Annotated in this window: 98 protein-coding genes, 3 tRNA genes and 1 pseudogene (1 of these 102 running past the window's edge); 31 read left to right on the forward strand and 71 right to left on the reverse strand. The window is 62.7% G+C overall.

Annotation, left to right across the window (positions count from 1 at the left end; all coding sequences use genetic code 11):
• The first annotated feature begins 15 nt into the window (after positions 1-15).
• The 3 genes from ACGLWX_RS05155 (at position 16) to ACGLWX_RS05165 (ending at position 2586) form a co-directional block, all read left to right on the forward strand.
• The gene (locus tag ACGLWX_RS05155) at positions 16-1707 is read left to right on the forward strand and encodes a 2-isopropylmalate synthase (RefSeq protein WP_396237877.1); all 1692 of its coding nucleotides are present in this window, start codon (positions 16-18) and stop codon (positions 1705-1707) included.
• 94 nt (positions 1708-1801) lie between these two features.
• Positions 1802-2203, forward strand: coding sequence for a CrcB family protein (locus ACGLWX_RS05160; protein WP_396237879.1), 402 nt, complete (start codon positions 1802-1804; stop codon positions 2201-2203).
• On the forward strand, positions 2200-2586 hold the full coding sequence (locus ACGLWX_RS05165) for a fluoride efflux transporter FluC (protein ID WP_396237881.1): 387 nt from the start codon (positions 2200-2202) through the stop codon (positions 2584-2586). Before ACGLWX_RS05160 ends, ACGLWX_RS05165 begins: the two co-directional genes overlap by 4 nt.
• Before the next feature lie 35 nt (positions 2587-2621).
• Here the strand turns inward: ACGLWX_RS05165 and ACGLWX_RS05170 are convergent, their stop codons facing one another.
• Both ACGLWX_RS05170 and ACGLWX_RS05175 read right to left on the reverse strand, forming a co-directional pair.
• A complete protein-coding gene (locus ACGLWX_RS05170; protein ID WP_396237883.1) occupies positions 2622-3473 on the reverse strand; it encodes a universal stress protein in 852 nt (283 codons plus the stop codon).
• A 16-nt stretch (positions 3474-3489) separates the two neighbouring features.
• On the reverse strand, positions 3490-4977 hold the full coding sequence (locus ACGLWX_RS05175) for a SulP family inorganic anion transporter (protein WP_396237885.1): 1488 nt from the start codon (positions 4975-4977) through the stop codon (positions 3490-3492).
• Positions 4978-5467: 490 nt separating this feature from the next.
• Between ACGLWX_RS05175 and ACGLWX_RS05180 the strand changes: the two genes are divergently transcribed.
• Positions 5468-6736, forward strand: a complete 1269-nt coding sequence (locus ACGLWX_RS05180; RefSeq protein ID WP_396237887.1) for a methyl-accepting chemotaxis protein — start codon at positions 5468-5470, stop codon at positions 6734-6736.
• A gap of 141 nt (positions 6737-6877) precedes the next feature.
• Here ACGLWX_RS05180 and ACGLWX_RS05185 read toward each other — a convergent pair whose 3' ends face one another.
• From ACGLWX_RS05185 to ACGLWX_RS05195, 3 genes are all read right to left on the reverse strand, one after another.
• Complete coding sequence (locus ACGLWX_RS05185) at positions 6878-7528, reverse strand: peroxiredoxin (protein WP_252106904.1); 651 nt, start codon at positions 7526-7528, stop codon at positions 6878-6880.
• Positions 7529-7655: 127 nt separating this feature from the next.
• Complete coding sequence (locus tag ACGLWX_RS05190; RefSeq protein WP_396237889.1) at positions 7656-8705, reverse strand: CNNM domain-containing protein; 1050 nt, start codon at positions 8703-8705, stop codon at positions 7656-7658.
• Between the two features lie 82 nt (positions 8706-8787).
• Positions 8788-9465 carry a haloacid dehalogenase type II gene (locus tag ACGLWX_RS05195; protein ID WP_396237891.1) on the reverse strand — a complete coding sequence of 226 codons (678 nt, stop codon included), beginning with the start codon at positions 9463-9465 and terminating at the stop codon, positions 8788-8790.
• A gap of 281 nt (positions 9466-9746) precedes the next feature.
• On the opposite strand from ACGLWX_RS05195, the pseudogene ACGLWX_RS05200 reads away from it, so the two are divergent.
• Positions 9747-10421 (forward strand): annotated as a pseudogene (locus tag ACGLWX_RS05200) (PAS domain-containing protein); the annotation flags it as partial.
• A 147-nt stretch (positions 10422-10568) separates the two neighbouring features.
• The gene (locus tag ACGLWX_RS05205; RefSeq protein WP_396238186.1) at positions 10569-10976 is read left to right on the forward strand and encodes a methyl-accepting chemotaxis protein; all 408 of its coding nucleotides are present in this window, start codon (positions 10569-10571) and stop codon (positions 10974-10976) included.
• A gap of 119 nt (positions 10977-11095) precedes the next feature.
• On the opposite strand, the gene ACGLWX_RS05210 is transcribed toward ACGLWX_RS05205, so the two are convergent.
• Complete coding sequence (locus ACGLWX_RS05210) at positions 11096-12529, reverse strand: aminotransferase (RefSeq protein WP_396237893.1); 1434 nt, start codon at positions 12527-12529, stop codon at positions 11096-11098.
• An 87-nt stretch (positions 12530-12616) separates the two neighbouring features.
• Positions 12617-14113 (reverse strand): NAD-dependent succinate-semialdehyde dehydrogenase, encoded by a 1497-nt coding sequence (locus ACGLWX_RS05215; RefSeq protein ID WP_396237895.1) that lies wholly within the window; start codon positions 14111-14113, stop codon positions 12617-12619.
• Between the two features lie 246 nt (positions 14114-14359).
• Between ACGLWX_RS05215 and ACGLWX_RS05220 the strand changes: the two genes are divergently transcribed.
• A complete protein-coding gene (locus ACGLWX_RS05220) occupies positions 14360-15622 on the forward strand; it encodes a GGDEF domain-containing protein (RefSeq protein WP_396237897.1) in 1263 nt (420 codons plus the stop codon).
• A gap of 4 nt (positions 15623-15626) precedes the next feature.
• On the opposite strand, the gene ACGLWX_RS05225 is transcribed toward ACGLWX_RS05220, so the two are convergent.
• The 4 genes from ACGLWX_RS05225 to ACGLWX_RS05240 all read right to left on the reverse strand — a co-directional run bounded on the left by ACGLWX_RS05225 (position 15627) and on the right by ACGLWX_RS05240 (position 19581).
• A complete protein-coding gene (locus ACGLWX_RS05225) occupies positions 15627-16103 on the reverse strand; it encodes an Lrp/AsnC family transcriptional regulator (protein ID WP_396237899.1) in 477 nt (158 codons plus the stop codon).
• A 6-nt stretch (positions 16104-16109) separates the two neighbouring features.
• Complete coding sequence (gene doeB / locus ACGLWX_RS05230) at positions 16110-17141, reverse strand: N(2)-acetyl-L-2,4-diaminobutanoate deacetylase DoeB (RefSeq protein ID WP_396237901.1); 1032 nt, start codon at positions 17139-17141, stop codon at positions 16110-16112.
• 64 nt (positions 17142-17205) lie between these two features.
• Positions 17206-18405: an ectoine hydrolase DoeA gene (doeA, locus tag ACGLWX_RS05235; protein ID WP_252106895.1), complete on the reverse strand. Its 1200-nt coding sequence runs from the start codon at positions 18403-18405 to the stop codon at positions 17206-17208.
• Between the two features lie 168 nt (positions 18406-18573).
• On the reverse strand, positions 18574-19581 hold the full coding sequence (locus ACGLWX_RS05240; protein WP_396237903.1) for a DNA topoisomerase IB: 1008 nt from the start codon (positions 19579-19581) through the stop codon (positions 18574-18576).
• A 130-nt stretch (positions 19582-19711) separates the two neighbouring features.
• Here ACGLWX_RS05240 and ACGLWX_RS05245 point away from each other — a divergent pair, with 130 nt between their 5' ends.
• From ACGLWX_RS05245 to ACGLWX_RS05260, 4 genes are all read left to right on the forward strand, one after another.
• Positions 19712-20647 carry a 2-hydroxyacid dehydrogenase gene (locus ACGLWX_RS05245; protein WP_396237904.1) on the forward strand — a complete coding sequence of 312 codons (936 nt, stop codon included), beginning with the start codon at positions 19712-19714 and terminating at the stop codon, positions 20645-20647.
• Positions 20648-20723: 76 nt separating this feature from the next.
• Positions 20724-21410, forward strand: coding sequence for a hypothetical protein (locus tag ACGLWX_RS05250; RefSeq protein WP_396237906.1), 687 nt, complete (start codon positions 20724-20726; stop codon positions 21408-21410).
• Positions 21411-21425: 15 nt separating this feature from the next.
• Entirely contained in the window at positions 21426-22352 is a 927-nt protein-coding gene (locus ACGLWX_RS05255) for a lysine exporter LysO family protein (RefSeq protein WP_396237908.1), read from the forward strand.
• Between the two features lie 41 nt (positions 22353-22393).
• Entirely contained in the window at positions 22394-22939 is a 546-nt protein-coding gene (locus ACGLWX_RS05260; RefSeq protein WP_396237910.1) for a cysteine hydrolase family protein, read from the forward strand.
• Between the two features lie 17 nt (positions 22940-22956).
• Here the strand turns inward: ACGLWX_RS05260 and ACGLWX_RS05265 are convergent, their stop codons facing one another.
• Both ACGLWX_RS05265 and ACGLWX_RS05270 read right to left on the reverse strand, forming a co-directional pair.
• A complete protein-coding gene (locus ACGLWX_RS05265) occupies positions 22957-23526 on the reverse strand; it encodes a hypothetical protein (protein ID WP_396237912.1) in 570 nt (189 codons plus the stop codon).
• An 11-nt stretch (positions 23527-23537) separates the two neighbouring features.
• Positions 23538-24131, reverse strand: coding sequence for a GNAT family N-acetyltransferase (locus ACGLWX_RS05270; RefSeq protein WP_396237913.1), 594 nt, complete (start codon positions 24129-24131; stop codon positions 23538-23540).
• A 123-nt stretch (positions 24132-24254) separates the two neighbouring features.
• On the opposite strand from ACGLWX_RS05270, the gene ACGLWX_RS05275 reads away from it, so the two are divergent.
• Positions 24255-25484, forward strand: a complete 1230-nt coding sequence (locus ACGLWX_RS05275) for a nucleoside recognition domain-containing protein (RefSeq protein WP_396237915.1) — start codon at positions 24255-24257, stop codon at positions 25482-25484.
• Positions 25485-25498: 14 nt separating this feature from the next.
• Here the strand turns inward: ACGLWX_RS05275 and ACGLWX_RS05280 are convergent, their stop codons facing one another.
• From ACGLWX_RS05280 to ACGLWX_RS05300, 5 genes are all read right to left on the reverse strand, one after another.
• Positions 25499-26713, reverse strand: a complete 1215-nt coding sequence (locus ACGLWX_RS05280; RefSeq protein WP_396237917.1) for a serine hydrolase domain-containing protein — start codon at positions 26711-26713, stop codon at positions 25499-25501.
• 20 nt (positions 26714-26733) lie between these two features.
• A complete protein-coding gene (locus ACGLWX_RS05285) occupies positions 26734-28932 on the reverse strand; it encodes an OsmC domain/YcaO domain-containing protein (RefSeq protein WP_396237919.1) in 2199 nt (732 codons plus the stop codon).
• A gap of 105 nt (positions 28933-29037) precedes the next feature.
• Entirely contained in the window at positions 29038-30348 is a 1311-nt protein-coding gene (argA, locus tag ACGLWX_RS05290) for an amino-acid N-acetyltransferase (protein WP_252106884.1), read from the reverse strand.
• Positions 30349-30498: 150 nt separating this feature from the next.
• Entirely contained in the window at positions 30499-31764 is a 1266-nt protein-coding gene (locus ACGLWX_RS05295) for an inorganic phosphate transporter (protein WP_252106883.1), read from the reverse strand.
• A 9-nt stretch (positions 31765-31773) separates the two neighbouring features.
• Entirely contained in the window at positions 31774-32454 is a 681-nt protein-coding gene (locus ACGLWX_RS05300) for a TIGR00153 family protein (RefSeq protein WP_252106882.1), read from the reverse strand.
• A 136-nt stretch (positions 32455-32590) separates the two neighbouring features.
• On the opposite strand from ACGLWX_RS05300, the gene ACGLWX_RS05305 reads away from it, so the two are divergent.
• Positions 32591-33469, forward strand: coding sequence for a CYTH domain-containing protein (locus ACGLWX_RS05305; RefSeq protein ID WP_396237921.1), 879 nt, complete (start codon positions 32591-32593; stop codon positions 33467-33469).
• Between the two features lie 29 nt (positions 33470-33498).
• Entirely contained in the window at positions 33499-34476 is a 978-nt protein-coding gene (locus ACGLWX_RS05310) for an ion transporter (RefSeq protein WP_396237923.1), read from the forward strand.
• 21 nt (positions 34477-34497) lie between these two features.
• Here ACGLWX_RS05310 and ACGLWX_RS05315 read toward each other — a convergent pair whose 3' ends face one another.
• Both ACGLWX_RS05315 and ACGLWX_RS05320 read right to left on the reverse strand, forming a co-directional pair.
• Positions 34498-35121 (reverse strand): L-threonylcarbamoyladenylate synthase, encoded by a 624-nt coding sequence (locus ACGLWX_RS05315; RefSeq protein WP_396237925.1) that lies wholly within the window; start codon positions 35119-35121, stop codon positions 34498-34500.
• Positions 35122-35192: 71 nt separating this feature from the next.
• Entirely contained in the window at positions 35193-36131 is a 939-nt protein-coding gene (locus ACGLWX_RS05320) for a PHP domain-containing protein (RefSeq protein WP_396237927.1), read from the reverse strand.
• 229 nt (positions 36132-36360) lie between these two features.
• Here ACGLWX_RS05320 and ACGLWX_RS05325 point away from each other — a divergent pair, with 229 nt between their 5' ends.
• Together ACGLWX_RS05325 and mnmC are read left to right on the forward strand one after the other, a co-directional pair.
• Positions 36361-36660 (forward strand): YciI family protein, encoded by a 300-nt coding sequence (locus tag ACGLWX_RS05325; RefSeq protein ID WP_252106877.1) that lies wholly within the window; start codon positions 36361-36363, stop codon positions 36658-36660.
• A 165-nt stretch (positions 36661-36825) separates the two neighbouring features.
• Positions 36826-38829, forward strand: a complete 2004-nt coding sequence (gene mnmC, locus ACGLWX_RS05330; RefSeq protein ID WP_396237929.1) for a bifunctional tRNA (5-methylaminomethyl-2-thiouridine)(34)-methyltransferase MnmD/FAD-dependent 5-carboxymethylaminomethyl-2-thiouridine(34) oxidoreductase MnmC — start codon at positions 36826-36828, stop codon at positions 38827-38829.
• Between the two features lie 144 nt (positions 38830-38973).
• Here the strand turns inward: mnmC and ACGLWX_RS05335 are convergent, their stop codons facing one another.
• The 13 genes from ACGLWX_RS05335 to ccmA all read right to left on the reverse strand — a co-directional run bounded on the left by ACGLWX_RS05335 (position 38974) and on the right by ccmA (position 54084).
• Positions 38974-39249: a YheU family protein gene (locus tag ACGLWX_RS05335; RefSeq protein ID WP_252106875.1), complete on the reverse strand. Its 276-nt coding sequence runs from the start codon at positions 39247-39249 to the stop codon at positions 38974-38976.
• Positions 39246-41282: an NAD-dependent DNA ligase LigA gene (gene ligA, locus ACGLWX_RS05340; RefSeq protein WP_396237931.1), complete on the reverse strand. Its 2037-nt coding sequence runs from the start codon at positions 41280-41282 to the stop codon at positions 39246-39248. The genes ACGLWX_RS05335 and ligA overlap by 4 nt, the downstream gene beginning before the upstream one ends.
• Positions 41283-41411: 129 nt before the next feature.
• Positions 41412-43319, reverse strand: coding sequence for a cell division protein ZipA (zipA, locus tag ACGLWX_RS05345; protein WP_396237933.1), 1908 nt, complete (start codon positions 43317-43319; stop codon positions 41412-41414).
• Between the two features lie 576 nt (positions 43320-43895).
• Positions 43896-47387: a chromosome segregation protein SMC gene (gene smc, locus ACGLWX_RS05350; RefSeq protein ID WP_396237935.1), complete on the reverse strand. Its 3492-nt coding sequence runs from the start codon at positions 47385-47387 to the stop codon at positions 43896-43898.
• A 33-nt stretch (positions 47388-47420) separates the two neighbouring features.
• Positions 47421-48317 carry a c-type cytochrome biogenesis protein CcmI gene (gene ccmI / locus ACGLWX_RS05355; protein ID WP_396237937.1) on the reverse strand — a complete coding sequence of 299 codons (897 nt, stop codon included), beginning with the start codon at positions 48315-48317 and terminating at the stop codon, positions 47421-47423.
• The gene (locus tag ACGLWX_RS05360) at positions 48314-48784 is read right to left on the reverse strand and encodes a cytochrome c-type biogenesis protein (RefSeq protein ID WP_396237939.1); all 471 of its coding nucleotides are present in this window, start codon (positions 48782-48784) and stop codon (positions 48314-48316) included. Before ACGLWX_RS05360 ends, ccmI begins: the two co-directional genes overlap by 4 nt.
• Positions 48775-49299 (reverse strand): DsbE family thiol:disulfide interchange protein, encoded by a 525-nt coding sequence (locus tag ACGLWX_RS05365; protein WP_396237941.1) that lies wholly within the window; start codon positions 49297-49299, stop codon positions 48775-48777. The genes ACGLWX_RS05360 and ACGLWX_RS05365 overlap by 10 nt, the downstream gene beginning before the upstream one ends.
• On the reverse strand, positions 49296-51272 hold the full coding sequence (locus tag ACGLWX_RS05370) for a heme lyase CcmF/NrfE family subunit (RefSeq protein WP_396237943.1): 1977 nt from the start codon (positions 51270-51272) through the stop codon (positions 49296-49298). Before ACGLWX_RS05370 ends, ACGLWX_RS05365 begins: the two co-directional genes overlap by 4 nt.
• A 2-nt stretch (positions 51273-51274) precedes the next feature.
• Positions 51275-51775, reverse strand: a complete 501-nt coding sequence (gene ccmE / locus ACGLWX_RS05375) for a cytochrome c maturation protein CcmE (RefSeq protein WP_252106868.1) — start codon at positions 51773-51775, stop codon at positions 51275-51277.
• Positions 51765-51992, reverse strand: coding sequence for a heme exporter protein CcmD (gene ccmD, locus ACGLWX_RS05380; protein WP_252106867.1), 228 nt, complete (start codon positions 51990-51992; stop codon positions 51765-51767). Before ccmD ends, ccmE begins: the two co-directional genes overlap by 11 nt.
• Complete coding sequence (locus ACGLWX_RS05385) at positions 51989-52729, reverse strand: heme ABC transporter permease (RefSeq protein ID WP_252106866.1); 741 nt, start codon at positions 52727-52729, stop codon at positions 51989-51991. The genes ccmD and ACGLWX_RS05385 overlap by 4 nt, the downstream gene beginning before the upstream one ends.
• A gap of 9 nt (positions 52730-52738) precedes the next feature.
• Positions 52739-53455, reverse strand: a complete 717-nt coding sequence (ccmB, locus tag ACGLWX_RS05390; RefSeq protein WP_396237945.1) for a heme exporter protein CcmB — start codon at positions 53453-53455, stop codon at positions 52739-52741.
• Complete coding sequence (gene ccmA, locus ACGLWX_RS05395) at positions 53452-54084, reverse strand: cytochrome c biogenesis heme-transporting ATPase CcmA (protein ID WP_396237946.1); 633 nt, start codon at positions 54082-54084, stop codon at positions 53452-53454. Before ccmA ends, ccmB begins: the two co-directional genes overlap by 4 nt.
• Before the next feature lie 276 nt (positions 54085-54360).
• Between ccmA and ACGLWX_RS05400 the strand changes: the two genes are divergently transcribed.
• Complete coding sequence (locus tag ACGLWX_RS05400) at positions 54361-54762, forward strand: LexA family protein (RefSeq protein WP_396237948.1); 402 nt, start codon at positions 54361-54363, stop codon at positions 54760-54762.
• A 19-nt stretch (positions 54763-54781) separates the two neighbouring features.
• The gene (locus ACGLWX_RS05405; RefSeq protein WP_396237950.1) at positions 54782-55405 is read left to right on the forward strand and encodes an IMPACT family protein; all 624 of its coding nucleotides are present in this window, start codon (positions 54782-54784) and stop codon (positions 55403-55405) included.
• 183 nt (positions 55406-55588) lie between these two features.
• Here the strand turns inward: ACGLWX_RS05405 and ACGLWX_RS05410 are convergent, their stop codons facing one another.
• From ACGLWX_RS05410 to ACGLWX_RS05420, 3 genes are all read right to left on the reverse strand, one after another.
• On the reverse strand, positions 55589-56908 hold the full coding sequence (locus ACGLWX_RS05410; protein ID WP_396237952.1) for a sodium ion-translocating decarboxylase subunit beta: 1320 nt from the start codon (positions 56906-56908) through the stop codon (positions 55589-55591).
• A 12-nt stretch (positions 56909-56920) separates the two neighbouring features.
• The gene (gene oadA / locus ACGLWX_RS05415; RefSeq protein WP_396237954.1) at positions 56921-58801 is read right to left on the reverse strand and encodes a sodium-extruding oxaloacetate decarboxylase subunit alpha; all 1881 of its coding nucleotides are present in this window, start codon (positions 58799-58801) and stop codon (positions 56921-56923) included.
• A gap of 85 nt (positions 58802-58886) precedes the next feature.
• The gene (locus ACGLWX_RS05420) at positions 58887-59216 is read right to left on the reverse strand and encodes an OadG family protein (RefSeq protein WP_396237956.1); all 330 of its coding nucleotides are present in this window, start codon (positions 59214-59216) and stop codon (positions 58887-58889) included.
• Between the two features lie 53 nt (positions 59217-59269).
• On the opposite strand from ACGLWX_RS05420, the gene ACGLWX_RS05425 reads away from it, so the two are divergent.
• On the forward strand, positions 59270-60265 hold the full coding sequence (locus tag ACGLWX_RS05425; RefSeq protein WP_396237958.1) for a tRNA dihydrouridine synthase: 996 nt from the start codon (positions 59270-59272) through the stop codon (positions 60263-60265).
• 227 nt (positions 60266-60492) lie between these two features.
• Here the strand turns inward: ACGLWX_RS05425 and ACGLWX_RS05430 are convergent.
• From ACGLWX_RS05430 to ACGLWX_RS05470, 9 genes are all read right to left on the reverse strand, one after another.
• Positions 60493-60569: transfer RNA gene (locus ACGLWX_RS05430), tRNA-Arg, on the reverse strand.
• Between the two features lie 95 nt (positions 60570-60664).
• Positions 60665-60741 (reverse strand) — tRNA-Arg (locus ACGLWX_RS05435).
• A 71-nt stretch (positions 60742-60812) separates the two neighbouring features.
• Positions 60813-60905, reverse strand: a tRNA-Ser gene (locus ACGLWX_RS05440).
• A gap of 125 nt (positions 60906-61030) precedes the next feature.
• Positions 61031-61219 carry a carbon storage regulator CsrA gene (gene csrA / locus ACGLWX_RS05445; protein WP_252106858.1) on the reverse strand — a complete coding sequence of 63 codons (189 nt, stop codon included), beginning with the start codon at positions 61217-61219 and terminating at the stop codon, positions 61031-61033.
• A 199-nt stretch (positions 61220-61418) separates the two neighbouring features.
• Entirely contained in the window at positions 61419-62669 is a 1251-nt protein-coding gene (locus ACGLWX_RS05450) for an aspartate kinase (RefSeq protein WP_252106857.1), read from the reverse strand.
• 129 nt (positions 62670-62798) lie between these two features.
• Positions 62799-65405 carry an alanine--tRNA ligase gene (alaS, locus tag ACGLWX_RS05455; protein WP_396237960.1) on the reverse strand — a complete coding sequence of 869 codons (2607 nt, stop codon included), beginning with the start codon at positions 65403-65405 and terminating at the stop codon, positions 62799-62801.
• A 160-nt stretch (positions 65406-65565) separates the two neighbouring features.
• Positions 65566-66051 (reverse strand): regulatory protein RecX, encoded by a 486-nt coding sequence (locus ACGLWX_RS05460; protein ID WP_396237962.1) that lies wholly within the window; start codon positions 66049-66051, stop codon positions 65566-65568.
• A gap of 25 nt (positions 66052-66076) precedes the next feature.
• Complete coding sequence (recA, locus tag ACGLWX_RS05465) at positions 66077-67138, reverse strand: recombinase RecA (RefSeq protein WP_252106854.1); 1062 nt, start codon at positions 67136-67138, stop codon at positions 66077-66079.
• A 153-nt stretch (positions 67139-67291) separates the two neighbouring features.
• Positions 67292-67798, reverse strand: a complete 507-nt coding sequence (locus ACGLWX_RS05470; protein ID WP_252106853.1) for a CinA family protein — start codon at positions 67796-67798, stop codon at positions 67292-67294.
• Positions 67799-67933: 135 nt separating this feature from the next.
• On the opposite strand from ACGLWX_RS05470, the gene mutS reads away from it, so the two are divergent.
• Together mutS and fdxA are read left to right on the forward strand one after the other, a co-directional pair.
• Positions 67934-70498, forward strand: a complete 2565-nt coding sequence (gene mutS / locus ACGLWX_RS05475) for a DNA mismatch repair protein MutS (RefSeq protein WP_396237964.1) — start codon at positions 67934-67936, stop codon at positions 70496-70498.
• A 154-nt stretch (positions 70499-70652) separates the two neighbouring features.
• Positions 70653-70976: a ferredoxin FdxA gene (gene fdxA, locus ACGLWX_RS05480; RefSeq protein ID WP_252106851.1), complete on the forward strand. Its 324-nt coding sequence runs from the start codon at positions 70653-70655 to the stop codon at positions 70974-70976.
• Positions 70977-71045: 69 nt separating this feature from the next.
• On the opposite strand, the gene ACGLWX_RS05485 is transcribed toward fdxA, so the two are convergent.
• The 13 genes from ACGLWX_RS05485 to pilM all read right to left on the reverse strand — a co-directional run bounded on the left by ACGLWX_RS05485 (position 71046) and on the right by pilM (position 90230).
• On the reverse strand, positions 71046-72437 hold the full coding sequence (locus ACGLWX_RS05485) for an L-cystine transporter (RefSeq protein WP_396237966.1): 1392 nt from the start codon (positions 72435-72437) through the stop codon (positions 71046-71048).
• A gap of 634 nt (positions 72438-73071) precedes the next feature.
• Positions 73072-74361, reverse strand: coding sequence for a phosphopyruvate hydratase (gene eno, locus ACGLWX_RS05490; RefSeq protein ID WP_396237968.1), 1290 nt, complete (start codon positions 74359-74361; stop codon positions 73072-73074).
• Between the two features lie 85 nt (positions 74362-74446).
• The gene (gene kdsA / locus ACGLWX_RS05495; protein ID WP_396237970.1) at positions 74447-75298 is read right to left on the reverse strand and encodes a 3-deoxy-8-phosphooctulonate synthase; all 852 of its coding nucleotides are present in this window, start codon (positions 75296-75298) and stop codon (positions 74447-74449) included.
• Positions 75299-75307: 9 nt separating this feature from the next.
• Positions 75308-76963 carry a CTP synthase gene (locus tag ACGLWX_RS05500; RefSeq protein WP_396237972.1) on the reverse strand — a complete coding sequence of 552 codons (1656 nt, stop codon included), beginning with the start codon at positions 76961-76963 and terminating at the stop codon, positions 75308-75310.
• 268 nt (positions 76964-77231) lie between these two features.
• On the reverse strand, positions 77232-78650 hold the full coding sequence (locus ACGLWX_RS05505; protein ID WP_396237974.1) for an FAD-dependent oxidoreductase: 1419 nt from the start codon (positions 78648-78650) through the stop codon (positions 77232-77234).
• A 34-nt stretch (positions 78651-78684) separates the two neighbouring features.
• Positions 78685-83127 (reverse strand): glutamate synthase large subunit, encoded by a 4443-nt coding sequence (gltB, locus tag ACGLWX_RS05510; protein ID WP_396237976.1) that lies wholly within the window; start codon positions 83125-83127, stop codon positions 78685-78687.
• A 475-nt stretch (positions 83128-83602) separates the two neighbouring features.
• Positions 83603-84706: a 3-dehydroquinate synthase gene (gene aroB / locus ACGLWX_RS05515; RefSeq protein WP_396237978.1), complete on the reverse strand. Its 1104-nt coding sequence runs from the start codon at positions 84704-84706 to the stop codon at positions 83603-83605.
• Positions 84703-85269 carry a shikimate kinase AroK gene (gene aroK, locus ACGLWX_RS05520; RefSeq protein WP_396237980.1) on the reverse strand — a complete coding sequence of 189 codons (567 nt, stop codon included), beginning with the start codon at positions 85267-85269 and terminating at the stop codon, positions 84703-84705. Before aroK ends, aroB begins: the two co-directional genes overlap by 4 nt.
• Entirely contained in the window at positions 85269-87368 is a 2100-nt protein-coding gene (pilQ, locus tag ACGLWX_RS05525) for a type IV pilus secretin PilQ (protein WP_396237982.1), read from the reverse strand. Before pilQ ends, aroK begins: the two co-directional genes overlap by 1 nt.
• Before the next feature lie 63 nt (positions 87369-87431).
• Entirely contained in the window at positions 87432-87956 is a 525-nt protein-coding gene (locus ACGLWX_RS05530) for a pilus assembly protein PilP (RefSeq protein WP_396237984.1), read from the reverse strand.
• Entirely contained in the window at positions 87953-88594 is a 642-nt protein-coding gene (locus ACGLWX_RS05535; protein WP_396237986.1) for a type 4a pilus biogenesis protein PilO, read from the reverse strand. Before ACGLWX_RS05535 ends, ACGLWX_RS05530 begins: the two co-directional genes overlap by 4 nt.
• Positions 88594-89172 carry a PilN domain-containing protein gene (locus tag ACGLWX_RS05540; RefSeq protein ID WP_252106840.1) on the reverse strand — a complete coding sequence of 193 codons (579 nt, stop codon included), beginning with the start codon at positions 89170-89172 and terminating at the stop codon, positions 88594-88596. The genes ACGLWX_RS05535 and ACGLWX_RS05540 overlap by 1 nt, the downstream gene beginning before the upstream one ends.
• Complete coding sequence (gene pilM, locus ACGLWX_RS05545) at positions 89169-90230, reverse strand: type IV pilus assembly protein PilM (protein WP_252106839.1); 1062 nt, start codon at positions 90228-90230, stop codon at positions 89169-89171. The genes ACGLWX_RS05540 and pilM overlap by 4 nt, the downstream gene beginning before the upstream one ends.
• Positions 90231-90425: 195 nt before the next feature.
• Between pilM and ACGLWX_RS05550 the strand changes: the two genes are divergently transcribed.
• Positions 90426-92954, forward strand: a complete 2529-nt coding sequence (locus tag ACGLWX_RS05550; RefSeq protein WP_396237988.1) for a penicillin-binding protein 1A — start codon at positions 90426-90428, stop codon at positions 92952-92954.
• Between the two features lie 106 nt (positions 92955-93060).
• Here the strand turns inward: ACGLWX_RS05550 and ACGLWX_RS05555 are convergent, their stop codons facing one another.
• The 3 genes from ACGLWX_RS05555 to ACGLWX_RS05565 all read right to left on the reverse strand — a co-directional run bounded on the left by ACGLWX_RS05555 (position 93061) and on the right by ACGLWX_RS05565 (position 96687).
• On the reverse strand, positions 93061-95073 hold the full coding sequence (locus ACGLWX_RS05555) for a TRAP transporter permease (RefSeq protein ID WP_396237990.1): 2013 nt from the start codon (positions 95071-95073) through the stop codon (positions 93061-93063).
• A gap of 104 nt (positions 95074-95177) precedes the next feature.
• Positions 95178-95678 carry a DUF1850 domain-containing protein gene (locus ACGLWX_RS05560; RefSeq protein ID WP_396237992.1) on the reverse strand — a complete coding sequence of 167 codons (501 nt, stop codon included), beginning with the start codon at positions 95676-95678 and terminating at the stop codon, positions 95178-95180.
• Positions 95679-95727: 49 nt separating this feature from the next.
• Positions 95728-96687 carry a TAXI family TRAP transporter solute-binding subunit gene (locus ACGLWX_RS05565; protein WP_396237994.1) on the reverse strand — a complete coding sequence of 320 codons (960 nt, stop codon included), beginning with the start codon at positions 96685-96687 and terminating at the stop codon, positions 95728-95730.
• A gap of 309 nt (positions 96688-96996) precedes the next feature.
• Between ACGLWX_RS05565 and csiR the strand changes: the two genes are divergently transcribed.
• From csiR to gabT, 6 genes are all read left to right on the forward strand, one after another.
• Entirely contained in the window at positions 96997-97686 is a 690-nt protein-coding gene (gene csiR / locus ACGLWX_RS05570) for a DNA-binding transcriptional regulator CsiR (RefSeq protein ID WP_396237996.1), read from the forward strand.
• 93 nt (positions 97687-97779) lie between these two features.
• Positions 97780-98958 carry an acyl-CoA dehydrogenase gene (locus ACGLWX_RS05575; protein WP_252106833.1) on the forward strand — a complete coding sequence of 393 codons (1179 nt, stop codon included), beginning with the start codon at positions 97780-97782 and terminating at the stop codon, positions 98956-98958.
• 23 nt (positions 98959-98981) lie between these two features.
• Positions 98982-100196 carry a CaiB/BaiF CoA transferase family protein gene (locus ACGLWX_RS05580; protein WP_396237998.1) on the forward strand — a complete coding sequence of 405 codons (1215 nt, stop codon included), beginning with the start codon at positions 98982-98984 and terminating at the stop codon, positions 100194-100196.
• Between the two features lie 253 nt (positions 100197-100449).
• Positions 100450-101259, forward strand: a complete 810-nt coding sequence (locus ACGLWX_RS05585; RefSeq protein ID WP_396238000.1) for an EAL domain-containing protein — start codon at positions 100450-100452, stop codon at positions 101257-101259.
• A complete protein-coding gene (locus tag ACGLWX_RS05590) occupies positions 101252-102178 on the forward strand; it encodes a diguanylate cyclase (protein WP_396238002.1) in 927 nt (308 codons plus the stop codon). The genes ACGLWX_RS05585 and ACGLWX_RS05590 overlap by 8 nt, the downstream gene beginning before the upstream one ends.
• Before the next feature lie 78 nt (positions 102179-102256).
• Complete coding sequence (gene gabT, locus ACGLWX_RS05595; RefSeq protein ID WP_396238004.1) at positions 102257-103534, forward strand: 4-aminobutyrate--2-oxoglutarate transaminase; 1278 nt, start codon at positions 102257-102259, stop codon at positions 103532-103534.
• Positions 103535-103607: 73 nt separating this feature from the next.
• Here the strand turns inward: gabT and ACGLWX_RS05600 are convergent, their stop codons facing one another.
• From ACGLWX_RS05600 to ACGLWX_RS05630, 7 genes are all read right to left on the reverse strand, one after another.
• Positions 103608-104912 (reverse strand): TRAP transporter large permease, encoded by a 1305-nt coding sequence (locus ACGLWX_RS05600; protein WP_396238006.1) that lies wholly within the window; start codon positions 104910-104912, stop codon positions 103608-103610.
• Positions 104913-104934: 22 nt separating this feature from the next.
• A complete protein-coding gene (locus tag ACGLWX_RS05605; protein WP_396238008.1) occupies positions 104935-105447 on the reverse strand; it encodes a TRAP transporter small permease in 513 nt (170 codons plus the stop codon).
• Positions 105444-106460: a TRAP transporter substrate-binding protein gene (locus ACGLWX_RS05610; protein WP_396238010.1), complete on the reverse strand. Its 1017-nt coding sequence runs from the start codon at positions 106458-106460 to the stop codon at positions 105444-105446. Before ACGLWX_RS05610 ends, ACGLWX_RS05605 begins: the two co-directional genes overlap by 4 nt.
• A gap of 274 nt (positions 106461-106734) precedes the next feature.
• Positions 106735-106986 carry a YkoF family thiamine/hydroxymethylpyrimidine-binding protein gene (locus ACGLWX_RS05615; protein ID WP_252106825.1) on the reverse strand — a complete coding sequence of 84 codons (252 nt, stop codon included), beginning with the start codon at positions 106984-106986 and terminating at the stop codon, positions 106735-106737.
• Positions 106987-107022: 36 nt separating this feature from the next.
• Positions 107023-107814 (reverse strand): alpha/beta fold hydrolase, encoded by a 792-nt coding sequence (locus ACGLWX_RS05620; RefSeq protein ID WP_396238012.1) that lies wholly within the window; start codon positions 107812-107814, stop codon positions 107023-107025.
• A gap of 115 nt (positions 107815-107929) precedes the next feature.
• A complete protein-coding gene (dinB, locus tag ACGLWX_RS05625) occupies positions 107930-108976 on the reverse strand; it encodes a DNA polymerase IV (protein WP_396238014.1) in 1047 nt (348 codons plus the stop codon).
• A gap of 95 nt (positions 108977-109071) precedes the next feature.
• On the reverse strand, positions 109072-110532 hold the full coding sequence (locus tag ACGLWX_RS05630; protein WP_396238016.1) for a YdiU family protein: 1461 nt from the start codon (positions 110530-110532) through the stop codon (positions 109072-109074).
• Positions 110533-110602: 70 nt separating this feature from the next.
• Here ACGLWX_RS05630 and ACGLWX_RS05635 point away from each other — a divergent pair, with 70 nt between their 5' ends.
• The gene (locus ACGLWX_RS05635) at positions 110603-111226 is read left to right on the forward strand and encodes a DNA-3-methyladenine glycosylase (protein WP_396238018.1); all 624 of its coding nucleotides are present in this window, start codon (positions 110603-110605) and stop codon (positions 111224-111226) included.
• Here ACGLWX_RS05635 and ACGLWX_RS05640 read toward each other — a convergent pair.
• Positions 111223-112080, reverse strand: a complete 858-nt coding sequence (locus ACGLWX_RS05640; protein WP_396238020.1) for an NAD-dependent protein deacetylase — start codon at positions 112078-112080, stop codon at positions 111223-111225. The two genes, ACGLWX_RS05635 and ACGLWX_RS05640, sit on opposite strands and share 4 nt — an antisense overlap.
• Before the next feature lie 97 nt (positions 112081-112177).
• On the opposite strand from ACGLWX_RS05640, the gene ACGLWX_RS05645 reads away from it, so the two are divergent.
• Positions 112178-113350, forward strand: coding sequence for a UbiH/UbiF/VisC/COQ6 family ubiquinone biosynthesis hydroxylase (locus ACGLWX_RS05645; RefSeq protein WP_396238022.1), 1173 nt, complete (start codon positions 112178-112180; stop codon positions 113348-113350).
• Here the strand turns inward: ACGLWX_RS05645 and ACGLWX_RS05650 are convergent.
• The gene (locus ACGLWX_RS05650) at positions 113337-114017 is read right to left on the reverse strand and encodes a hypothetical protein (protein WP_396238024.1); all 681 of its coding nucleotides are present in this window, start codon (positions 114015-114017) and stop codon (positions 113337-113339) included. The two genes, ACGLWX_RS05645 and ACGLWX_RS05650, sit on opposite strands and share 14 nt — an antisense overlap.
• Before the next feature lie 3 nt (positions 114018-114020).
• Complete coding sequence (locus ACGLWX_RS05655) at positions 114021-114314, reverse strand: MBL fold metallo-hydrolase (RefSeq protein ID WP_396238026.1); 294 nt, start codon at positions 114312-114314, stop codon at positions 114021-114023.
• 189 nt (positions 114315-114503) lie between these two features.
• Here ACGLWX_RS05655 and ACGLWX_RS05660 point away from each other — a divergent pair, with 189 nt between their 5' ends.
• On the forward strand, positions 114504-115343 hold the 5' portion of the coding sequence (locus tag ACGLWX_RS05660) for a homoserine O-acetyltransferase (RefSeq protein WP_396238188.1). Its footprint extends 315 nt past the window's final position; only the first 840 of its 1155 coding nucleotides appear in the window; the start codon lies at positions 114504-114506; the stop codon falls past the right edge of the window.

Below are 115343 nucleotides of genomic sequence, written 5' to 3' on the forward strand. Positions count from 1 at the left end.
TCAGGAAGCCTTTTTATGTCTGCCTTCGATCATCGCAAGTACCGCCCCGCCCCCCGCGTTCCCGCATTCAACCGTACCTGGCCGGACAAGGATCTCGACCGCGCCCCGATCTGGGTGAGCGAAGATCTGCGCGACGGCAACCAGGCGCTGCTGGAGCCGATGACCGTCGAGCAGAAAAAACGCTTTTGGCACCAGATCGTTAAGGTGGGCATCAAGGAAGTGATGGTCGGGTTTCCCTCGGCAAGCCAACCCGACTATGACTTCGTGCGCTGGCTGATCGACGAGAATCAAATTCCCGAAGACGTGACCATCGCAGTGCTGGTGCAGTGCCGCGAGCACCTGATCGAGAAGACCTTCGAGTCACTGGTCGGCGTCAATCGGGCGATCATCCACCTTTATAACTCCACCTCCACCGTGCAGCGCGAGCGCGTCTTCGAGATGGATCGTGGCGGCATTACCGATATCGCCGTGCAGGGCGCGACCTGGGTCAAAACCTACGCCGACAAGTACCCGGACGTCGAGTGGCGCTTTGAGTACACCCCGGAGAGCTTCTCGAGCACCGAAATCGACTTCTCGCTGTCGATCTGCGAGGCGGTCATGGACGTATGGCAACCGACTCCGGAAATCCCCTGTATCCTGAACCTGCCAACCACCGTGGAAGTCGCCGGCCCCCATCACCACGCCGACCAGATCGAGTACTTCTGCCAGCACATTAGCCGCCGCGATAGCGTGATCATCTCGGTGCACACGCATAACGACCGCGGCGGCGCGGTGGCTTCCGCCGAGCTTGCGCTGCTGGCCGGCGCCGACCGGGTCGAGGGGACGCTCTTAGGCAACGGCGAGCGCACCGGCAACATGGACATCGTCACGCTGGCCATGAACCTCTACAGCCAAGGCATTGACCCCGGGCTCGACTTGTCCAACCCGGACGAAATCGTGCAGGTGGTGCAGGAGTGCACCGGCATCACCATGCACCCGCGCCACCCTTGGGTCGGCGAGATGGTTTACACGGCGTTTTCGGGAAGCCACCAGGATGCGATTCGCAAATCGCTCAAGCACCAGAAGGACGACGAGCCCTGGCAGGTGGCGTACCTGCCGATCGACCCGCGCGATATCGGCCGCGACTACCAGGCGGTGATTCGTGTCAACAGCCAGTCCGGCAAGGGCGGCATGGCGTTTTTGCTTGAGCGCGACTACGGCATCAACCTGCCGCGCTGGATGATGCTGGCGCTCGCGCCCTACGTGCAGCAGGAAAGCGAGAAGCGCGCCAGCGAGCTTTCAAGCGAAATGGTCCGCCAGGTGATGTTCGATCACTTTAGCCATCAGGCGCCGCTGGCGCTGGCCGACTACCGCCTCTCGAAGGGTCAAAACGAAGGCATCGAGGTCACGCTGACGCAAGGCGACGATACGCTGCGCTTAAAAGGCACCGGCAACGGCGCCATGTCCGCCTTTACCGACGCCTGGCGCCAGCACGCCGGTAGCCACGTGGCGATCGTCGACTACAGCGAGCACTCGCTGGGCGGCGACAGCGAAGCCAATGCCATTGCGTTTGTGCAGCTCAACGTCGACGGCCAGCGTATCTGCGCGGTCGCCGAGGACAGCGACACGGTGAGCGCCTCGCTCAAGGCGCTGCTGTCGGGCATCAACGCCGCCCAGACTCAGGCAAGCCAGGACACGCTAACACGCAGCGAAAACGCGACCGCCTAAGGTGTCGCGCTCTTCCCGCCTCGCCTAATCCTCAAGGCCCGCCCAGCGGGCCTGTTATACTCCCCGCGATGGTCAAACAAGGTGAAAGGTACTGATGGGTCACGGGGTCCTCCAAACAGTCATCAATATCGCGCTTTTGGCCCTTGGCGCCGGGTTCGGCGGCATGAGCCGTTTGGCCGTTACACGGCTGGCCGCCCGGCATCTGGCAACGGAATTTCCCTGGGGAACGCTGGCGATCAATTTAAGCGGCGCCCTGGCCGCCGGGGCGCTGCTGGGCCATTACGGTTTCGCGCCGCTGTCGAACTCCCCGATCGGGCTTTTGCTAATCGGCGGGCTGCTCGGCGGCTACACCACGGTCTCTTCGCTCTCGCTGCAAACGCTCACGCTCTGGCAAGACCGCAAGCCACGTGAGGCGATCGCATATCTGGCGGGCACGCTCGCCGCGGGTACGGCACTCGCCGCGCTGGGATGGCACCTGACGGGGGGGGCGTTATGAAGGGAATAGCGGCGTACCTGGCGGTCGGCGCTGGGACCGCGCTTGGCAGCGTGTGCCGCTACGCGGTGTCGCTACTGGCGCTGGCCGGGCTGGGCAACGCTCTGCCCTGGGGGACGCTTGTGGCCAACGCGCTGGGCTCGGCGCTGATCGGCTGGCTCTCGACCCGAATGGCGCAACCACCTAACAGTGGCTGGGCGCGCTGGCAGCCGTTCTGGGTGACCGGCTTTTGCGCCGGGTTCACCACCTTCTCGCTTTTCAGCCTCGAGCTTCTCACGCTTTTCAAGCGTCACGGCGGGCTTGCCGGCGCCTACGCCCTGGCAAGCGTGGCGCTTTGGCTGCTGGGTGTCTGGCTTGGCCAACGGCTGGCCAACGCGCAGGGCTAATACATAAATCTATCGCACAGAGCTAACACACAGGTCTAGCGCAGTACCAGTACCGGCGTGGTGGCACGGCGCAGCATTTTCGTCGTGGTGCTGCCCATCAGCAGGTGCTTGAGCCTTGAATGGCCAAACGCGCCCATCACTAGAAGGTCGATGGCGTGCTCGGCCATGTAGCTCTCGAGCGTCTGGTCGATATCGCCGGCGCGAATCGCGCCTTTCGCCTGGTGCTCACCGGCGGTGAGCGTCTCGAGCGCCCAGTCGAGCTCGCTTGTGTGCTCGCCGGTGGCTGCGCCCACGATCAAAACGTGGCACTCAGCACCGCTAAAGAGCGGCGAACGGGCCAGCATTTCGACACCCTTGCGCGCCGTCTGACTGCCATCGAATGCAATCAGCACGCGCTTGGGTGGCGTAAACGTGGGCGGCACGATCAGCACCGGGCGATGGATGCGGCGAACCAGCGCCTCGATATGCTCGCCAAGCTCCTCGAATCGGCTGTGGGTAGCGCCCTGCTTACCCAGCACCAAAAGCCGCGTTTTGCTTTCGAGCTCCAAAAGCGTTTCGACGAAGGTACCGTTGAGCTGGCGCGCATTGGCTTGGGCCCCCTGCGCTTTCGACCACACGCCGGCCTGCTCCAAGAGCGCCTTGCTGCGCTTGCGGTTTTCCTGCGCGCGCCGCTCATCGAAGCTCGAGAGCGTTTCCATCAGCTGCTCCTGAGAGCCCAGCGACAGGTTGCCGGAAAGGTCCTGCTCGCCGGGCACGCCGGAGTGGTTGTCGATCACGTGCAAAAGACTCAGCGGCGCCTTTAGCGCAAGGCTCGCCCAGGCACCGTACTCGCTCACGCTCTGGGCAAACCGCGAGTCGTCGATGGCGGCAAATACGTGCTCGGTCATGACTTTCTCCTTTTGCTTAATGGTCGCCCATCAGCTTTTCGACCGCTTCCGGGTCGTCGTGAACGGCGTAGCGGTCGACCACGGTCGCGCTTGCCTCGGAGAGCCCCTTGAGCTCTACCGTCGCCCCTTCGCGACGAAACTTGATCACGATCCGGTCGAGCGCCTGTACCGCGGTTATATCCCAAAAATGGGCGCGCGATAAGTCGATGACGACGTGATCGAGACTCTCCTTGATATCGAAGGCGGCGATGAAGCGCTGCGACGAGGCGAAAAACACCTGGCCGATGACGCGATACTCGCGCGCTCCTTCATGGGTCAAGGCGCTCGATACGGCCATGATGTTGCCTACCTTGTTGGCAAAGAACAGCGCCGCCAGCAGCACGCCGACGAACACGCCAAGCGCCAGGTTGTGGGTGCCCACGGTGACCGCCACTGTGGCCAGCATGACGATATTGGTGCTCATGGGGTGTTTTTTCAGATCGCGGATCGAGGCCCAGCTAAAGGTGCCGATGGAGACCATGATCATCACCGCGACCAGCGCCGCCATGGGAATCTGCGATACCCAATCGGATAAAAACACCACCATGATCAGCAGCACGACCCCGGCAATCAGCGTGGAGAGCCGCGTGCGCCCGCCGGATTTGATGTTGATCACCGACTGGCCGATCATCGCGCAGCCCGCCATGCCGCCCAAAAGGCCCGCGCCGATGTTCGCCGCGCCCTGGCCCTTGCACTCGCGGTTCTTGTCGCTGGGCGTGTCGGTCAGGTCATCGACGATGGTCGCGGTCATCATCGACTCCAAAAGCCCCACGACGGCCATCATCACGGCGTAGGGGAAGATGATCGCCAGCGTATCGAGATTCAAGGGCACGTCCGGCCATAAAAACACCGGCAGCGTATCGGGCAGCTCGCCCATGTCGCCTACCGTACGAATGTCGATGCCGCTGACCAGATAGACAATGGTCAGCACCACGATGCAGACCAGCGGCGACGGCAGCGATTTGCCGATCACCGGCAGATAGGGGAAAAGGTAAATGATGCCAAGCCCCGCCGCCGTCATGGCGTAGACGTGCCAGGTCACGTCGGTGAGCTCCGGCAGCTGCGCCATGAAGATCAGAATCGCCAGCGCATTGACGAAGCCCGTCACCACCGAGCGAGAAACGAAGCGCATCAGCTCGGCGAGTTTCAAATAGCCCGCCGCGATCTGCAGAACGCCGGTCAAAAGCGTGGCCGCCAGCAGATACTCGAGGCCGTGCTCGCGCACCAGCGTCACCATCAACAGCGCCATCGCACCGGTCGCCGCCGAAATCATGCCCGGCCGCCCACCGGTGAAAGCAATGATCACCGCGATACAAAACGATGCATAAAGCCCCACCTTGGGATCGACGCCGGCGATGATCGAAAAGGCGATCGCTTCGGGAATCAGCGCAAGCGCCACCACGATGCCTGAAAGCGTATCGCCCTTGATGTTGGAGAACCATTCGTACTTGTTGAAAAGCGCCATGCCATATCCCGTAAAACGTTGATCGATCTTTCGTGCAACCCCGGCTGCGCAGAAACGCGGGCAAAGGGTGCGAGGATAGCGGCGAAAAGCCGCAGAGTGAGGGCACAGCGTTAGGGTGGAAGCATCGTCCAGAGAGAGGTGAGAAGCATGAATTACCGCTGCTTTGCGAAGTGATCGAGGCAAAAGCCGTATAACGCGGCTTTTCAGAGAGCGCGATTATAGCAAGCACGTTCTCGAATGCCACCCAGGTCAAGCTCATCGATAGCGGAATTTTAGCGCGCGTTTATCGCACTTGATAGCGCTTCTCAATCGTTAAATGAGGATGACACAATTGTTTGCAACTCATTAGTACGCAAAAAAACGGGGCGAGGTTATCTTAATCAAAAGAATGGCACCCAACGCTTGAAAAAGCAGAAAACTAGTACATAATTTGTACAAAAAAAGAACTATATAATTAACATAGTACAGCCCTTTCCCACCGAGAACACCCATGCTCACCTTTATCAGGCACGACGCTTTACCCTTGGCGCTTCAGGAACATACCGCCAGTATCCACTTTTCGCCCGAAGGCATCATCCAGGGCGCAAGCCCCATCTTTTTACAAAAGATCGGCTATCAGCTGGACGATATCGTGGGCCAACACCACAGCATTTTTTGCCCGGTTGAAGAGACTTCCTCAGCGAATTATCAGCACTTTTGGAGCGCTCTGGCCAACGGTGAGCCCCAACAGGGTAGTTTCCGGCGTATCAGCGCCGCCGGCGAGGACATCTGGCTGGAAGCGATCTATCTGCCGGTGAGAAACCGTCGCGGCAAGGTGGAGAAAATCGTCAAGATCGCTAGCGATATCTCAACGCGTCATCAATCCGCTCAGAGCCATAGCGCCGTGCTCCGCGCGCTCGATAGCTCCATGGCGGTCATCGAGTTCGCTCCCGACGGCACCATTTTGAACGCCAACGCCAACTTCGAGCGCGTCATGGGCTATAAAAATGAGCAGCTCAAGGGCCAGCACCACCGCATTTTCTGCACGCCGGATTTTATCTCTCAGCTACCGGCCTTCTGGGCACAGCTCGCCAGCGGCCAGTTCAAGCAGGGCAAGTTCGAGCGCATCGACAGCCACGGCCAAAGCGTATGGCTTGAAGCCACCTACAACCCGGTTTACGACAGCCACAATAACGTCGTGAAGGTCGTCAAGTTCGCCACCGACATCACGCGAGCCGTCAAGGAAGGCGAAGCCGCCCGCCGTGCGGTGTTGAACGCCCAAAGTACCTCCAGCCAGACCGAGCAGATCGCTCAAAACGGCCTGACGCATCTGCACCGAGTGATCGAAGAGTCACGCCAAGCGGCCCAGACCCTGGCCGACGCCCAGCAGCTCATGACCGCGCTCAACAAGCAGGCGCAAACGATCAACAAGATCACCGCCTCGATCGCCAAAATCGCCAATCAGACCAACCTTCTCTCGCTGAACGCGGCCGTCGAAGCGGCGCGAGCGGGGGAACGGGGGCGAGGTTTTGCCGTGGTCGCCAACGAGGTGCGCCAACTGGCCAAGGGCTCCAGCGAAGCTGTCGACGAGATTACCCGCGTGCTGAGAGAAAACAGCGAGCTGGTCGAGCGCACGAGCCTCGCCGTCTCCCAAGTGGTCGAACAGGGCAAAACCAGCCAGGCGAGCGTGGGAGAGATCGAAACCATCGTCAACGAGATTCTGGCCGGCGCGCGCGGCGTATCGGACTCCGTCGAACAGTTAGCGCTTCAGTCGGTGTAATAAATGCCGGCCGGCTGGATACAAAGAGGGCCAGCGTCGCGCGGTAAACGCCATTGACGAAAAAGGCGGCCAGCGGCCGCCCTCTTCACCTTCTCATCTTACACTCTTGTTCGACGCTCTATAGCAAGCGCCTGAATCACATCACTTAAGGCGCGTTTTACGCAGGTAAGGCAGCACCGCGTCGAACTCGCCGAATTTCTCTTTGGCATCGTCATTGGATACGCTCGGCGGGATAATCACATCCTGACCCACGGTCCAATCCGCTGGCGTTGCAACACCGTGCTTTTCGGTGGCCTGCAGCGCATCGAGCGCCCGCAGGATCTCTGCGAAGTTACGCCCTACGGACATCGGGTAGGTCATCGACAGCTTGAGCTTTTTGTCCGGGCCGATGATGAACACCGAACGCACCGTGGCGCTGTCTGCCGGCGTGCGGCCATCCGGCAGGTAGGCGTCTTCCGGCAGCATGTCGAAAAGCTTGGAGACTTCCAGACCTTCGTCGGCGATGATCGGAAAGCCGACTGAGCTGCCACTGTAGGTTTCGATATCTCCCGCCCAGCGCTTGTGATCCTCGACACCATCCACGGAGACACCGATCACTTTAGTGCCGCGCTTTTTCCACTCGTCGTTGAGCCTGGCAACCGCGCCAAACTCGGTCGTGCACACCGGGGTGAAATCCTTTGGGTGTGAAAACAGAATCGCCCAGCTATCGCCGATCCAGTCGTGAAAGCGGATCGCGCCCTGGCTGGTCTCGGCGTCAAAATCCGGAACGACGGCGTTGATACGTAGTGACATGGTGCCTCCTTTGCGGGTGATCGAACTTTTAATACCTTAAACCACGCTCTATCAATTCTCTATAGAACGTTTGGTTTTAAGACATTGCCTGATGCCTCTGTGTTCCACCATTTCCGCTCGCTTGCGCTTACTCCTTGTGCGCCGCGGCCGGATCGCCCGGCTCGCGACCACGCTTGACCCGAGAGAGCCAGCGCTGCCTGGCGTGATGGCGCAGGTTCGTCACGCTATCGGTTTCATCGACGATGTCCTGGCCCAGAATGGTTTCGAGAATGTCCTCGAGCGTAATCAGCCCTACGAACGTGCCGTGCTCGTCATACACCACGCGCATGTGCAGGTGATCCTTGAGCATGGACACGAAAACCTGCTCGACGTGGTGGTCGACATCCACCCGGCCGATCGAGTGCATCAGCTCGCGCATGCTCTTGTCGTCGTCGGCGTGATAGATATCGGCTTTGTGAACGTAGCCAAAGGGCTGCTCGGCACTGTCCATAACCGGAAAGCGGGTGAACGATGCCTTGCCGTGCTGGCCGTCGAATTCGGCCACGGTCATGTTGGGGGTGACCGTTACACACACCGTGCGCGGCGTCATCGCCCGGGACACGGCGATCTCATGCAGATTGAGCATGTTGACGATAGTGCGCGACTCGTCGTCGTCCAGCACCTTCTCCTCAAGCCCGACCCGCGCCAGCGCCTTGATCTCCTCGCGCAGGTCGACGTCGTGCTCGGCGCTTCCCAGCCGGCGCGTGATCTGCTCGGAAAGCCAGATGAACGGCAACAGCACCAGGATCATCGGCTTGAGCAAGCGAGGCAAAAGCGGCGACAGCGGGCGCCAGTAGGTCGCGCCGATCGTCTTGGGAATGATTTCCGAAAGCACCAGAATCAAAAGCGTCATCACCGCCGAGACGATCGCAATCGAAGCTTCGCCGAATACGACCGCCGCCTGGGCCCCCACCGCCGTCGCCCCTACCGTATGGGCGATGGTATTGAGCGTGAGAATCGCCGCCAGCGGCCGGTCGATATTGGTCTTGAGGGCGTTTAACGAGGCGTGCAGGCTCGGGTTTTCGTTCTTCAGCCGGGCAATATAGCTTGGCGTAATCGACAACAGCGCGGCTTCGAGAATGGAGCAAAGAAACGAAAAAAAGATGGCAAACGTCGCGGTAACGATGAGCAGGAGCATGAGCGCTTGGCGGTGAGGGGTGTAACGTGTTTATAGGAGCGCGGCGCGGGCTTGTCAATGAAGCACCGCGCCCATGGGTGCCCTACCCCATGATACGCGTCGAAAACGATTCGAGGTCGGTGACGGTCATGTCCGGCTCGATTCCCCAGGGGTCGAAGGGGGCATCGCTTCGACGGCGCACCCAGGCACTTTTGAGCCCGGCGTGCTTGGCGCCGATCACGTCAAAAGCGTTGCTCGACACGAGCCAGGTGTGCTCGGGGCGCACATCCAGCCGGCTGCGAAGATAGGCGTAGACCGCCGGGTCGGGCTTGAAGCGCTTGATGGCATCGACGCTGACCCAATCGTCGATGTAGGCCGAGACGCCGGCCCGGCCCAAAAGCCCCGCCACCGCTTCTTCGGTGCCGTTGGAGAACGCCACGCAGCGAAAGCCGGCCTCCTTGAGCCCGGCCAGCGCCGGACGCACGTCATCAAAAGCGGGAAGCTCCCCGTAAAGCGTCATCAGGTGATCGCAGTCGTTGTCGGAAAGCCCTGTTTGCAGCGCCCGGTCGGTGAAAATCAGCGCGCGTCGCGTGCACTCGGCGAACGCCACGTAGGCGCCCATCAGGCCAAAGCGAAAGCTGTACTCGAGCTGCTTCTCGCGCCAGCGCCTTGCAAACTCCTGAGCACGCGAGCCGTCCGCCAGACGCCGCTCGAGCTCTTCGGTGACGCCCTGGGTGTCGATTAGCGTGCCGTAAACGTCGAAGGCTAAAACCGGTTGCATCGTGCACCTCGTTTTCAGAATCAAAAGGGGTGCTCTTAGCGTAGCCTGCCCGGCGCAAAACAAAAACGCCGCGGCGGATCAGCTCGCCATTGATGCGAATGCGATGTCATCGATCTATCCAAACAATCACGATGCGCACGGCCATCCTCAAGATTCTCATGATGCGGCCGATATAGGCAGGCAAGACAATCATATTGAATCAACATCTTGACGATAGAACGCGATCAAGGGAAAACAGCATGCTCAACCTCCAATGGTTCGATACGCAGCACTATGCGCTCATGCGCCATACCGCCTGCATTCTTTTCTCGCCTTCCGGCGAGATAGAAGAAGCAAGCCCGCAATTTCTGGCAGCCATGGGCTATTCGAGCCTTGAGCAGGTTAAAGGCAAACATCACCGGATTTTCTGCCCGTCCAGCTTGACCCAATCGCCAGCCTATACGAAGTTCTGGCGCGATCTGGCAAGCGGTATCAGCCAGCAAGGTACGTTTCACCGCCTTGATGCAGACGGGGGCGATGTTTGGCTGGAGGCTACCTATATTCCGATCGAGAACCGGCGCGGTAAGGTAACCGCCATTCTAAAGATCGCCAACGATGTCACCCGTACCCACCAGCGCTCCGAGAGCCGCAGCGCGGTACTCGAGGCGCTCAACAGTTCAATGGCGGTCATCGAGTTCACCCCCCAGGGCGAGATCGTCGACGCTAATGAAAATTTTCAGCAGACCATGGGCTATCGCCTTGATCAGATCAAAGGCGCCCAACACAGGATGTTCTGTAAAGAGAGTTTTTACGCCGATAACCCGAACTTTTGGCAACGCCTGGCGCAGGGCGAATTTCGCTCCGGCAAGTTCGAACGCGTGAACGCCCGCGGCGATAGCGTCTGGCTCGAAGCGACTTACAACCCCGTTCGCGATACCCAGGGACACGTCATCAAGGTCGTCAAGTTCGCCACCGACATCACCCGCTCGATGGAAGAATCCTTTGCGGCCATCAGGGCCGTCGAGTCCGCTCAGAGCACCTCCACGCAAACCGAGCAGATCGCCCAGAGTGGTCTCAATCATCTGCATCAGGTGATGCAGGATGCCCGGCGCGTGGCGCAGACCATGAACGAGGCTCAACAGCTGATAGGCGCGTTAAACGAGCAGGCCAAAAGCATCAACGGCATCACCGAATCGATTTCCAAAATTGCCAATCAGACCAATCTGCTGTCACTCAACGCCGCCGTGGAAGCGGCGCGCGCCGGCGAACAAGGACGAGGCTTCGCCGTCGTCGCCAACGAGGTTCGCCGTTTGGCTCAGGGCTCGAGCCAAGCGGTCGGCGAAATCACCGAAGTGCTCAAGAACAACAACGAGCTCGTGACCCGGACCACCGTCGCATTGCAGGAAGTGATTACGCAGGGGGCTTCCAGTCAGCAAAGCGTCACCGAGATAGAAACCATCGTCGATGAGATACTCAAAGGCGCCCGTAACGTTTCCGCCTCCATCGACAGACTTTCCCACAAGCCTCATTAAGCACTCAAGACTCATTGGACGCTATAACGTCGGCGCCGCTATGGATGCCTCCCAACAGTTATCCTTGAATGCCCATACTCGAGCGCCAACGCGGGTGTGGCGCTCAAGCAATGAGTGGCTTAAATCGTGAAGGCGGCTTCCTGATCGCCGGTCTTGAGATCCCCTGAGCGGGTCAGCTCGTCGGTGACGCGGTCGACGGCGCGCTTGGCGCGGCCGATCACTTCGTCCACCTCCTGACGATTGATGGTCAAGGGTGGGGCGAAGCCGAGGATATCGCCCTGGGGCATGGCGCGGGCGATCAGATTCTCTTCAAGCGCCGCCGCGGCGACCCGCGGGCCGACCTTCAGCGCCGGGTCGAAGTGCAGGCGCTGTTTCGCATCCGGCGAGAACTCCAGCGCCGCCATCAGGCCCACACCGCGCACATCGCCCAAAAGCGGGTGGCCCTCGAAGGTCGCCTTCAGCTGGCTCTGGAAGTAGGCGCCGGTTTCCGCGGCGTTGCCGACCAGGTTCTCGCGCTCGATGATGTCCAGGTTGGCAAGCCCCGCCGCGCAGCCCAGCGCGTGGCCAGAGTAGGTCCAGCCGTGGCCGATCGGGCCGAACTCACCGGTGCCGGCTTCGAGCACTTTCCATACCTTGTCACCGACGATCACCCCGGAAAGCGGCTGGTAGGCGCTGGTGAGCCCCTTGGCAATGGTGACGAGATCCGGTTTGATATCGTAATAGTGGCTGCCAAAGGCCGCCCCGGTGCGGCCGAACCCGCAGACCACTTCGTCGGCGATCAACAGCACGTCGTACTTGTTCAAAACCGCCTGAATCGCTTCCCAGTAGCCTTCCGGCGGCGGCACGATGCCGCCGGTGCCAAGTACCGGCTCGCCGATGAACGCGGCCACGGTGTCCGGGCCCTCTTCCAGAATCATCGTCTCGAGCTTTTCGGCACAAAACGCCGAAAACTCACGCTCGGTCATGCCGTGCTGCTCGGCAGCGCGCAGGTAGTAATGCGGCGCTTCGGTATGGCGAATGGTGTCGATCGGCAAATCGAAATGATCGTGAAACGCCTTGAGCCCGGTGAGCGAGCCAGAGGCAATGCCGGAGCCGTGGTAGCCACGCATCCGCGAGATCACCTTCTTCTTCTGCGGGCGACCCAGCACATTGTTGTAGTAGCGTACGATCTTGAGCTGGGTTTCGTTGGCATCCGAGCCTGACATGCCGTAGTAGACCTTCGACATGTTCATGCCAGCGGCCTTGACGATACGCTCGGAAAGCTCGATCTGCGGCTCGTTGGAGTGGCCCACGTAGGTATGGTAGTAGGAGAGCTCGAGCGCCTGCTTGTAGATCGCCTCGGCGATTTCGGTGCGCCCGTAGCCGATGTTCACGCAATATAGCCCGGCGAAGCCGTCGATGAACTCGTGGCCGTCCTTGTCGACGATGTTGATGCCTTTACCGCCGGTGATCACGCGCCCCGGCGCGTCGCCGTGGGCGAAGTCCTTGAGGTGGGTCGAGGCGTGAAAAGTGACCTTGCGGTCGCGGTCGATTAACGCTTGATGCTGACTCATACGCTGCCTTCTTGACGTGCGCCCCGCCCGATGTCGAGCGGGGCCTGATAAATGCGTGATTAAAATGTCGTTACGCTGCCGATTCGCTTAGCTGCCGGAGACGGAGCCCAGCGCGCCCAGGCAGTAGTACTTGGTTTCCAGATATTCGTCGATACCGGTGGCACCGCCCTCGCGGCCAAGGCCGGACTGCTTGACGCCGCCGAAGGGTACCGGCGGGCCGGTCATTTTAACCGAGTTGACGCTGACCATGCCGTACTCCAGCGCCCGCAAAAGTTTCCAGATGCGACGGATGTCGTGGGTATAGATGTAGGCGGCCAAGCCATACTCGGTGTCGTTGGCCAAGTTGATAACTTCGTCGTCGCTTTCGAACGCGGTAATACCGGCTACCGGGGCGAAGTTCTCCTCGCGCCACACCTTCATTTTGGGCGTTACATTGGTTAGCAGCGTCGGCATGAAGAAGTTCTCGCCCGGCGCCTTTTGCTGGTCGCCGGCGATCAGCGTCGCCCCTTTTGAAAGGGCGTCGTCGACGATCGCGGCGGCCTTCTCTACGGCCTGGCGGTGAATCAGCGGCCCCAGATCCACCTCGCCCTTGAAGCCGTTGCCCACGGTGAGCGCGGCCATGCGCTCGGTAAAGTGCGCTACGAACTCGTCGTGGATCGAGGCGTGCACCAGAATTCGGTTGGCGGCGAGACAGTCCTGCCCGGCGGTTTGGAACTTCGCCGCCACCGCGGCGAGCGCGGCCTCGCGTGGGTCCATGTCCGGGCCGACGATGAACGGGGCGTTGCCGCCAAGCTCCAGCGACAGCCGCTTGACGGTATCGGCGCTTTGCTCGATCAGAAGCCGCCCGACGCGGGTGGAGCCGGTAAACGACAGCGCCCGGATGCGCGGCTCGCGACACAAAATCTTCGACACCTCGGCGGGCTCGCCCAGCACCACGTTGAAGATGCCCGCCGGAATGCCCGCGCGCTCGGCAAGCTCGGCCAGCGCCAGCGCGGAAAATGGCGTTTCATTGGCGGGCTTGACGATCACCGGGCAGCCCGCGGCCAAGGCGGCGGCCGCCTTGCGGGTGATCATCGCCAGCGGGAAGTTCCAGGGCGTGATCATCGCCGCGATTCCAACCGGCTCCTTGATGGTGCCAAGTGAGGCGTTCGGAATGTGGCTGGGGATGGTTTCGCCATAGGTGCGCTTGCCTTCCTCGGCAAACCAGCGCACGAAGCTGGCGCCGTACTCCACTTCGCCGCGGGCGTCCGGCAGCGGCTTGCCCTGCTCCAGGGTCATGATGCGCGCAAGATCCTCTCGATGGGCCTGAATCAGATCGTACCAGGCAAGCAGGCGCTCGCAGCGCTCGTCAGCGCGCAGCAGCCGCCACTGGCTGAAGGCGGCCTCGGCGGCGTCGACAGCGGCGGTGATTTGGCTGGTCTCGAGCAGCGGAATATGGCCAATCGTCTCACCAGTGGCAGGATCGACAACGCCTTCTTCGCGCCCGCCCTCGCCGTGGGTCCACTTGCCGTTCACGTAGGCGTACTGGCGAAACAGGCGCGGGTCATCCAGGCGATTGGAAAGTGTCGCGGCGTGCGTGGTCATAAAACCTCCCTGGCCTTCGTCAACAAGCGACGAAGACGTGCAAAAAGCGATAAGCGCCGGTGGCACTGACGTTATGGCTCTACGCTACGCGAGGATTTACCCGAAGTGTTTTTGAAAAGCGCGGCCGAGCTTGCGATTTTTTTGGTGGCCCGCGCTTCAATGACGTTTTTTTTTGGTTCGCTTGTGCAAATAAGGCACTTGTTAACATTTGTGGAGTAAACTCATGCAACTTAAATGATCTTTTTCATGCCGGCACTGTTTGAGAGACACATCGACCCCGTGCTTGGCATTGCAGAGGCCGATTTCGTGTATCGACTCACTTCCTATTACAAGGCGCTTTCGCAGCGCGCCGGCGACCTGACGGTCCGTGATCACTACGACAATTACCGACATGATGAGCGCCTTCGCTCGCTCAAGCTGGTCACGGTTTGGCTCGCGTTTTTCTACTTCTCCTACACGCTGGTCGATATCTACCTACTCACCGATGTCACCTGGCGCTCGATATTGCTCCGCGGACTGCTGGTGGGCCCAACCACCGTCGCGCTAATGCTCTACTACGACCGGCCGGGCTCGATTCGGCTAAAAGAGCTTGCGGGCACTTGCCAGGCCTGCCTTGGGTGCGTCGCCTGGTGTCTGGTGATCGTTGGCTCCAGCGATCCGAGCGTGCTCGACTACTTCTATGCCGGGCTGGTGTTCATTCTCGTGCTCACCATCGTCTTTACTCCACCGTTCGAGTACAGCGTTTACGGCTCGCTGTTCGTATTTGCGTGCCTCTACTCTACCGTCTGGTTTTTGGAAGGAGTGACGACGCAGTACGTTGTACGCAATCTGTCCGTAGGCGTGCCGGTGTTGGTGCTATCGCTGATGGCCAACTACCGCTTCTCCTCCGAGTCGCTGCGCCTCTACATGGAGAATCTGCACGTGGAGCGCCTGCGCGGCGAGCTGACCGAGCGTAACGTCGAACTCGAGCGCCTTTCGCACCTGGACCCGCTTACCGGGCTTGCCAACCGCCGGGCGCTGGCCCGTCAGGAAAAGAAACTGGCACAGCGCGGCGCTTCGCTAGAGAAGGCCACCGTGATCGTGGTCGATGTCGATCATTTCAAGGATTACAACGACCATTACGGCCATGGTGAGGGAGACAGCGCGCTGCGCGAGGTCGCCGATGCCATTAAAAGCGCCTGCGCGCCCAAGGATGTGGTGTGCCGCTATGGCGGCGAAGAGTTTCTGGTGCTGCGCTACGGCGAAGCGTCCTGCCACGATAACGCGCTGGCCGTGGCGGAGCACATTCGCGAGCGCGTGGCCGAACGTCGGATTCCCCATCGGGGCGTACCGGCGGACAAGGTGACCGTGAGCGTGGGCGTTTGCAGCGGGATGCTCGGCAGCGGCACGACGCTCAAGGAGCTAACCCGGTGCGCCGACCAGGCGCTTTACGATGCCAAGCAGCAAGGGCGCAATCGGGTGTGTCGGCGCGAGTATTCGACCCAGCCTTCCCCTCATCACGCTCATTAAGGTGTCATGACGGCTCGTCGAACTCGAGCGCCAGAGGCTTACGCTTGACGGTTTTGGTCACAATGTAGGTGAAATAGCGCTCGATGCCGGCCTTTGATACCAGCCAGCGATCCATCTGGCGCTGGTAGCTGTCGATCGAGCGCGCCTCGAACTTCACCAGATAATCCACGCCGCCGCCGACCGCCACGCACTCGGTCACCTCCGGCGTTTCGAGTACCAGCGCCTCGAAGCGCGAAAAGCTCTCCACGTTGTGCGCCTTGAGCTCGATCTGCACCCACACCGGGTTGCGCGGAACCAAAGCCTCGGCGTTGATGCAGACGGTATACCCTTCGATGACGCCGGCCTTCTCGAGTCGCTTGACCCGCTCCCAGCAGGGGCTGATCGACAGATTGATCGCCTCGGCCAGTTTGGACTTGGTGATGCGCCCATCGCGGCTGAGAATGTCGAGAATCTTCAGGTCATAGCGGTCGAGTTTCAGCACGTGGCGCTACGCCTCCAACCGCTCGACAACATCGGCGATCACCGCAAGCGTATCTCCCATATTGATTAGCGACGGCGCGCGGCGCGCCATCAGCACGCCGTCACGCTCGGCCTTGTAGGCCACCGGCTCGGCGCCGCTTCGCGTCATGTCATACACGTAGGCGATGGTCTGGCCCTTTTGGACCGCCTCACCCAGCGCCACGGTCAGCTCCAGCACGCCCTGGTGCTGGCTCTGCACGTAGCAGCGGGCATCCGGCATATCGAGATAGACCTGGCCGCCTTCCGGCATGGCCACCTCGCCTTCGACCAGCCCGTAGTGGATCAGGAAGTTACGTACGCCCCGTTCGGCGATCGCCATGCTCTGCGGGGTGGAAGTGCCGCCGCCGCCGAGCTCAGTGGCCACGAACACCTTGCCCTGACGCTCGCAGGCGGTATCGAAAAGCTTTTCGGCGTCGAGCTCGAACATCACCATGGCGTAGGGTGCCCCGAACGCCTTGGCGCCATCGAGGGCGGCCCGCTGCTGGTTCTTGTCGTCGAGCACGTGGGAGGCGGCAAACGGCAGGATATCCAGGGTGCGTCCACCGGAATGTAGATCGAGCACCACGTCGCTCATCGGCACCAGCACTCGGGTAAAGTAGTCGGCGATCTGCGCGGTGACACCGCCATCCGGGTCGCCGGGAAAGCTTCGGTTCAGGTTGCCTTTATCCATCGGCGAGGTGCGCGTACCGGCCATCACCGCCGGGGTATTCATGCACGGCACGATGATCACCCGCCCGGAGACTTCTTCGGCTTTCAGGGCGTTTGTCAGCTTCAAAAGTGAGGTAATACCTTCGTACTCGTCGCCGTGGTTGCCGCCGGTCAAAAGCGCGGTAGGGCCCTCGCCGTTTTTCACCACGGTGATGGGAATCATCACCGCGCCCCAGGCGGAGATATCGGTGGAGATCGGCAGTTTCAGAAAGCCGTGTTGGACACCGTCGGCGTCGAAATCCACGGTGGCGGAAACGGGGCTTGGCCGCCGGGTGCTCGCTTGCTGAGTCATGCGTGTGTCCTTTTGTCGAATCGTCGTCGGCGCGGTGGCGAACCTGGGGTCTATCGTCGTCTCGCTACTTCACAAACAGCTGACGGGGGAAGTTCGCCAGGGTCTCGCAGCCGCTTTCGGTGATCAGAATACTTTCGGTGATCTCGAGGCCCCAGTCTTCCACCCAGAGCCCGGGCATGAAGTGAAACACCATGCCGGGCTTCAGAATCGTCTCGTCGGTTGGGCGCAGGCTCATGGTGCGCTCGCCCCAGTCCGGTGGGTAGGAGAGCCCGATGGAGTAGCCGCAGCGGGCGCCGCCGCGATCAAAGCCGTACTTGTCCATCGCCGCTCCCAGGGCCATGGCGATGTCCGCGGTGCGGTTGCCGGGTTTGGCCACGGCCAGGCCGTTGTCGATGCCCTCCAGCAGCGCGGATTCGGCGCGAATGAAATCTCTGGGCGGCGTGCCGAGAAACACCGTGCGCGACATCGGCGCGTGATAGCGCTTGAATACCCCGGCGATTTCGAAAAACGTGCCCTCGCCTTCGCGAAACGGGGTGTCGTCCCAGGTCAGGTGCGGGGCGGCGGCGTCCTTGCCGGTGGGCAGCATCGGCACGATGGCGGGGTAGTCGCCGCCAAACACGCGGCCGTTTTCGTCGACGAAGCCTTCGATGCCGACGCGGTAGATCTCCGAGACCAGCTTGCTTTTGGGCAGGCCCGGCTCGATCACCTCGATGATGCGCGAGTGCATGCCTTCGACGATGCGCCCGGCCACCCGCAGGTACTCGATTTCCTGGGGCGACTTGATCGCCCGGCACCAGTTGACCAAGGCGTTGGCGTCCATGAAGCGGGCGTGGGGCAGCTCGCGCAAAAGGCTTTGGTAGGCCTTGGCGGAGAAGTAGTAGTTGTCCATCTCCATGCCGACCACGCCGGTGTGCCAGCCACGCCCGGGCATCACCGACTGCGCCAGATACTCCATCGGGTGCATGTCCGGGTTTTGCACATAGTAGTCGGGGTAATAGGTGATGTTCTCCGGATCGATCCAGCAGGTGCGAAGCGCGCCGTTGGCGTCCATGCGCCGTCCGAACCAGACCGGCTCGCCTTCGAGCCCCACCAGCACGCACTGATGCACGTAGAACGACCAACCATCGTAGCCGGTCAGCCAGGCCATGTTGGAGGGGTCGCTGACGATCAGTACATCGATACCGCGGCCGGCCATTTCAGCGCGCACCTTCCAAAGGCGCGCGGCGTACTCTTCGCGAGTGAAAGGCAGGGAAACCTCATTCATCGAGCAACTCGCCCTTTTAAATCAAAAAACCAGCTTGCTGGGCCCATGCAGCGACAGGTCCGTGCGAGCACCGCCATTGCCGTCTTGAGCCGATACTAGCACCGACCCTTGGCGTTGGGTCAAAGGCTTTATCAAAAACCGGCCGCGCCGGTGTGGCGACGACGCGCGTCAGGTCTTGCGCTTTAAGCGGCTTTTCAAAAGTTCGAGCACGGCGCGCTCATCCGGGCCGGTCAGATCCTCGTGTTCGAGCTCGACCTCGACCAGCTGGCGAAAGTTCTCGAGCGTCTGACCGTCCAGGTAGCTCTCCACCACCCGCGGGTCGATATAACTCGCCTTGGCGATGCTTGGCGTGTTGCCAAGCGACGTCGCCACCCGCTCGACGGCCTCGCGCACGTTCTTCTCGCTGATCTTTTCATCATCGTCGACCCCCAGCTCCTCCAGCGCCAGCGCGGCGATCGAGGTACCCGCCCAGGTCCGAAAATCCTTGGCGCTGAACTGCTCGCCCATCACCTCGTGGATGTAGTCGTTGAGATCGGCGCTGTCGACGCGCACTTTATTGCCGTCGTCATCGAAGTACTTGAAAATCTCGTAGCCTGGCGTCTCGTCGAGCTCCGCGACCACGCTCGCCAAACGCGCATCCTCCACCACCCGGTGCTGGTCCTGGCCACTTTTGCCGCGGTAGTCGAAAATCAGCTCGTCGCCGTCGATGGTCAGGTGCTTCGAGCGCATGGTGGTCAGCCCGTAGGAGTCGTTTTGCTGACGATAGCGCTCGCTGCCCGGGCGAAAATAGGCGCTGTCGATCAAGCGCACCATGCACGCCAGTACTTTTTCGCGCGGCAGCCCCTCCTGCAACATGTGCTGGCCGGTGACCCGGCGCATCGGCGTGAGCTTTTGGGCGAAAGCGATCATGCGATCGAACTTCAGCGCCTCGCGCTTTTCGCGCCATTTGGGGTTGTAGACGTACTGCTTGCGCCCGGCGTCGTCGCGGCCGGTGGCGTAGATATGGTGGCGCGTATCGAGGGTGATCTCGACGTCGCGCCAAGCCGGCGGAATGGCAAGCGACTTGATCCACTCGCGCCACGTTTGATCCTTGAGCGTTTCGCCGTCTTCGGTTTTATAGGTAAAGCCCTTGCCGCTTCGCTTGCGCGTGACCACGTGGGCCTTGCGGGTTGCCATGGTGAATCTCCTTTTCGCCTCAAGATGAGCGCCGGTGTAGCGCCGAGGGTGCGCGGCGTCCTTGCAGCCCTTCCCCCACTTAACCCATGATAGCTGGTAACCTACAACATGCGATTCACGGGGGCTTTTCATGAAGATCGTGGTACATACCGACCAGGCCGATCAGTGGCAGACAGCACTTGGCGAGGCGCTGCCCGAGGCGATCGTGCTCACCAGCGACGCGCCGGCACAAGAGCGCCAGGGCGCCGACTATCTCGCCGTCTGGAAAGCGCCGGGGCACCTGCTGGCCGAGCAGCGCGCGCTCAAGGGCATCATCAACCTGGGTGCCGGCGTGGATCATCTGCTCGCCTCCCCCGAGCGCCCGACAGACGTGCCGATCGTCAAACTGCGCGACGCCGGCATGGGCGAACTGATGGCGGACTACGTACTCTACGGGGTGCTACATTTCTATCGCAGCATGGACCGCTACGGCGCGCAGCAGCCAGACGCCCAGTGGCAGCCACAAGAGGTCGTGGAGAAAGCCCAGTGGCCGGTCGGCGTACTGGGGCTCGGGGCGATTGGCCAGGCGGTAGCGAGCGCCCTCGACCAGGCCGGTTTTCCGGTGCTGGGCTGGAGCCGCTCCCCCAAAACGCTCAAGAACGTGCGCTGCCTCCACGGCGAAGCGGGGCTCGACGAGCTGTTGAGTCAAGTAAAAAGCGTGGTGACCATTTTGCCGGACACCCCTGCCACTCGGCATATTATGAACGCCGAGCGGCTCGCGCGCTTGCCCAAGGGCGCCAGCGTGATCAACCCGGGCCGGGGCGGTCTGATCGACGAAGACGCCCTGCTCGAGGCGCTGGGAAGCGGTGAGCAGGAAGGCCATTTGCGCGGCGCCCTGCTGGACGTGTTCAGCGAGGAGCCGCTGCCGGCGGCCCACCCGCTTTGGCAGCATCCGCGCGTTTTGATCACCCCGCACATGGCCGCCCCTACGCCGATGGCGGACGCCATCGACCAGGTGATCTCGTATCTGCACGCTTTCGAGGCCGGCGACGCCATTGCCACGGTCAATCCGGAGGACGGCTACTGAGGGCCGCGACGTTTTGACTGAACGAAGCGGCGGGCCGGGCGCTCTTAGGGAAGATTGAAGCAAAGGAGAAAAGATCGTGCCCCGTATTGTATCGTCGCTGCGCAGCGCCGCCTTTCTGGCGCTGACGACCCTGGCCGGAGGCGCGGCGTCCAGCGCCGCGGCCCAGACGCCGGAGCTTGTCGCCCCACGCCCTTTCGAGGCGAGCTACCGGCTGGAAATTCGCGGCTGGCCCGGCGCCACCGTGCGCCATACGCTCAGTCAGGAAGGGCTTCACTGGCTCTCCAGCATGCGTTTTTCCATCGCCGTGGCCAAGGGCGAGGAGCGCAGCCGCTTCGCGGTGGAGGACAACGACACCCGGGCGCTGCTCTATTCGAGCAGCTACTCCCTGCTGGGCGTTGGCGACGACTATACGCTTGATGAATCCGAACTCACCGCCCTCGATCGCCAGACCGCGCTGTTCGATCTGTCGCGCCGCGTGGAGAACGCCGAGTGCACCGAGCGCGCGCCCTGCGATATCACCTTTCTCGACCATCGCGGGCGCGACGAGCATTTTCAGTACTACGTCCACCCACAAGCCACCGTGAGCGTCCCCGCCGGTGAGTTCCAGGCGCCGAGCGTAACGCTCACGGACGTCGAAAAGCCGGATCGCCATATCGACATTAGCTTTCACCCCCAGTGGCCAGGCCTGATTCTCTCTGCGGAGTACATCAAGGATGGCCGCCGGGATACCACCATCACGTTGACACGGTTTGCTCCGCAATAAGGCTCACCCACCGCCATGTTCTCCGGTTTACTCATCGTACTGCTGCCCCTGGTCGGGGGCTATCTTCTGCGCGTTCGCTCACCGCGTCTGTTGGCGCTCATCAATCGCGGCGTCAGCGCCTCGGTGTATCTGATTTTGCTGCTGATGGGCGTGAGCCTGGCCGGGCTCGACAACCTGACGGGCCAGCTCTCGACGCTGGGCGGCAGCACGCTGGTGCTGTTTTCGATCACGATGGCGTTCAACCTGGCCGCCCTGGGCTGGCTATCGCGCAGGCTGGCGCTCAAGGCCGGTGCATCAAACGTGGTGGAGAACGCGCCAACCAGCAAGCTCGCCGCGATCAAGGGCTCGCTGTTACTGCTGGTCACGGTCGTGCTGGGTGTCGTTTTGGGGCTGCTGCTGGCGCCAATGGTGGGTCGCGAACTGTTCGCCGCGGCGGATATGCTCGCCGAGTGGGCGCTCTACGCGCTGCTCATACTGATCGGCTGCCAGCTACGCAACTCCGGTATGGCGCTCAAACAGATTCTGCTCAACCGGCTGGGGCTCGCGATCGCCGCAACGCTGGCGGCGAGCTCGCTTTTGGCCGGGCTTGCCGCCGCGCCGCTCTTGTCGCTTACGCCGTTTGAGGGGCTCGCCATGGCCTCGGGCTTTGGCTGGTATTCGCTCTCGGCGATTTTGATCGGCGACCAGCTCGGCCCGCTGCTCGGAGGGGTCGCGTTTTTCAACGACCTGGCCCGGGAGCTTTTGGCGTTCGTGCTGATTCCGTTGATCATCCACCGCCACGCGCCGCTTGCCATCGGCGTCGGCGGCGCCACTTCGATGGATTTCACCCTGCCGGTGATCCAGCAACACGGCGGCGTGGCCTGCGTGCCGGTCGCGGTGGTCAGCGGCTTCATCCTGTCGCTTTTATCGCCGCCGTTGATTTTGTTCTTTCTCTCGCTTTAGATGATGCAAGACGCAGCGACACCACCACCGAAGGGGCAGGCATGAAAGCACTGATCAACATCGACTATACCTTTGACTTCATCGCTGACACCGGCTCCCTCACCTGTGGCGCCGCCGGCCAGCACATTCATGACGCCCTGCTGGCGCTGTCGAAGGCGTTCGTCGAGGCCGGTGACTTCGTCGTGTTCGCCATTGACCGGCACACAAAAGACGACCCCTACCATCCGGAAACGGTGCTCTTTCCGCCCCACAATATCGAGGGTACCGAGGGCCGGGCACTCTATGGCGAGCTCGCGGCGTACCACGCAACCATCAAGGACGCGCCGAACGTTCTGACCCTGGATAAGCGTCGCTACAGCGCCTTTCACGGCACAGACCTCGAAACCCGGCTGCGCGAGCGCAACATCACCGAGGTGCATCTGGTGGGCGTGTGTACCGATATTTGCGTGCTGCACACGGCGGTCGATGCCTATAACAAGGGCTTTACGCTCGTCGTGCATCAAAACGCCGTAGCGAGCTTCGATCCCACCGGCCACGCCTGGGCGCTTTCCCACTTCGAGCACGTGCTGGGTGCGCGCGTGGTCTGATATAGCCTTACAGCGGGCTAGAGGTGCGACGCCACGATGCGAAGCTCACAGCCCGTAAGCTCCCGCATCGCCTTTAGAAACCAGGGCGCGAAATCAACACCGCCGTTGTGGAACGTTAACCCGAGCGTGCCAAACGCCCAGGGCACGTCGGTGCCGCCGGCGTCGGTGTCGAATTGGTTGATTGAAAAGCGCGCTTGGCAGCCGGGGCAGCACGGGTAGTCGTCGTCCCCGGCCTGCCAATCACCGATCGCAGTCAGCGCGTCCCACCCCTGGTCAAAGCCGCAGGCCGGGCAAACAAAGGAGAGCTCGGCGCCTTCCAGCGGGTGAAACACCCGCCGCTCGCCGGCGTGAAGCTCGAGCCCGCACACGTTGAGATCCAGCGTGTCCGTTAGCCCGGGCTCTCGCCAGATTGACGCGATCGGCGCCAGGAGCCGGTACCCGAGCAGCTCATTTTCGAAGAGACAGTGCGAGGGCTGCTGCTCGACCATTTCCCGAGCCTGAAACCAGGCAAGCAGCTCACCGACCTTTTCATGGGCGTTCGGGTAGTCGCCTTCGCACACGGGCACGATATGAGTGAAGCTAGGCATGGGTGCTCCTTTCAGCTCAAGACAAAGCGCGCCAGCTTGCTCTGAAGTTGGGCGCGCACTGCCGGCCACTCGGATTCGATGATCGAATAGACCACGGTGTCGCGCAGCGAGCCATCACTCAGAATCTGGTGGGCGCGCAAAATGCCGTCCTGCTTGGCGCCCAGCGACTCGATCGCCGCGCGCGAAGCCCGGTTGAAGAAGTGGGTGCGAAATTCGCAGGCGATTGCCTGGGAGCCCTCGAACAGGTTCGATAGCATCAAGAGCTTGCACTCGGCGTTCACCGCGTTGCCGCGAACGCTCTGGGAGTACCAGGTATAGCCGATCATCGCCCGACGGTTGGCGGCGTCGACGGCGTAAAATCGCGTCGTACCGACGATATCGCCGCTGGCCAAGTGGCGCACGGCGTAGGCCAAGTGACCGCGGCTGACCTCTTCGATGGCCCGCTCCACGTAGGCGGCCATGTCGTCCGGGTGGGGAACGCTTGCGTACCAGAGCGTCCACCCCTGCCCGTCGCGCACCGCCTGAGCAAGCGCCTCGATATGCCCGGCGTTCAAGGGCTCGAGCCTTACGTGCTGACCCTCGAGCTGCTGCTCCTGAATAAACATTAGCGCTTCCTCACGTGGTTTAACATGTGTGCCAGCATCGCATCAATGCGCCTGTTTTCGCTACTGTGGCGCGGCGCCAAATTGGGTAGGATGGAGCGCTTTGGACCGCCTCGGGACCCCCGCATGCTCAACGGAATCTGGTTAAGCTTTTTCATCGCCGCCTTTGCCGCCTCGCTCTGGCAGTGGCTGGTCGGCGGCGACAGCGAGGTCTTCGCGCGCCTGGTCGCCTCACTTTTCGACATGGCCCGGGTCAGCGTCGATATCATTTTAGTGCTGTTGGGCACCATGACGCTGTGGCTCGGGTTTTTGTCGATCGCCGAAAAGGCGGGCATGATTCGCCTGCTCGGCCGGGCGCTGGACCCGCTCTTTAGCCGACTGATGCCGGAGGTGCCCCGCGGCCACCCGGCCATGGGGCTGATCAGCATGAACTTCGCCGCCAATATTCTAGGCCTGGACAACGCCGCCACACCGATCGGCATCAAAGCGATGCACTCGCTTCAAAGCCTGAACCCGAGCCGGGACACCGCCAGCAACGCCCAGATTCTCTTTTTGGTGCTCAACACGTCCTCGCTGACGCTGTTGCCGGTCACCATTTTCATGTACCGCGCCCAGCAGGGGGCCGCCGAGCCCACCCTGGTCTTTCTCCCCATTCTGCTTGCCACCAGCGCGTCGAGCCTGGCCGGGCTGATCGCCGTGGCGCTGGTGCAGAGAATCCGCCTCTTTCAGCCGGTGGTGCTTTGCTATCTCGTCGCCGCGGCGCTGGCGCTGGGGCTTTTGATCACCACCCTGGCCGGGCTTTCGAGCCAGGCGCTGGCCGCCGCCTCGACGCTGATCGGCAATCTCGCGCTGTTTAGTATCGTAATGCTCTTTTTACTAGTTGGGGCGCTGCGCGGGGTGAAGGTATATGACGCCTTCATCGAAGGCGCGAAGGAGGGCGTGAGCTTTACCGTGACGCTCTTGCCCTATCTAATCGCCATGCTGGTCGCGATTGGCGTGCTACGCGCCAGCGGTGTGCTGGATGCGGGGTTGAACGGCGTGCGCTGGCTGATAGAGAGCATCGGTTGGGACACCCGCTTCGTGGACGCGCTGCCGACAGCCTTCATCAAGCCGCTCTCCGGCAGCGGCGCGCGGGCCATGATGATCGAAACCATGGACACCTTCGGGGTGGATAGCTTCCCCGGACTGCTGGCGGCCACGCTTCAGGGCAGCACCGAGACCACCTTCTACGTGCTGGCGGTCTACTTCGGCGCGGTGGGCATCAGCCGCATTCGCCACGGGCTGGGCTGCGCGCTGTTCGCCGATGCCGCGGGAATCATCACGGCCATCGGCGTCTGCTACTGGTTTTTCGGTTAGCGCAGGTTTATTGCCTAACGATCGGCGCCGCTGGCGGCGAGGTGGTCGCTCAGGGCGTGGAAGAACTGGGTGATCGGCACGATCTCCATAGCCTCCGCCTTTGGCTGGGCGCTGGTCATGGCGATGACCATGTCGTTGTCCGGGTCGATGAACACCCACTGGCCGAAGATGCCCACCGCCGAGAAGGCGTTGTCACCCTCCGGCCACCAGGAGTAGCCGTACTCGATGTCCTCGCCGCCGATCTCGTGGGGTCTTGCCGACTCCGTCACCCAGCCTTCCGGCAGTACGTTCGGCGCGCGCTGCTCCTCGAGCACGAACTGACCAAAGCGAGCGTAGTCGCGTAGCGTGATCAACAGCCCACTTCCGCCGATCTCCTGGCCATTCTCGCCGTCGAGCCACCACTGAGCATCGGTTTCCATGCCAAAGTTTGCCCAGATCTTCTCGGAGAGGTATTCAGAGGCACTCTTGCCTACCGCACCGTTGATGATCGCCGAGAGAAGCTGGGTTTCGCCGGTGCTGTAGTTCCACACCGTGCCGGGTTCGGCGGCGCGTTCGAGCCCGCCCATGAACTCGAGAATTGCGCCCGGGCGCTGCTCGAGCTGGAGCTCGAGCATCTGGCGACGCTCGGAGTCCGGGTCGGCGTAGGTTTCATCCCAGGCAACGCCGGAGGCCATCAAAAGAATCTGCTCGACGCTGACGTCGTCATAGACGCTGCCTTCGAGCTCTGGCACGTAGGTGCTGACGGCATCGTCGAGGCTTTCGATATAGCCGTCCTTAAGCGCGGCCCCGATCAGCGTCGAGGAGACCGACTTGGCGATCGACATCGACATCCAGGACGTCTGGGCAGTATTGCCCAGCGCGTACTGCTCGAACACCACGTTGTTGTCGTGCACCGCCATCAGCCCGCTCACCCGGTTGAGCGCCATGAAGTCATAAATATCGTAGGTCACGCCGTCATGCGTCAGCGAGAAATCCTCGAGCGAGGCGTCACGCTGGCCAAACCGATGCGGCTCGGCCGCTGACTTGACCGTGCGGGTCGGGAACAGCCGGTCGATGTGGCGCGAAAGCTCGACCTGCTCGTCGGGCATCATCCGGCCGCTGTAGAGCTTTCGCACCTCGCTCTGGCTCTGCTCGGAGCTCTGGGCGAGCGCCGCTTGCGGCGCAAGGGCCAGGGCGGTGGCGATGAGTGACGTGTTAAACAGCGTCGTATTGAACAGCGTCGGGGTCATATCGGCCTCTTTAGATTGGGTCACGCAAGGCCCGCTTTGACGGCGCGCGCGGCGTGAAGTTTCTTGTAACTTTCGATCAGGCGCTGGTGGCGCTCCAGACCGTCGAGCTGCAGGTTGGTGGGCGTGAGTCCGTAAAAGCGCACGGAGCCTTCGACGGAGCCGACCACCGCCGCCATGGTCGCTTCACCGAACATGCGGGTGAAATTGGGCAGGTAGTCGTCGAGCTCCAGCTCGTCGTCCAGCGCGATCTCCAGCACCGCCTGTACCGCCTGGTAGAAGAGCCCGCGCTCGACGGTGTTATCGTTGTACTGCAAAAACATCTCGACGCAGTCCAGCGCCTCGTCGAGCCGACCCAGCGCCAGAAAGATCAGAAGCTTGAGCTCAAGGATAGTGAGCTGACCCCAGACGGTGTTCTCGTCGAACTCGATGCCGATCAGCGTGATGATGTCGGCGTGATCGTCCATCTGGCTCTCTTCCAGGCGCTCGACCAACGCTGTTAGCGCCTCGTCGTCGAGAGCGTGGAGGTTGAGAATGTCCTCGCGGTAGTCGAGCGCCTTGTTGGTGTTGTCCCAGATCAGATCCTCGATCGGGTACACCTCGGAGTAGCCCGGCACCAGAATGCGGCACACCGGCGCGCCGAGATCCTCGTGAACGGCCATGTACACCTCGGCGTCGAGCTCGGCGAAGATGTCGAACAGCGTCTCGGCCTCCTCAGCGGACGTTTTGCGCCCTTCGTCGGTAAAGTCCCACTCGACGAACTCGAAGTTGGACCGAGCGCTGAAAAAGCGCCAGGAGACCACGCCGACCGAGTCGATGAAGTGCTCGACGAAGTTGTTGGGCTCGGCTAACGTCTGGGAGTTGAACGTCGGCAGCGGCAAATCGTTCAGGCCTTCGAAGCTGCGCCCCTGCAACAGTTCCGTGAGGCTACGTTCGAGTGCCACCTCGAAGCTCGGATGGGCGCCGAAAGAGGCGAACACGCCGCCGGTACGCGGGTTCATGAGCGTCACACACATGACCGGGAATTGGCCGCCCATCGAGGCATCCTTCACCAGCACCGGGAAGCCCTGAGCCTCCAGTGCCTGGATGCCTTCGACAATACCCGGGTACTTCGCCAGCACCGCCTGCGGCACGTCCGGAAGCGAAAGCTCCTGCTCGAGAATGTCGCGCTTGACCGCGCGCTCAAAAATTTCTGACAGACACTGCACCTGGGCTTCCGCCAGGGTATTGCCCGCGCTCATGCCGTTACTCAGAAACAGATTTTCGATCAGATTCGACGGGAAGTAGACCGTCTCGCCATCCGAGTGGCGCGTGAACGGCAGCGAGACGATCCCGCGGTCCACGCGTCCGGAGTTGGTGTCGAAAAGATGCGAGCCGGCAAGCTCGCCTTCCGGGTTGTAGATCGCCCGCGTATGCGCGTCGAGAATCTCTTCGGGCAGTTCATCACCCGCGCCCGGCTGAAACCACTGCTCGTTCGGGTAGTGGACGAAGTCGCTGGCCGCGATCTCTTCGCCGAAGAACTGGTCGTTGTAGAAGAAGTTACACGACAACCGCTCGATGAACTCACCGAGCGCCGAGCACAGCGCGCTCTCCTTGGTCGCGCCCTTGCCGTTGGTGAAGCACATGGGGGCGGCGGCGTCGCGAATGTGCAGCGACCAGACGTGGGGCACGATGTTGCGCCAGGAGGCGATCTCGATCTTCATGCCGAGATCCGCGAGTATGCCGCTCATGGTGGCGATGGTCTGCTCCAGCGGCGCATCCTTGCCTTCGATGAAGGTTTCGCCGCCTTCGGGGGCGCCCATCAGCAGCGCCTGGGCGTCCTCATCGATGTTCTCGACCACCTCGATCTGAAACTCGGGGCCGGTCTGCACCACCTTTTTCACCGTGCAGCGGTCGATGGAGCGCAGCATGCCCTCGCGATCCTTTTCGGAGATCTCCTCGGGCAGCTCGACCTGGATCTTGAAGATCTGCTTGTAGCGGTTTTCCGGGTCGACGATGTTGTTTTGGGACAGGCGAATGTTGTCGGTCGGGATATTGCGCGCGTTGCAGTACACCTTGACGAAGTACGCCGCGCACATGGCGGATGAGGCCAAAAAGTAGTCGAAGGGACCGGGGGCGGAGCCGTCGCCCTTGTAGCGAATCGGCTGATCCGAAATAACGCTGAAGTCGTCGAACTTCGCCTCGAGGCGCAAATTGTCGAGGTAGTTAACTTTGATTTCCATGGGCAGACGTCCGCATCAATGAGTGTGCCCGGCGCGTTTGAAAGGCGTTGGGCGATGGCCCCCATTATCCAGTTTTTCGCCCGCCCCGTCTGCCCGTCGCGCGCCTTACAGCGTTTTGATCAGCACCTTGGATTTGCGCGCGTGGTTGTAGGTATCGCGCCGGAGCGGCGGAAGCTCCTCCAGGCTTGCGTTCTGAAAGCCGTGCTCGACGAACCAGTGGGCGGTGTGGGTGGTGAGCACGAACAGCGCCGCAAGCCCGGTTTTACGCGCGCGCTGCTCGACGGCTTCGATCAGGCGCTCGCCACGCTCGCCGCCGCGATAGCTTTCGTGCACCGCCACACAGGCCAGCTCGCCAACGCCGGCCTCCGAAAAGACGTGCAGCGCCGCGCAGCCGATCACCATGCCGTCGCGCTCGATCACCTGATAGTCGTCGATCTCGTGCTCCAGGCGCTCGCGGGAGCGCGCCACCAGCATCCCGCGGCGCTCCAGCGGTTCGAGGAGCTCCAAAAGCCCCGCCACGTCGTTGAGCGTGGCCGCTCTAAGCTGCTCGTAGCGGTGCTCGGTGATCATCGTCCCTACGCCGTCGCGAGTGAAAAGCTCACCCAGCAGCGCGTCCGGGTCCTGCCAGCTAAGCAGGTGCGTGCGCGCAACGCCCTTGCGCGCCGCGGTAGAGGCCGCGCTCAGGTGGCGGGCGAGCTCGGAGCCGGGGGCGGCGGCGGCGAGCCGCGGCTCGGCCTCCTTCGGGCTGAGTTGGCGAAGGAGGCCGCCCTGCTCGTCTTCGAGGCCTTCCGAGTCGCCGAGCAAAATCAGCTTGTCCGCTTTTAGCGCCACGGCGGCGTGCTGGGCAACATCCGCGGCGTCGAGATCAAACACCTCGCCGGTGCTGGAAAAGCCCAGCGGCGGCAGCAGCACTAGCGACCCTTGGCTCAAAAGCTCCTGAATGGCATTGGCGCGCACCCGGCGCACCTCGCCGCTATGATCGAAATCCACGCCTTCGCGCACGCCCAGCGGCTTGGCGGTGACCAGGTTACCGGAGACCACGCTGAGCTCGACACCGTGCAGCGGGGAGCTTGGCAGTCCCAAGGAGAGGCGCGCCTCGAGCCACAGCCGCTGGTGGGATGCCACCTGCTCGACCTGTGCCATCACCGCGCGGTCGGCAACCCAGCGCCCATCGACGTGAACGGGTGCCACGCCCGCCGCGTTGAGAGCAGCCTGCACCTGGGGGCGCACGCCGAACACCACGACCAGCCGAACGCCAAGCGTGTGTAACAGCGCCAGGTCCTGAATCAGCTGCTCGCCACGGTGTGAGGCCATGGCGTCGCCTTCGATCAAAATTACGAAGGTTCGCCCCCGGTGCGCGTTGATGTACGGCGAGGCGTTGCGAAACCAGTCGACAAAGGGGAAGCGTGTATCCAAGGGGCCGCTCTCCGGCGCAGAGTGAATGAAGGCGTTAGCAGGCCGACTACTTTAACAGAGCCCGAAAAACCAGCGCCAAAAAAAACGGCACCGCTTTGCAAGACTCGCCAAGGCGAGGCAAAACGGTGCCGCGTGGCAGGCGCGTTGGCGTTAGCCGAACATGCCCTTGAACATGAAGAAGAACACGATGGCCAGACACGCGCCCGCCGGCAGCGTGATCAGCCAGGACATCACGATGGTGCCGATGACGCGCAAATTCAGCGCCGCCATGCCGCGGGCCAGGCCCACGCCCAGCACCGCGCCCACCAGCGTGTGGGTGGTCGAGATGGGAAGGCCGGTGGCCGAGGCCAGTACCACGGTGCTCGCCGCGGCCAGGGTCGCGGCAAAGCCGCGGCTCGGCGTCAGCTCGGTGATACCGGTGCCGACGGTGGCGATCACGCGGTGGCCGTAGGTCACCAGACCAAACACGATACCGCCGCCGCCGAGCACCAGCACCCACCAGGGCACCAGCGCGGCGCTGTCGATCATGCCTTCACTACGCACCACGCTGATCACCGCGGCCAGCGGGCCGACCGCGTTGGCGACATCGTTGGAGCCGTGGGCAAAGGCCATGGCGCAGGCGGTAAAGATCATCAGCACGCCAAATACGCGCTCGACGTTGGCGTAGCCAAAGTGGTCGGCGGCGTTTTGTTCGAACTTGATCCGCCGCTGCATGACGATTCCCAGCCCCATGATGGCCGCGCCTAATAGAATCGAGAGGATCAGGCTTTGGCTAAAGCTCAGATCGAGCCCGACGTGGGATAGCCCCTTGGTGAGCGTTACCATCGAGACGATGAAGCCGACCAGAAACACGTAGCCCGGCACGTAGCGCTTGGCGGCAGTGAATGGGTCATTACTTTCGAAAATCAAATGGTGAACGGATTTGAACAGCACGTAGCCGATGGTGCCGGCCAGAAGCGGCGACACCACCCAGCTCGAAGCGATCTGGGTCACCTTATCCCAGGCCACCGCCTCTACGCCCAGCCCCACCGCGGCGAAACCGACGATGGCACCGACGATCGAGTGGGTGGTCGAGACCGGCCAGCCCTTGGCCGAGGCCACCATCAGCCAGATACCGGCGGCCAAAAGCGCCGAGAGCATGCCGTAGACCAGAAACTGCGGATTGGCCTCCAACAGCGCCGGGTCGATGATGCCGCCCCGGATGGTAGCGGTCACTTCACCGCCTGCAAGCCAGGCGCCAAGAAACTCGAAAATCACCGCGATGATGATGGCCTGCTTGATGGTGATCGCTTTCGACCCCACCGAGGTTCCCATGGCGTTGGCGACATCGTTGGCGCCCACGCCCCAGGCCATGAAAAAGCCAAATACACAGGCGAGAATGATAAAAATATCGCCATACTGGGCAATAATCTGCATGCGGTCCCCTTAACGCGCGGTCAAAATCTGCAGTCGGCTACCCACGCGCTCTGCGCGGTCGGATACTTCGCCCACCCACTCGATGATCTTGTAAAGAAAGATCACATCCACCGGCGGCAGTACGCTTTCGAGCTCGAAAAGCTGGCGGCGAATCGCCACCTGCTGATCGTCGGCCTGATGCTCCAGGGTATGCAGCTCGCGGATCATGTTCTGCATCACGTCCGACACGTTGCGCCCGAAGCCGGACTCCAGAAGCTCCTTGAGCTCCTCGAGCGCTTGGCGCGCTTGGGCGACGCACGCCACGCTGGTGGTCATGTAGTCGCGCATCGGCTCGGCCAGCTCGTCGGGCACGCGCATTTTACGTCCCAGCATAATGCCGGTAATGTCACGCACCTTATTGGCGATCTTGTCCTGCACGCTGATCAGATCCAATAGATCAGAACGCGATACCGGCAAAAACATGGTGCTGGGCAAATTCAAGCGCAGCTCGGTTTTCAGCGTGTCCGCGTCGTGCTCCAGACAGGTGACACGCTCACGCAGCGCCGTCGCGGTCTCCCAGTCACCGGCAAGCGAGGCCTCGAAAAAGGGCAGGAGCTGATCCGCGCACTCATTGGCCTTGACGATATGGGCCAGAAGCGGCTGGAAGGGCGAACGGCCGAACATGGCGGAAAAAGGATTGGAGGTAACCATAGTGCCTTTCATCCTGAGTGTGGAAAGCCTGAAAATGGCGGCGCTAGTATAAAGAGTGCGCCTGCCGCCGTCATGAAAAGTTCATAATGACGTCGAAATTTAACGCAACGTTCACAAAAGCAAGGTAGCTATTGTCATGAAAGATCACTCCCCGCTCGAAATAGAGCTTAAGCTAGCGCTGCCTGCCGCGTCCATCGACGCCCTTTTAAGCTACCCTGCCCTGACAAAGGCGCCAACCCGAAAGCGCCTGACCAACACCTATTACGACACCCCCAACCAAGACCTTTCCCGCCAGGGGATCGCCGTGCGACTGCGTCAGGCAGGCGGGCAGACACTGCAAACGGTCAAGACCAAAGGCCACGGCGGCGGCGGGCTTTCCAGGCGCAGCGAGTGGGAGTGGGCCGTGAGCAAAGGGCTAGATAAAAAGGCGCTCGCCGCCCTCCCCCCGTTCGAGAACGTGCCAGGTGACATGCTCGAGACTCTCACCCCAACGCTTGCCACGGATTTCGACCGGCGCAGCTGGATGATCGACTGGAACGATAGCCGCATCGAGCTCGTGCTCGATGAAGGCGAGATCCGCGCCAACGGCGCGCGGGCCGTGATTTGTGAAATCGAGCTCGAACTCAAGGCAGGCGCCCCGGATGCGCTTTGGTCGCTGGCGCTCTCGATGTCGAGTTTCGTGCCCCTTCGCCCGAGCGATTCGAGCAAGGCCGCCCGAGGCAACGCCTTAATTCATGGCGGGTGGGCGCTGCCAGAGGCCGATACACCTGGCGAGTGGCTGCACCGCGCGACGGTAGCGATGGACGCCTATCAGGACAGCGGCGAGCCCGAGTATTTCGAGCAGGCCGCGCGCGCCTACGAGACGCTGGCCGAGCACGCGACGCTTGCCGAGCCGCTTCGCCCGACCGCGGCGGCGCTTTCTCGGGCGCTGGTTAAAAACGCCACCAGCATCAGCTTTGGCTACAACGCCTTGAGCTTGGCACATCGCCTGACCCTTGAAAGCGCGCTAAGCTGAATCGGCTTGCCACGTTTAAGGATGACGCCATGAGTCTTCACCTCGCGCCGGGCCCGGAAGGCCTGCGCTCGCAGCTTTTCCACATTATTTTCGAAGCCGACACCCCCGGCGCCAAGGCCTTCGATCTGGCGCTGATCATCGCCATTCTCACCAGCGTGACGATCATCATCCTCGGCAGCGTCGAGAGCATCGCCCAGCCCTACGGGGAGCTATTTCTCTATATCGAGTGGGTAATTACCATCCTTTTCAGTATCGAGCTTTTGGTGCGTCTTTACTGTCTGGATCGGCCGATGGCCTATATCAAGAGCTTCTACGGCGCCGTGGACTTGATCGCCATTCTTCCTGCCTGGCTGGTTCTGCTGGTACCCGGCGCGCACGGGCTGGTGATCGTGCGCCTTTTGCGCGTGCTGCGTATTTTTCGCATTCTGCGGATGATGGAGTTCGTTGGCGAAGGTCACATGCTGCTCGAGGCGCTCAAGCGCAGCTCGCGCCAGATCCTGCTCTTTTTCAGCAGCATTCTGATGGTGGTTACGCTGTTCGCCGCACTGATGTACACCATCGAGTCCAAGGAAGCGGGCTTTACCAGCATTCCGATCTCGATCTACTGGGCGATCGTGAGCATGACCACGGTGGGGTATGGCGATATCGTGCCAATAACGCCCTTGGGCAAATCGATCACGGTGATCCTGATGCTGCTGGGCTACTCGATCATCGCCGTCCCCACCGGCGTCTTCTCGGCCCAGGTGATCCGCTCGATACGCGAGGACCGCTACTCGGATGAGGCCTGCCCCGGCTGCGGCCACGACCACCACGAAAAACGCGCGCGTTATTGCCTGCGCTGCGGCACCTGGCTTGACGAATTTAGCGAGGACCCGCGAGAAGAAGAGCGACGAGAAAAAGAGGCGAAGGCGAACATGGAGGAGTTAAAGCTCGAAGAGAAAAAGCTCGAAGAAAAAAAGCGTGAGGAGGAAAAGCGGTCCGATAAAGACAGTGACGCCGGCGAATGATCGCCGGCGTCGCCTAAAAGGCTAGCTTTCGAAAGGGGTCGTATCGCCGCGGCCTTCGCGCACAATAGTCGGCGGCATGGTGCGAAGGTCGATCACACTGGTCGGGTCCAGGTGACAGGCGCCGCCGTCGATGATCAGATCCAGATGCGCACTAAAGCGCTCGCGGATCTCTTCCGGGTCGTTCATGGGCAGCGTCTCGTCTACCGGAATCAGCGTCACGCTCATCAAGGGCTCACCCAAGGCTTCGAGCAGCGCGTGGGTGATACGGTGATCCGGCACGCGCACGCCGATCGAGCGCCGCTTGGGGTGGAGCAAAAGCCTTGGCACCTCGGTGGTCGCTTCCAGAATGTAGGTGTAGGGCCCCGGCGTGTGCGCCTTGAGCAGGCGGAACACCGCGTTATCAACCTTGGCGTAGGTACCGATTTCGGAGAGATCCGAACACACCAACGTGAAGTTGTGCTTGTCGTCGAGCGAGCGCAGCCACTTGATTTTCTCGATCGCCTTTTTCTCGCCCAGATGGCAGCCCAGCGCGTAGCCCGAGTCCGTCGGATAGGCGACCACCCCGCCCTCGCGAATGATCTCGACCGCCTGGTCGATCAAGCGCTTTTGCGGATTTTCCGGATGGATCTGAAAGTACTGGCTCATGGCTGACTCCTTGCCCTGTGACTTCTCGCCCGGCGGGCGGTGTTCCCCAAGCATAGCCCAGGATGGCCAGGTTATGCCGACTCCCCCACGGGCAGAAGCCCGGCGGGCGCGTCGTGTAAATGGACCAGCCGCGGATGCTGCCAGATCGGCCGGGCCGCGGTACGCGGGATGGCGCTGGTGCTGCCGGGGGCGGCGTGGCTGCCGGGGAAGTGAAAATCGCTGCCCAGCGAGGCGTACAGGTCGCGCTCGACGAGCTGGCGCGCCAGATCGCGGGTAGTGTCCGGATTCTGCTGGCCGCTGACCAGCTCCACGGCCTGGCCGCCGGCGGCGACGAAGCTGTCCATCAGCTGGCCGCGCTTTCGCCGGGTCAGCCCGTAGCGAAGCGGATGGGCGATCGCCGCCACTCCGCCGGAGGCCACGACCCACTCCACCGCCTCGCCGATTTCGGGCCAGTGCGCCTTGACGTCGCCCTTCTTGCCGCTGCCCAGGTAACGCTTGAAGGCGCTGGCCCAATCCGGCACCAGACCGTCCGCCACGAGCGCCCGGGCGAAGTCCGGGCGCCCCAGCGGGCGCTCGCTGCCGGCGTGTTCGCGCGCCTTGGCCAGCGCATCCTTGAGCCCCAGCTTCTCCAGGCGCTCGGCGATCACCTCAGCGCGCTGAATACGCGCCTGGCGCTGCGCCTTGAGGCCTTCGATAAGCGGTCCACGAGCGCCCCCCGGCATCAGCGCCACCACGTGAATATTGATGCCCTGCCAGCGCGTGGAGAGCTCGCAGCCGGCGATCAGACAAAGGCCTTCTCGCTCGCAGGCCAACGTCGCTTCGGGCACGCCGTCCATGGTGTCGTGGTCGGTCAGGGCGATATGAGACAGCCCGCGGCTTGCGCACAACGCAACGAGATCTGAGGGCGACAGCGCGCCGTCGGAGGCGGTGGAGTGCATGTGCAGATCCACCGGGTAGCCGTGGTCGGCCTCGAAGCTTTCGGGCAGCACGGTCACAGGGAGTCGGGGCATGGGCATGACGTCGGTTGGGGAGTTTGTCAGAATGAGGGCCTTCACGTATAAGTACGGGCGTTTGCACGTGCCGCGCCATGGTACCTAACGCGCGTGCGCCGTACCATGTAAGCCGCGATATGAAACGCTGATTTTTATTCACCGCCCGCCGGCGCAGCGCGCCAGGGCCTTGGGCCATCGACGGCCCGCCACCCAAATTAAGCCCTGCGCTTAACGCCGAGGACACCCCATGCTATACGCCATCATGAGTGAAGACGTTTCCGAGAGCCTGGAAAAGCGCCTGGCGGCGCGCCCAGACCACCTTGCCCGCCTGGAAGCGCTGCGCGACGAGGGCCGTCTGGTGCTGGCGGGCCCGCACCCGGCCATCGACAGCGAAACCCCGGGGGACACCGGCTTTACCGGCAGCCTCGTGGTGGCGGAGTTCGATAGTCTGAACGATGCTCAGGCCTTTGCCGACAGCGACCCTTACGTGGCGGCAGGCGTTTACGCCCGGGTCACCGTGAAGCCCTTCAAGAAAGTAATGCCTTGATTTTTACGGGCCGCTGTGAGGCGCCGCCGGCTTTTGCACAGAGGCTGTGGAAAACTCTGTGAAAACACGGCGGACGCTTTTCTCAAAGCGAGAGAGTACGCCCGCATTAACGAATTGGTCATTTTTTAACCGCTTTTCACTCTTGCCTCGACAACGGATAACCGTGTGACCCAGCGCCACTCTGTATTGCCGCCTTTGGCGGCGTTGACCGCCCCGCCGCTGACCTGGGAAGATGCCGCCCCGCACTCCGATCAATTCGGCGACGTCTATTTTTCCCGCGAGGACGGCCGCGCCGAAACCGAGCACGTGTTCCTGAACGCCAACCGGCTGCCCGAGCGCTTTGCCGGCTGGCGTGAACCGCGGGCGTTCGTGATCGGCGAAACGGGCTTTGGCACCGGGCTCAACGTGCTCAGTGCCTGGGCGTGCTTCGAAGAGCACGCCCAGGCAGGCGCGCGCCTTCATCTGTTATCCACAGAGAAGTACCCGATGTCCGTCGAGGCGCTGTCCCGCGCGTTGAGCGCCTGGCCGTCGCTTGCCCGCTACGCCGACACGCTCTGCGCGCTTTGGCCCGCCCCCATCGCCGGCATTCACCGGCTGCATTTGAGCGAGCGGGTGACGCTGGATCTTCACTTTGGCGATACCACCGAGCGTTTGACGCTGCTCGACGGCCGGGTCGACGCCTGGTTTCTGGACGGCTTCGCGCCCTCCAAAAACCCGGCAATGTGGCAGGACGCGCTGTTCGAGGCCATGGCGGCGCGCTCGCACCCCGGTGCGACCTTTGCCACCTTCACCTGCGCCGGTATCGTCAAGCGCGGGCTCAAGGCCGCGGGCTTTTCGATCCAAAAGGTGCCGGGCTTCGGGCGCAAGCGCGAGATGCTCGCCGGCGAGATCGAAACACCGCCGGTGGATAATCGACGCGGCCACACGCCCTGGTTCACCCCGCCGGCGACGCAGCCGGTCGAGCACGTCGCGGTGATCGGCGCGGGCCTGGCCGGTGCCTGCACGGCGGCCGCGCTTGCCCGGCGCGGGGTGAAGGTGAGCGTGTTCGAGCGCGAAGCACCGGGCGCCGGTGGTTCGGGCAATCGCCAGGGCGCGCTCTACGTCAAACTGGCCGTCGAAACCAACCTGCAGAGCCGCTTCTATCTGGCGGGGCTTTTGTACAGCGCGCGGTGGCTAGGCGGGCTTGAAGAAAGCGAGGCGTTCTGGTCGCCCTGCGGGGTGGTACAGCTGGCCCCCAGCGACAAGGAAGCGAGCCGCCAGCGCCGCTTTTTAGCGCGCCATCCGCTGGGCGACGCGGTGGTTCGAGCGCATCAGGGGCCGCTATCACCACTGGCCGGCATCATGGGCGAGACCGAACACGCACTTTTCTATCCACAGGCGGGCTGGGCGAGACCGGAGGCACTTTGCCGGGCGCTGCTGGCGCATCCACGCATTACGCTCAAACAGGCCGAGGTAAGCGCGCTTGAGGCCGACGCATCCGGCTGGCGGCTGGCGCTTGGGGATAACACCTCGTGCGATGCGGATCAGGTGGTCGTCGCCTGCGCGCACCAGGCAAACGCGTTTTCCCAGACGCGAACGCTCGCCTTGCAAAAGGTGCGCGGCCAAGTGAGCTCGCTGGCGCTTGCCGAGGGCGTTAGCGCGCCGACCAGCGTGGTGTGCGCCGCCGGCTACGTCTGCCCGCCGCTGGAGGGCGTGCTCACCTTTGGCGCCAGCTTCGTGCCCAACGACGGCGAGCGCGACCTGCGCGAGGCGGATCACCAGCGCAATATCGACGAGCTCAAGGCCGCGCTTCCCGAGTGGGTCGAGGCGCTCGAGCGCGAACGCGGGCCACTGACGCCGGCAACACTTTCCGGGCGCGCCGCGGTCCGCGCGGCGAGCCCGGACAAGACGCCCTACGCCGGGCCGGTGCCCAACGCGCAGGCCTGGCAACGCGACTACGCCAAACTCTCGAAAGACGCCTCCCGCGTGGCGCCCATACCCGGCGCGCACCACCCGGGGCTTTGGGTATCGGCGGCTCACGGCAGCCGGGGGCTTGCCAGCGCCCCGCTGTGCGCCGAGGTGATCGCCTCGCGGATGCTCGGCGAGCCATTGCCGGTCGAGGCAGCGCTCGCCGATCACCTGCACCCGGGCCGGCGTCTGATCAGCGCGCTGATTCGCGCCGAGTCCTAACGGCCAAGCGACTGGGGTCTGTCTGAAAAGTCGGCGAGCGAAGGCAAAAATTGGCGAAGAAACGGAGTTTACTATGTGTAAATGAGTATTCTGAGCCAATTTTTAACGCCGTATTGTCGAGCGCAGGCACTTTTCAGACAGAGCCTAGTAGTCGCCCTCTTCTTCGTCATCGGCAAGATCGCGGCCAAAAGCGCGCCACTGGGTGAGCGTCATCACTTCGGTCTGCTCCAGCTCGATGTCGTGGGCGATCAGCAGCTCGCCGCGCTCGAGCTGGCGCTTGAGTTCGACCACCCAGCCGTGCATGCCGTCTCCGCTGGTATCGGTGGTGTCGTAGCCCTGGCGGGTCACGAACGCTTCGAGCAGCGCGTTCAGGGTCTCCGGCGGCAGCATGCGCGCCGGCACTTCGATGAATCGGCTCATTCGGCCTGCTCCCACTGCTTCAGTTGTTGCGTAAAGGCGGCCTCGTCCAGCACCTCGACCCCGAGCTCCTCGGCCTTGGCGAGCTTGCTGCCCGCCGCTTCGCCGGCGACCACGCAGGTGGTCTTTTTCGACACGCTGCCGGCGACCTTCGCCCCCAGCGCCTGCAGGCGCGCCTTGCCCTCGTCGCGGGTCATGGTCTCAAGGCTTCCGGTGAGCACCCAGGTCTGGCCCTCGAGGGGCGTCGGGCCGCGCGTGACTTCCGTTTCTTCCCACGTAACACCGGAGGCGATCAGCGCCTCGATGGTTTCCCGGTTGTGCGGCTGCTGGAAAAAGAGATGTACGTGGGCGGCGACGATCGGGCCAACGTCGTTGACCGCTTCGAGCGCGGCCTGATCGGCGGCCATGAGCTTCTCGAGCGTGCCGAAGTGGCTCGCCAGATTCACCGCGGTCGCCTCGCCCACTTCGCGAATGCCGAGCGCGTAGATGAAGCGCGCAAAGGTAGTGTTTTTGGCACTTTCGAGCGCCGCGACCAGGTTCTGCGACGATTTGGCCCCCATGCGTGGAAGCTCGGCCAGCCGCTCGGCGGTGAGGTCGAACAGATCCGCCGGGGTCTTGACCCAGTCGCGCTCGACGAGCGCATCGATGATCTTTTCGCCCAGCCCGTCGACGTCCAACGCCTTGCGGCTGGCGAAGTGCTTGAGCGCCTCCTTGCGCTGGGCGGGACAGAAAAGCCCGCCGGTACAGCGCGCCACCGCCTCACCCTCGACGCGCTCGATATCAGAGCCGCACACCGGGCAGGCGGTAGGAAACTCGATCACGCGGGCCCCTGTCGGGCGCTTTTCAGGGTCGACGCGCACAACCTGGGGGATGACGTCGCCGGCCCGGCGTATCGCCACGGTATCGCCGATCATCACGCCAAGCCGTTCGATCTCGTCGGCGTTATGAAGCGTGGCGTTGGAGACGGTGACGCCGGCCACGCTCACCGGCTCGAGCCTGGCAACCGGGGTAATGGCGCCGGTACGCCCGACCTGAAACTCCACGTCGTTGAGCGTGGTGACCTCCTCCTGGGCGGGAAACTTGAACGCCACCGCCCAGCGCGGCGCGCGGGCCACGAACCCGAGCTCGCGCTGGGCGCGTAGGTCGTTGACCTTGATCACCACGCCGTCGATGTCATAGCCCAGATTCAAACGCTTTTCGCCGAGTGCGTCGCAGTAGCGGGCGACCGCCTCGGGGCCGGTGAGCGTCTCAAGCTCGCTACTCGAGCGAAAGCCGAGAGTCTTGAGTCTGGCCATCAGCGCGCTGTGGCTGGTGTCGCCTTCGTCCGGGTCGAGCCGCGCGACTTGGTAGGCGTGAAACTCCAGCGGGCGTTTGGCGGTAATGCGCGGGTCGAGCTGGCGCAGGCTGCCCGCGGCGGCGTTGCGCGGATTGGCGAACACGCGCCCCTCCTCTTCGCGGGCGCGTTCGTTGAGCGCCTCGAACCCTTCATGGCGCATGATGACTTCGCCGCGTACCTCCAACAGCGCCGGGGCCGGGTCGCCGCGAAGGCTGAGCGGAATCGAGCGCAGCGTGCGCAGGTTCGAGGTAATGCCTTCGCCGGTGCGCCCATCGCCGCGGGTCGCGCCGTGGGTCAATACGCCCTGCTCGTACACCAGCGACACCGCCGCGCCGTCGAGCTTGGGCTCGCAGCTGAACTCGATCTCGCCTGGATCACACTCGAGACGCTCGGCCACGCGCTCGGCGAAGGCAAAGATATCGTCGCGATCAAAGGCGTTGTCCAGCGACAGCATCGGGGTGGCGTGGGCCACCGCGGGAAAACCTTCCGCCGGCGCCGCGCCTACCCGCTGAGTGGGCGATTCCGGCGTGATCAACTCTGGATGCTTCGCCTCGATCTCTTTCAGGGCCTGCAGCTTGCGGTCGTAGTCGGCGTCGGTCAGCGCGGGCTCGTCGAGCACGTAATAGCGGTGGTTGGCGTCGTCGAGCTCGGCGCGAAGTGAGGCGAGCTCTTCGAGCACATCATGAGAGGGCTGACTCATTCGTTGGGGTTCCGTAAAGCGGGTCTGATGGACACTATCCTAAAGCCTGACAGCCAGCGGCTCCAGAAACAAAAACACCCGCCTTTTCAGGCGGGTGCTTTCATACGAACGAGGCATAAGAACGAGGCGCTAGCGGGCGTGGCGCTGTAGCCGGTGGCGGCGTTCGAACTCATGGACCCGCTGGCGGGCGAACTCGATGGTTTGCGCCGTCATCACGCTGCGGTTTTCGTCCTTGAGCTCGCCGCCCATATGACGCACCACCACCATGGCGGTTTCCACCATCGCCTCGAACGCGGCGGCGCTGTCGAGCGCGCCGGGCAGCGGCATCAGGAAGGTCACGCCGGGCGTGGCGAACTCCTCCATCTGCTCGATGGGAAAGGTACCGGGCTTAATCACGTTGACCAGGGAGAACTGCAGCGCACTGTCGTCGCTTTCGGTCTCGAAGCGGTGGAAAACGCCCATCGAGCTGCAGTAGCGAAGCCCGCAGGCCATCATCAGTTCTAAAAGCTTGACGCCGTCGAACCCCTCCTCGTCCCGGGAGAGCACGCTGATGACGACCATCTCCGACGCGTCGGTCAGCGCGTCCTTGGCGCGAGCGCCGGAGACGTCGTTACGAAGCGCTTTTTCGAGTGCCGGATGGGAGTGTACGCTGTTCTCTTCATAAGCCGGCGCATCGCTGTACTCATCAGCATAGTCGTCGCGGTAGTCGCTCTGGGGCTCATCAAAGCGCTCGTCGTAACGGCTATCACCGCCCTGGCGGCGCAGCGCGCTCATCGAAGGCTCGGCGCTGTAAAGCTCGTCGTTATCGAATCGGCTCGCGCTATTGGCGGCCTCGATTTCGCGGGCTCGGGCGTTCTCCTGAGCGATGCGCGCCTTCTCGGCCTCGGCGGCCTCCTTCGCTTCGCGGCGCTGCTCGGCTTCAAGCGCCTTGCGTTCGGCTTTTTGTTTGGCCAGCGCCTTCGCCCGCTCGGCTTTTTCTGCTTTTTTCCGCTCGCGCGTTTGACGGTGCTCGATCATCCGGCGCTTGAACGAGCGCCCGATGCCTTCGAAATCTACCAGCCGATACTCGTCGACGGTATCGTCATCGAGCTCGCCGGCGGTATGGGCGCGCAGCTGCCGGCGCTTGCGTGCCTCGGTGCTCTTGACGTGGGCGGCGGTATCTTCGGGCTCGGCGCGAAGCACCGACTCCTGCTCGGCTGCCGGCTTGCTGTCTGCGACGGCATCGTCGCTCGCAAGCGCCTCGGTGCGCGAAGAAGGCACCTCGGAAGTAACGCCGGGAGCGCTGGTGCCGTTAACTGGCGCGGGCTCGGCCGGGGCGGCGGAAAGGGTCGGCTCGACTGGCTCGGCGCCGGGCGATGCGCTCTCCTTTGGCGCCGGCTCGGCGAAAAGGCTGGGCTCCTGGCGCTCCGCGGCTACCGGGGCGTCCTGGGCGCGCTCGGTATCGGGTCGGAGTGCCGGGCTTACCGGCTCGTCGGTAGCAGTAGCAAAGGACGGGGCTGATGCTCCGGGATTTGGCATTTCAGGGGCCTGGGTTTCAGAAACCGGGGCTTTAGAAGCAGACGTTTTGGGTGCGGACGCCTGAGGGGCTGAGGTTTTAAACGCAGCGCTGTTGGATACGCCGGATTGAACTCGAGAAGCGCTTTCAGCGCGCTCGTCGCTGTAGCCGCCTTCAAAAGCAAACTGCCGGCCGCCGGCCGGCTTTTTGGAACGCGTGGCTGCTCGGGAGAACGAACGCTTGAAATCGGAGAGTACGCGGGACGGGCCGGGGTGCTCCTGGCGCTCCAGCTGCGGCTTTTTGCCCAAACCGCTGTAGTCGGCGGGCTTGAGTACGCGAGCGCCGCCGTTAGGAAGCTCCCAGTTGATCTCGGCTTCCTTGGCCTCGTCATCGAACTCTTCTGCCGACGCTTTAGGCAGATTATCGACCGCTTGGTCGAGCCTTGGCACTCGGCGCTGGCGCTGCAGCCTTCGAACCCCATCGACCACGATAAGCGACACCAACGCCAATCCCAGAATGATTAACCACTCTCTTAGTTCCATGTCGAGCATTCCATGGGTCATTTTAACCGGTTAAAGGCGCTACCTTTGAAGATCATTCGCATCCATCCAGACGCTGCACCGACCACCAAACATAGTGCGACTACTATAAAAAGGACAACGTGTGCTTGTTCTACGCGGGCTACCCGCCGTTTCGTTCAATAGTCGACAGAGTAAATCCGGCGCTTGGACAAACAGTACTGCTAAAAGTGCCATCCTGGCGCTTGTTTTGGCTAACGCTCTTTTACACCCGGGCGACGAGCCCTATAGCGGTCGGCAAGTCTACAATTACTCTTCGACCAGCTTATAAATGTGCTCAGTGTAGAAGCGTTATCCCATGTTGACAAAATCTTACCGCCATATTCGCTCATTAAACAAGCACAACTCGGTATTATCACGACAAGTGCTTAAGAGTTGGCGTTAGTTTGATTAAAAAGAGCGCTAAAACGAAACTCGTTAAGCGCCCTTTTAATACTATATATACGTCCAGTCGCCATATTTTTTATCAACGGGATCAACCGCTCCGGATGCACGTCGCGCCGGACAAAACGCGCCGCTCATTGAGCCTACCCTCTTTCCTTAGTCGACCAGGGCGGCGGCTTCGTCGATACCGACCGACACAAGCCTTGAGACGCCGGGCTCCTGCATGGTGACGCCCATCAGCCGTTCGGCGGCTTCCATGGCGATCTTGTTGTGGGTAATGTAGATGAACTGGACGTTCTCTGACATTTCCTTGACCAGTTTGGCATAGCGGCCGACGTTGGCGTCGTCCAGCGGCGCGTCGACCTCGTCGAGCATGCAAAACGGCGCCGGGTTGAGCCTAAAGATCGAAAAGACCAGCGACAGCGCCGTCAGCGCCTTTTCACCGCCGGAGAGCAGATGAATGGTGCTGTTCTTCTTGCCCGGCGGGCGCGCCATGATCGCCACGCCCGTCTCCAGCAGATCCTCGCCGGTGAGCGTGAGCCACGCCGCGCCGCCGCCGAACACCCGCGGGAAAAGCTCCTGCAGCCCGGCGTTGACCTGATCGAAGGTGTCGCGAAAGCGCACCCGGGTCTCCTGGTCGATGCGCTTGATTGCCCGCTCCAGGGTCTCGAGCGCCTCGGTTAGCTCGGCGTGCTGGGCTTCCAGATAGTTGCGCCGCTCGGCCTGCTGGTCGTACTCCTCGATCGCCGCCAGGTTGATCGCACCGAGCTTTCGAATCTTCTCGGAGGTGTTCTCCAAAAGCGACTGCCAGCGCGACTCCTCAGCATCATCGGCAAGCCCGTTGGCGAGCGCCTCGGCGTCGTGGCCGAGCTCGGCAAGCGCCTCGTCCTGGGTGGCAGCCTTGAGCGTGAGCGCCTGTACTTCCATGCGAAGCGTTTGAAGCTGTTCGCGACTCTGCTCTAGGGTGCGCTCGTGGTTTTGCCGGGCGAGCTCGTCGTTTTTGAGCTGCTCGGTGATGCCCTGGGCCTGCTCGCGGGTCTCACTCAGCCGAGCCTGGCGCTGCTCGCGCTCATGGAACAGCTCTTCGAGTTCCTCGGCGGCGAGCTCGTCGGGCTCTCTTAGCGCCTCGCGGGCCTCTTCGAGCTCTTCGATACGCAGCGTCAGACGCTCTTCGCTTTCCCCGGCGCGGGCCTGCTGGGCGCGCAGGCTGTCGCGCTCGGTGTTAAGCCGCTCGCGCTCCAGCGCCAGCGCCTGCTGGCTCGCCTTGAGCGGGGCCTGCTCGCGGGTCAGGCGGTCGAACTCTTCACGGGCGCGGGCGCGCTGCTCCACGCTCTCCTCGCGGGCGGTGGCCGCCTCGTCGAGCGAGGCCATGGCGTCGTTCCAGCGCTCGCGCTGCTCCTCGAGGCTGAGCACCAGCGTCGCTTCGTCCTCCTTGAGGGTGGCGAGTTCATCGTCGATCTCGGCGGCGCGGCCCTCCAGATGCTCCAGGCGCTGCGCCAGGCGCTGCTCCTTGACCGCCAACTGCTGGCGAAGCGCCCCGTGTTCGCGCTCGGCCTGGTCGCGCTCGCTGCGTTCGTGCTCGAGGTTCTCCAACTGCTCGGCCAGGCTTTCGCACTGCGCGTCCAGCGCCTCGAGCGCCTGCTCGAGCTCTTTTTGTTCCCGGCTCAGGTCATCGAAGCGCCGGCGGGTGACCAGCAGCGCATCGACACCCTGTCCGCTCGCCTTCTGCGAGAGCCACCCCGGCCCGCACCAGAGGCCCTGGCGGCTGACCGCGCTCTCTCCCGCAGTCAGCCGGGCGGCAAGCGCTTGGGCCTCATCATCGTCTTCGACAACATGAATGCGCGAGAGCCACTCATTAAGCGCTCCGGCGCCGTCCACTTTCGCATCGAGCCGGCCGTCGTTGCTTGCCTTGGGCGCGGTGGCGCCGATCAGGCACCAATCGGTGGCCAGCGCCTCGGGCAGCGCCGCCAGCGCCGCGCCTTCCACCATGCGGGCATTGAGCCAAGGCGCGAGCAGCCAAGAGACGACCGACTCCCAGCCGGGCGCGGCCTGCAGGGTTTCGCCGAGCCTCGGAGCGCTCTCGAGGCCCAGCGCCTGGAGATGACCGTCCAGGGCCGGGTCGTGGTCGGCCAGGGCGGCGTCGATCAGCGCCTTGAGCGAGGCGAGCTCGCCCTGGCAGCGGCTCAGCTCTGCCCGCTTGTCATCGCGGGTCTTGAGCGCGCTCTGGTGCGCCCCCTTGGTGTCGCTTAGGCGCTGCTGGCCCTGCTCGCGCTCGGTTTGAAACTGCTCGACCCGTCTCTCGGCCGCTTCGAGCTCGGTCTGGCTTTGAGCGTACTCCTGGCGCACGGCGGTAGTGTCGTCAAGATCGCCGCGCTGCTGCTCGCGGCGCTCGCGCTCGCCCTGCAGGCGCTTGATACGCTGCTCGAGATCGGCCACCTGGTCCTGGCCGCGCTCGGCGCTGCGGCTGGCGTCGCGCCAGCGGGCGTCGAGGTCGGCGAAGTGCTGCTCGGCGCTTTCAAGCGTCGGCTTGATCGAGGCTAACGACTCTTCCAGCGCCTCGAGCTGCTCATCCAGGCCTTCGAGCTCCGGCAACAGCGTCTCCCAGCGCTCGTCGATCGCCGTCAGACGCTCGCGGTCACCTTCGCTTACCCGGCGCTGCTCTTCGAGGTCGCGTCGGGCAGTATCGATATCGCTTGCCAGCTGGCTTTCGCGGCTCTTGCGGTGGGCCTGGTCCTGCTCGAGGCGAGCGATGCGCGTGGTGGTCTCGAAGAACTGCTGCTGGTGGCGTTCGAGCACTTCGCCGAGTTCATCGTGCTGGGCGCGGGCCTGCTCGAGACGGGTTTCGCAGGCGCGCACGCCGAACACGTCCTTCTCGACGCTGATTTCGAGCTCGCGCACCCGGGCTTCCTGGCGCGTTTGTTCAGCGCGCAGGGTGCGGCCGCGAATCAGCGCAAGCTCGCCCTTGAGCTGATACTCCTGGGATTTCAGCGTCTGATAGCGCTTGGCGGCCTCGGCCTGGCGCTTCAAGCGCTCGAGCTGCTTGTCGAGCTCTTCGCGAATGTCGTCCAGGCGCTCCAGGTTCTCCTGAGTGCGGCGCATGCGGTTTTCGGTTTCGCGCCGGCGCTCCTTGTACTTGGAGATACCGGCGGCCTCTTCCAAGGTCGCGCGCAGATCGTCCGGGCGCGCCTCGATCAGCCGGGAGATCATGCCCTGGCCGATCAGCGCGTAGGAGCGCGGGCCGAGCCCGGTGCCCATGAAGAGATCGGCGATATCCCGACGGCGGCACTTCTGGCCGTTGAAGAAGTAGTTGGACTGGCCGTCGCGAGTGACCAGGCGCTTGACGGCGATTTCCGAATACTGAGCGTAGGCGCCGCCCATGGCGCCGTCACGGTTGTCGAACTTGAGCTCGATGGCGGCCTGGCCGACCGGCTTGCGCCCGGTGGAGCCGTTGAAGATGACGTCCGCCATCGACTCGCCGCGCAGGGTCTTGGCCGAGGACTCGCCCATGACCCAGCGCACCGCGTCGATGATATTGGACTTGCCGCAGCCGTTGGGCCCGACGATCGCGGTCATGTTGCCATCGAAGGGCACCGTGATGGGATCGACGAAGGATTTGAACCCGGTAAGGCGTATGGACGTTAGGCGCATCGCGGCTCTTTGAAAACGGAAAAAACGAGCGGGCTATTCAAACACACCATCGACCGAAACGTTAGCCTCACGCGATGCCATGCGCGTTTGGGCTTCGCGGATGCCTTCGCGTAGCGCCTCGCTCGTCTCGCCCTCGCCAAGGCTTGCCAGCGCCCGGCGCCAGCGGTCGATGGCAAGCTCATAATCGCCTTCGCCAAAGGCGTGAACGCCGAGTAGGCTCAGGATTTTGGGCTGGCGCGGGTCCTGCGCCAGCACTTCGTCGACCAGCGCCTGAACCTTGGAGGTCAGCGTGCGCCCGGCCATGAAAAAGCGCAGCTCGGCGAGCTCGCTCACAAGCGCCGGCGCGCGGCCTTCGATAGCGATCAGCCGGGTCAGCGCATCCGCCGCCTGCTCGAGTTGGCCGGTTTCGCGATAGAGTGTGAACAGCGTCCCCCAGACGTTGGGGTTGCCGGGCTGGCGGTCGGCCTCGGCTTCCAGCGGCGCGATGTAGCTCTCGAAAGAGTGGCCTGGCGTACTCTCCCAGGCGCTTCGCAGCGCGTAGAGGCGCAGATCGCCCTCGGCGCCGCTTCGCTGGTAGCCGATCACCGCCGCGACGAGCACCGCCACCGCCACCAGCGGCACGACCAGGCGCCCGGCGCCGGGGTTTTTCAGCGCGCGCTTGGGCGCGGGTGCGGTGTCGTCCAAAAGGCTTCGCTCGAGCTCGAGCTTGTCCTCGTCAAACCGCGCCCGGTCGATGTCACCGCGATCAAAAGCGCTCTCCAATGATGCGAGTCGGCGGCGAAAAATGGCAACGTTTTGGCGGTTGGCGTCGTCGTGCCCCTCGAAACGGCGCTGAGCGTCATACAGCGCCCGCGACCGCCAAAGCGGCGACAGCATTAGCCAAAGCGCTGGTAGCGCCGTGATCAGAAGCGCAATCCAGAGCGGCGTCATGGGGTTTTCTCCTCGTCGATCAGCGCGTCGAGCCGAGCGCGCTCTTCAAGGTTCAGCGCGCGCGCAGAGGCCTGGCGCCGGCCGCGCACGATCAGCGCAAGCACCAGCGCGGCGAGTACGACAAGTGCTACAGGAATACCCCACAGCAGGTAGGTGCGGTTCTCGAGGCGCGGGTTGTAGAGGATGTACTCGCCGAAGCGCTCCACCATGTGATTGACGATTTCGCTGTCCGACTGGCCCTGATGGAGCAGCTCGAAAACGCGCTGGCGCATGTCGGCGGCGATGGGCGCGCTGGAGTCATTGATCGCCTGGTTTTCGCACAGCGGGCAGCGCATCGAGGCGGTCAGATCGACGTAGCGCCGTTCGAGCACCGGATCGCTGAACTCGCGCACCTCGATCGCCGCCAGCGCCGATGCGGCCACTAGCATCAGCGCCAACAGAAGCCCCAAACGCCGGATCATTGCCACTTCTCCACCTCCGGAAGGATCTGCGCTCGCACGTCCTCCGGCGAGATATAGCCCTTGTGGTGGTAGCGAATCACGCCCTCATCATCGACCAGAAAGGTTTCCGGCGCGCCGTAGACGCCGAGATCGAAGCCCAAGTTGCCGTCGGGGTCGAACACGTTGACTTCGAAAGGATTGCCGTACTCCTCGAGAAACTCGGCGCCCTTCTCGCGGGTGTCGCGGTAGTTCACCCCGACCAGACGGATGCCGTGATCGGCCAGTTCCAGCAGCTGGGGCATCTCCTGCTTGCAGGCCGGGCACCACTCGCCCCACACGTTGACCAGCGTCACCTGGCCGCGCAAAAGCGACTCGTCCACGCGACGCGTCTCGTCGCTGAGCGTGGTGGCGCTAAAGGTGGGAAAATCGCGGGCCATCAGCGCCGAGTCGCGCTGGCTCGGGTCGCGCGAAAGGCCCTGGTAGAAAAACAGCGCGATGCCGACGAAGCCGAGTGGCAGCAGTAGCAATAGCCAGCGTCTCATGGCGTGACCTCGCGTTGGATGGGGGAAGGCGCGCGCCGGTAGCGGCGGTCGATCACCGCCAGCACGGCGCCGAGGGCCATCAGTAGCGCCCCGAGCCAGAGCCAGCGCACGAAGGGCTTGTACTGCACGCGCATGGCGTAGCTGCCGTCGTCCAGATCCTCGCCCATCGCCACGTAAAGATCGCGGAAAAGCCCCGGGCTCAGCGCGACCTGGGTCATGGGCATGCCGGTGGCGAGATAAAGCCGCTTCTCCGGGCGCATGATGAACGCGCGCCCGTCACCGCCCTTGCGCACCTCGATCACCGAGGTATCCGCCAGAAAGTTCGGCCCGCGGCGGCTAGTCAGCTCGCGCATGGTGAACTCATAGCCGGCCACTTCGACCGCGGTGTCGGGGGCCATGCGCACGTTACGCTCGACGTTGTAGTTCGACACCACCGTCACTCCGACAATGGTCACGGCAAGCCCCACGTGACCCAGCACCATGCCCCAATAGGCGAGCGACAGCTTGCCAAGCCCGCGCCGGATCGAGCTCGCCCGGCGGCAGGTCGCAACCACGTCGCGCACCAGCGGCAGCACGATCCAGAGTGCGGCCAGAAGCCCAAGGCTCACCCACGGGTTCCAGCGCCCGGCGAAGAGCAGCGGCGCCGCCATGCTAAACACCAGCGCCAAAAGCCCGGAAAGCCACAGCGTACGCTTGAGATCGATAAAGGGCATGCGCTTCCAGCGCGCCACGGGGCCGGCGCCCATGAACAGGCACATCAGCACGGCGAGCGGCACGAACAGTGCGTTGAAGTACGGCGGGCCAACGCTGATCTTGCCAAGGCCCAGCGAGTCCAGAATTAAGGGGTAGACGGTGCCGAGCAGCACCGTGACGGTCATGATTACCAGCAGGAAGTTGTTGATCAACAAAAGCGTGTCCCGCGAGCACAAGCCAAAGCCGACCCGGTGGCTGACCCGAGGCGCGCGCAGCGCGAACAGCAAAAGCGACAGCGTGACCGTCACCCCTAGCAGCACTAGGATGAAAAAGCCGCGGGCCGGGTCGTTGGCGAAGGCGTGCACCGAGGTGAGCACGCCGGAGCGCACTAAAAACGTGCCCATCAGCGAAAGCGCGAAGGTGGTGATCGCCAACAGCACCGTCCAGCTTTTGAAGGAGCCACGCTTTTCGGTCACCGCCAGCGAGTGCAGCAGCGCCGTGCCGGTCAGCCAGGGCAAAAGCGAGGCGTTCTCGACCGGGTCCCAGAACCACCAGCCGCCCCAGCCGAGCTCGTAGTAGGCCCACCAGCTGCCAAGCGCGATGCCGACGGTCAAAAACGCCCAGGCGAGATTTGCCCAGGGCCGCGCCCAGCGCGTCCAAGCCGCATCGAGGCGCCCGCCCATCAGCGCGGCGATGGCGAAGGCGAAGACCACCGAAAAACCGACGTAGCCCATGTAGAGCATCGGCGGATGGATCACCAGGCCGAAATCCTGCAGCAGCGGGTTCAAATCGGCGCCGTCACCGGGCACGTTGGGCAACAGCCGCTCGAAGGGGTTGGAGGTAAGCAGTATGAAAAGCAGAAAGCCGACGCTCACCAGCCCCATCACGCCGAGCACGCGAGCGACCATGTCGCGGGGCAGCGCGCGGGAGAAACGCGAGGCGGCAAAGCCCCAGCCCGAGAGCATCAGGCTCCACAAAAGCACCGAGCCTTCGTGATTGCCCCAGACGGCGCTGGCCTTGTAGTACCACGGCAGCAGCGAGTTGGAGTTGTTGGCCACGTTGGCCACGCTGAAGTCGTCGAGCAGGTAGCTTGCAGTCAAACACAGGTAAGCCGCGCCCAGAAACAGAAACTGCCCCGCCGCCATCGGCGCCCCATACGCCATCCAGAGCGGGCGCCGGCTCGCGCTTCCGGCCAACGGCAGGGTCGCCTGAAGCGCGGCCATCGACAGCGCCAGAATCAGCGCGAAGTGGCCGACTTCGGGAATCATCCGTATCCACATGGCTACTCGCCCTCGCTGGTCGGCACCGCTAAACGTTCGGCGACGCGCGCGGCCTTTTGCTGATAATCCGATGGCGTATAGCCCGCCTCTTCCAGCGCTTTTGCAACCTCTGGCGGCATGTAGTTTTCGTCGTGGCGAGCGAGCACCTTGTCGGCGTAAATCCGCCCATCGCTTTCAAGCTTACCGACCACGACCACGCCCTGACCTTCGCGAAAGAGATCCGGCAGGATGCCGCTATAGATGACCTCGACCTCCTCCACGTAGTCGGTGACGACGAAATCGACATCGAGGCTTTGCGGGTCGCGGGTGACCGACCCCTCCTTGACCAAGCCGCCGGCGCGAATCTGGCGCTCGAGCGGCGCTTCGCCCATCGCGATCTGTACCGGGCTAAAAAACAGGTTGATGTTGGCGCGCAGCGCATAGAGCGTTAGCCCCAGAGCCACCCCCGCCAGCACCACCAGCCCCAAAAGCGCGAACAGCCGCTGTTGTCGTTTAGGCGTCATCGCTTTCCTCGGTTGGCATTGGGGTGGACGGGGTCTCGGCGCGGGCCCGCTCGCGACGGGCGCGCCGCGATAGCGCTTTGAGCAGCGCGCGCCGCTCGAGCCGTGCCTGAAAAAAACAGAGCGACAGCAGCGCCGCGGTGACGCCCCAAGCCGACCAGACGTAAACGCCGTGGCCACCCATGGCGAAAAACGCACTGAGCGAGTCAAAAGCGCTCATGAAGGGATCTCCTTGAGCGCACGCACCCAGCGCTTGTCACCTTCGCGCCTTAAAATTTCGCTGCGCACGCGCAAAAGCGTAAGCGCCGCGAAGAAGCTATAAAAACCTACCACCATGATCAAAAGTGGCAGCCACATCGACGCCGGCATGGCCGGGCGCTCGGTGAGCGAGAAAGTGGCGGACTGGTGGAGCGTATACCACCACTCGACCGAATACTTGATGATCGGAATGTTGATCACCCCCACCATGGCAAGTACCGAGGCCGCCCGGGCCCCACTCTGGCGGCTGCTGAACGCACCGCGCAGCGCAATCACACCCAGGTAAAGAAACAGCAGAATCAGCATCGAGGTGAGCCTTGCATCCCACACCCACCAGGTGCCCCAGGTCGGCACGCCCCACACGGCGCCGGAAAACAGCGCCGTAAACGTCATCGCCGCACCAAACGGTGCCATCACCGCGGCGGCCATATCGGCTACCTTGATCTTCCATACCATAAACACCAGGCTTGCCAGCGCCATCGCGATGAACACCGACTGAGCCAAAAGTGCCGCCGGCACGTGCACGTAGATGATTCGAAAGCTCTCGCCCTGCTGATAGTCCGCCGGCGCCAGCGCCAGCCCCCAGACGCCCCCCGCGCCAAGCGACAGCGCCGCCAGCACCCAGCACCAGGGCTCGAGCCGGCAGCTTAGCCGGTAAAACCACTGGGGGGATCCAAACTTGTGCACGATGGCCCACATGGCGCGTCCTCAACCGTTGAGACTGATACGAAGCGAAGCGGCGATTGCCCAGGGGGCGAGCATCAGCGAAAGCGCTAAAAGCGCCCCCAGGATCGCGAGATAGGGCAAGGCGCTTTGCCCGGCGATAGCCGCCTCGACGGCGCCGGTGCCAAACACCAGCACCGGAATGTAGAGCGGCAGGATCAACAGCGAGGTCAGCACACCGCCGCGGGCAAGCCCCACCGTCAGTGCCGCGCCGATCGCCCCCACCAAACTGAGCGTGGCGCTGCCGAGTACCAGCGAAAGCGTCAGCACCGCGTAGCTGCCCTCAGGCAGCGCAAGCAGTGTGGCGAGCAGCGGCGCCGAAAGCGCCAGCGGCAGCCCCGTCATCAGCCAGTGCACGCACACCTTGGCAAGCGCTTGGGTCCACAGCGGCTGCGGCGCGAGGATGAGCTGCTCCAGGCTTCCATCCTCGAAGTCACCGCGAAAGAGCGTATCCAGCGACAGCAGAGCGGCCAAAAGCGCCGCCACCCACAAAAGCCCCGGCGCTATCACGGCCAACAGCGCCGGGTCCGGCGAAATACCGATCGGAAAGAGCGTGATCACCAGAGCGTAAAAGACCAGCGGATTGAGCGCCTCGCCGCGGCGGCGAAACGCAAGCCTCAAGCCTCTTGAGAGCGTGGCGATGAACGCGCGCCCGGCCCCGTGGGGCGGTGGCCTCAATGCTCCGTCGTCGCTCGCGCTCATGCCAGCGCCTCACCCAGTCGCAGGCGGCGAACCCGCTCGAGCCCGCCAAGGGCGTGGTGAGTGGTGATGATGACGCTTCCCCCCGCCTTTACGTGGTGTGAAAGGCGCCGCTCCAGCATGGCGACGCCTTCGCGGTCGAGTGCTGTGAACGGCTCATCGAGCACCCAGAGCGCCCGGGGTGTGAGCGTCAACCGGGCAAGCGCCACGCGTCGGTTTTGGCCAGCGGAGAGCCGCCCGGCCGGCGTATCCTCGAACCCGGCAAGCCCGGCATCATTAAGCGCACACTCGCAGGCGGCCTCATCCGGCGCCTCGCCGCCGAGCGCCTGATACCAGGCCAGGTTCTCGAGCGGTGTCAGCCCGGCCTTCACGCCCGGTGCGTGGCCCAAGTAGAGCAGATTCGCTAGAAACGCATCGCGGCAGGCGCGAAGCGGCTGACCGTTGAACTCAAGCGCGCCGTCGTAATCGTCGAGCTGCCCGGAAAGGATCTTTAAAAGCGTGGTCTTGCCGCTGCCGTTGGGGCCCTCGACACGCAGAATCTCGCCGCTTTCGAGCATCACATCCAGCCCGTCGAACAGCCAGCGGTCGTCGCGCTCGCAGGCAAGCTGTCGGGCTTGAAGGCGCAGGCTCAAGGGGCATCTCCAGGGCGTGAAGTTCGCGCGCACTGTACACAAAAATGCGCTTTCCCGCCAGCAAGCCGGCTCCGTCAAAGCGATGTGAGCGCCGCTCGCGCCTGCCGTTGCGGGCTTGAGCGGGCAAGCGTTGAAACCATCTTCGAGCTAAACGCCCTACAGGGGTAGCACTGTATTTAAAAACAGGTTTATACTCCAACCACTGTATGAAAAGACATGACCCACGCTTTTCACTTGTTCACGCCCAGGGAGCGGGCGATTGCTGGAGAGAAACCGATGATCGCATCACGACCGATTGAGCCTGCCACCGCCTCGCGCGTCGCGGCCTGCCCACGCGGCCCCGCCCTTAAGCGGGTAACCGGCGAGCAGCGCGAAGTCACCCGGCGCAATACCTATGCGCTGCGCGTTCGCGGTCATCGCATGCAGCAGTACAATCTTTTCGATGGCGATGTGATCGTGATTCACCGCCAGCAGCGCGGCGGCCACCGGGAAGTCGCCACCGCGACGATCAACCAGCGCGAAATCGCACTCAAGGAGCTGTCGATCAGCCGGCTTGGCGTGCGCCTGTGCGCCGAAGGCGAGGCGATGCCATCGGTTTTCCTGCATAATAGCGATATACAGGTGCTGGGCATGGTGATGGGCGTGGAAAGCCCCGCCGCTGCCGCAAGGCGCCACTAACCGTTTCTGGGAGCCCCGCTTGCGTTACCGAGCCCCCGACCTTGCGATCGACGCCCGCTTCGAAGCCGAGCTTGTCATCGAGAAAAGCCAGTTCATCGCCTGGCTTTGTCACGCGCCGACGCCAGAGGCCTTCGAGGCACTTTTGAAAGCGGCGCGCACGGCGCACCCGGGCGCCAGCCACCACTGCAGCGCGTTCATTGCCGGCCCGCCCGGCGAGCAAACCCATATCGGCTTTTCCGACGACGGCGAGCCCGGCGGCACCGCGGGGCGCCCGATGTATCAGGCGCTTTTGGGCAGCGGGCTCGGCGAGATCGGCTGCGTGGTCACCCGCTACTTCGGCGGTACCAAGCTTGGCACCGGCGGGCTTGCTCGCGCCTATGCTCAGTCGGTCAACAAAGCCCTCGAGACCCTGCCTACGCGCGAAATCGTCGAGCGTACGTCCTACCGTGTAAAGGTCGATTTCGCCCAGGAAGCCCAGGCCCGCGCCTACTTCGACGAACAGAGCGCGCCTGTCATGAGCGCCGACTACGACGGCCAGGGCGTGACGCTGACCATTGCCTGGCCTACCGACGAGCCGGCGGATTTCACCGCCCTCGAGAATCGGCTGAAAAGCGCGCTGACGTTTCAGCGCGCTGAAACCTGAAACGCCCCGCTCGAAAGCGGGGCGTTTCAGTTAGCAAGTTTAAAGCTTCTCCCATGCCGCGTGTCGAGCAGCCCGTAGCGAGGGTCTTTCGCCAGGGACGGCGAAAGTAGCGCCCATGGAGGGGTTCACAGCGCCCTCGCGCAGGGCTGCTCGACACCGCCACCCCACGTTCAGGCGCCAGCGCTACCCTAAATACTTGATCATTACCCCGGCAGCCACCGCCGAACCGATAACGCCGGCCACGTTCGGGCCCATCGCGTGCATCAGCAGGAAGTTGTGAGGGTTAGACTCGAGCCCCACCTTGTTGGCTACCCTGGCGGCCATCGGCACCGCAGAGACTCCGGCCGCCCCTATCAAGGGGTTGATCGGCATTTTGCTCACCAGGTTCATCAGCTTGGCCATTAACACGCCGGCGGCGGTGCCGATGCCGAAGGCGACGATGCCAAGCCCCAGAATGCCCAGCGTCTCGAAGGCCAGAAAGCTCTCGGCCATCAGTTTCGAGCCCACCGACAGCCCCAGCACGATGGTGACGATATTGATCAGCGCGTTCTGGGCGGTGTCCGCCAGCCGCTCGACCACGCCGCATTCGCGCATCAGATTACCAAAGCAGAACATGCCGAGAAGCGGCGCGGCGTCCGGCAAAAACATCGCCACCAGCAGCAGCAAAATGATCGGAAAGACGATCTTTTCGAGCTTCGAGACCGGGCGCAGCTGCGTCATGACGATCTTGCGCTCCTTGTCGGTGGTCAAAAGGCGCATGATCGGCGGCTGGATAAGAGGCACCAGCGCCATGTAGGCGTAGGCCGCCACGGCGATCGCACCCAGTAGTTCAGGCGCCAGCACGCTCGAGACGTAAATCGAGGTCGGCCCGTCAGCGCCGCCGATAATGCCGATCGCCGCGGCCTGGTTGAGCGAAAAGTCCATCACGCCCATCGAGGTGAGCAGCACCGCGCCAAAGAGTGTGGCGAAGATGCCGAACTGCGCCGCCGCGCCGAGAAACAGCGTACGCGGATTGGCCAAAAGCGGGCCGAAGTCGGTCATCGCCCCCACGCCCATGAAAATCACCAGCGGCGCGATGCCCGAACCGATGGCCACGCTGTAGAAGTTGTAGAGCACGCCGTTGCTGTAGCCTGCGCCCACGGCGATGTCGCGGGCAGCGCGCGCCGCTTCCGGCGCGGAGTCGTGCGCTACCGCCTTGAGCGCTTCGCGCCAAGCCTCCAGCCCCGCCGCCGGGTCGAGCGCCACCCCCAAGGCGGCGCTGATCTGCTCCAGCAGCGCCGGGCGCGCCACGTCGATCGCCTGATCGAGCGCCGAAATCGCAAGCCCCGCCTCGGGTATGTTGGCCAGAATCCCGCCGAAGCCGATCGGCACCAGCAGCAGCGGCTCGAACTTCTTGTAGATGGCGAGATACAACAGCACCAGCGCCACCACCATCATGACCGCCTGGCCGAGCTGAAGGTTATAAAGCCCCGAGCCTTCCCACAGGGTAATCAATTTATCCATTATCGAAGGCCCTTAAAGCTCGATCAGAGAGTCGCCCACGGCGACGCTGTCGCCTTCGCTCACGTTGACGCTGGACACCGTGCCCCCGCTTTGGGCGCGCACCTCGGTTTCCATCTTCATGGCTTCGAGAATGATCACCACGTCACCTTCGCTCACCTGATCGCCCACCTTCACGTTGACCTTGAAGATGTTGCCAGCCAGCGGCGCATCGATGCTCTCCCCGCTCGACGCGGCGGGTTCGCTTGCCGGCGCCGGCGCCGATGACGCGCTAGTGTCGGTGATTTGGCCAATTTCACCGCCTTCGGCGACCTCGACCACGTAGGCCTTGCCGTTGAGCTTGACGGTATAGGTTTCAGGTCCGCCGGCCGCCGCCGCGGCGGCCGGAGCCGCTGATTGGGCCTTGGGCTTGTCGGTATCCTTGGCTTGCTCAGCCTGGGGCGCGGGCTCGAAGGCGTCCGGGTTATCGCGGTTTTTCAGAAACTTCAGGCCGATCTGCGGGAACAGCGCGTAGGTCAGTACATCGTCGATGCGCTGCTCGCCTTCGCCCAGGCGGATGTTCTCGGCGCTCGCCTTCTCTTCGAGTTCGCTTTTCAAACGCTCCATTTCCGGCGACAGGTTGTCCGCCGGACGGCAGGTGATCGGCTCACCGCCTTCCAGCACGCGCTTTTGAAGCTCCGAGTTGAACGGCGCGGGCGCGGCACCATACTCTCCTTTTAACAGCGCCTGCACCTCCTTGGAGATCGACTTGTAGCGCTCATTCATCATTACGTTCATCACCGACTGGGTGCCGACGATTTGCGACGTGGGCGTCACCAGCGGGATGAAGCCGAGATCCTCGCGCACCCGCGGAATTTCCTCGAGCACGTCGTCGAGCCGGTCGCCGGCGCCCTGCTCCTTGAGCTGGCTCTCCATGTTGGTGAGCATACCGCCGGGCACCTGGGCGATCAGGATGCGCGAGTCGATACCTCTTAGCGAGCCCTCGAACGCGGCGTACTTCTTGCGTACCTGGCGGAAATAGCCGGCTATGTCCTCGAGCGCTTCAAGATCGAGGCTGGTGTCGCGGTCGGTGTCCTTGAGCATCGCCACCACCGATTCGGTCGGGCTATGGCCGTAGGTCATCGACATCGACGAGATCGCGGTATCGACGTTGTCCACGCCCGCCTCGACCGCTTTCAAAATGGTCGAGGTCGAAAGCCCGGTGGTCGCGTGGCAGTGCAGGTGCACCGGAATCGACAGCGCCTTTTTCAGCCGCGTGACCAGCTCAAAAGCGGTGTAAGGCGTCAAAAGCCCCGCCATGTCCTTGATCGCCAGCGAGTCGGCGCCCATCTCGGCGATGGTCTGGGCAAGCTCTACCCAGCTATCCAGGGTGTGCACCGGGCTCACGGTGTAAGAGATGGTGCCCTGGGCGTGGCCGCCGACCTGGCGCACGGCCTTGATTGCGCGCTCCAGGTTGCGCGGGTCGTTCATGGCGTCGAACACGCGGAAAACGTCGACGCCGTTGGTTTTGGCGCGCTCGACGAATTTATCGACGACGTCATCGGCGTAGTGGCGGTAGCCCAGCAGGTTCTGGCCGCGCAGCAGCATGGCCTGGGGCGTGTTGGGCATCGCTTCCTTGAGCGCGCGAATACGCTCCCAAGGGTCTTCGCCAAGATAGCGAATGCAAGCGTCGAACGTTGCCCCGCCCCAGGTCTCCAGCGACCAGAAGCCGATTCGGTCGAGCTTTTCGGCAATCGGCAGCATGTCGTCCAGGCGCAGGCGCGTTGCGAACAGCGATTGGTGGGCGTCGCGCAACACGACATCGGTAATACCCAGCGGGCGCAGTTTCTCGTTGTTGCCGTTATCGTTGATGCTTTTGTCGTTGGTAATTTTGTCGTTGGTGCCTAGCTCGTTCATGGATCGTTCCCAAACATTGTTTTGTTAGTAAACTTAACAAAAAAACCCGCTTTGTTTTTGCAAAGTTCGCTAGGGGGTGGTGTCGCTATCGGGTACGTGAACTGCGGTAACGATGCACCGCAGCAGAGATGACCGCCACGACCTCGTCGTCCTGGCCCACCCGGGTCACGCCAACGCCGGCCTTGGCGCGCTTTGGCGTCGGTTCGGCGGCGGGCTGAATGCGGGTTATTAGCGCCGACATCAGCACCACACTGATCACTAGTATGGTAAGAAAAACAAATACAAAGCCCATCCCCAATCCCATCAGGGCCAGCCCTTCATGAAGCAGCTCTCCTTCTTGCACGATTTTCTCCCGAGTGATCCCATCGATTGGCGCGCCGGGCTCTTTCAAAGGCGCTTGGCGCAGTGAGGACAATCCTCTAACCTGCCACATTCAGGATAGATTGCAATGACGCGATAGTGGAAGCCATGGTTGTTAATTTACTACAAAATGGGGAAATCGGCCTGGCGCCGATGGAGGGTGTCATCGACGCCCTCACCCGCGATTTGCTCACGCGAGAGCGCGGCTTCGACTGGACGGTGACCGAATTCGTGCGCGTGGTGGACGCGCGCCTGCCGCCCCGGGTGTTTTACAAGCATTGCCCGGAGCTCGAGCGCCTACCAGTCGCCACGCCCAGCGGCGTGCCGGTGCATCTACAGCTTCTGGGCTCCGACCCGGTGGCGCTGGCCGCCAACGCGCGCCAGGCGCTCGAACTGGGTGCGATTAGCGTGGATCTCAACTTCGGCTGCCCGGCCAAGCTCGTCAACCGCCACGACGGCGGCGCCTCGCTCCTGCGCCGCCCTGAGCGGGTGTTGCGCGCGGTGAGCGCGGTGCACGAGGCCTTGGAGGGACGCATCCCGGTTACGGCGAAGATTCGCTTGGGTTTCTCTGACCGGCGCCTGGCGGTGGCCTGCGGTCAGGCCGCCGAGGCCGGCGGCGCGGCGCGACTGGTCGTGCATGGGCGTACTCGCGACGAAGGCTATCGGCCGCCGGCGCACTGGGAGTGGATCGCCCGCATCCGCGAGAAGCTTTCGATTCCGGTGGTCGCCAACGGCGATATCTGGACGCTGGAGGATTACTGGAAGGCGCGCACGCTCTCGGGCTGCCAGGACGTGATGCTTGGGCGCAGCGCACTGGCAGACCCCTGGCTTGCCCCGCGCATCCGCCACTGGCTGGATACCGGCGAGCGCCTGGCCGAGACCAGCTGGGCAATGCGCGCGGGCGTCATCGCCGAGTATGCAGGGCGCCAGCGCGAAACGCTGCCCGAGCGCGTGGTCGTATCGCTGGTCAAACAGTGGCTGGCACAGATGCGACAGGCAAGCAGTGAGGCCAACCAGCATTTTCAGCGCTTGAAGCGCATCACCGAGCTCGACGTTTTGCTCGCCGAGCTCGCCCCCAGCCCGAAAGCGTGCGCCCTCGCCTGATCCAAAGACCAAAAAAAACGCCTGGCCACATGACGTGGCAGGCGTTTTAAACGACCGCAGAGAGCGCGAGCAGCTCTCGTGCACAGGCTCCATCCTCCTGAACCAGCCTGCGTGGCGCGCCGAGCACTTTTGCATGGTGCTTATTGCACCGTACTGATTGCATAGCACTGATTGCATAGTGCCGACGCAGAAAACCCGCCTCCGGGGAGGCGGGTTTTCCTGGAATTTGGCGCGCCCGGGAGGATTCGAACCTCCGACCCTCTGATTCGTAGTCAGATACTCTATCCAGCTGAGCTACGGGCGCTTTACAAAATGTCATACGACTTGCTTGATACTGCTTACTTCTTTTGACCCAAATCGCCAGATGGACTCCTGCGATTCAATCAAACAACTTGCGGATGGCGCGCCCGGGAGGATTCGAACCTCCGACCCTCTGATTCGTAGTCAGATACTCTATCCAGCTGAGCTACGGGCGCATATCCGATTAAAACTCGCTCACTTCCAAAATACTTTGAAACGTACAACGATTTTCAACAAGTTCGGCAGTTGGCGGAGAGAGAGGGATTCGAACCCTCGATAGGGCTATAAACCCTATACTCCCTTAGCAGGGGAGCGCCTTCAGCCACTCGGCCACCTCTCCTCAACGGCACGGCGCGAATATTACCGATTATGCGTGGGGTTGTCCAGACTTAAGCAGAAATTTTTTCGCACCGGCTTCATGTTAGCGCTTAGACGCCCTCTAGTGGACGTGGGATAAGCCGCCATTTATTCAGGTTCGCTTTCAGTGTCACGCTCGCGCTGAATGCGCTGGTAGATCTCTTCGCGATGTACAGCGACATCCTTGGGAGCATTCACACCAATTCTGACCTGATTACCTTTGACTCCCAACACTGTGACGGTGATCTCATCACCGATCATCAGCGTTTCGCCTACACGGCGCGTTAGGATGAGCATGGCTGATCTCCTTCTCAGACGTTTGTACAACGAACCGTGTCCGCCAGAGGCGTCACCGCCGCTATTATGCGACAAAGCGACACCAGTCACCAATGACTGTTGCCTCTGGCTCCATGACACGTTAAGCATTCGCTGTAAGTGAGCTCACCACCGTTGGCAGCAAGTTACCTATTAGCGTAGAAGGTTTAGAGCACAAATGTTATTCAGATTCTATATTTGTGCTGTCCAAACCGAACGCCTTATGTAGCGCGTTCACCGCAAGTTCCATGTGTTTTTCATCGATCACCACGGAAATCTTGATTTCCGAGGTGGAGACCATGCGGATATTGACGTTCTCATCGGCCAGTACGCGAAACATCTTCGAGGCCACGCCGGCGTGGGAGCGCATGCCCACACCAACAAGCGAGACCTTGGCGATATTGTCGTCACCGCGCAGCTCGCCGCCACCCAGATCCGGAATCACGGTTTCTTCAAGAAGCTTTTTGGTCGCCTTGTAGTCGCCCTTGGCCACGGTGAAGGTGAAGTCGGTGTAGTCGCCGGCGGGGGCAACGTTTTGCACGATCATGTCGACTTCGATGTTGGCGTCGGCGATCGGGCCGAGAATGCGCGAGGCGACACCCGGCACGTCCGGCGTGTGCAGAAGGGTCAGTTTGGCTTCGTTCTTGGTAAAGGCGATACCGGAGATCAGCGGTTCTTCCATGGAATCCTCGTCTTGGTCAGAATCAGCAACAATTAGGGTACCGGGGCCATCCTCGAAACTGGACAGCACCCGCAGCGGAACGTTGTACTTGCCGGCGAACTCTACCGCGCGAATCTGCAGTACCTTGGAGCCCAGGCTCGCAAGCTCCAGCATCTCCTCGACGGTGATGCTCTCAAGGCGCTGCGCCTTCGAGCAGACGCGCGGGTCGGTGGTGTAGACGCCGTCGACATCGGTGTAGATCTGGCACTCATCGGCGCCGAGCGCCGCGGCCAGGGCAACGCCGGTGGTGTCCGAGCCGCCGCGACCGAGGGTCGTGATGTTGCCCTCTTCGTCCACGCCCTGAAAGCCTGCCACGACCACGACCTTGCCTTCATCGAGGTCAGTCTTAAGGTCGTCGGTTTCGATGCGCTGGATGCGCGCCTTGGTGTAGGCGCTGTCGGTATGGATACCGACCTGAGCGCCGGTGTGCGAGGTCGCCGAGACGCCGAGCTGCTGCAGCGCCATGGCCAGCAGTGAAATGGTCACCTGCTCGCCGGTGGAGAGCAGCATATCCATTTCGCGCGGCGCCGGGTCTTCGTTGAGCGCGTGGGCCATATCGGTGAGCCGGTTGGTCTCACCGCTCATGGCGGAGACCACCACCACGACCTGATGGCCCTGATCGCGAAAGCCTTTTACCTTTTCCGCCACGGCCTTGATCCGGTCGACGGAGCCGACCGACGTACCGCCGAACTTTTGTACGTATAGTGCCATATGCCATTTTCCCTATGCGTTCGGAGTAAAAGAGTAATAGTAGACTAGCGGGAAATTAGCGTTGGAAACATGCGCTAGCCTGACTACCGCTATAAAAAGGGCCGATGGCAGCACCACCGGCCCTTTAAGTTAGAGCGCGCTTGCAAGCCAGGCCGGCACGCTATCGAGCGCCCCGGGTAGCGCCTCGGGCTGACTGCCGCCGGCCTGGGCCATATCCGCGCGCCCCCCCCCCTTGCCACCGACCTGTGCGGCGACGTGGTTGACCAACTCGCCGGCTTTAACGCGGCCGGTCAGATCATCGGTCACCCCAGCAATCAGGCTCACCTTGCCCGCCGCCTGGTCCGCCACGGCCAACAGGATCACGCCGGAGCCGATCTTCTGTTTGAGCTGGTCGAGCATGCCGCGAAGGTCCTTGCCCGATACGCCCTCAAGCCGTGTCGCCAGAAGTTTTACGCCGCTCACCTCCTGCACTTGCCCCAGCAGGTCGCTGCCGGCGGAACTTGCAAGCTTCGTCTTGAGCTGCTCGAGCTCTTTTTCGAGGCTGCGGTTGCGCTCGAACAGCGACTCCACGCGGGACTCGACCTGCTCGGGCTTGGCCTTGAGCCGCGCACCCAAACGTTCGAGCGTGGCTTCCTGCTGCTGGAAGTAGGCAAGCGCGTTCTCGCCGGTGATCGCCTCGATACGGCGAACGCCGGCGGCGGTGCCCGCCTCGGTGACGATGTGGAAGCAGCCGATATCGCCGCTTCGCGCCACGTGGGTGCCGCCGCAAAGCTCGATGGAGAAGTCGTTAGCCCCGATGGTCAGCACGCGCACGCTGTCGGCGTATTTCGCCTCGAACAGCGCCGCCGCGCCTTTGGCTTTGGCCTCGGCCAGGCTCATCTGCTCGGTCCGGGTCGGGGCATTGGCCAGCACCTGCTCGTTGACCAGCTGCTCGACCTCGGCAAGCTGCTCCGCGCTCAGCGCCTCGAAGTGGCTGAAGTCGAAGCGCAAACGCTCGGCGTTGACCAGCGAGCCCTTCTGCTGAACGTGGTCACCCAGCACGATACGAAGCGCCTCGTGGAGCAGGTGAGTGGCGGAGTGATTGCGCACCGTGGCGGCGCGAAGGCCGGTGTCGACCTCGCCGCGCACCCCAGCGCCGACATTCAGCGTGCCTTCCACCATCACGCCCTGGTGCAGGTGGTGGCCGCTCTGCTTCTGGGTATCGGTGACCTGAAAACGCCCGCCGTCGACGTGCAGGTAGCCGGTGTCGCCCACCTGGCCACCGGACTCGCCGTAGAACGGCGTGCGATCCAGCACGACGATGCCCTTCTGCCCGGCCTCGAGCGTGGCAAGCGCATTGCCTTCGGTATCGAGTAGCGCGGTCACCTTTGCGTCATCCGCCAGAAGCTCGTAGCCGGTGAAGTCAGTGGCGCCCTCGAGTTCGATGTTGGCGCTGTAGTCGGCGCCGAACTGGCTGGCCGCGCGGGCGCGCTCGCGCTGGGCTTCGAGCTCGCGCTGAAATCCCTCTTCATCGAGTTTGACGCCGCGCTCGCGGCAGACGTCCGCAGTCAGATCGAACGGGAAGCCGTAGGTGTCGTAGAGCTTGAACACGGTAGCGCCGGGCAGCGTGTCGCCGTCGAGATTCTCCAACGCCTCGGTCAAAAGCCCCATGCCGTGATCCAGCGTGCGGGCGAACTGCTCCTCTTCTTTCAACAGCACTCGGGCGATCTGCGCGCTCGATTCACGAAGCTCCGGATAGGCGTCGCCCATCTCCGCATCCAGCGCCTCGACCAGCTCATGGAAGAACGTGCCCGTCGCGCCGAGCTTGTGGCCGTGGCGCACCGCGCGGCGAATGATCCGGCGCAGCACGTAGCCGCGGCCTTCGTTGGAGGGCAGCACGCCGTCGGCGATCAAAAACGCGCAGGAGCGGATATGGTCGGCAATGACGCGAAGCGACGGCGCCTCCAGGTCGTTGGAGCCGGTGGCCTTGGCCGCCGCCGCCAGCAGATTCTGGAACAGGTCGATCTCGTAGTTGGAGTGCACGCCCTGCATCACCGCGGCGACGCGCTCGAGCCCCATGCCGGTATCGATCGAAGGCTTGGGCAGCGGGTTCAGCGTGCCCTCAGAGTCGCGGTCGAACTGCATGAAGACCAGATTCCAGATCTCGATGTAGCGGTCGCCGTCCTCTTCCGGGCTTCCGGGCGGCCCGCCCCAAACGTCAGCGCCGTGGTCGAAGAAGATCTCCGAGCTCGGGCCGCACGGGCCGGTGTCGCCCATCTGCCAGAAGTTGTCCTCGTCCAGGCGCGAGAAGCGCTGCGGGTCGATACCGATTTCATCCTTCCAGATGCGCTCGGCCTCGTCGTCGCTGATATGCACGGTGACCCAGAGCTTCTCCTTCGGCAGCCCCAGGGTTTCGGTCAAAAACGTCCAGGCAAAGCGAATGGCGTCACGCTTGAAGTAGTCGCCGAAGCTGAAGTTGCCCAGCATCTCGAAAAACGTGTGGTGGCGCGCAGTATAGCCGACGTTGTCCAGATCGTTGTGCTTGCCGCCGGCGCGTACGCAGCGCTGGGCCGAGGTGGCGCGCACGTAGGGGCGCGGGTCGCGGCCCAAAAAGACGTCCTTGAACGGCACCATGCCGGCGTTGGTGAACAAAAGCGTTGGGTCGTTGCCGGGTACCAGCGAGCTGGTGGGAACCACGGTGTGTCCGTGCTCTTCGAAATAGGAGAGGAAGGCCTGCCTGATCGCTGCGCTTTTCATAGGGGTTCCGTGACAATGAAGCATGATGCCCCGGGGCGCTATCGCCGCCACCCGCTGGGGTCGCAAAACATCCATTATAACGAAGTTGCCACGCGACTAAAGCCACGAAGCCCTGGCAGCCCGCAAGAGGCGCAAGGAGTGAAGGGATTACAGGGGTGGTTTAGTCGGAAAGCGTGGAGAGCGCGTAGCGGATCTGGTCGAAGTCGAAGCCGCGCTGGGCCAGAAAGCGCTCGCGTTTGGCGCGCTCTTTAGGGGGCACGAAACGCTCGCCCGCCGGCGCGCCGGAGGTGTGAAAGCGCCGCTGTAGCGTTTCAGCGGCAAGCTCAAACCAGTCGATGCGCTCCTGCTCGACCACCGCGTTCAGCGCTTGGGTTTGGGCCTCGCCGTTGATACCACGGCGACCAAGCTCCATTTTGATGCGAATGGGCCCCTGGCCGCGCAGCACGCGCGAGCGCACGAAACTTTCACTGAAGCGGTCGTCGTTTTGAAGGCCCTGCTCCTCGAGGGCGTCGAGGCATTCGAGGATATCGGCTTGCTCGAACTCTTTTTGAGCAAGCTTCTGATGGAGCTCGTCGCGTGAGTACTCGCGCCGAGCCAGTAAGTCGATTGCGACCCCGCGTGGGGTCGCGTTACCGGCGCCGAACATGGCTATCTCCGCAGTGGGCGGGCGATTAGATCAGGCTATCTTCGCCGTCCGCGTCATCCGCAGCGGCGACCTCTTCCTCTTTTTTAGGCTCGGCCTTGGCCAGCAGCTGATCGCGGATCTGGCTTTCGATCTCTTCCATGATTTCCGGATGCTCTTCCAGATACTGGGAAGCGTTGGCCTTGCCCTGACCGATCTTGCTGCCCTTGTAGCTGTACCAGGCACCGGCCTTGTCGACCAGGTTGCACTGCACGCCCAGATCGATCACTTCGCCGGCGTGGTAGATGCCCTTGCCGTAGAGAATCTGGAACTCGGCCTGGCGGAAAGGCGGTGCGACCTTGTTCTTCACGACCTTCACGCGGGTTTCGTTACCGGTGACCTCATCGCCGGTTTTCACCGAGCCGGTGCGGCGAATATCCAGACGCACGCTGGAGTAGAACTTCAGCGCGTTACCGCCGGTGGTGGTTTCGGGGCTGCCGAACATGACGCCGATCTTCATGCGGATCTGGTTGATGAAGACGACCAGGCAGTTGGCGTTTTTAATGTTGCCGGTGATCTTGCGCAGCGCCTGGGACATCAAGCGCGCCTGCAGGCCGACGTGGGCGTCGCCCATTTCGCCTTCGATCTCGGCGCGCGGCGTCAGTGCGGCTACGGAGTCGATGATGATGACGTCGACCCCTCCCGAGCGCACCAGCATGTCGGTGATCTCAAGCGCCTGTTCGCCGGTGTCCGGCTGGGAGACCAGCAGATCATCCAGGTTGATGCCGAGCTTTTCCGCGTAGCTCGGGTCGAGCGCATGCTCGGCGTCCACGAACGCGCACACCTTGCCCTGCTTCTGCGCCTGGGCGATGACCGACAGCGTCAGCGTGGTCTTGCCCGAGGACTCCGGGCCGAAGATTTCAACGACCCGCCCGTAGGGCAGACCGCCAATGCCGAGCGCGATATCCAGCCCCAGCGAGCCGGTCGATACCGACGGCATGACCACACGCGGCGCATCGCCCAAGCGCATGACGGTGCCCTTGCCGAACTGACGGTCGATCTGGCTGAGCGCGGCGTTCAGTGCTTTGGTACGGTTTTCATCTTGAGCCATGTAAAGCGTCCTCGTAACAACCTGTATAATTAGCCAGTATTATGCCAAATATTGGCCGCAAAACCTATCCCTGTCGTGCTATTTATTTCCGTGATGGCCCGGCCGTGAGAGCGCTCTTAAAGCGCTGATGAGACGGTTTTTTACTCGACGGTATTAGCGCGAAAGGCGCAGGATCAAAGCGATCATCGCCTCGCGCACCGCCTGCTCGCGTACCGCTTGCCGATCGCCGGGAAACACGAAGCGCTGGGCGCGCTGTTCGCGCTCATTGCCGACGCTGAGCCACACCAGCCCCACGGGCTTGTCCGCGCTGCCGCCGCCGGGCCCGGCCACTCCGCTGACCGCCACGCCCAGATCGGCGCCGCTTTCGCGACACGCTCCGCGTACCATCTCGTCGACTACCGCTTCGCTCACCGCCCCCTTGGCGTCGAGAGTTTCAGTCGAAACGCCCAAAAGCCGGGTCTTGGCCGCGTTGGAGTAGGTAACGAACCCGGTTTCGAAGTAGGCGGAGCTTCCGGCTGCCGAGGTGATCATGGAGGCAATACCACCCCCGGTGCAGGACTCCGCCGTGGTCAGCGTTACGTTTTGCGCCACGCAGAGCTTGCCCAGGCGCCTGGCAAGCAGCGCCACATCGAGATTTTTCAAGCCGGATACGTCAGCCACTCTGCAGACTCCTTCATGTCAGCGCTGTGTTCAGCGTAGAATACTGCGTTTGTGTTGCCTATAGAACCAGCACACGGAACTCGAACACCGCCCACGGCCACGCCTTGCCGTGGGCCACGCCAAGCCAGGACGTCCATGTCACAAAGCCCCGCGCATACGCCCATGATGGCGCAGTATCTGAAGATCAAACGCGACCACCCGGAAGTGCTGCTTTTTTACCGGATGGGGGATTTTTACGAGCTGTTCTTCGACGATGCCCGCCGCGCCGCGGCGCTTTTGGATATCACCCTGACCGCCCGCGGCCAAAGCGGCGGCAAGCCGATTCCCATGGCCGGCGTCCCCTACCACAGCGCCGAAGGCTATCTCGCCCGGCTGGTTGCTGCCGGTGAATCCGTGGCGATCTGCGAGCAGGTCGGCGACCCGGCGACCAGCAAGGGCCCGGTGGAGCGCCAGGTAGTGCGCATCGTCACCCCGGGCACGCTGCACGACGAGGCGCTGCTCGACGCCCGGCGCGATAACGTGCTGGTGGCACTGTCACCCGGCCGCGAGCGTTTTGGGCTGGCCTGGCTCGAGCTCTCCAGCGGGCGCTTCAACGTGCTCGAGGTCGAAAGCGAAGCGGAGATGCTTGCCGAGCTGACCCGCTTGGCGCCGGCGGAGCTGCTGGTGCCTGAAAACCTGACGCTGCCCGAGGCCTGGTCGCAAAAGCGCAGCCTGCGCCGCCAGGGCGAGTGGCTGTTCGATTTGGAGAGCGCCACGCGAAGCCTGTGCGATCAGTTCCAGGTGCAGGATCTGCGCGGTTTTGGCTGCGCGCACCTCTCTACTGCGCTGGTCGCTGCCGGCGTGCTGATCGACTACGCCCGCGACACTCAGCGCTCGCGCCTGCCCCACGTCACCGCCATCACCGTCGAGAACCGCGACGACGCGGTCGTCATCGACGCCGCCAGCCGGCGCAACCTGGAAATCGACACCAACCTCGGCGGCAGCACCGACAACACGCTGGCGAGCGTGCTCGATACCTGCGCCACGCCCATGGGCTCGCGGCTATTGAAGCGCTGGCTAAACCGCCCGCTGCGCCAAACCGAGCTGGTGAAAGGCCGCCAAGCCGGCGTCGCGCTTTTGAGTCTGGACGCCGCCTACATGGGGCTTCGCGAGGCGCTTGGCGAGCTTGGCGACATCGAGCGCATACTGGCGCGCGTGGCGCTCTACAGCGCCCGCCCGCGGGATTTGGCCCGGCTTCGCGATGCGCTCAACGCACTCCCCGAACTGCAGCGCCTGCTGGAGGCGGTGGAAAGCGGCAGCGCCATCGACACGCTCAAGCCTCACGTTCGCCCCTATCCCGAGATAGCGGACACCCTGACCCGAGCGATCATCACCAACCCGCCGGTGGTGATTCGCGACGGCGGCGTGATCGCGGAAGGCTTCGATAGTGAGCTCGACGAGCACCGCGGGCTTGCGGAGAACGCCGGCGAGTATCTGGTCGAGCTCGAGCGGCGCGAGCGCGAGCGCACCGGGCTTTCGAACCTGAAGGTGGGCTACAACCGGGTGCACGGCTACTTCATCGAGCTGCCCCGCGCCCAGGCGCAGCAGGCGCCGGCAGAGTACATTCGCCGCCAGACGCTGAAAAACGCCGAACGCTTCATCATCCCCGAGCTCAAGGAGTTCGAGGATAAGGCGCTGTCGGCAAAGTCCCGGGCGCTGTCGCGGGAAAAATGGCTTTATGAGCGCCTTCTTGGCGAGCTCAACGCCCACCTTCACGCGCTGCAGGCCACCTCTCAGGCGCTTTCCGAGCTCGACGTGCTGTGCGCCTTCGCCGAGCGCGCCGAGGCGCTTGGCTGGGTGCGCCCGACGCTCAGCCAGGAAACCGGCATTCACGTCAGCGCCGGGCGCCACCCGGTGGTCGAGCACGTCAGCCAAACGCCTTTCGTACCCAACGATATCGCGCTCTCCCCCACGCGGCACATGCTGGTCATCACCGGCCCCAACATGGGCGGTAAATCGACCTACATGCGCCAGACCGCGCTGATCGCGCTGCTCGCCCACTGCGGAAGCTTCGTGCCCGCCGCGCAGGCCGAGATCGGCCCGCTCGATCGCATCTTTACCCGCATCGGCTCCTCCGACGACCTCGCCGGCGGACGCTCCACCTTCATGGTGGAGATGACCGAAACCGCCAACATCCTTCACAACGCCACCGACCAGAGCCTGGTACTGATGGATGAGATCGGCCGCGGCACGAGCACCTTCGACGGCCTGTCACTTGCCTGGGCGAGCGCCGAACAGCTGGCGAACACCAAAGCGCTGACGCTCTTCGCAACGCACTACTTCGAGATGACCGCCCTGCCGGAACAGGCCGAGGGCGTGGCGAACATTCACCTGACCGCCACCGAGCACGGCGACACCATCGTGTTCATGCACCGCATAGAAGCGGGGCCGGCAAGCCAAAGCTACGGCCTGCAGGTCGCTCAGCTGGCCGGCGTGCCCGGGGGCGTGATCCATCGCGCTCGCGAAAAGCTTGCCACGCTCGAGCAGCGCGACGTCGACGAGCAGCAGCGCCCGGCGCCCGCGGCAAGCGCGCCGCTTCAAAGCGATCTGTTCGCCAGCGCCCCGCATCCGGTGGTAGAAGCACTTACCAACGTCGACGTGGACGATCTATCGCCGCGAGAGGCGCTGGCGCTGATTTATCAGTGGCGCGAGCTTCTATGACGAGCCAGTTCGCGCTTGCCGCAGCCCGGCACCGCCTCTAGAATACTCGGCATACGTTTTAGCTTATAAAAAGCGGTTAGCTTATAACCATTCACGATTAGCAATCATTTACGATTACCGTGGCCGCTGGCGGCCTGGCAAGAGGAACCAACCGATGACGTTTGTCGTTACCGAGAACTGCATCCAGTGCAAATATACCGACTGCGTAGAAGTCTGCCCGGTCGACTGTTTTTATGAAGGCCCGAACTTTCTGGTGATCCACCCCGACGAGTGCATCGACTGCGCGCTGTGCGAGCCGGAGTGCCCCGCCGAGGCAATCTTCTCCGAAGACGAGCTGCCGGATGGTCAGGAGCCCTTCATCGAGATCAATGCAGAGCTCGCCGACGTGTGGCCGAACATCAGCGAGAAGAAAGACCCGCTGCCGGACGCCGAAGAGTGGGACGGCAAGAGCGGCAAAATGGACAAGCTCGAGCGCTGAGTCCCGCCCTGCCCCCTGCACACGAAAAAGCCACCCGAAGGTGGCTTTTTTTGGGCCTGAAAACGCGCGCTAAGCGGCTTTCGGCGTCCCCAGCTCGTCGGACTCGGCGGCGAAGATCGCCCCGTCGTGCTGACCCAGCAGCCGGCTGGTCACCGTGCCCGCGGTCATGGAGCCGTTGACGTTGATCGCCGTACGCCCCATGTCGATCAGCGGCTCGATCGAGATCAAAAGCCCGGCCAGCGCGACCGGAAGATCCAGCGTCGAGAGCACGATGATCGCGGCAAACGTCGCCCCGCCGCCAACACCGGCGATGCCGAAGGAGGCCAGCGTCACCACCAGCACCAGGGTCGCCAGAAACTCGAGCGAGAGCGGATCAATCCCCACCGTCGGCGCGATCATCATCGCGAGCATGGCAGGATAAAGCCCCGCGCAGCCGTTCTGGCCGATGGTGGCACCGAAGGAGGCGGCGAAGTTGGCGATCGCCGGCGGCACGCCGATACGGTCCACCTGGGCTTCGATGTTGAGCGGAATGGTCGCCGCGCTCGAGCGCGAAGTGAACGCGAACGTCAGCACCGGCCATACCTTCTGGAAATAACGCAGCGGATTGACGCCGGCGCCGGACAGAAACAGCGCGTGCATCACCAGAATCAGGCCAAGCCCGATATAGGAGGCCACTACAAAGCCAAGAAGGCCGAGAATATCGCCGATGTCGGACGTGGCGACCACCTTGGTCATCAGCGCCATAACGCCATAGGGTGTGAGACGAATCACCATGCGTACCAGGCGCATGATCCACTTCTGCACCACGTCGATACCGTCGATCAGCCTGTCGCCAAGCGCGGCGTTTTCACGCTTGATGCCGAGCGCCGCCATGCCCAGAAAGGTGGCAAAGATCACCACGCTGATGATCGAGGTCGGGCGCGCGCCGGCCAAGTCCTGGAAGGGGTTGCTGGGAATGAAGGACAGCAGCAGCTGCGGTACGGTCAGATCCGCGACCTGAGCGCTGCGCTCGATGATGTCCTGGCCGCGCTCGAGCTCGCGGGCACCCTGCACGAGCCCTTCGGCGGAAAGGCCGAACAGCTGGGTCATGCCGATACCGATGATCGCGGAAATCGTCGTGGTGATCATCAGCATGGCCAGTACGCCAACGCTGATCTTGCCCAGCGAACTGGCGTCGTGAAGCCTTGTGACCGCCGAGAGAATCGTCACCAGCACCAGGGGCATGATGATCATCTTGAGAAGCTGCACGTAGCCGCCGCCGACCAGGTTGACCCAATCGATGGTGCCGGTGAGCGTGTCGGTGCCGGCGTAGAGCGCCTGCAGCGCGGCGCCAAGCAGCACGCCGATAACGAGCCCCACCAGCACCACGCGAGAAAGGCTCGCGCCGCGGCGTTGCCAGCGCGCCAACAGCGCGATCGCCAGCGCAAAAATCAGTACGTTTATCGCTACCCACCAGGGCATGGTCGTCGCCTCCATAAAACCAGGCCGGTGCGGAATGCACCGGACAACGAGCAGACAAAACGATAGCCTGCTAACTCGGACGCGTCATGGTAATTAATCGTCGAAAGGAATAACAATGCATTTTTCTTATAACTATCGATAGATAACCATTGATAGATAACCATCGACAGGATTCGCGCTAACCCCAGAAAGCCCCTGCCTCTCGGAAGTACGTTGGTGTCGATGCCCATCACCGGCGCATAAAAAAGGCGGCCCGTAGGCCGCCCGCTCCAAGCACTTCCTTTTACCACATCCTGTGTCAACACTCCTCGGTGTCCTCCTTGCCGGCGCCTCGTTTATTTTGGCTCCGGCGCACCGCTTCTTTCGCTCTCTATCCTGCCTAAAGCATCCTTGCCTCCCCTTGTCCTGACGCCAGTGTGGCAGAGATCCGCCGCGACGCAAAAAACACTCGTCATTAAAAAAGGCGAGCCGTTAGGCTCGCCTTTAAATTGTCACCTTATAAAAATCAACCACTTAAAAATATGATTATAAAGTAAGCTGTCTAATTTTAACGCTTTAATACTATTTTCCTGGGATCAGGTAAGCGATCTCTTACACTTGATTAAGCAATCGCTTACAAGCGAAGCGCCTGGGCTCACTGACCCTTGATCGCTTTCAGCCCGGGGTAGTCGACGTTTCCAAGCTCCGCCTCGATCATCAGCAAGCGGTTGTACTTGGCGACCCGGTCGGAGCGGCACAGCGAGCCGGTCTTGATCTGGCCCGCGGCGGTGCCCACCGCTAGATCGGCGATGGTGGTGTCCTCGGTTTCACCGGAGCGGTGTGAAATCACCGCGGTGAAGCCGGCGTCCTGGGCCATCTGGATCGCATCCAGCGTCTCGGAAAGCGAGCCGATCTGGTTGAACTTGATCAGAATGGAGTTGCCGATCTTCTCGTCGATGCCGCGCTTTAGAATTCTGGTGTTGGTCACGAACAGGTCGTCGCCAACGAGCTGCACCTTATCGCCAAGCTTGTCGGTAAGCGCTTTCCAGCCGTCCCAGTCGGACTCGTCCATGCCGTCCTCGATCGAGACGATCGGATAGTCGTCGCAGAGCCCGGCGAGATAATCGGTGAAGCCCTGTGCATCAAAGCTTTTGCCTTCGCCGGCCAGATTGTACTGGCCATCCTTGTAAAACTCGGAGGAAGCGCAGTCGAGCGCCAGCGTCACGTCAGTGCCTAGCGTGTAGCCGGCATCGCTCACCGCCTGCTTGATCACCGCGAGCGCCTCGGCGTTGGAAGAAAGATTCGGCGCGAAGCCGCCTTCGTCGCCCACGGAGGTGGAGAGCCCTTTGGCGGAGAGCACTTTCTTCAGCGCGTGGAAGATCTCGGCGCCCACTTGTAGCGCTTCGCGGAAGCTGGCCGCACCCACGGGCTGAACCATGAACTCCTGAATATCGACGTTGTTATCCGCGTGCTCGCCGCCGTTCAGGATATTCATCATCGGTACCGGCATGCTGTAGTGACCCGGCTTGCCGTAGAGCTCGGCGATGTGAGCGTAGAGCGCCACGCCCTTGGCATTGGCCGCTGCCTTCGACGCGGCAAGCGACACCGCGAGAATGGCGTTGGCGCCCAGATTCGCCTTGTTGTCGGTGCCGTCGAGTTTCAGCATGGCGTCGTCCAGGCCGCGTTGATCGCGCGCATCCATGCCGACCAGCGCCTCGCGGATGCTGCCATTGACCGCCTCGACCGCTTTCAAGACACCTTTACCGAGATAGCGCGCCTTGTCGCCGTCGCGAAGCTCCAGCGCCTCGCGCGAGCCGGTGGAAGCGCCGCTCGGCGCGCACGCCTGGCCTACCGCGCCGCTTTCCAGGCGTACCGTGGCGCTCACGGTGGGGTTGCCGCGGGAGTCGAGCACTTCCAGCGCGGTGATATCCACAATTTTGGTCATGACAGCGTCCTTTTTTGATTATCGGTCTACTAACTAGCGATGTTTCCCGTGAGCGCCGGCCATGGCGTTGGCGCCCATCGCGCGCCTAGCGAATCACGAGCGGCTCGAAACCTTTTACTAGCGCGTCAAGCTGTGAAAGCTGGGTCAAAAACGGTTTGAGCTGATCCAGCGGCAGCGCACACGGCCCGTCGCACTTGGCGTTATCCGGGTCCGGGTGCGCTTCCAAAAAGAGCCCGGCCAAGCCGACGGCCACCCCGGCGCGGGCGAGCTCTGCCACCTGCGCCCGGCGCCCGTCGGCGCTGTCCGCGCGCCCGCCGGGGCGCTGGAGCGCATGGGTGACATCGAAAAAGAGCGGGTAGCCGGTCTCTTTCATGTCGCCAAAGCCGAGCATGTCCACCACCAGGTTGTTGTAGCCAAAGCTCGACCCGCGCTCGCAGAGCATCAGGCGGTCGTTGCCGGCCTCGTTGAACTTGGTGATGATGTGGCGCATCTCGTGCGGGGCCAAAAACTGCGGCTTCTTGATGTTGATCGCCGCCCCGGTTTTGGCCATCGCGACCACCAGATCGGTCTGGCGAGCCAGAAACGCGGGTAGCTGGATGATATCCGCCACTTCCGCCGCCGCCGCCGCCTGGTGCGGCTCGTGCACGTCGGTGATGATCGGCACGTGGTAGCGCGCCTTGATGTCGGCGAGTATCTGCAGCCCTTTCTCGAGGCCCGGCCCACGATACGAGTGGACAGAGCTGCGGTTGGCCTTGTCGAAACTCGCCTTGAACACGTAGGGCATGGCGAGTGCTGTGGTCGCCTCGACGTAGGCGGCGGCCACCTCATCGGCAAGTTCAGCGGACTCCAGCACGTTCATGCCGCCGAGCAGCATTAGCGGCAGGGAGTTGCCGGCGGTCAGGCCGGCAATGTCGATATGACGCTCCTGGGAAGCCATCGTCGCTCCTTACTCGTGGGGCGCGGCGTGAGCGCGGGTGCGCTGCGCCTTGTGCTCGACCGCAGCGTTAACGAAGCCCGAGAACAGCGGATGGCCGTCGCGCGGCGTGGAGGTGAACTCCGGGTGGAACTGACACGCCACGTACCAGGGGTGATCGGCAAGCTCGACCATCTCGACCAGCGACTGATCCACGCTCTTGCCGGAGATCACCAGCCCCGCTTTTTCGAGTTCGTCGATGAACTGGTTGTTCACCTCGAAGCGGTGGCGATGGCGCTCGACGATCTCGTCACTGCCGTAGGCCTCGCGAGCGCGGCTGCCCGCCTTCAGGTGGCACACCTGGCCGCCCAAGCGCATGGTGCCGCCCAGGTCAGAGGCCGCGTCGCGCAGCTCGATCTTGCCTTCACTATTGAGCCACTCGGTAATCAAGCCGACCACCGGGTGCTGAGTGTCGTGGGTGAACTCGGTGGAGTTGGCATCCGCCCAGCCGGCCACATTACGGGCGTACTCGATCACCGCAACCTGCATACCCAAGCAGATGCCCAGATACGGCACGTTGTTCTCACGCGCAAACTGAGCCGTCTTGATCTTGCCTTCCACGCCGCGCTCGCCGAAACCACCGGGCACGAGAATCGCGTCCTTGCCGGCCAGCCGCTCGGTGCCGTGGCGCTCGATGTCTTCGGAGTCGATGTAGTCGACGTTGACCTTGATACGCCCTTGGATACCGGCGTGAATCAGCGCTTCGTTGAGCGACTTGTAGGCGTCCAAAAGCTCCATGTACTTGCCGACCATGGCGATGCTCACCGACTTCAGCGGGTTGAGCTTGGCATCGAGCACCTTCACCCACTCGGAGAGATCCGCAGGCTCGGCGTCCAGGCGCAGCTTGTCGCAGACGATGTCATCGAGGCCGTGCTCGTGAAGCATCAGCGGAATGCGGTAGATGGTGTCGGCGTCCTGAAGCGGGACCACCGCGCGCTCTTCGACGTTGGTGAACAGCGCGATCTTGCGCCGCTCGCTCTCTTCGAGCTCGACTTCGCTGCGGCAAATCAGGATATCCGGCTGGATACCGATGGAGCGAAGCTCCTTGACGCTGTGCTGGGTCGGTTTGGTCTTGGTCTCGCCGGCGGTCTTGATGTAGGGCACCAGTGTCAGGTGCATGAAGATCGCCCGGCTCGCGCCCTGCTCGCTTCGAATCTGACGAATGGACTCCAAAAACGGCAGCGACTCGATATCGCCGACGGTACCGCCGATCTCGACCAGCGCCACGTCGAAGCCTTCACCGCCGTCGTAGACGCGCTGCTTGATCTCGTCGGTGATGTGCGGGATGACCTGCACCGTCCCGCCCAGGTAGTCGCCGCGGCGCTCCTTGCGCAGCACGTGCTCGTAGACCCGGCCGGTGGTGAAGTTGTTGCCCTGGGTCATCCTGGTACGAATGAAGCGCTCGTAGTGGCCCAGGTCCAGGTCGGTTTCGGCGCCATCCTCGGTGACGAACACCTCGCCGTGCTGGAACGGGCTCATGGTGCCCGGATCCACGTTGATGTACGGATCGAGCTTGAGCATGGTGACCTTAAGGCCGCGGGCCTCTAGAATCGCCGCCAGCGAGGCCGACGCGATGCCCTTGCCAAGAGAGGACACAACGCCGCCGGTCACGAAGATATATCGTGTCATGGAAAACCTGTAAGAACGTGATCAGAAGGCACGGCAGAAAGCCACACCAGGATGGGATGACAGAATACCAGAGCTCGCCCGAAGGCTCAATTTGAACTGGCGGGTCAGCACATCTGGTGCCCCTATCGACAGGTCGCTGGCTAAAGCCTGCTCCTACAGCGGTGTTGCCACCATCACCTTTCGGGACTCCCCGAGCCACGCCATAAAAAACGGGCCGTGTTGCCACGACCCGCATTGATTATTCAAAACGTTACATTAAACGCAGCACTTACACGCCCAAGTAATCCAGCATGCCCTCGGCGGCCTGGCGGCCTTCGTAGATGGCGGTGACCACCAGATCCGAGCCGCGAACCATGTCGCCGCCGGCGAAGATCTTCTCGTTGGTGGTCTGGAAGGCGTACTGACCGTGCTCCGGGGCCTTGACCAGGTTGCGCTCGCAAACGTCGATGCTCGAGCCTTCGAACCAGGGGATCGGGCTTGCCTGGAAGCCGAAGGCGACCACGACGGCATCCGCCGGAATCACTTCTTCGGAGCCGGGCACGATTTCCGGGCGGCGGCGGCCGTTTTCGTCGGCCTCGCCCAAGCGGGTACGTACGACCTTCACGCCTTCCACCTTGCCTTCACCGACCACGGCGATGGGCTGGCGGTTGAAGAGAAACTCCACCCCCTCTTCGCGGGCGTTGGCCACCTCGCGGCGCGAGCCGGGCATGTTCTCTTCGTCGCGCCGGTAGGCGCAGGTCACGCTCGCCGCGCGCTGACGGATCGAGCTGCGGTTACAGTCCATCGCCGTATCGCCGCCGCCCAGCACCACCACGCGTTTGCCTTCCATCGAGATGTAGTCTGCCGGGTCCTTCTCGAAGCCCAGGCGCCGGTTGACGTTGGCGATCAGGAAGTCGAGCGCCTTGTAGACGCCGGGCAGATCTTCTCCGGGAAAGCCGCCTTCCATGTATTGGTAGGTGCCCATGCCGAGGAACACCGCGTCATACTCCTGCACCAGGGTATCGAACTCGATGTCCACGCCGATCTCGACGTTCAAGCGAAACTCGATGCCCATCTCCTCGAACACCGCGCGGCGGCGCTCCATGACGCTCTTTTCGAGCTTGAACTCGGGGATACCGAAGGTCAAAAGCCCGCCGATCTCCGGGTGGCGGTCGAACACCACGGGCTTGACGCCGTTGCGCGCGAGAATGTCCGCCGCGCCCAGGCCCGCGGGACCTGCGCCGATGATCGCGACCTTCTTGTCGGTCCAAACCACCTTCGACATGTCCGGGCGCCAGCCCATGGCAAAGGCGGTGTCGGTGATGTACTTCTCGATCGAGCCAATGGTGACCGCACCGAAGCCGTCGTTGAGCGTGCAGTCGCCTTCGCAGAGGCGATCCTGGGGGCAGACGCGCCCGCACACTTCCGGCAGCGAGTTGGTCTTGTGCGAAAGCTCCGCCGCTTCGATGATGTTGCCTTCCACTACCAGCTGCAGCCAGTTGGGAATGTAGTTGTGTACCGGGCACTTCCACTCGCAGTACGGGTTGCCGCAGTGCAGGCAGCGGTGCGCCTGACTCGCCGCGTCCGTCGGCTTGAACGGTTCGTAGATTTCGGCGAACTCTTTCGCGCGCGTATGCGCCTCTTTTTTCTGCGGGTCCTTACGACCCACGTCGATAAATTGGAAATCGTTGTTCAAACGGTTGGCCATGATCTCTCTCCTCTCGGCGATGGACACATTCGGATTACTGCGGCTGACGCCGAGATTGATCCAGCAGACTTCCCAGACTCGCCGCCTTCGGCTTCACCAGCCAGAAGTGGCGCGCGTAGTCGCTGAAGTCTTCCAAAATGGCTGCCCCGCGCTTGGAGCCGGTCTCGGCCACGTAGGCTTCGATCATCTCGCGCAGGTGGCGGCGGTACGCCTCCATCGCCTCGGTGTTGACCCGGTGAATCTCCACCAGCTCATGGTTGTACTTGTCCACGAAGCTGCGCTCCTCGTCGAGCACGTAGGCAAATCCGCCGGTCATGCCCGCGCCGAAGTTGACGCCGGTTTCACCGAGCACGCAGACGATGCCGCCGGTCATGTATTCGCAGCAGTGGTCCCCCGCGCCTTCGATCACCGCCATGGCGCCGGAGTTACGCACGCCGAAGCGCTCGCCGGCCACACCTGCGGCGTAAAGCGTGCCGCCGGTGGCGCCGTACAGGCAGGTGTTGCCGACGATCGAGGTCTTGTGGCTTTCAAACTCGCTGACCTTCGGCGGCACGATAACGATGCGCCCGCCGTTCATGCCCTTGCCGACGTAGTCGTTGGCGTCGCCTTCGAGATACAGATTAAGGCCGCGCGCGTTCCAGACGCCGAAGCTCTGACCGGCCACGCCGGTGAAGTGGGCGTTGATCGGCGCCTCTTCCAGTCCCTCTTCGCCATATCGCTTGGCGATGGCGCCGGACGAGAGCGCGCCGACACTGCGATCGCAGTTGGTGATATCGAAGCTGAAGTCGCCGCCGGAGCGGTTCTCGATGGCGCTCTTGAGCGCTTCGAGCACTTCCTGGTTTTTCGCGCCCGGGTCGTGAGGCACGTTGCGGCTAACGGTACAGAACTGCGGCGCGTCCGCCGGCACGAAGTCGTTTGTCAACAGCGGCGTCAGGTCGAGCCCGCGCTGCGAGGCGGTGCGCCCTTCCACCACTTCGAGCAGATCGGTGCGGCCGATCAGGTCGGTGAGCTTACGTACGCCCATCATCGCCATCAGCTCGCGCACTTCTTCGGCAATGAAGCGGAAGTAGTTCTTGACCATGTCGACGGTACCGCGGAAGTGCTCGCCGCGCAGGTAGTCGTCCTGGGTGGCGACACCAGTGGCGCAGTTGTTCAGGTGACAAATCCGCAGGTACTTGCAGCCCAGCGCGACCATGGGGGCGGTACCAAAGCCGAAGCTCTCGGCGCCGAGAATCGCCGCCTTGATGACGTCGAGCCCGGTTTTTAGGCCGCCGTCGGTCTGCAGGCGAATCTTGTCGCGCAGGCCGTTGATGCGAAGCGCCTGATGCACCTCGGGCAGGCCCAGCTCCCAGGGGGAGCCTGCGTGCTTGATCGAGGTCAGCGGGCTCGCCGCGGTGCCGCCGTCGTAGCCGGAGACGGTGATCAGATCCGCGTAGGCCTTGGCAACGCCCGTGGCGATCGTACCGATGCCGGGCTCGGAGACCAGCTTGACCGAGACCTGGGCTTCGGGGTTGACCTGTTTCAAATCGAAAATCAGCTGCGCCAAATCCTCGATCGAGTAGATATCGTGGTGCGGCGGCGGTGAAATCAGCGTCACGCCAGGCACGGCGTAGCGCAGCTTGGCGATGATGTCGTTAACCTTGCCACCGGGCAGCTGGCCGCCTTCGCCGGGCTTGGCGCCCTGAGCGACCTTGATCTGCAGCACTTCGGCATTGACCAGGTACGACGGCGTCACACCGAAGCGGCCCGAGGCGATCTGCTTGATCTTGGAGCTTCTGATGGTGCCGTAACGGGCGTGGTCTTCGCCGCCTTCACCGGAGTTGGAGCGCCCCCCGGCTTCGTTCATCGCCTGGGCGAGCGCCTCGTGGGCCTCCGGCGAGAGCGCGCCGAGCGACATGCCGGCGCTGTCAAAACGTGGCAGCAGCTCATCGACAGACTCCACCTCGTCCAGGGCAATGGAATCGCCGGACTGCTTGAGTTTAAGCATGTCACGAATGGTCGCCACCGGGCGCTCGTTCACCTGTTGGGCGAATTTCTTCCACTTGGCGTAGCTGCCTTCCTGCACGGCGGCCTGCAGCGTCATGACCACGTCAGGATTGTAGGCGTGATACTCGTAGCCGTGAACGTACTTGAGCTGGCCGCCCTGGGAGATACCCTTACGCGGCGTCCAGGCGTCTTTCGCAATCAGCGTTTGCTGCATCTGCAGCTCGCTGAAGCCGGCGCCCTGAATGCGCGAGGCCATCCCCACGAAGCAGGTATCCATGATCTCGTCGTTGAGGCCGACCGCTTCGAACAGCATCGAGCCGCGGTAGGAGGCGAGCGTCGAGATCCCCATCTTGGAGAGAATCTTGAACAGCCCCTTCTGCAGGCCCTTACGGTAGTTCTCGCGGGCGTCCGCCGGATTGCCGGTCAGCTCGCCGACGCGGTGCATGTCCGCCATGACCTGATAGGCAAGCCACGGGTAGACCGCCGTGGCGCCCACACCGAAGAGTACCGCCATCTGGTGGGCGTCGCGGGCGTAGCCGGTTTCGACGATGATGTTCGCCATCGGGCGCATGGCAAGACGGCCCAGGTGGCTGTGCACGGCGCCGACGGCGAGCGCGGACTGAATCGGCACTTCACCCTTGGGCAGCTCGGCATCGCTGAGCACCAGCAGCACGCAGCCCTCTTTCACCTGACGCTCGGCCTTTTGGCACAGCGCGTCGACGGCCTGCTTGAGGCTGGTCTCGTCCGGGTTGTAGCCAAGGCTCAGCAGGCAGCTGGCAAACGCCGGATCATCTTGGCTGACCAGCGCGGTGAACTTGCGCGGCGACAGGATCGGCGTGGTCAGAATCAGGCGGTGGGCGTGCTCCGGGGTCGCCTTGAAGACGTTGAGCTCGGCGCCGCAGCAGGTTTCCAGCGACATCACGATCGCTTCGCGCAGCGGATCGATCGGCGGGTTGGTCACCTGAGCAAATTTCTGGCGGAAGAAGTCGGTCAGAAGACGCGGGCGGCTCGACAGCACTGCCATCGGCGTATCGTCCCCCATGGAGCCGACCGCCTCCTGGCCGCTTTCCGCCAGCGGGCGCAGCAGCTGGTCGCGCTCTTCGAACGTCACCTGGAACATCTTCTGCTGCACGTTGAGCGCCTCAGTGTCCATGCTCTGGAAGCGCGCAAGCTCGGTCAGCGCCGACTCTAGATAGCTCGCCTGCTCTTTCAGCCAGCGCTTGTAGGGGTAGGCGGACTTCAGGCGGTTGTCGATGTCGTCGGTATGCAGCACTTCGCCGGTCTGGGTATCGACGGCGAGCATCTGCCCCGGGCCGACGCGGCCCTTGGCCACCACGTCTTCTGGCCTGTAGCCGTAGGTGCCGGTTTCGGAGGCGAGCGTGATGTAGCCGTTTTTGGTCATCACCCAGCGCGCCGGGCGCAGACCGTTACGGTCGAGCATGCACACCGCTTGGCGGCCGTCGGTCATGACCACGCCGGCCGGGCCATCCCAGGGCTCCATGTGCATGGAGTTGTACTCATAAAACGCGCGCAGCTCGGCGTCCATGGTCTCGACGTTTTGCCAGGCCGGCGGCACCATCATACGCACGGCGCGGTGAAGCTCCATGCCACCGGTGAGCAGCACTTCGAGCATGTTGTCCATGCTCGATGAGTCGGAGCCGGTGGTGTTGACCACCTCGTCGAGCTTGACGATGTCCGGCAGCTGCTCGCTTGCGAAGTTGGCCTTGCGCGAGTTCGCCCAGCCGCGGTTGGCCTCGATGGTATTGATCTCGCCGTTGTGGGCGAGTAGACGAAACGGCTGGGCCAGCGGCCAGCGCGGTGCGGTGTTGGTCGAAAAACGCTGGTGGAAAACGCAAATCGCGGTTTCCAGGCGTGAATCATTCAGATCCTTGTAGAACGCCGGCAGATCTTCCGGCATTACCAGGCCCTTGTAGGAGACGACCTCGGAAGAGAGCGAGGCGACGTAGAAGTCCTCCTCCTTCTTCAAGGCCTGCTCGGCGTAGCGCCGCGCCATGAACAGATCAACGGTAAAGTTGGCGCTGTCGCCGGGCTCGACGAAAATCTGTTCGATACGCGGCAGGCAATCGAGCGCCATCGGGCCGCATACGCTCGAGTTGGTGGGCACTTCGCGCCAGCCCAGGCGCTTCAAGCCACGGCTATCGAGCTCGCGCTCCAGCGTCTCGCGGGCGGTTTGCGCGCGCGCGTCGTCATTGGGTAGAAAGATGACGCCCACGGCGAAGTGCTCGCCGGGCTCGATATCCAGAGCTTCTTTTGCGACATCGCGCATGAACCGGGTCGGCATTTTCAGCAGCAGCCCGCAGCCGTCGCCGGTTTTGCCGTCGGCGGCGATACCGCCCCGGTGGGTCATGCAGGTCAGCGACTCGATGGCGGTTTTAAGGAGATCGTGACTGGCTTCTCCTTGCATGTGCGCGATAAGCCCAAAACCGCAGTTATCGCGAAACTCGCCAGGCTGATGAAGACCTTTGTTCATGGGCGTGCCTCTAGTCAAGGTGTTTTACTGGCAGCGAACTTGTGCTTTAATGACGGGTTTTCTTTTTATTCTGACTTGCCTTTCCCGCCCGAGCCCCCTGCTCTTTGGCGTTCGCTGCCGCAGGAAAATGGCCGCTCAGCATAGCCACTTGCCCCTACCTGGCGCAATCGCCCGACCGCACCAAAATTCTCAAAACTCTCGCCAAATCCTGTATTTGCAGTACCAGTCAACCAAAAAACATAGCCCCGTCAACCACTTAAGCTGGCACCTCGCGTAGCCTGCGTGAGCCCGAACGCCACATAGACTTTAGTCTTACAATTCCGCATTTCTCCATGCCGATAACGCATACGGCATACCGATTGGCGCAACTATTGGCTTCACGCATGACCCAAACGCAGAAAACCCGCCACGGTGGCGGGTTTTTGAGAGCGCCGGGCGGCGCCTTTTATCGAGACGAATAAAACAAAGCGGTGCGCTATTCGCTTCGCGGGTAGCGCCGCAGCAGCTCTTCCAGCGTATCCGGCGGCGTCTCGTCGCTGATCACCGCCTCGCCCAAGGCATTTAGCAGTATCAGGCGAAGCCGGGCGTCGACATTCTTCTTGTCCAGGCGCATGCGGCTGAGAAAGTCCTCGACATCCATATTCGCCGGAGCGGCCAACGGCAGCCCGGCGCGCTCGATCGCCGCCCGGGCGCGGGTGAGTGCCGGCTCGTCGATCATGCCAAGCTCGAAGGAGAGCGTGGCCGCCATCGCCATACCGGCGCCGACCGCCTCGCCGTGTAGCCAGTTACCGTAGCCCTGGTGCGCCTCGATGGCGTGACCAAAGGTGTGGCCCAGGTTCAGCAGCGCACGCACGCCCTGCTCGGTTTCGTCCTCGGCGACGATATCGGCCTTGATCTGACAGCTCACCGCGATCGCCTCGCTGACGGCCTCGGCATCCGTGCGGCGAAGCGCGTCCATGTTCTGCTCGAGCCAGCTCAGAAACGCCTCGTCGCGAATCAGTCCGTACTTGATCACTTCGGCAAGCCCGGCGGAGAGTTCGCGAGCGGGCAGTGTGGCCAGCGTGTCGGTATCGATGAGTACCGCGCGGGGCTGGTGGAAGGCGCCGATCATGTTCTTGCCCAGCGGATGGTTGACGCCGGTTTTGCCGCCGACCGAAGAGTCCACCTGGGAGAGCAGCGTGGTCGGCACCTGAATGAACGCCACCCCGCGCTGGTAGGCGGCGGCGGCGAAGCCAACCATATCGCCGATCACGCCGCCGCCGAGGGCGACCAGCGTGCAGCGGCGGTTGAAACCGGCGCTCAGCAGCGCATCCCAGATACGCTCGACCTGCTCGAGGTTCTTGTAGCGCTCGCCGTCGGGTAGCGACAGCGTGCGCACGTCGCACTCGTCGGGCAGAGCGTCGATCAGCGCCTGTAAGTAGAGCGGCGCAATGGTGTCGTTGGTCACCACCATCACTTGGCGCCCCGCCAAATAAGGCGCCAGCAGGCCGGGCTCACTCAACAGAGCGCGGCCGATATGAATGGGGTAGCTGCGCTCGCCGAGCGCCACGTTGAGGGTACGCCGGGCGCTTGCGGTCATGAGGATACCCCGGAGTCGGTGAGCTGGCGGTTTTCCAGCGGGTCGTTCAAGCGCCGCGCGCGACGCAAAATGTCGTTGACCACCGCGCGAGGGCTTCGCCGGTCGGTGCGTACGGTAATGTCCGAGGTCGCGCGGTAGAGCGGGTCACGTAGTAAAAACATGTCCTTGAGCACCTGCTCGCGGTCGACGCGCTGCAATAGCGGGCGGTTCTTGTCGCGGGCGGTGCGCTTGAGCTGCTGCTCGACGGTGGTGAGCAGATACACCACGGTGCCGCGCTCGCGCAGCGCCCGGCGGTTCTCTTCGCGCAGCACCGCGCCGCCGCCGGTCGCCAGCACCACCCCGGAAAGTCTGGTGAGCTCATCGATCATCTGCACTTCACGCAGGCGAAAACCGGGCTCGCCTTCGACGTCGAAAATCCAGGGGATATCCGCACCGCAGCGGTCCTGAATTACGTGGTCACTGTCATGAAAAGTGCGCGAAAGCTCCGCGGCCAGCAAACGGCCGATGGTACTTTTGCCGGCTCCCATCGGGCCGACCAGAAAAAGATTGGGTAAATCCTGCATCAGCGAACCGCCAAACCATCATCGAGTAGTCGTGGAGTAATAAACACTAACAGCTCTACCTTCTCATTGCTCTCCTGGTTGTAGCGAAACAGCCGACCCAAAAGCGGCAGATCGCCCAGAAGCGGCGTTTTAGAGATTTGGCTGAGCTGTTCGGTGGTCAAGATACCGCCCAGCACCACGGTTTGGCCATTGTCCACCAGCACCTGGGTTTCGATCTGGTTGGTATCGATGGGCGGCTCGCCGCCGAATTCGCTTTCGCGGAAACTGTCGTTCTTGATCACCAAGTCCATGATGATGCGGTTGTCCGGGGTGATCTGCGGGGTCACCTCGAGCGAGAGCTCGGCCTCCTTGAACTGAGTGTCCGGATTACCCTGCACGTCCACGCTCTGAAAGGCGCGCTCCTCGCCCTGGCGGATGGTGGCAGTGCGCTGGTTGGCGGTGATGATGCGCGGCTGGGAGATCGTCTGGCTCTTGCCCTCGCTCTCCAACGCTCGAAGCTCGAGATCCAGCAGCACGTCGCCGGAGAGATAGCCGAAGCTGAACCCGGTGCCACCGATCGCCCCGGGCCCAAGATCCACGGCGAGCCCGCCCTGAGCGCGATTGATGCCATTGGGATTGATATCGCGACGAGCGTATTGTCCGGTATCTTCATTGAGCTGGAAACCGCGTGTGCTCGACGCTCCCCAGTTGATGCCAAGCTCACGCGAAGCGGTGTCGCGCGCAATGACGATACGCGCCTCGATCTGTACCTGGCGTACGGCGACGTCGAGCCGATCCAGGGTGGCCACGATTTCGCGAAGCTGGTCGGCGGTGTCCTGTACCAACAATGTATTGGTACGCTGGTCCACGCTGACCCGGCCGCGGTCGGTCAATAGTCCAAAGCCTTCGGCGCCGCGCAAAAGCTGTGCGAAATCCTCGGCGCGGGCGTAGCGCACCTCGATGAATTCGGTCACCAGCGGCGCCAGCGTTTGGCGCTGGTTGCGCGACTCGATCTCCTGGCGCTCGACCTCGGCAAGCTCCCCGGCCGGGGCGATCACGATCACGTTACCCTGCTCGCGGCTCGACAGCCCTTGGCTTTGCAGAATCAGCGCCAGCGCCTGATCCCAGGGCACGTCGTTCAGGTTCAGTGTGACTCGACCTGTGACGCTGTCGCTGGCGACCAGGTTGAGCCCGGTAAATTCGGCAAGCGTGGCCAGCACCGAGCGCACCTCGATGTCCTGAAAGTTGAGGCTCAGCCGGTCGCCGGTAAAGCGCTCATCCGGCCGCTGGGAAAGGGAATCCGCAGGCGTAGCCACGGGCTCGACGTCAACGGTCAACACGCGTCCGCTTTGCGAGGAGAGCAGCGCATACGGCCCCTGAGTTTGTAGCTCGAGCTGGGTACCCGTAGCGGTGGTGCGCGGCGTGATGCGATTGATCGGCGTGGCGAAGTCGGTGACGTCGAGAATCTGGTCGAGCGACGCGGGCAGCGTGACGCCCGGCAGGGTGGCGTTCACCACGCCAAGCCCCGCCTCCTCGACGCGGGCGTTCACCCCGCTCTGGCTGAACGTGACCAGAAGCCGCCCGGCGCCATTGGCGCCGCGGCGAAAATCGATGTCCTCGATTTCCGGCCCGCTGGCGGCGGCAGGTGCCGGGCGCGGTGTCGGTGTAGCGGCGGGAACGCTGGCGGCGCTTACCGTCGACGCTGGCGCGACCGGCGGCTGGGAGCCAATGGCGGTGGGGGTAAGAAATACGCTGAGCCGGCTCGGTGAGGCCGCCGAGCGAAACGTGTGCGCCCCGCTTAAATCGACGATCAGCCGCGTGCGCCCGCCGCCTTCGATGGTGGTAATGCGCTCTACACCGCCTTGCCCCACTGCCTGGCTTCGCTCGGCGAGCCCATTTTGTGTATTGGCCAGATCCAGCGCCAGCCGCGGCGGCGCTTCCAGCGCGTAGCCGGTCAGCTCGCCCGGCGCGCCGTCAAACGAAAGCAGCAGCTCGACCTCGCCCTGAGGCGCGTCACGCACCTCCAGATCGGTCAACAGCGCCGCCGAGGCAAGCGCCGGGCAAGCAAGCAGCGACAGGGCGAGCAGACAAAACGCGGTACGGCGGGCAATGGTGATCATAAACAGGGATGTCCAAATAAACGTCCAACGAAAATGGTTGTTCAACCGCAGTGCTTGAGCGCCTCAAGGCTGCAGCGACAGAGCGGCCGGGCTCGTTTGCCACCCTTGCTGCTCGTCAAGGATGCGCTCGATCAGCGTGACCTCGTCCAGCGTAATGCGGGTAATCTCCCCGTAGTTGGTACCCAAGTGATTGCCTTCGCGCACGGTGACGACGCTGCCGTCCGGCGTTGCGATCAGGGCGACGCGCTGACCGCCCATTTGAAGCGTGCCCACCAGGCGTAGCGACGGGAGTGCAAAGGCCTCCAGCGGCTCTAACGGGCGCTGAGTATCCGGCGCCAGAGCGCTGTTGCGAGTAGCGATTGTCTCACTGCGCGTGAGCCGCTCAGGCGCCAAAAACGGGCTACGCGACTCGCTATATCGATAGTTTAATAATGCAGGCTCGGGAAACGGTTGGGCATCGATGGCCACTGGCACGTTCGGCGCGCGCCGAATCTCGGCAAGCGTGACGTCGAGCTGGTCGAGCATGGCGTCGTTGCAACCACATAGCAAAACGGCCAGCAATAGCGGTAACAGCGCGCGCTGGATCATGGCGCCACCTCTTCGGTTCGAGCCTCGTCGATAAAGGTATAGGTGCGCGCATCCAGCGTTAGCCGCAGCGACTCTCCCGGCGGCTCGATGGCGGTAAGGGTCAAATCGTGCTGGGTCACGATCCGCGCTAACTGGCTGATATCGGCAACGAAGCGGCCCAGCTGGTGGTAGCCGCCGCGCACCTGGATATCCAGAGGATGCTCGATGTAGTGCTCGTTGGCCACCGGCGCGCCGAGGCGAATCACCTCGATGGTAAGACGATTATCCACCGCCGCATCGCTGATGCTGTCCAGCAGCGACGGAATCTCGACATTGGTCGGCAGCATCGCGCGCATGCGCTCCATATGACCGCCAAGGGTTGCCAACTGGCTTTGAACGTTGGGCAAGAGTGCCACTTCCGAGGCCTTGACGCGGTAGTCGCTCAACAGCCGCGCTTCCTCGCGTTTGGCTTCGGCAAGGCCGGCGCGTTTTTCGCTCACCTGCCAAGTCATTAAGGCCCCAAAGGCGACGGCAAACACTAGCACCACGCACAGCGCCTTCAAAAAAATCGGCCAACCGCCCGCCTCTTTTAGATCGAGACTTTGCATCTCGACTTCCTTGAGGCGCTGCCACTCTTGGCGCGCCCGAGCTTTGCTCATCACTGGGCGGTCTCCTCGGTCGTCGCACTGGCCTCAACGGTATGTAGCGTTTGCATCATATCGAAGCGAAAACGCCGCCCCTGCTCGTCCGGCGCGCTGGTGACTTCCGACAGCACCGGTACCGCGAAGCCCGGCACGCGGGCCAAGCGGCGAAGCTGCTCGGAAACCTGGCGCTCGTCGTTGGCCGTTGCCGTCAGGCTCACCCGCGGGCCTTCGCGGCTGAGCTCTTCGTAGACCACGCCGTCGGTCAAACTGGCCGCCAGCGCATTGAAGAGCTCGACGGTATCGATGCGCTCATTTTGCAGCGTATTGAACAGCGCGAGCTGCTGGTTGAGCTGAGCGACATCCTCCTGGTAGCGCTTGACGTCTTCGATCTGCTGATCGAGCTGCTCGATGTGGCGGACGATATAGTCATTTCGTATCGCCTGTTCATCGAGCTCCTGCTGATAGATCAGCGAAACGCCAAGGGCTACCAGAATGCCCATCGCGAGCGACAGCGCCAGCACGCCGTAGAACTGTTTGGTGCGCCTCTCCCGGCGCGCTTCGCGCCAGGCCAGCAGATTGATATTGATGTTCACTGGCTCACCTTCATGGCAAGCCCACAGGCGGTGAGCATCGCCGGCGCGTCGCTGGTAAGCCCTTTGACATTGATTCGTGGGCGCAGCTTCATGCGCTGGAACGGATTGGCCTGAGTCACCGTGAGGTCGTTCTCCTGGGCGATGCGCTCGGCAAGGCCCGGAATCACGCTCGACCCGCCAGCCAGTACCAGGTGCTCCACGCGCCGCTTACGCCCAGCGGTGTAGTAAAGCTGCAGCGAGCGGCCTACCTGCTGCACGACGGTGTCGATGAAGGGATTGAGCACGCTATCCTCGTAGTCGTCCGGCAGCCCGCCACGTTTTTTGGCGAGCCCCGCTTCTTCGTTGGTCAACTCGTAGCGCTCGCGAATGGTATCGGTAAGCTGGCGCCCCCCATAAACGGTGTCGCGACTGTAAATGATGCGCCCATTGTCGAGTACATGAAAAGCGTTCATGTTCGCGCCCAGGTCCACCAGCGCCATGTTCGCCTTCGCTTCCTCGGCCACGTTGAGCTGACGCCGTAGCTCGCTGAATACGCGCTCCACGGCGAAGGTTTCGACATCAACCGCCGCGGGCTCGAGCCCTGCCTGCATTAAGGTGTCGGTAAGCTGGCTGACGTCACTCTGACGACACGCCACTAAAATCACCTGCTGCTGATTTTCGTCACCGGGGACCGGTCCTAGACACTGAAAATCGAAGGCCACCTCATTGAACGGAAACGGAACGTGGCGGTCGTACTCATCTATGATTCGAGCCTCTATTTCGTCTTCGCCAAGAGAGGCAGGGTACGTAATGAGACGGGTGATCGCCGCACTCGCCGGTATTGCCACGGCGGCCTTGCGAGTTGAAGGCTTGGCGTGTTCGACGGCGGCTCGAAGTACCCGAGCTACATCGTTGATATCGCGGATACGCCGCTCCACCACTGCGCCTTCCTTAAGCGGGCGAACGGCGTAGCTTTGTACCTGGTAGTTGGTATCCAGCTGTTTAAGCTCTAAAAGCTTAACGGTGGCCGAGGTAATATCGACCCCGATCAATCCCTTTCCAGACGTTGATAGGCGCATGGGATCCCGTTTGGTTTTATCGTTTTACCGAGCGTGTAGCGAGGTTACCTTATTTTTAACAGCGCGACACGTTAAGACCAACAAGGCATATCAACACTGGTGGCCGATGGATAGGCTTCTTATAATGGTGCCCAATTGCGCAATACGGCGAGTTGGACGCCGTACCTCTTTTATCTCCACGGGTGCCCTCTGTTCATGACGTTTTTACGAACCCTTCTCGTGTCACTGTTCTCCGCGGTGGTTGCCCTCGTGGGCGCCACGGCGCTGGCCGTGATCGCCGCTGCTATCTACTTTTCGCCCGGGCTTCCCGATGTCCGCCAACTGCAGAATTTCGAGCTCCACACCCCGCTTCGCATCTTCACCAACGATGGCAAGCTGATTGGCGAGTTCGGTGAAGAGCGACGTATGGTGGTGGATTACGACGAAATCCCTCAGAACATGATCAATGCATTGATCGCCGCCGAGGACTCGAGCTTCTTCGAGCACGCAGGCGTCGACCCGCGAGGCTTGGCTCGCGCCGCGGTGGAGCTTGCCAGTAGCGGCGGTGCAATCCAGTCCGGCGGCTCGACCATCACCATGCAGGTCGCGCGTAACTACATGCTGACGCTGGATCAGACCTTCACGCGCAAGATTCGCGAGATCCTGCTCGCGCTGCAGATGGAGCAGGTGCTCTCCAAGCAGCAGATCTTCGAGCTCTACGTGAACAAGATCTTTCTGGGCAACCGCGCCTACGGCATCGCTACCGCCGCGGAAACCTACTACGACCGCCCGCTCTCCGAGCTAACGCTTGCCGAAACCGCGATGATCGCCGGCCTGCCCAAGGCGCCATCGGCGTTCAACCCGCTGGCCAACTCCGAGCGCTCTTTGATCCGCCGCAACTGGATCCTGTTTCGCATGCGCGAGCTGGGCTATATCGATAACGACACCTACCAGGCCTCGGTGCAGGAGCCCGTTACCGCGCGTCGTCACTATACGCAAACCGAAGTGGACGCCTCCTACGTTTCGGAAATGGCGCGCCAGTTCGCCGTCGAGCGCTTCGGCGACACCGCCTACACCGGCGGCTACCGCATCTATACCACCATCGATAGCGAGCTCCAGCCCGCCGCACGTCAGGCGCTGGCCGATGGTCTGATCGAGTACGACCGCCGTCACGGCTGGCGCGGACCGGAGCAGAGCGACATCGCCGCGAGTCTGGTCGAAGCCCAGGAGCAGACCACGACCCAAGGGCTCGAGGAAGAGCTTTCCGAGTCGCCGGAAATTCGCCAGACCGCGCGTCAGGCCGCTGAGCGCAGCCAGACCGAGATCGAAGGCATCGACGGCGACGTCTCCAACTGGCTTCAGGTACTCGAGCGCACGCCCAACTACGGGCTATTGCAGCCGGCCATCGTGGTCGAAAGCAGCGGCCGCGAAATGCAGGTGCTGACCCGCGACCGTGAGCTTAGAACCATTGGCTGGGACGGCCTGAACTGGGCCCGCCAGTACCTGAGCCCGCGAAGCCGCGGCGGCGAGCCCGGTAGCGCCGATCAAATCGCCGTGCGCGGCGACCTGATTCGCGTAGTGGAAAGCGACGACGGCTCAGTGCGTCTTTCCCAGCGCCCGGACGTCGAGGGATCGCTGGTGGTGCAGGACCCGCGCACCGGCGCCATTCTCGCGCTGCAGGGCGGCTTCGATTTCAACGCCAGCAAGTTCAACCGTGCCATTCAGGCTCAGCGCCAGTCCGGCTCGATCTTCAAGCCGTTCATCTATCTCGCCGCGCTCGACGACGGCGGCATGACCGCGGCCAGCGTGGTCAACGATTCGCCCCTGGTGGTCGATGACGGCAGCGACTCGCTGTGGCGGCCGATGAACTCGAGCCGCGACTTCCAGGGCCCGATGCGCCTGCGCCCGGCTCTGGCCCGCTCGCGCAACCTGGTCACCATCCGGGTGCTGCAGTCGATGGGCATCACCCCGACCATCAACTATCTGGAAGGCTTCGGCTTCTCGGTGGACCGCCTGCCGCGCGGGCTGTCGCTGGCACTCGGCAGCGCAAGCCTTACGCCGATGGAGATGACCAACGCCTACGCGGTCATCGCCAACGGTGGTTTTCAGGTCTCGCCCTGGTTCATCGAGCGCGTCACGCGTAACGACGACCGCGACATTATCGACGAGGCCACGCCCAGCATCGCCTGCGCGAGCTGCGCCGAGGGCCAGCAAAGCGTCGAGATCGACGGCAAGAGCTACCCCATCGCCAAACGCGTGGCCGACCCGGCGGCGGTGTACATCCTGCGCGACATGCTGCGCGACGTCATCACCTCGGGCACCGGGCGCGCCGCGCTCAGCCTCGATCGCGACGATATCGTTGGCAAGACCGGCACCACCAACAACCAGCGCGACGCCTGGTTCGCCGGCTTCAACAGCAATTTGGTGACCACGGTGTGGGTGGGCAAGGACAGCAACGAAACCACCGCCGAGTACGGCGCCAGCGCCGCCCTGCCGATCTGGATCGACTTCATGGGTCAGGCCCTGGCAGGTACGCCGTCGGCGCTGCCGGAGCGTCCGAGCAACGTGGTGACCGCGCGGGTCGATCCGGACAACGGCCGCCGGCTCTACGACAATCAGTCCGGCGGCATTTCAGAGCTGTTCCGCGAAGGTAACCTGCCCTCCTACCAGGCGCGCACGGTAAGCCGCGAGTTCGAGGAAGCGACCGGCTCCCAGGGCTCCGGCGCGGCGGAATCGATCTTCTAACGCTCGCTTGTCTTGCAAGAAGACGCTCTGAACGAAACGCCCTAAACGAAAAAGCCCGGAACGCCATGGCGTTCCGGGCTTTTTTATGGCGCTAACCTGGGGGCGATCACGATGTGACCGGGTGCGCCTCGCGGCGGCTCGCCAAATAGTTGGCGCCGATCACCGCCGCCATCACCACCACCCCGGTAAGCTCGGTCCAAAAACTTGGATAGAACACGCCAAAGATCGCTGCGCCGATGGCGATGCGCGCCAGCCAGTTCATCCGCGTGAACAGGTATCCTTCGAGCGAAGCAGCGAAGGCGCACAGCGCGAAGATCGCGATGATCGCGTTCCAGATCACCACCGGTACCGGACCGCCAATAATGATCTCCGGGTTGAAGACCATGAACAGCGGAATCAGGTAGAGGCCCTTGGCGAACTTCCAGGCCTGAAAGCCGGTTTCCATCGGTTTGCTGCCGGCGATCGCCGCCCCGGCGAAGCCCGCCAGCGCAATCGGCGGGGTCACGTTGGAGTCCTGGGAGTACCAGAACACCACCAGGTGCGCGATCAGAAGCGGCACGCCGAACTCATTGGTCAAGGCAGGCCCCACCAGCACGATCAGTACGATATAGCTTGCGGTCACGGGAAGGCCCATGCCGAGTACCAGGCTCGCCAGCAGCACCATGACCAGTGCCAGCACCAGGTTACCGCCGGAGAACGCGAGCATCATCGACGAGAACTTGAGCCCGAGCCCGGTCAGCCCCACCACGCCCACGATGATCCCTGCCACGGCGCAGGCCATCGACACCGCCACGGCGTTACGCGCGCCCAATTCAAGCCCTTCGACCAGTTTGGTCAACCCCGACCAGACGACCGCTTTGGTGCGCTCAGCCGTTACGGGCTGGCCCTGGCCGGGGGCGACGAAGAAATACCAAAGCGCGTAGCGAATCACCGCGACCGCCACCATGGTGATGACCGCGTAATACCCCACCCGCATCGGTGACAGATTCAGCACCAACAGCCACACCAGCACCCCCAGCGGCAGCAGAAAGTGCCAGCCATCCTTCATCACCTGGCGCATCTTCGGAAGCTCCGAGCGCGGCATGCCCTGCATGCCCTGCTTGAGCGCGATGATATGCACGAACAGGTAGACCGTGGCGAAATACATGATCGCCGGCAGGATGCTGATCTTGACGATCTCCAGATACGGCGTGTTGGTGTACTCGGCGATCAAAAAGGCGCCGGCGCCCATCAGCGGCGGCATGATCTGCCCGCCGGTCGAGGCAGCGGCTTCGATACCGCCGGCCTGCTTGGGCTTGTAGCCCAGCTTTTTCATCAGCGGAATGGTGAAGGCGCCGGTGGTCACCACGTTGGCGATGGCGCTGCCAGAGATCGAGCCCATGCCCGCCGAGGCGAGCACGGCGGCCTTCGCCGGGCCGCCGCGCTGGCGCCCGGTGGCGGCGTAGGCCATATCGATGAAGAAACGCCCCGCCCCGGTGCTCTCGAGAAAAGCACCGAACAGCACGAAAATGAAGATGTAGGTCGCCGCCACCCCGAGCGGCAGCCCGAAGATGCCTTCTTGGCCGAGATAGAGCTGCCCCGCGACGCGGTCCAGCGTATAGCCGCGGTGGGAGAGAATGCCCGGCAGCCATTCGCCAAGCCAGGGCAGCTCGCCCCGGGGGCCGGCGAGGGCGTAGATAATGGCGATCAGCCCGATGATGGTCATCCCAAACCCCACCGCGCGGCGGCTCGCCTCCAGCACCGTGACGGTCGCGATCATCGCCACGATGATGTCGGTCTGGTTCCAGAACCCGGCGCGGTTGATGATCTCATCGAGAAAGAACACCAGATAGCCGCCGGTGATCAGGGCACCGGCAAAGCAGACGGCATCGAGCGCCCAGCCGAGCGCCCCGCGTTTGCGGTCCGGGCCGAACACCGGAAACATCAAAAACGCCAGCAGCATGACCAGCGCCAGGTGAATGCTGCGCTGGTAGAAAAGCCCGAGCGGCTGAATGCCCGCCGAATAGAGCTGAAAAAGCGACAGGGCGACCGCGACCAGCGTGATCGCCCAGAGTGCGGCGCGAGGCTGAATCGCGTTGGCACCCGGCATGACCACCGGCGGTTGAGTGGATTCGCTCATGGAGTCCTCGAAGCGTTAAAAGAGCTGCATTAGAAAAATGGCGTTGGAAGATCTTCGTACTAAAACCAGCATACTCAAACCAGGGAAGGTTCGAGTACACAGGGTCAATCGGCGTTGGCGCTTGAAGACGGTGCTAGCTCGACCGTCACGCGCTCACCGGCGGCGCGCTCGCTGATACTCGAAGGCTCATGCTCACCGTCAGGCCAGACGATGCGGTGGTTGACCGCTAGGGCACCCGCGCGCAGCAGGTAACGATTGCCTGGCACCGGCTCATCGATGGCGTTGATCCAGTAGCCGCCCTCGCCGTCGGAGACCTGCTCGCCGCGGCCCGCGATATGACCAAGTCCCGCGGCGAAGTCCGGCTGGTGGCTGCGCTCGAGCACCATCTGCCCCTGTTGATTGCGATAGCAGTCGAGCACGGTGAAGTGTGCCACCGAATGGTTCCAGGCCATACACCAGCGCCCGTCTTCCACAACGGTGTCATCGATCAACACCTCACCCGACTCACTGGTCACCACCAAACGCGCCGGCGCCTGTCCCCAGGCGCCGGCGTGCGGCAGTGTCATCAGTGAAAGCGCTATCAGCGGTAGAGTGGACCACTGCATGATCAGACGCCTTTTAAACGATCGTTAAGAGTAAGCGTTAAGGGAGTGATCAAGGACGCAGGCGGTCGGGAATCTCGACACCGGTTTCCTCGAAGTAGCGGATCGCGCCGGGGTGCAGCGGCACCGGGGTGGACTCCATGGTGAACTCCACGGTGGTGTCGTTGGCTGCCGGGTGAACGGCGATCAGCTCGTCGGTGTGCTCGAACAGAAGCTGGGTGAGCTGGTAGGCGAGCTCTTCATCCATGTCCGCGTTGACCACCAGCACATTAGGAATGCCGATGGTCTGCACCGCTTCGTCCATACCGTCGTAGAGGCCGGCCTCCAGCTGGTAGGGGGCGAACACCGCCTCCTCTTCCTGAGCGTTGGCGATCTCTTCATCGGTCAAGCTGATCAGGCGGATGTCACGGGTCGCCGCCAGGTTCATGATCGAGCTGGTGGGCGGGCCCACGCTCCAGAAACCGGCGTCGATGTCGCCGTCGCGGATGGCGTCGGCGGTTTCGTTGAAGTTGAGCCGCTGAGCGGTGAAGTCGTCGTAGCTAATGCCGTTGGACTCGAGCACGGCGCGGGCGTTGAGCTCGGTGCCGCTACCCGGCGCACCCACCGATACGCGCTTGCCGGCCAGATCATCGATGCCCTGAATGTCGGATTCCGCTAGCACGACAAGCTGCACGGCGTTGGGGTAGATCGAGGCCAGCGCCCGGGTGTTCTCGACCTGACGGCCTTCGAAATCGCCGGTGCCGGTGTAGGCCTGGTAGACGGTGTCGGCAAGCGCTGTCGCCATGTCAGCATCGCCGCGCATGATCAGGCCCATGTTCTCGACCGATGCGCCGGTTACCTCTGCCGTGGCCTGGGCACCTTCGATGTGGTTGTTGATCATCTCGGCCAAACCGCCGCCGATCGGATAGTAGACGCCGCCGGTTCCGCCGGTGGCGATCGAAAGCTGCTGGGCACTGGCGGGTAGCGCCATGGCTAGCATGGTCGTGGCGACTGCGTATTTTAGCGTTTGCATGAGCGTTGCCTCTATCCTTGTGGGAGCGTTATTGACGTTTAAATCAAGGCGGTATCAACGGCGTCGGTCACTGGAAACGGTTGTTCACAGAACATGCCTTTCACCTAACCGTTTACTCGACGTTAGCACGGTTTTAAATCGAACGTTAATGGGACGATAGTGCCATGCCCAAAGCTCACTGCCGGCGTTTTTAAAACGTTTTCGCTCTTGAAAGCGTTTTAAAGACGCGCCTGTCATGCTAAATAATCGAGATTAACGGATAATGACCGCCATTTATCAAAAGCGGCCAACACCGATACAGGATACGCGATGGATACCTCCCTGCCCCGGCCTAACCTGGCCATCAGCGCCTACCGCGATTTGAAGCGTGACATCATTCGCGGGCGCTATCATGCGGGCGAAAAGCTGTTGATGAGCCGCCTAAAGGAGCACTACGGGCTGAGCACCGGCCCGCTGAGAGAGGCGCTTTCCCAGCTGGTAGCCGACAGGCTGGTCATCGCCATTAGCCAGCGCGGCTACCGCGTCGCCCCCATGTCGCTTTCTGAGCTGCGCGATATTTACGACGCTCGCGCCCAGCTCGAAGGGTTGGTGCTGAAACTGGCCATCGAGCGCGGCGACGACGACTGGGAAGCCGAGGTGCTGGCCACCGCCCACCGCCTGGGTAAGGTCACCGACGTAAGCTCCCCGGAGGCGCTGCTGGACACTTGGGATGCGCGCCACCAGGCGTTTCACACCGCGATCGCCAGCGGCTGCAACTCCCCCCACCTTCTGCAAATGCGCGAAACTCTTTTCAGCCAGGTAGAGCGCTATCGCCACCTTTGGCTCAAGCAGACGGTGATGTCATCAACGGCGCTTGCACAAAAACACGACGAACACAGCGCACTGGTCGAGGTCATTCTGGCCCGCGACGCCGAACGCGCCGCAGTCATGATGCGCGATCACCTGATGACGCCGGTGCCGATCATCACCGATCTGCTGCGCGAGCGTGGCATCGACTAGCTTTTCTTCAACTAACGTCGTCGTTTTATAAAAATGTAGATATTTTTTCGCATCAGCGATACATTGGACGCATCTATCAGGAGGGCTATTGCCATGTCACGCTTCAACTGGGACGACCCGCTGCTGCTCGAACAACAGCTTACCGACGAAGAGCGCCAGATCCGCGACGCCGCGCACGACTACTGTCAGGAAAATCTTCAGCCTCGCGTGCTGAGCGCGTTTCGCGAAGAGCGCTTCGATCGCGACATCATGTCCGAGATGGGCGAGCTTGGCCTACTGGGCGCGACGGTTGCCGAAGAGTACGGCGGTGCCGGCGTCAATCACGTTGCCTACGGGTTGATCGCCCGTGAAGTGGAGCGCGTCGATTCGGGCTATCGCTCGGCGATGAGCGTGCAGTCGTCGCTGGTGATGTACCCCATCGAAACCTACGGCAGTGAAGAGCAGAAGAAAAAATATCTGCCCAAACTCGCCACCGGCGAGATGGTCGGCTGCTTCGGCCTGACCGAGCCGGACCACGGCTCCGACCCGGGCTCGATGATCACTCGCGCTGAAAAGGTCGACGGCGGCTACCGCCTGACCGGCGCCAAGATGTGGATCACCAACAGCCCGATCGCCGACATCGCCGTGGTGTGGGCCAAGTCAGCCGCCCACGAAAACCAGATTAAGGGGTTCATCGTCGAGCGCGGCACGGAAGGCTTCTCCACACCCAAAATCGAAGGCAAGGTGTCGCTTCGCGCCTCGATCACCGGCGAGATCGTGCTGGATAACGCTTTCGTGCCGGAAGAGAACCTGCTGCCGAACGTCAGCGGCTTGAAAGGCCCCTTCGGCTGCTTGAACAAGGCACGCTACGGCATTGCCTGGGGCGTGATGGGCACCGCCGAGTTCTGCTGGCACGCCGCGCGCCAGTACACGATGGATCGCAAGCAGTTCAACCGCCCGCTCGCCGCCAACCAGCTGATTCAGAAAAAGCTCGCCGATATGCAGACCGAAATCACCCTCGGCCTTCAGGCGGCGCTGCAGGTCGGCCGGCTGATGGACAACGGCAGCTGGACGCCGGAAATGGTCTCGCTGATCAAGCGCAACAACTGCGGCAAGGCGCTGGACATCGCCCGCCTGTCGCGGGACATGCACGGCGGCAACGGCGTCTCCGACGAGTACGGCGTTATTCGCCACATGGTGAACCTGGAGTCGGTCAACACCTACGAGGGCACCCACGACGTGCACGCGCTGATTCTGGGCCGCGCTCAGACCGGTCTGCAGGCGTTCTTCTAAGCCGCCTTGCGCAAGGAGTGTTTATGAGCGATGCGCCCACCCCGCTCAAAGGCGTCAAGGTGCTCGATCTCTCCCGCGTGCTCGCCGGCCCCTGGTGCGGGCAGACGCTGGCCGATCTTGGCGCCGACGTCATCAAGGTCGAGCGCCCGGTCAAAGGTGATGATACCCGCCACTGGGGGCCGCCCTGGCTCGGTGACAGCTTCGAGTCCGCCTACTACCTGTGCGCCAACCGCGGCAAGCGCTCGGTGACGGTGGACATGGCCGCCCCCGAAGGCCAGGCCTTGATCAAAACCCTGGCTGAAGGCGCCGATGTCGTCGTGGAAAACTTCAAGGTCGGCGGGCTCAAGCGCTACGGGCTCGATTTCGAGAGTTTGAAAGCGCTCAATCCGGGGCTGATTTATTGCTCGATCACCGGCTTTGGTCAGCAGAGCCCCTACGCGCACCGCGCCGGCTACGATTTCATGATCCAGGCGATGGGCGGATTGATGAGTCTGACCGGCCAGCCGGACGAGGTACCCGGCGGCGGCCCGGTCAAGGTAGGCGTGGCGATCACCGATCTGTTCACCGGGCTCTACGCCACCAACGCCATTCTCGCCGCGCTGTACGCCCGCCGTGACTCAGGCCAAGGCTGCCATATCGATCTTTCGCTGATGGACGTTCAGGTCGGGGTATTGGCCAACCAGGCCACCAACTACCTGACCTCGGGCCGCGTGCCCGAGCGTCTGGGCAACGCCCACCCCAATATCGTGCCCTACCAGGCCTTCGCGACCCTCGATGGCCATATCATCGTCGCGGTGGGTAACGACGAACAGTTCAGGCGCTTTTGTCAGGTCATCGAGCAGCCCGGTCTTTGTGATGATCCGCGCTTTGCCACCAACGGCGCGCGGGTGGCGAACCGAGAGGAGCTAGTGCCGCTTCTAGAGGCCACGCTCGCGCTGCGCTCGATCGACGAGTGGCTGGCGGCGCTGGAAGCAGTCGGCGTGCCCTGCGGGCCGATCAACACCCTCGACCGGGTATTCGAGGATGCCCACGTCAAGGCGCGCGGACTCAGAAAGACCTTTGCTCACCCTCAGGCCGGCAGCGTCGACCTGGTCGCCAACCCGGTGCGTATCGACGGCCGCTCGACCACGGCACCCACCGCGCCGCCGCTTCTGGGGCAGCACACCGACGACGTGCTGGAAGAAATCGGCATCACTGCGCAGCAGCGCGAAGCGCTTTACAAGGCGGGCATCATCTAGCCCCGCCGCTCACCGCCCCTCTACTTTTCGATTCCCCTTGTTCGACGCCCGCTCAGGGCGTTTTTTTGTTCGCGCGTCGGTCAACGCAATATTGAAAATAATTGTTAAACGAGCGTTAAAAGCATAACGCCGGACATGTACGGACTCCTATACTGATACTAAACTACCAAGAACTAAGCTTAAAACACTAGAAAAATGGCGCATCAAAAGCGCGCTAGAAACTAAGAAATCAAGGGTTTGTGGAGGATGTTTCATGGGTAACTGCGCTCGCGTACAGGGGCACTGTAATCGGTGTGAAGGGGAGTTGCCGTTCGAATTCACCATGGCGTTCCAGCCAATCGTGGATATTTCCCAAGCGCAGATTACCGCTTACGAGGCATTAGTGCGCGGGGTGAATGGAGAATCGGCCTACAGCATCCTCTCGAAAGTTACCGATGACCTTCTTTACCGCTTCGACCAAGCCTGCCGCGTGCGGGCGATCGAAATGGCCAGCGCGCTGAATATGCCGGCCAGCCTTTCTATCAATTTTCTCCCCAACGCGGTTTACGAGCCCCACGCCTGCATTCAGGCCACACTCGAGGTATCACGGCGGGTAGGCTGGCCGGCCAATCGGCTGATATTCGAAATCACCGAAACCGAGCGTGTAAAGGATCGCCAGCACCTCTCCGACATCATCGACGCCTACCGCAGTATGGGCTTTGAAACTGCGCTAGATGATTTCGGCAACGGCTACGCCAATCTCGATCTTCTTACCGAGCTTGCCCCCAATAAGCTAAAAATCGATCGCGAGATCGTCATGCACTGCGATAGCGACCTGCGGCGCCAGGCAATTTTGAAGTCAGTCATTACCCTTGGCCGAGAGCTTGGTACGACGTTGATCGCCGAAGGAGTCGAAACCGAAGCCGAAGCGCTGTGGCTTGCCCGCGCTGGCATTATGCGCCAGCAAGGCTATTTTTATGCCAAGCCTGCCATTAATTCATTGGGTGAGGATCTGTCGCCGCGACTTGCGGCCTTGCGAGCCAAGGCGCTTGCACTTGCAACTCCCGAGGCAGTGAATGCTTGATCTTTCGACCGACCAACTACAAGAAAAGGTCAGACGCTCCCAACGCAACGCCTGGAGCGTTCTTAGCAGTGCCCCTATCGGCATCTGTATCACCAACCCGCAGGGCCATTTCGAGCTGGTCAACCCCGCTTTCTGTGCTTTTTTTGGCTACCTTCAGGAGGAGTTGATCGGCCAGCACTTTATCATGCTGCTCTCGCCGGAAAGCCAATCCTTTGCCTGCGCCCAGTATACCGAGTTTCTTGGTGGCACGGAGATGATCGAGGCCCGCCAGGAGTGGACAGTTTACTGCAAAAACGGCGAGCAGCGCACCGTGTTGACGGAGGCCGCAAAAGTCGAGGGCGACGACGATCAGCAGCACAAGGTCACCTTTGTCATCGACATCACCGAGCGCAAGAAGCTCGAAGAGCGCCTGCAGGAAGCCAACAGCCGGCTCGATCACTTGGCCAGCCACGACGGGCTCACGGGATTAATGAACCGTCGCGCGGGGCTTTGTCAGCTTGAAGAGGAGCTCAAGCGCTGCCGGCGTTACGGCGGCGAGCTAAGCGTGGTGCTGTTCGACCTGGACAGTTTCAAATCGATCAACGACACCTACGGCCACGCCACCGGCGATACCGCACTCGCCGAGGTCACGGCAACGATCGCCCACGCCCTTCGCGATACCGACCTGCAGGTGCGCCTGGGCGGCGAAGAGTTCCTTATCATCATGCCGGAAACCGGCAGTGACGAGGCGCACATCGCCGCCGAGCGCCTGCGCGCAATCATCGAGGAGCGCCGCTTTACGCCTCACCAGCTGGCGATCACGCTTTCGGCCGGCGTCGCCAGTACGCCCGCTACCTGTGCTGAGCAGCTCATCGAGAGCGGCGACCAGGCCATGTATCTTGCCAAAGCCAGCGGGCGCAACCAGGTACGCCTTGCCTGACGACGTGTAAATATCGGCACTTGCGTACTATGCTGTCCTCACACCCGTTATTTTTGCTCAACGCAAGAGGACCCTGCTATGACGAGTAATGCCGAGCTTAACGCGCTAAAGCAGAAATACGTCGCCGCCGGCGCCGCAAGCCCCGCCACCGCCTTTGCCGCCCGCGCTGAAAACGCCGAAATCTGGGATGCCGACGGCAACCGCTTCATCGATTTTGCCGGCGGTATTGGCGTACTCAACATTGGCCACCGCCACCCCAAAGTGGTCGCCGCGGTCAAGGATCAGCTCGACAAGGTCATGCACACTTGCCAGACAGTCATGCCCTACGAGGGCTACGTCAAGGTCGCCGAAAAGCTTAGCCACGTGGTGCCGGTGCGCGGTCACGCCAAGGTCATGCTCGCCAACTCCGGTGCCGAGGCGCTCGAAAACGCGGTCAAGATCGCGCGCGCGGCGACCAAGCGCGACAACGTGATCTGCTTTGACGGCGGCTACCACGGCCGTACCTTCTACACCATGGCGATGAACGGTAAAGTCGCGCCTTACCAGACCGATTTCGGCCCGATGCCCGGCACCGTTTTCCGCGCGCCCTACCCGGTGCCCTCCCACGGCATCAGCGAAGAGGAAGCCATCCGCGGGCTGATGATGACGCTCAAGACCGACGCCGGCCCGGCCAATACCGCCGCCATCGTGCTCGAGCCGGTGCTCGGTGAAGGCGGTTTCTACCCGGCACCCGCCTCGTTTTTGAAGCGCGTGCGCGATATCTGTGACGAGCTCGGCATTCTCATGATCGTCGACGAAGTGCAGTCCGGCTTTGGCCGTACCGGCAAGCTCTTCGCCATCGAGCACAGCGGCGTCGAGCCGGACATCATGACCATGGCGAAAAGCATGGCCGACGGTATGCCGATCTCAGCCATCGTCGGCACCGACAAGGTCATGGACTCTTCCGGCCCCAACTCGCTGGGCGGCACCTACACCGGCAGCCCCACCGCCTGCGCCGCAGCGCTTGCCGTGCTCGAGGTCTTCGAGGAAGAGAACATTCTGGAAAAGAGCCGGGCACTGGGCGACAAACTGGCTCAGCGCTTTGGCCAGTGGCAGGAAAAATTCGACTGCGTCGCCCACCCGCGCAACATGGGCGCGATGGCCGCTTTCGAACTGGTATCCAATAAAGCCGAAGGCGCCCCCAACCCGGACCTGGCCGGTGCGCTGTGCAAGAAAGCACGCGAAAAGGGGCTGATCCTGCTCTCCTGCGGCCTCTACGGCAACACCATCCGCTTTCTAATGCCGGTCACCATCGACGACGCAGTGCTCAACGAAGGCCTCGACATCATCGAGGCCTGCCTGGAATCGCTGACCTGAATGCTGGTTCGATGAATAAAAACGCCGCCCCTTGGGGCGGCGTTGTTGTTTTGTGCCCTACACTACACCGCGCTCAACCTGTCATGTAACGCGGCAACCACAGCGCAAGCTCCGGCCAGACGCTGATGATGATGGCCGCCAGGCACATGAGTAAGAAAAACGGCAGCGACGCCAGCGCCACGCGGCCAATGCTCTCCCCGGTCAAGCTCTGCAAAACGAAGAGATTAAAACCGACCGGCGGCGTGATCTGACCAAGCTCGATCATGATGATCAAAAAGATACCGAACCAGATCGGATCGAAGCCGGCCAGCAGCACGATTGGCAGCGTAATCGGCAGGCTCATGACCGTGATCGAAATCCCGTCCAGAAAGAGCCCCAGCGCGATATAGAAGATCGCCAGCGCTACCAAAAGCATCGTTGGGCTAAAGTTCTGCGCCGCAATCCAACTGGCGAGCTCGCGCGGCAGGTGCAGATAGCCCATCGCCGTGGAAAGCAGCGTTGCCGTGATCAACAGGCTGCACACCATGATCGACGTGATCAGCGTGCCGCGAAACGCCTCGATGAGCATCGCAACGTTAATCTGGCGCTCAACGGCCAACAGCACCAGCGTGGCCGCCACGCCTACCGCCGCCGCCTCGGAAGGCGTGGCGATACCGCTGTAGATCGAGCCGATCACAATCGCAATCAGGATCAAAATCGGCAGCAGCAGCAAAATCGACTGGCCGACAGACTGCGCATGCGCCACCTGTTTGGGCGCCAGGTCCGGCGATATCAACGCCCGCGCGCCGATATAGCTACTGTAGAGCAGCGCGATTACAAGCCCCGGCACCACGCCGGCCATGAAAAGCTGGCTGATCGACACCTCCGCCTGCACGCCGTAGACGATCATCACGATCGACGGCGGAATCAAAAGCCCCAGGCTGCCTGCCCCCGCGAGTGAGCCGATCGACAGGTTACGGTCGTAGCCGCGCGCCTTGAGTTCCTGGGTCGTGATTTTGCCGATGGTAGCGGTGGTAGCCGCGCTCGAACCGCTGACCGCGGCAAACAGCGTGCAGCCCAGCACGTTGGTGTGCAAAATGCCGCCCGGCAGTCGGCTTGTGATCGGCACCAACCCCTTGAAAAGACGCTCCGACAGGTTGGAGCGAAAGATCAGCTCGCCCATCAGAATGAATAGCGGTATGGCAGAAAGCTCCCAGCTATTGCTGGCGCGGTATAGCACCCGCGAAAAGATCAGGCCGATTCGGTCCGCGCTAAAGTCACCGAAAAGCCATAGCGACCCAATGGATACCGCCAGCATCGAGGCGAAGATCCAGGTCCCCATGGAGAGGAAAAACACTAGCAATAGCGCCACGCCGACGGCCGTCCAGAAAATATCCATAAATCGTTCCTGTTAGCCCGGTCTAAGCGGTATGTGAGGAGTAGCGCGAGCGCAGCAGCGCGATTTTGAACGCCCTTACCAGCAGTGTCAGCGAAATTAGCCACATGCCGATGAGAATAGCGCTTTCCGGTATCCAGATTGGGGTTTCGGCCAGGGTTTCGCTGACCACGCCGCGCTGGTAGCTACGCTGTACGTTCTGCAGCCAGAACGTGGAGAGCCAGAAAAAACAGCCAGCGGTGACCAGGCTGCTGAATAACTCCAGCGGCCACCGTGCAGGGCCGGGAACGCGATCCATCAAAAGCGATACCCGAATCAACCCGCCCTTCTCCAGTACATAAGGCAGCCCCAAAAACGCCATGGTCGCTACGGCGTAGCCGATGTACTCATCCAGAATGAACGTCGAGCGGCCGAAAAGGCGCATCGCAATCTCGACGATGATATGGCCGAACATATAAATGATGAGCGCCACCGCAATGGCAGCGCCCACACGATTGAGAAATCTCGACGCCTTTTCGATGGCTTCGAAAACCCTCATTGCTGGCTCCGGAACTCGTCCAGAATCGTCTCGCCGGTTTCACCCGTACTTTCGACCCAGTTCTCGACCACGCTGGTAGAGGCCTCGGATAGAACGTCGGTCAGCGCCTGCGCCACCGGGTCGTTCACGACCACATCGTTGTCCGCAAGCGTCTGGTAGTTCTCTTCTGTGCGGGTTTCGACGGCGGCCCAGTTGTGCTGGTCGGTCAGGCGAGCGGCTTCGAGCACGGCCTGCTGTTGCTCCTCGCTAAAGGAGTCGAAGACCGCCTTGTTCATGTGCACCATGTTGAGCGGAATGGCGTACTGAACGGCGGAGAAGTAGTTCTGATGCTCCCAAAAACTACCGTTGGCGCCGGCTTCGGCGGAGGTTAGAACGGCGCTGATACCGCCGGTGGCGAGCTGCGGTACGACATCGCCCCAGGAGAGACTCACCGGCGCGGCGCCGACGTTTCTAAAGGTCTCGGTGCCGCTACGATCAAAGGTGCGGATTTTTAAATTTTGCAGGTCATCGGCGCTTTGAATGTCGTCTTTAGACCAGATACCACTCGGCGGCCAGGGCGAGGCGTAGAGCAGCACCTGGTCGTTGTCCGCGAACACCTCTTCGTAATAAGGCTTGGCAATATCGTAGAGCTGGCGGGCGTCTTCGATATCGTTGACCAGAAACGGCAGCGACGAAAGCAAAAAAATCGAGTCCACGCCGCTCATCGTGCCCGACAGCGTATCGGCGATGTCGACGGCACCGTCGGCCACGGCGTAGAAATGGTCACCGGAGTTGAACCCCAGCGCCCCGCCGGTGTGCAGCGTGATGCTGATATCGCCGTCGGTCAGCTCGTTCACCTTGTCGATGAAGTAGGCATCGCCCTGGGCATGAATGGAGCTTGCGTTGTACTCGTTGGAGAAGTCCAGGCTAAAGGATTGGGCGTACGCCTGGCCGCTAGCCAGCGCCAGCCCGAGAGCGGTGAGCAGGCTTTTACCGGCAGTGCGCCGGCGAGAGTAAGGAGTGATCGCTGTCATGATGGAGTTCCCTGCCGTTTTTATTGAATGTCGCTTTCAATGTACCCTCCTCGGCCGGTCGTCTGTTTTCGAAGGCGACGTAAATGCGCCTGAATGCGACACCAAGCCCCGCAACGAACGAAGTATCATTCACTTTCAACGCTAACTTAACCAACTGATTGATTTGAATAAATACTCAGAATACCTGGACCGATTGCAGCCGTTCATTCGGCTCACAAACAACAATGCCGCGGCGGGCGCGGCATTGACGATCAAAGCGGTCGATAACTAACGGCTACTCCCGCGGCCGGCGATCCCCTTCCAGAAAGTTGGCGGTGAACACCGCTTTGCCGTGGGTCTCGAAGGACCACTTCATGACCTCAGTAAGCGCGTTCATCACCGTGTCGAACTCGCCGAACACTTGGGTGCTCATGCGGTTGGCATGCACTTCGAGACCGGTAGCTTCCAGGCGCTTGACGACCTCCTTGACCACGGGCTTGAAGTCATCGGTCAGCGGGTAGTAACTCAGCTGTACGGACAGGTACATGGCATGCCTCCTTGATAGGGTCTCGTGGGCTGTGGTTTAGGGTGCGAGCCGTTGCCAGGCGTTGATGATCGCCGCGCGGGTCTCCTCGGGATGCTCCATCGGGAACATGTGGCCGCCGGGAACGTGGCTCACGCGCAGGCCCTTGCGGGTGAGTCGCGCGATACGACCCGACGTCAGCAGATCCGAGCGGTCGCCAGCGACGATCTCCACCGGCACGCGGATTTTCGTCAGTTTCGACGACAGGTGGTCCGGCAGGTTGCGAAAGATCGCCACTTCCACCCTCGGCTCGAACACCAGCTCCGCCTGGCCGTCGTTGCGAAGCGTCGTGCCTGTTTCAACATAGTCGTTGAGCGCCTCTGCGGTAAAGCCGCGAAAGATGCCGCGGCGGCCAAGCGAGCGGGCCATCGCCTCGCGGCTTGGCCAAACGCTGCGCCGCCCTTTGGTTTTACCCGCCGGTGTCAGGCGGTCCACAAAGCCAAAGCGCTTGGCCGCTTTCATCGCCCAGGCATCCACGCCCAGCATCAGGGGCGGGTCAAGCATGACCACCCCAAAAAAGCGCTCGGGCTCTCTAAGCGCCGCCATGGCCATGAGCGTGCCGCCCAAAGAGTGCCCGACGCCGAATACTTTTCGATGGGTGGGCAGGTAATGCAGCAGCTCGTCGACCAAGTTGGCCCAATTGCGATTGACCGGGTAGCGCGGGTGATGGCCCACCCGGTCGATAGGGCCCAGTTCGAAGTGCTCGGCGAGCGGCGCCAAAAGGCTCCGGTAGCTGGCGCCGGTGAAGCCGTTGGCGTGGGCAAAGACCAGCAGAGGGCGAGAGTGCGTCATGGGCGGCTCGGGATAAGGGAGAATAGAAGGTCAGCGCGGCCTTTAGGCCGCTATCGATCATACAGCTGTTTTAATCGCTCCCCACGCCGACGTCAATGCGCCGAAAGGGGGAGCCTTAAAAGAGCGAAAGCTGAGTATCCGGGGCGCCGTCGGCTAAGCGGTATCCCACGCCCAACAGGCGTACCGGGCGACTGCCGCGAGCCCAGCCAACGTTCAGAAGCGTTTCGAACTGGGCCATGTTTGGTGCCGGGTCGGCGTGCTCGACGGTGGTTTGGGTAAAGTCATTGAACTTCACCTTGACCATCAGCCCCTTCACCGCCGGCGGCGGGTCGAGCCGGGCGTAGCGGCGCTCCAGATCCTGCAGGAGCTCCGGAAGCTCGCCCCGGCACGCCTCGAGCGTCGGTAGATCCTGAGAGTAAGTCTGTTCAGTGCTGATCGACTTGCGCTCGCGGTGGGTTTTTACCGGGCGCTCATCATGGCCTCGGCTCAATTCATGCAGGCGCTTGCCGAAGCGGCCAAAGTGTTCGATCAACTCGGTCAGCGGGCGCGCCCGCAGATCGAGGCAGGTGTGAATATCGAGACTCGCCATTTTCTCGGCGGTGCGTGGTCCCACGCCATGAATCTTCTTGACCGGAAGCGCCTCGACGAAGCGCTCGACGTCGTTCGGGGCAATGACGCAGAGACCGTCGGGCTTGTTCCAGTCGCTTGCGATCTTGGCGAGAAACTTGTTCGGCGCAACCCCAGCGGACACGGTGATGCCCACTTCTTTTTGCACCCGCTCGCGAATGGCCCGGGCCATCAGCGTGGCGCTGCCCTTGAACTGCGTCACCTCGGAAACATCCAGAAACGCTTCGTCGAGCGACAGCGGCTCGATCAGCTCGGTTACATCGCGGTAGATGGCAAAGACCTGGCGGGCGACCTCCTTGTACTTGGGCATGTCGCCGCGCACGATCGTCAGGTGCGGGCAGCGCTTGAGCGCCTGCCCCATGGGCATCGCCGAGTGGATGCCGTATTCGCGCGCCGGATAGTTGCAGGTGGCGACCACCCCGCGCTGCTCGACGCTGCCACCAATGGCGATAGGAATGTCCGTCAGCGCCGGGTTGTCGCGCATCTCGACCGCTGCATAGAAGCAGTCGCAGTCACAGTGAATAATCTTGCGCACGGGCTCCTGCCTGACTCACCGTCGAAAGGTCAGCGCTTGGCCGTTACCCGGGTCAAGGCTGTAAAAAATCACAGTGTAGCATAGCCCCGCGCACCCTAGGTGCCGCAGAAGGTGCGCAGCACCGCTTGGCTGTCGGTGGCCGGCGCGGCCAGCCGGCGCGCCTCGACGGACTCATCGAACGGCGCGCTCACCACGCTCAACAGCGTATGAAACGGCGCGAAGTCGTCTTCCATGGCCGAGTCGATGACCTCTTTCACGCGGTGGTTGCGCGGGATCACGACCGGGTTGGCGAGGCGCATGGCGTCAAAGCGCGTGGCGTCATTTAAAAGCGGCGCCGCGCGCCACTGCTCGAGCCACGCATCGAACGCCTCTGGCTGATCGGTAAGCGCCAGCAGCGCCTCGCGGCGTATGTCATCGAAGCCTTCAGCGTAGTGGGTCAGCGCATCGAAGGTGGCGGTCATGTCCATGCGCCCTTGATGCATCAATGTCTCGAGCGCGTCCATCAGCGTATCGGCGGTGTCACCGGCGTCCTCGGCGAGTCCGAGTTTGGCGATGCGCAGCGCCTGCCGGGTTTTGTCGAAATGCGCCTCGAAGCCGCGAATCACCTCGACCGCGAGCTCCACGCCCTCCTCACCCTGAACGTTCATCAGTGGTAGCAAGGTTTCGGCAAAGCGGGCCAAATTCCACTGGGCGACCGCCGGCTGGTTGTTGAAAGCGTAGCGCCCGCCCTCGTCGATCGAGCTAAACACCTTGCGCGGGTCGAACTGCTCCATGAAGGCGCAGGGGCCGTAATCGATGGTTTCGCCACTGATGCTGGTGTTGTCGGTATTCATCACGCCGTGGATGAAGCCCAGGCTCATCCAGCGCGCCACGAGTTCGGCCTGACGGCGAGTCACGCACTCCAAAAGCGCCAGATACGGATCATCCTGTTCGCGCGCCTCGGGGTAGTGGCGGGCGATAACGTAGTCCGCCAGCGCACGGGTGGTCTCCTCACCGTGGCGAGCGGCGAACTGGAAGGTGCCCACGCGCACGTGGCTCGACGCCACACGGGTGAACACCGCGCCGGGCTCTGGCATCTGGCGCGCTACGCGCTCGCCGCTAGCCACCGCTGCCAGCGCCCGCGTTGTGGGAACCCCCACCGCGGCCATGAACTCGCTGACCAGATACTCGCGCAGCACCGGCCCCAGCGGCGAGCGGCCGTCGCCACCGCGCGAGAACGGCGTGCGCCCGCTGCCCTTGAGCTGTACATCGAAGCGCTTGCCCTCGGCGTCCACCACGTCGCCCAGCAGTAGCGCGCGACCATCGCCGAGCTGCGGCACGAAGTTGCCGAACTGGTGGCCGGCGTAGCCAAGCGCCACAGGCTTCGCGCCGCTGGGTATCTCGTTGCCGCTGAACCACTGGGCGAGCGTCTCGTCGTCAGGCACGACGCTTGCGCCGAGTTTTCGGGCCAGCGCCTCGTTGAAGGCGATCAGCTTTGGCGCGCGCACACCGGAAGGCTCACAGGCGAGCCAGAGCGGTTCGGGGAGCCGGGTATAGTCATGCTCGAATGTCAGCACTGGAGCCTCCGCTTTCAATAGTGTCGTTGGGCTAATACCCTAGCACCTGACTCAAGTTTATGGCGAACTCATGGCGCTTTCCGAATCTGCAGACGCTGCATCCTTCTCAACACCTCTGCCCCGCGATTTTTACGACCGCGATACCCTCGAAGTCGCCCGGGACCTTCTAGGCTGCCAGCTGGTGCGCCGCGTGGAGGGCGAGCTAATCGCCGCGACCATCGTCGAAACCGAGGCCTACCGGGGAGCGACGGACTCCGCCTGCCACGCCCACCGGCGCAAAACGCCGCGCACCGAGGCGATGTTCGGCCCGCCCGGCCACGCCTACGTCTATCTGGTGTACGGCATGCACTGGCTTTTGAACATCGTCACCCAGCCAGAAGGCAACCCATGCGCGGTGCTGGTACGCGCTGTCGAGCCCTGCCTGAACGAAGACGCCATGCGGCGGGCGCGCGTGGCAAGAAATCGCGAGCTTTCCAACGGCCCGGGCAAGCTCACCCGGGCGCTTTCGATCGACAAGGCCCTGTACGGCGAAGACATGACCCGCGCAGACAAGCTCTGGGTCGCCCAGGGCCCCACCCCGCAGCGCATTGCGACTGGCCCGCGGGTCGGTATCGACTACGCCGAGCCAGCGGATCGCGACGCGCCCTGGCGGCTCTGGATCGCGGACAACCCGTGGGTCTCCAAAGCGCGCTAGGACGCGCGATCGAGACACTCGAGCGCGTGAGCCAGCACCGGCGTTAGCGGCGCGCGCCACTGATGAGAAAGCAGATGATCGGCGCGGGTCACCCCCAGCGACAGCGACGCCACCGGCAGGCCCCGAGCGTGGGCTTCGCGGCAAAACCGGTAGCCGGAGAACACCATCAGCGACGTCCCCACCGCCAGCACCGCGCTTGAGCGCGCAAGCGCCGCTTCGGCTTCGAGCCGGCGCGCTTTCGGCACCACGTCGCCGTAGTAGACCACGTCGGGTTTCATCACGCCGCTACAGCGCGGGCAGTCGTAGACACGAAAGCTCGAAAAATCGGTTTCCAGATCTGCGTCGCCGTCCGGGGCGTGGGCGGCGTCCATGGCGGCGAAGCGCGGGTTCATGCGCGCCATTTCCGCGTGCATGGCGTAGCGCATCATTGAGTAGCCGCAGGCCATGCAGCTCACCGTATCGGCTCGGCCGTGCAGGTCGACCACTCGGCGTGAGCCCGCACGCTGGTGCAGCCGGTCGACGTTTTGCGTGACCAGTATTTCCACGTGACCGCGCGCTTCGAGCGCTGCCAGCACTCGGTGCGAGCCGCCCACCTGGGCGCTGACTAGCGCCTTAAAGCCGATCAGGGCACGAGCCCAGTAGCGCCTTCGCACGTGGAGACTGCCCATGAAATCGGCGTGCTGCACCGGGGGCGAGCGCTTCCACTGGCCGTTGGCGTCGCGGTAATCGGGGATGCCGCTATCGGTGCTGACCCCGGCGCCTGTGATGATGAAAAGGCGCGGATGGTCAGCGATGAACGCCGCCAGCTCCTCGCCTGCCTGCTCTACATCTGTTGGATTTTTTATCTGCGTCAATACGCCACCTCAAAAAACCAGTTAACATCCCAACGATACTGTAAGACATCGGCCGAGCCTATAACGTGCCCTCCCCCGGCGGAGAAAGGAGCCTCTCATGCAGCAGGATCACGACACCATCATCATTGGCGGCGGCATGGTCGGGGCGGCGCTGGCCGCGCGGCTGGGCAAGAGCGGGCGCCGCGTGGCACTGATCGAGCGCGGCGCGCCGCCCAAAGCGCCCGAAGGCGACTATGACCTGCGCATCTCCTCGCTCAACAAACGCTCGCTCGAGTTCATCGAGGCCAGCGGCGCGCAGCTCCCCATGGAGCGCACCGCGGCGTTTCGCCATATCGAAGTGTGGAACCAGGAAGGCACCGGGCACAGCCTCTTTTCGGCCAAGGACAGCGATTTAGAGCAGTTTGGGCTTTTCATCGAGAACGCTGCGCTTCAGCACGCGCTTTGGCAGCGCCTGGAAAACCTGCCAAGCGTGACGCTCTATACCGACACCACCCTGGTCGCCACCTTTGCCAGCGGCCGCGGGCGCACGGTGGGGCTCGATAACGGCAAAACCCTGAGCGCCGAGCTGGTGGTCGGCGCCGACGGCGCGAATTCGAAGCTCCGGGAGCTGGCCGGCATCGACATCGCCACCCACGACTACCGCCAGCGCGCGATGATCGTCAACGTGGAAACCGCGCTCCCTCAGCAGGATGTGAGCTGGCAGTGTTTCACGCCCACCGGGCCGCTAGCCATGCTGCCGTTGCCCGGCCACCGCGCCTCTCTGGTGTGGTACGACGAACCCAACGCCATTCAGGCGCGCGAGGCGCTGGACGACGACGCGCTGATGGACGCCATCGAAGCGGCGTTTCCCAAACGCCTAGGCAGCATTACTCGCGTGGTGGCCCGCGCAAGCTTTCCCATCAAGCGCCAGCACGCCCGAAGCTATACCGCCAAGCGGTTGGCACTAATGGGCGACGCCGCCCACGTGGTGCACCCGCTGGCGGGCCAGGGCCTGAACATCGGCCTGCACGACGCCGACACCCTGGCCGAGCAAATTCTCAAGCACGTTGATGCCGGCGACGCCTCCGCGCTGCAACACTACGAGTGGCACCGGCGCCTGGCCAACCAGGCAATGATCGCCGCCACCGACGGTTTTCATCACCTGTTCACCGGCGCCAAACCGCTTCGCCAGCTCGGCGACTTCAGCCTGCACCTGGCCGAACGGCTGCCGCTGGCCAAACGCCTGATGATGCGCCAGGCCAACGGGCTGAATCCGTTCAAGTGGCGTTGAAGGTATCTGCGGGCACGACTTCCGAGAGGTTACCGACCTTGTCGAGGCCGAGTTCCAGAAAATCCCGCGCCAGAACAAGCGTGCCCGAGTACACACGCTCGGCCTCCGCTCTGATCTCCTCAATCGACGATGAAGTCTGCGCGCGAGACTGATAGCGCGGGCTGAAGTGGGTGAGCACCAGATGCGGTAGCCCAGCGGCCTCGGCGAATTCGGCGACCTGCCGGGCGTAAGAGTGGCGCACCTCGGCGGCCTTGTCCGCCATCGCGGCGGTGTAGGTGGCTTCGTGCACCAGCACCTGGGCCCCTTTACAGGCGCCGGCCAACAGCTCCGGGCGGTCGTTGTCGCCGGCAACGACGATTTTGATTGGCGGCTGCTCGCGTTTTAAATACGCTTCGCTTTTCAGCGTTGCGCCCTGCCACTCGATGTCCTCGCCTTTATGAAGCTGCCCCCATATCGGGCCGCGCGGCACGCCGTGCTCGATCAGTTTTTCGGTGTCGAGCGCCGGTACCGGCTTTTCGGTAAAGCGGTAGGCGTAAGAGTCCACCCCGTGGGAGAGGCGCGTCGTGGCGACCGTCAGCGCGTCGAACTCGACCTCGGGCAACGTCTCGGAGAAGACGAACGTCATCTCGAACGACAGCCGAAGCTTGGTCGCCTCGCAGGTGGCCATGAGCTACCGCTCGATCGCTCGAGGTGCAACGATCGTCAGCGGCGCGGTGCGGCCATTCATCGACGCGCTCGCTAGTAACCCCGGCAGCCCGTAGCAGTGATCGCCATGCACGTGAGTAATCAGAATGGCACGCAGCCCGTGAAGCGACAGCGGCGTGTGCAGAAGCTGATGCTGGGTCGCCTCTCCGCAGTCGATCAGGTACCAGCCCTTGCCGGTGCGCTCGCGAAGCGCCAGCCCGGAAAAGTTGCGCTCTTTAGTGGGTGTGCCGGCGGAGGTGCCAAGAAACAGAAGGTTCATGGGCGCTTATGCTCCCGAGGCGCTTGGGTGGTTAAAAAACTCGGTGTTTGACCATTCTCAATCCCAGCCATTCTTAATCCAGACTATTCTCGATCCGGACTATGCTCAATAGAGCTTCCTCTCACGTACACCAAAACAATCACAACACCCCCGGGAGATTCCATGCCCCACCTACGCCGATACACCCTGATGATAGCGAGCCTTGCCCTTATGACCGCGACGCCTCTTTTTGCCTTCGACGGGTTAGTCGATAAACAGAGCTTCGAGATCGAGCGTTTCACCACGCAAAGTGGCGAGACGATCCCCAACGTTCGGGTGGGCTGGGAGGCCTACGGCGAGCTCAACGAGGCGCGTGATAACGTCATTCTGATCACGCATTTTTTCTCCGGCACCAGCCACGCCGCCGGCCGCTACGAAGAAAGCGACGTGCTGGCGGGCTACTGGGACGCCATCATCGGCCCGGGCAAGCCGCTGGATACCGACCGCTTTTATATCATTTCGTCCGACACGCTGGTCAACCTCAACGCCCATGACCCGAACGTGATCACGACCGGCCCGGCCACGATCAACCAGGAGACGGACGAGCCTTGGGGCATGGATTTCCCAGTGGTGACGATTCGCGATTTCGTCGAGGTGCAGCGGGCGCTGTTGGAGAGCCGGGGGATCGAGTCGCTATACGCGGTGATGGGCCCCTCCATGGGCGCGCTGCAGGCGATCGAGTGGGCAAGCGTCTACCCGGAGCGGGTCGAGCGGCTGGTGCCCGTAATCGGTAGCGGCGCCGCCGACCCGTGGCTGGTCGCCATGCTCGACACTTGGGCGGCGCCCATCCGCCTGGACGCGAACTGGAACGAAGGCGACTACTACGACGGCGAGCCGCCGCTTGAAGGGCTCAAGGCGGCGCTCACGCTGATCACGCTCAACGCCAGCCACTGGCGCTGGGCGAACCGCACCTTCACCCGCGATTGGGCGGACGAAAACCGTGACCCGGCCGAAGAGCTAGGCGCCCGCTACGCGATCGAGCAGACGCTG

It is taken from the genome of Halomonas sp. HMF6819 (genome assembly GCF_044335525.1).
GTDB lineage: Bacteria > Pseudomonadota > Gammaproteobacteria > Pseudomonadales > Halomonadaceae > Vreelandella.

Bases quoted from the DNA above. Each gene is read 5' to 3' on its own strand.
- ACGLWX_RS05215 (WP_396237895.1), bottom strand. From the start codon at position 14,113: ATGACCACGCACGCCGCGACACTTTCCAATCGCCTGGATGACCCGCGC.
- ACGLWX_RS05190 (WP_396237889.1), bottom strand. From the start codon at position 8,705: ATGCTCCTGCTCATCGTTACCGCGACGTTTGCCATCTTTTTTTCGTTT.
- ACGLWX_RS05620 (WP_396238012.1), bottom strand. From the start codon at position 107,814: ATGACGCACTCTCGCCCTCTGCTGGTCTTTGCCCACGCCAACGGCTTC.
- ACGLWX_RS05555 (WP_396237990.1), bottom strand. From the start codon at position 95,073: ATGAGCGAATCCACTCAACCGCCGGTGGTCATGCCGGGTGCCAACGCG.
- doeA (WP_252106895.1), bottom strand. From the start codon at position 18,405: ATGAATGAGGTTTCCCTGCCTTTCACTCGCGAAGAGTACGCCGCGCGC.
- ACGLWX_RS05275 (WP_396237915.1), top strand. From the start codon at position 24,255: ATGCTCAACGGAATCTGGTTAAGCTTTTTCATCGCCGCCTTTGCCGCC.
- ACGLWX_RS05580 (WP_396237998.1), top strand. From the start codon at position 98,982: ATGAGCGATGCGCCCACCCCGCTCAAAGGCGTCAAGGTGCTCGATCTC.
- csiR (WP_396237996.1), top strand. From the start codon at position 96,997: ATGGATACCTCCCTGCCCCGGCCTAACCTGGCCATCAGCGCCTACCGC.
- alaS (WP_396237960.1), bottom strand. From the start codon at position 65,405: ATGAAAAGCGCAGCGATCAGGCAGGCCTTCCTCTCCTATTTCGAAGAG.
- zipA (WP_396237933.1), bottom strand. From the start codon at position 43,319: ATGGAACTAAGAGAGTGGTTAATCATTCTGGGATTGGCGTTGGTGTCG.
- csrA (WP_252106858.1), bottom strand. From the start codon at position 61,219: ATGCTCATCCTAACGCGCCGTGTAGGCGAAACGCTGATGATCGGTGAT.
- ACGLWX_RS05650 (WP_396238024.1), bottom strand. From the start codon at position 114,017: ATGGCCACCTGCGAGGCGACCAAGCTTCGGCTGTCGTTCGAGATGACG.
- ACGLWX_RS05500 (WP_396237972.1), bottom strand. From the start codon at position 76,963: ATGACACGATATATCTTCGTGACCGGCGGCGTTGTGTCCTCTCTTGGC.
- ACGLWX_RS05410 (WP_396237952.1), bottom strand. From the start codon at position 56,908: ATGGATAAATTGATTACCCTGTGGGAAGGCTCGGGGCTTTATAACCTT.
- gabT (WP_396238004.1), top strand. From the start codon at position 102,257: ATGACGAGTAATGCCGAGCTTAACGCGCTAAAGCAGAAATACGTCGCC.
- oadA (WP_396237954.1), bottom strand. From the start codon at position 58,801: ATGAACGAGCTAGGCACCAACGACAAAATTACCAACGACAAAAGCATC.
- ACGLWX_RS05185 (WP_252106904.1), bottom strand. From the start codon at position 7,528: ATGTCACTACGTATCAACGCCGTCGTTCCGGATTTTGACGCCGAGACC.
- ccmD (WP_252106867.1), bottom strand. From the start codon at position 51,992: ATGAGCGCTTTTGACTCGCTCAGTGCGTTTTTCGCCATGGGTGGCCAC.
- ACGLWX_RS05255 (WP_396237908.1), top strand. From the start codon at position 21,426: ATGTTCTCCGGTTTACTCATCGTACTGCTGCCCCTGGTCGGGGGCTAT.
- ACGLWX_RS05260 (WP_396237910.1), top strand. From the start codon at position 22,394: ATGAAAGCACTGATCAACATCGACTATACCTTTGACTTCATCGCTGAC.
- recA (WP_252106854.1), bottom strand. From the start codon at position 67,138: ATGGCTCAAGATGAAAACCGTACCAAAGCACTGAACGCCGCGCTCAGC.
- ACGLWX_RS05240 (WP_396237903.1), bottom strand. From the start codon at position 19,581: ATGGCAACCCGCAAGGCCCACGTGGTCACGCGCAAGCGAAGCGGCAAG.
- pilQ (WP_396237982.1), bottom strand. From the start codon at position 87,368: ATGATCACCATTGCCCGCCGTACCGCGTTTTGTCTGCTCGCCCTGTCG.
- kdsA (WP_396237970.1), bottom strand. From the start codon at position 75,298: ATGGCTTCCCAGGAGCGTCATATCGACATTGCCGGCCTGACCGCCGGC.
- mutS (WP_396237964.1), top strand. From the start codon at position 67,934: ATGTCACAAAGCCCCGCGCATACGCCCATGATGGCGCAGTATCTGAAG.
- ACGLWX_RS05160 (WP_396237879.1), top strand. From the start codon at position 1,802: ATGGGTCACGGGGTCCTCCAAACAGTCATCAATATCGCGCTTTTGGCC.
- ACGLWX_RS05400 (WP_396237948.1), top strand. From the start codon at position 54,361: ATGATCGCATCACGACCGATTGAGCCTGCCACCGCCTCGCGCGTCGCG.
- ACGLWX_RS05385 (WP_252106866.1), bottom strand. From the start codon at position 52,729: ATGTGGGCCATCGTGCACAAGTTTGGATCCCCCCAGTGGTTTTACCGG.
- aroK (WP_396237980.1), bottom strand. From the start codon at position 85,269: ATGCAGGATTTACCCAATCTTTTTCTGGTCGGCCCGATGGGAGCCGGC.
- ACGLWX_RS05320 (WP_396237927.1), bottom strand. From the start codon at position 36,131: ATGCCCCGACTCCCTGTGACCGTGCTGCCCGAAAGCTTCGAGGCCGAC.
- ACGLWX_RS05610 (WP_396238010.1), bottom strand. From the start codon at position 106,460: ATGACAGCGATCACTCCTTACTCTCGCCGGCGCACTGCCGGTAAAAGC.
- ACGLWX_RS05270 (WP_396237913.1), bottom strand. From the start codon at position 24,131: ATGTTTATTCAGGAGCAGCAGCTCGAGGGTCAGCACGTAAGGCTCGAG.
- ACGLWX_RS05565 (WP_396237994.1), bottom strand. From the start codon at position 96,687: ATGCAAACGCTAAAATACGCAGTCGCCACGACCATGCTAGCCATGGCG.
- ACGLWX_RS05600 (WP_396238006.1), bottom strand. From the start codon at position 104,912: ATGGATATTTTCTGGACGGCCGTCGGCGTGGCGCTATTGCTAGTGTTT.
- ACGLWX_RS05605 (WP_396238008.1), bottom strand. From the start codon at position 105,447: ATGAGGGTTTTCGAAGCCATCGAAAAGGCGTCGAGATTTCTCAATCGT.
- ACGLWX_RS05295 (WP_252106883.1), bottom strand. From the start codon at position 31,764: ATGCAGATTATTGCCCAGTATGGCGATATTTTTATCATTCTCGCCTGT.
- ACGLWX_RS05590 (WP_396238002.1), top strand. From the start codon at position 101,252: ATGCTTGATCTTTCGACCGACCAACTACAAGAAAAGGTCAGACGCTCC.
- ACGLWX_RS05450 (WP_252106857.1), bottom strand. From the start codon at position 62,669: ATGGCACTATACGTACAAAAGTTCGGCGGTACGTCGGTCGGCTCCGTC.
- ccmB (WP_396237945.1), bottom strand. From the start codon at position 53,455: ATGAGCGCGAGCGACGACGGAGCATTGAGGCCACCGCCCCACGGGGCC.
- ACGLWX_RS05205 (WP_396238186.1), top strand. From the start codon at position 10,569: ATGAACGAGGCTCAACAGCTGATAGGCGCGTTAAACGAGCAGGCCAAA.
- ACGLWX_RS05325 (WP_252106877.1), top strand. From the start codon at position 36,361: ATGCTATACGCCATCATGAGTGAAGACGTTTCCGAGAGCCTGGAAAAG.
- ACGLWX_RS05535 (WP_396237986.1), bottom strand. From the start codon at position 88,594: ATGAGCAAAGCTCGGGCGCGCCAAGAGTGGCAGCGCCTCAAGGAAGTC.
- ACGLWX_RS05180 (WP_396237887.1), top strand. From the start codon at position 5,468: ATGCTCACCTTTATCAGGCACGACGCTTTACCCTTGGCGCTTCAGGAA.
- gltB (WP_396237976.1), bottom strand. From the start codon at position 83,127: ATGAACAAAGGTCTTCATCAGCCTGGCGAGTTTCGCGATAACTGCGGT.
- smc (WP_396237935.1), bottom strand. From the start codon at position 47,387: ATGCGCCTAACGTCCATACGCCTTACCGGGTTCAAATCCTTCGTCGAT.
- ccmE (WP_252106868.1), bottom strand. From the start codon at position 51,775: ATGACGCCTAAACGACAACAGCGGCTGTTCGCGCTTTTGGGGCTGGTG.
- ACGLWX_RS05220 (WP_396237897.1), top strand. From the start codon at position 14,360: ATGCCGGCACTGTTTGAGAGACACATCGACCCCGTGCTTGGCATTGCA.
- pilM (WP_252106839.1), bottom strand. From the start codon at position 90,230: ATGCGCCTATCAACGTCTGGAAAGGGATTGATCGGGGTCGATATTACC.
- ACGLWX_RS05615 (WP_252106825.1), bottom strand. From the start codon at position 106,986: ATGTACCTGTCCGTACAGCTGAGTTACTACCCGCTGACCGATGACTTC.
- ACGLWX_RS05575 (WP_252106833.1), top strand. From the start codon at position 97,780: ATGTCACGCTTCAACTGGGACGACCCGCTGCTGCTCGAACAACAGCTT.
- ACGLWX_RS05550 (WP_396237988.1), top strand. From the start codon at position 90,426: ATGACGTTTTTACGAACCCTTCTCGTGTCACTGTTCTCCGCGGTGGTT.
- ACGLWX_RS05655 (WP_396238026.1), bottom strand. From the start codon at position 114,314: ATGAACCTTCTGTTTCTTGGCACCTCCGCCGGCACACCCACTAAAGAG.
- ACGLWX_RS05560 (WP_396237992.1), bottom strand. From the start codon at position 95,678: ATGCAGTGGTCCACTCTACCGCTGATAGCGCTTTCACTGATGACACTG.
- doeB (WP_396237901.1), bottom strand. From the start codon at position 17,141: ATGACTCAGCAAGCGAGCACCCGGCGGCCAAGCCCCGTTTCCGCCACC.
- fdxA (WP_252106851.1), top strand. From the start codon at position 70,653: ATGACGTTTGTCGTTACCGAGAACTGCATCCAGTGCAAATATACCGAC.
- ACGLWX_RS05245 (WP_396237904.1), top strand. From the start codon at position 19,712: ATGAAGATCGTGGTACATACCGACCAGGCCGATCAGTGGCAGACAGCA.
- ACGLWX_RS05285 (WP_396237919.1), bottom strand. From the start codon at position 28,932: ATGGAAATCAAAGTTAACTACCTCGACAATTTGCGCCTCGAGGCGAAG.
- ACGLWX_RS05585 (WP_396238000.1), top strand. From the start codon at position 100,450: ATGGGTAACTGCGCTCGCGTACAGGGGCACTGTAATCGGTGTGAAGGG.
- ACGLWX_RS05530 (WP_396237984.1), bottom strand. From the start codon at position 87,956: ATGATCCAGCGCGCGCTGTTACCGCTATTGCTGGCCGTTTTGCTATGT.
- ACGLWX_RS05170 (WP_396237883.1), bottom strand. From the start codon at position 3,473: ATGACCGAGCACGTATTTGCCGCCATCGACGACTCGCGGTTTGCCCAG.
- ACGLWX_RS05175 (WP_396237885.1), bottom strand. From the start codon at position 4,977: ATGGCGCTTTTCAACAAGTACGAATGGTTCTCCAACATCAAGGGCGAT.
- ccmI (WP_396237937.1), bottom strand. From the start codon at position 48,317: ATGACGCCGCTCTGGATTGCGCTTCTGATCACGGCGCTACCAGCGCTT.
- ACGLWX_RS05300 (WP_252106882.1), bottom strand. From the start codon at position 32,454: ATGGTTACCTCCAATCCTTTTTCCGCCATGTTCGGCCGTTCGCCCTTC.
- ACGLWX_RS05645 (WP_396238022.1), top strand. From the start codon at position 112,178: ATGCAGCAGGATCACGACACCATCATCATTGGCGGCGGCATGGTCGGG.
- ACGLWX_RS05210 (WP_396237893.1), bottom strand. From the start codon at position 12,529: ATGAGTCAGCATCAAGCGTTAATCGACCGCGACCGCAAGGTCACTTTT.
- ACGLWX_RS05315 (WP_396237925.1), bottom strand. From the start codon at position 35,121: ATGAGCCAGTACTTTCAGATCCATCCGGAAAATCCGCAAAAGCGCTTG.
- ACGLWX_RS05365 (WP_396237941.1), bottom strand. From the start codon at position 49,299: ATGAGACGCTGGCTATTGCTACTGCTGCCACTCGGCTTCGTCGGCATC.
- ACGLWX_RS05305 (WP_396237921.1), top strand. From the start codon at position 32,591: ATGAAAGATCACTCCCCGCTCGAAATAGAGCTTAAGCTAGCGCTGCCT.
- ACGLWX_RS05460 (WP_396237962.1), bottom strand. From the start codon at position 66,051: ATGTTCGGCGCCGGTAACGCGACCCCACGCGGGGTCGCAATCGACTTA.
- ACGLWX_RS05195 (WP_396237891.1), bottom strand. From the start codon at position 9,465: ATGCAACCGGTTTTAGCCTTCGACGTTTACGGCACGCTAATCGACACC.
- ACGLWX_RS05335 (WP_252106875.1), bottom strand. From the start codon at position 39,249: ATGAGCCGATTCATCGAAGTGCCGGCGCGCATGCTGCCGCCGGAGACC.
- ACGLWX_RS05155 (WP_396237877.1), top strand. From the start codon at position 16: ATGTCTGCCTTCGATCATCGCAAGTACCGCCCCGCCCCCCGCGTTCCC.
- eno (WP_396237968.1), bottom strand. From the start codon at position 74,361: ATGACCAAAATTGTGGATATCACCGCGCTGGAAGTGCTCGACTCCCGC.
- ACGLWX_RS05280 (WP_396237917.1), bottom strand. From the start codon at position 26,713: ATGACCCCGACGCTGTTCAATACGACGCTGTTTAACACGTCACTCATC.
- aroB (WP_396237978.1), bottom strand. From the start codon at position 84,706: ATGACCGCAAGCGCCCGGCGTACCCTCAACGTGGCGCTCGGCGAGCGC.
- ligA (WP_396237931.1), bottom strand. From the start codon at position 41,282: ATGAGTCAGCCCTCTCATGATGTGCTCGAAGAGCTCGCCTCACTTCGC.
- ACGLWX_RS05310 (WP_396237923.1), top strand. From the start codon at position 33,499: ATGAGTCTTCACCTCGCGCCGGGCCCGGAAGGCCTGCGCTCGCAGCTT.
- ACGLWX_RS05265 (WP_396237912.1), bottom strand. From the start codon at position 23,526: ATGCCTAGCTTCACTCATATCGTGCCCGTGTGCGAAGGCGACTACCCG.
- ACGLWX_RS05485 (WP_396237966.1), bottom strand. From the start codon at position 72,437: ATGCCCTGGTGGGTAGCGATAAACGTACTGATTTTTGCGCTGGCGATC.
- ACGLWX_RS05370 (WP_396237943.1), bottom strand. From the start codon at position 51,272: ATGTGGATACGGATGATTCCCGAAGTCGGCCACTTCGCGCTGATTCTG.
- ACGLWX_RS05505 (WP_396237974.1), bottom strand. From the start codon at position 78,650: ATGGCCAACCGTTTGAACAACGATTTCCAATTTATCGACGTGGGTCGT.
- ACGLWX_RS05635 (WP_396238018.1), top strand. From the start codon at position 110,603: ATGGCGCTTTCCGAATCTGCAGACGCTGCATCCTTCTCAACACCTCTG.
- ACGLWX_RS05165 (WP_396237881.1), top strand. From the start codon at position 2,200: ATGAAGGGAATAGCGGCGTACCTGGCGGTCGGCGCTGGGACCGCGCTT.
- ACGLWX_RS05425 (WP_396237958.1), top strand. From the start codon at position 59,270: ATGGTTGTTAATTTACTACAAAATGGGGAAATCGGCCTGGCGCCGATG.